The 113772-nt window shown below is 71.9% G+C and carries 99 protein-coding genes, 1 tRNA gene and 2 pseudogenes (2 of these 102 only partly in view); 38 read left to right on the top strand and 64 right to left on the bottom strand.

The genetic code is table 11. The annotated features are described in order from the left end of the window. The 3 genes from E0F75_RS11405 to E0F75_RS11395 form a co-directional block, all read left to right on the top strand. Positions 1–1149: the 3' portion of a lysylphosphatidylglycerol synthase transmembrane domain-containing protein gene (locus E0F75_RS11405; RefSeq protein ID WP_187622396.1), read on the top strand. The gene continues 1503 nt to the left of window position 1, outside the view; 1149 of the gene's 2652 nt are visible here — the last part of the coding sequence; the start codon falls outside the window, past its left edge; its stop codon occupies positions 1147–1149. Positions 1150–1229: 80 nt separating this feature from the next. Continuing rightward, a complete protein-coding gene (locus E0F75_RS11400) occupies positions 1230–2801 on the top strand; it encodes an alpha/beta hydrolase (protein WP_187622395.1) in 1572 nt (523 codons plus the stop codon). Positions 2802–2854: 53 nt separating this feature from the next. Continuing rightward, on the top strand, positions 2855–4453 hold the full coding sequence (locus E0F75_RS11395) for an alpha/beta hydrolase (protein WP_187622394.1): 1599 nt from the start codon (positions 2855–2857) through the stop codon (positions 4451–4453). A 66-nt stretch (positions 4454–4519) separates the two neighbouring features. Here E0F75_RS11395 and moeZ read toward each other — a convergent pair whose 3' ends face one another. The 12 genes from moeZ to E0F75_RS11340 all read right to left on the bottom strand — a co-directional run bounded on the left by moeZ (position 4520) and on the right by E0F75_RS11340 (position 19356). Next, positions 4520–5698 carry an adenylyltransferase/sulfurtransferase MoeZ gene (gene moeZ / locus E0F75_RS11390; protein ID WP_187622393.1) on the bottom strand — a complete coding sequence of 393 codons (1179 nt, stop codon included), beginning with the start codon at positions 5696–5698 and terminating at the stop codon, positions 4520–4522. Between the two features lie 63 nt (positions 5699–5761). Next, a complete protein-coding gene (locus E0F75_RS11385) occupies positions 5762–6505 on the bottom strand; it encodes a spherulation-specific family 4 protein (RefSeq protein WP_187622392.1) in 744 nt (247 codons plus the stop codon). After that, on the bottom strand, positions 6493–7464 hold the full coding sequence (locus E0F75_RS11380) for an NAD(P)-dependent oxidoreductase (RefSeq protein ID WP_030320749.1): 972 nt from the start codon (positions 7462–7464) through the stop codon (positions 6493–6495). The genes E0F75_RS11385 and E0F75_RS11380 overlap by 13 nt, the downstream gene beginning before the upstream one ends. A 202-nt stretch (positions 7465–7666) precedes the next feature. Then, the gene (locus tag E0F75_RS11375; protein ID WP_229312642.1) at positions 7667–9331 is read right to left on the bottom strand and encodes a hypothetical protein; all 1665 of its coding nucleotides are present in this window, start codon (positions 9329–9331) and stop codon (positions 7667–7669) included. After that, on the bottom strand, positions 9324–11030 hold the full coding sequence (locus tag E0F75_RS11370) for a DUF3492 domain-containing protein (RefSeq protein ID WP_187622391.1): 1707 nt from the start codon (positions 11028–11030) through the stop codon (positions 9324–9326). The genes E0F75_RS11375 and E0F75_RS11370 overlap by 8 nt, the downstream gene beginning before the upstream one ends. A 190-nt stretch (positions 11031–11220) precedes the next feature. Then, entirely contained in the window at positions 11221–12864 is a 1644-nt protein-coding gene (locus tag E0F75_RS11365) for an ABC transporter ATP-binding protein (protein WP_187622390.1), read from the bottom strand. After that, a complete protein-coding gene (locus tag E0F75_RS11360) occupies positions 12861–13850 on the bottom strand; it encodes an ABC transporter permease (RefSeq protein WP_187622389.1) in 990 nt (329 codons plus the stop codon). The genes E0F75_RS11365 and E0F75_RS11360 overlap by 4 nt, the downstream gene beginning before the upstream one ends. Further along, positions 13850–14824, bottom strand: a complete 975-nt coding sequence (locus E0F75_RS11355; protein WP_187622388.1) for an ABC transporter permease — start codon at positions 14822–14824, stop codon at positions 13850–13852. The genes E0F75_RS11360 and E0F75_RS11355 overlap by 1 nt, the downstream gene beginning before the upstream one ends. Continuing rightward, positions 14821–16551 (bottom strand): ABC transporter substrate-binding protein, encoded by a 1731-nt coding sequence (locus E0F75_RS11350; protein WP_187622387.1) that lies wholly within the window; start codon positions 16549–16551, stop codon positions 14821–14823. The genes E0F75_RS11355 and E0F75_RS11350 overlap by 4 nt, the downstream gene beginning before the upstream one ends. 198 nt (positions 16552–16749) lie before the next feature. Continuing rightward, positions 16750–16845, bottom strand: a complete 96-nt coding sequence (locus E0F75_RS40705) for an Ms4533A family Cys-rich leader peptide (RefSeq protein ID WP_323185783.1) — start codon at positions 16843–16845, stop codon at positions 16750–16752. A 100-nt stretch (positions 16846–16945) separates the two neighbouring features. Next, positions 16946–18379: a DUF3152 domain-containing protein gene (locus E0F75_RS11345; protein ID WP_187622386.1), complete on the bottom strand. Its 1434-nt coding sequence runs from the start codon at positions 18377–18379 to the stop codon at positions 16946–16948. 8 nt (positions 18380–18387) lie between these two features. Further along, positions 18388–19356: an alpha/beta fold hydrolase gene (locus tag E0F75_RS11340; RefSeq protein ID WP_187622385.1), complete on the bottom strand. Its 969-nt coding sequence runs from the start codon at positions 19354–19356 to the stop codon at positions 18388–18390. 141 nt (positions 19357–19497) lie between these two features. Between E0F75_RS11340 and E0F75_RS11335 the strand changes: the two genes are divergently transcribed. The 4 genes from E0F75_RS11335 (at position 19498) to E0F75_RS11320 (ending at position 21360) form a co-directional block, all read left to right on the top strand. Beyond that, positions 19498–19713 (top strand): hypothetical protein, encoded by a 216-nt coding sequence (locus E0F75_RS11335; protein ID WP_030320733.1) that lies wholly within the window; start codon positions 19498–19500, stop codon positions 19711–19713. A 163-nt stretch (positions 19714–19876) separates the two neighbouring features. Next, positions 19877–20536, top strand: a complete 660-nt coding sequence (locus E0F75_RS11330; protein ID WP_030320731.1) for a TetR/AcrR family transcriptional regulator — start codon at positions 19877–19879, stop codon at positions 20534–20536. Between the two features lie 126 nt (positions 20537–20662). Beyond that, the gene (locus E0F75_RS11325) at positions 20663–20890 is read left to right on the top strand and encodes a DUF3107 domain-containing protein (RefSeq protein WP_030207540.1); all 228 of its coding nucleotides are present in this window, start codon (positions 20663–20665) and stop codon (positions 20888–20890) included. 200 nt (positions 20891–21090) lie between these two features. Continuing rightward, positions 21091–21360: a hypothetical protein gene (locus E0F75_RS11320; RefSeq protein WP_187622384.1), complete on the top strand. Its 270-nt coding sequence runs from the start codon at positions 21091–21093 to the stop codon at positions 21358–21360. 86 nt (positions 21361–21446) lie between these two features. Here E0F75_RS11320 and E0F75_RS11315 read toward each other — a convergent pair whose 3' ends face one another. Next, positions 21447–22169, bottom strand: coding sequence for a ferritin-like fold-containing protein (locus E0F75_RS11315; protein ID WP_187622383.1), 723 nt, complete (start codon positions 22167–22169; stop codon positions 21447–21449). 483 nt (positions 22170–22652) lie between these two features. On the opposite strand from E0F75_RS11315, the gene E0F75_RS11310 reads away from it, so the two are divergent. Continuing rightward, a complete protein-coding gene (locus E0F75_RS11310) occupies positions 22653–25298 on the top strand; it encodes a DEAD/DEAH box helicase (protein ID WP_229312641.1) in 2646 nt (881 codons plus the stop codon). A 139-nt stretch (positions 25299–25437) separates the two neighbouring features. Beyond that, positions 25438–26328 (top strand): alpha/beta fold hydrolase, encoded by an 891-nt coding sequence (locus tag E0F75_RS11305; protein WP_187622381.1) that lies wholly within the window; start codon positions 25438–25440, stop codon positions 26326–26328. Positions 26329–26349: 21 nt separating this feature from the next. Here the strand turns inward: E0F75_RS11305 and E0F75_RS11300 are convergent, their stop codons facing one another. Beyond that, positions 26350–27279, bottom strand: a complete 930-nt coding sequence (locus E0F75_RS11300; RefSeq protein WP_187622380.1) for an NYN domain-containing protein — start codon at positions 27277–27279, stop codon at positions 26350–26352. Positions 27280–27454: 175 nt separating this feature from the next. Between E0F75_RS11300 and E0F75_RS11295 the strand changes: the two genes are divergently transcribed. Then, complete coding sequence (locus E0F75_RS11295) at positions 27455–27607, top strand: hypothetical protein (RefSeq protein ID WP_086024648.1); 153 nt, start codon at positions 27455–27457, stop codon at positions 27605–27607. A gap of 117 nt (positions 27608–27724) precedes the next feature. On the opposite strand, the gene E0F75_RS11290 is transcribed toward E0F75_RS11295, so the two are convergent. The 3 genes from E0F75_RS11290 to E0F75_RS11280 form a co-directional block, all read right to left on the bottom strand. After that, positions 27725–28330, bottom strand: a complete 606-nt coding sequence (locus E0F75_RS11290) for a MarC family protein (protein WP_187622379.1) — start codon at positions 28328–28330, stop codon at positions 27725–27727. A 286-nt stretch (positions 28331–28616) separates the two neighbouring features. Beyond that, a complete protein-coding gene (locus E0F75_RS11285) occupies positions 28617–29480 on the bottom strand; it encodes a PHP domain-containing protein (RefSeq protein ID WP_187622378.1) in 864 nt (287 codons plus the stop codon). Between the two features lie 104 nt (positions 29481–29584). Beyond that, complete coding sequence (locus E0F75_RS11280; RefSeq protein ID WP_030320720.1) at positions 29585–30223, bottom strand: DUF6758 family protein; 639 nt, start codon at positions 30221–30223, stop codon at positions 29585–29587. A 179-nt stretch (positions 30224–30402) separates the two neighbouring features. On the opposite strand from E0F75_RS11280, the gene E0F75_RS11275 reads away from it, so the two are divergent. After that, positions 30403–31632 carry an MFS transporter gene (locus E0F75_RS11275; protein WP_187622377.1) on the top strand — a complete coding sequence of 410 codons (1230 nt, stop codon included), beginning with the start codon at positions 30403–30405 and terminating at the stop codon, positions 31630–31632. Positions 31633–31720: 88 nt separating this feature from the next. Here the strand turns inward: E0F75_RS11275 and E0F75_RS11270 are convergent, their stop codons facing one another. Next, on the bottom strand, positions 31721–32305 hold the full coding sequence (locus tag E0F75_RS11270) for a suppressor of fused domain protein (RefSeq protein ID WP_187622376.1): 585 nt from the start codon (positions 32303–32305) through the stop codon (positions 31721–31723). Between the two features lie 427 nt (positions 32306–32732). Here E0F75_RS11270 and E0F75_RS11265 point away from each other — a divergent pair, with 427 nt between their 5' ends. Next, entirely contained in the window at positions 32733–33860 is a 1128-nt protein-coding gene (locus E0F75_RS11265) for a magnesium and cobalt transport protein CorA (RefSeq protein ID WP_187622375.1), read from the top strand. A gap of 80 nt (positions 33861–33940) precedes the next feature. Then, the gene (locus tag E0F75_RS11260; protein ID WP_187622374.1) at positions 33941–34450 is read left to right on the top strand and encodes a hypothetical protein; all 510 of its coding nucleotides are present in this window, start codon (positions 33941–33943) and stop codon (positions 34448–34450) included. 138 nt (positions 34451–34588) lie between these two features. Here the strand turns inward: E0F75_RS11260 and E0F75_RS11255 are convergent, their stop codons facing one another. Then, positions 34589–35347: a hypothetical protein gene (locus E0F75_RS11255; RefSeq protein WP_187622373.1), complete on the bottom strand. Its 759-nt coding sequence runs from the start codon at positions 35345–35347 to the stop codon at positions 34589–34591. Between the two features lie 268 nt (positions 35348–35615). On the opposite strand from E0F75_RS11255, the gene E0F75_RS11250 reads away from it, so the two are divergent. From E0F75_RS11250 to E0F75_RS11240, 3 genes are read left to right on the top strand one after another with little or no spacing between them, the layout of a single operon-like run. Further along, on the top strand, positions 35616–36899 hold the full coding sequence (locus E0F75_RS11250; RefSeq protein WP_187622372.1) for a magnesium transporter MgtE N-terminal domain-containing protein: 1284 nt from the start codon (positions 35616–35618) through the stop codon (positions 36897–36899). Further along, positions 36889–37470, top strand: a complete 582-nt coding sequence (locus E0F75_RS11245) for a DUF1003 domain-containing protein (protein ID WP_187622371.1) — start codon at positions 36889–36891, stop codon at positions 37468–37470. The genes E0F75_RS11250 and E0F75_RS11245 overlap by 11 nt, the downstream gene beginning before the upstream one ends. 44 nt (positions 37471–37514) lie before the next feature. Next, positions 37515–38648, top strand: coding sequence for an Mrp/NBP35 family ATP-binding protein (locus tag E0F75_RS11240; protein WP_187622370.1), 1134 nt, complete (start codon positions 37515–37517; stop codon positions 38646–38648). Between the two features lie 55 nt (positions 38649–38703). On the opposite strand, the gene E0F75_RS11235 is transcribed toward E0F75_RS11240, so the two are convergent. The 5 genes from E0F75_RS11235 to sigE form a co-directional block, all read right to left on the bottom strand. Beyond that, positions 38704–39330: a hypothetical protein gene (locus E0F75_RS11235; protein WP_187622369.1), complete on the bottom strand. Its 627-nt coding sequence runs from the start codon at positions 39328–39330 to the stop codon at positions 38704–38706. Positions 39331–39404: 74 nt separating this feature from the next. Further along, positions 39405–39890, bottom strand: coding sequence for a sec-independent translocase (locus E0F75_RS11230; protein ID WP_187622368.1), 486 nt, complete (start codon positions 39888–39890; stop codon positions 39405–39407). Between the two features lie 91 nt (positions 39891–39981). Beyond that, a complete protein-coding gene (locus E0F75_RS11225; RefSeq protein WP_187622367.1) occupies positions 39982–41925 on the bottom strand; it encodes a S1C family serine protease in 1944 nt (647 codons plus the stop codon). A 78-nt stretch (positions 41926–42003) separates the two neighbouring features. Next, positions 42004–42951, bottom strand: a complete 948-nt coding sequence (locus E0F75_RS11220; protein ID WP_187622366.1) for an anti-sigma factor — start codon at positions 42949–42951, stop codon at positions 42004–42006. Further along, entirely contained in the window at positions 42948–43706 is a 759-nt protein-coding gene (gene sigE / locus E0F75_RS11215; RefSeq protein ID WP_073912007.1) for an RNA polymerase sigma factor SigE, read from the bottom strand. The genes E0F75_RS11220 and sigE overlap by 4 nt, the downstream gene beginning before the upstream one ends. A gap of 142 nt (positions 43707–43848) precedes the next feature. Between sigE and E0F75_RS11210 the strand changes: the two genes are divergently transcribed. Beyond that, positions 43849–44514: an O-methyltransferase gene (locus tag E0F75_RS11210; RefSeq protein ID WP_079042285.1), complete on the top strand. Its 666-nt coding sequence runs from the start codon at positions 43849–43851 to the stop codon at positions 44512–44514. 135 nt (positions 44515–44649) lie between these two features. Here E0F75_RS11210 and E0F75_RS11205 read toward each other — a convergent pair whose 3' ends face one another. Continuing rightward, on the bottom strand, positions 44650–44817 hold the full coding sequence (locus E0F75_RS11205; RefSeq protein WP_009997451.1) for a DUF3117 domain-containing protein: 168 nt from the start codon (positions 44815–44817) through the stop codon (positions 44650–44652). 312 nt (positions 44818–45129) lie between these two features. On the opposite strand from E0F75_RS11205, the gene E0F75_RS11200 reads away from it, so the two are divergent. Further along, positions 45130–45933 (top strand): enoyl-CoA hydratase/isomerase family protein, encoded by an 804-nt coding sequence (locus E0F75_RS11200; RefSeq protein WP_187622365.1) that lies wholly within the window; start codon positions 45130–45132, stop codon positions 45931–45933. 171 nt (positions 45934–46104) lie between these two features. Here E0F75_RS11200 and E0F75_RS11195 read toward each other — a convergent pair whose 3' ends face one another. Then, entirely contained in the window at positions 46105–46692 is a 588-nt protein-coding gene (locus E0F75_RS11195) for a DNA-3-methyladenine glycosylase I (protein ID WP_187622364.1), read from the bottom strand. A gap of 14 nt (positions 46693–46706) precedes the next feature. Next, positions 46707–47015 (bottom strand): annotated as a pseudogene (locus E0F75_RS11190) (hypothetical protein); the annotation flags it as partial. A gap of 103 nt (positions 47016–47118) precedes the next feature. Between E0F75_RS11190 and folP the strand changes: the two are divergent. After that, positions 47119–47979: a dihydropteroate synthase gene (gene folP, locus E0F75_RS11185; protein ID WP_055603474.1), complete on the top strand. Its 861-nt coding sequence runs from the start codon at positions 47119–47121 to the stop codon at positions 47977–47979. 239 nt (positions 47980–48218) lie between these two features. Here the strand turns inward: folP and E0F75_RS11180 are convergent, their stop codons facing one another. After that, entirely contained in the window at positions 48219–48968 is a 750-nt protein-coding gene (locus tag E0F75_RS11180; protein WP_187622362.1) for a TIGR00730 family Rossman fold protein, read from the bottom strand. Positions 48969–49075: 107 nt separating this feature from the next. Then, complete coding sequence (gene dapE / locus E0F75_RS11175) at positions 49076–50170, bottom strand: succinyl-diaminopimelate desuccinylase (RefSeq protein ID WP_187622361.1); 1095 nt, start codon at positions 50168–50170, stop codon at positions 49076–49078. A 29-nt stretch (positions 50171–50199) separates the two neighbouring features. Between dapE and E0F75_RS11170 the strand changes: the two genes are divergently transcribed. Together E0F75_RS11170 and E0F75_RS11165 are read left to right on the top strand one after the other, a co-directional pair. Next, the gene (locus tag E0F75_RS11170) at positions 50200–51201 is read left to right on the top strand and encodes a hypothetical protein (RefSeq protein WP_187622360.1); all 1002 of its coding nucleotides are present in this window, start codon (positions 50200–50202) and stop codon (positions 51199–51201) included. A 367-nt stretch (positions 51202–51568) separates the two neighbouring features. Continuing rightward, on the top strand, positions 51569–52030 hold the full coding sequence (locus tag E0F75_RS11165; RefSeq protein ID WP_187622359.1) for an ATP-binding protein: 462 nt from the start codon (positions 51569–51571) through the stop codon (positions 52028–52030). A gap of 89 nt (positions 52031–52119) precedes the next feature. Here E0F75_RS11165 and E0F75_RS11160 read toward each other — a convergent pair whose 3' ends face one another. Together E0F75_RS11160 and fdxA are read right to left on the bottom strand one after the other, a co-directional pair. Further along, positions 52120–53214, bottom strand: coding sequence for a bifunctional succinyldiaminopimelate transaminase/glutamate-prephenate aminotransferase (locus E0F75_RS11160; protein WP_187622358.1), 1095 nt, complete (start codon positions 53212–53214; stop codon positions 52120–52122). Between the two features lie 108 nt (positions 53215–53322). Continuing rightward, positions 53323–53643 (bottom strand): ferredoxin, encoded by a 321-nt coding sequence (gene fdxA / locus E0F75_RS11155; RefSeq protein WP_015035968.1) that lies wholly within the window; start codon positions 53641–53643, stop codon positions 53323–53325. Between the two features lie 112 nt (positions 53644–53755). Between fdxA and E0F75_RS11150 the strand changes: the two genes are divergently transcribed. The 4 genes from E0F75_RS11150 (at position 53756) to E0F75_RS11135 (ending at position 59017) form a co-directional block, all read left to right on the top strand. Then, positions 53756–54757, top strand: a complete 1002-nt coding sequence (locus tag E0F75_RS11150) for a GNAT family N-acetyltransferase (protein WP_187622357.1) — start codon at positions 53756–53758, stop codon at positions 54755–54757. A gap of 7 nt (positions 54758–54764) precedes the next feature. Next, on the top strand, positions 54765–55691 hold the full coding sequence (locus E0F75_RS11145) for a transglutaminase-like domain-containing protein (RefSeq protein ID WP_187622356.1): 927 nt from the start codon (positions 54765–54767) through the stop codon (positions 55689–55691). A 102-nt stretch (positions 55692–55793) separates the two neighbouring features. Further along, the gene (locus E0F75_RS11140; protein WP_187622355.1) at positions 55794–57431 is read left to right on the top strand and encodes a serine/threonine-protein kinase; all 1638 of its coding nucleotides are present in this window, start codon (positions 55794–55796) and stop codon (positions 57429–57431) included. Next, on the top strand, positions 57431–59017 hold the full coding sequence (locus tag E0F75_RS11135; RefSeq protein WP_187622570.1) for a serine/threonine-protein kinase: 1587 nt from the start codon (positions 57431–57433) through the stop codon (positions 59015–59017). The genes E0F75_RS11140 and E0F75_RS11135 overlap by 1 nt, the downstream gene beginning before the upstream one ends. A gap of 75 nt (positions 59018–59092) precedes the next feature. Here E0F75_RS11135 and E0F75_RS11130 read toward each other — a convergent pair whose 3' ends face one another. From E0F75_RS11130 to E0F75_RS11120, 3 genes are all read right to left on the bottom strand, one after another. Further along, positions 59093–59632: a DUF1772 domain-containing protein gene (locus E0F75_RS11130; RefSeq protein WP_187622354.1), complete on the bottom strand. Its 540-nt coding sequence runs from the start codon at positions 59630–59632 to the stop codon at positions 59093–59095. A 25-nt stretch (positions 59633–59657) separates the two neighbouring features. Beyond that, positions 59658–59732 (bottom strand) — tRNA-Ala (locus E0F75_RS11125). A gap of 189 nt (positions 59733–59921) precedes the next feature. Next, the gene (locus tag E0F75_RS11120) at positions 59922–60377 is read right to left on the bottom strand and encodes a hypothetical protein (RefSeq protein ID WP_187622353.1); all 456 of its coding nucleotides are present in this window, start codon (positions 60375–60377) and stop codon (positions 59922–59924) included. 301 nt (positions 60378–60678) lie between these two features. Here E0F75_RS11120 and E0F75_RS11115 point away from each other — a divergent pair, with 301 nt between their 5' ends. Further along, on the top strand, positions 60679–61044 hold the full coding sequence (locus E0F75_RS11115) for a DUF1304 domain-containing protein (RefSeq protein WP_187622352.1): 366 nt from the start codon (positions 60679–60681) through the stop codon (positions 61042–61044). A gap of 71 nt (positions 61045–61115) precedes the next feature. Then, positions 61116–61340, top strand: a complete 225-nt coding sequence (locus tag E0F75_RS11110) for a hypothetical protein (protein WP_187622351.1) — start codon at positions 61116–61118, stop codon at positions 61338–61340. Positions 61341–61443: 103 nt separating this feature from the next. Here the strand turns inward: E0F75_RS11110 and E0F75_RS11105 are convergent, their stop codons facing one another. The 4 genes from E0F75_RS11105 to E0F75_RS11090 all read right to left on the bottom strand — a co-directional run bounded on the left by E0F75_RS11105 (position 61444) and on the right by E0F75_RS11090 (position 65364). Continuing rightward, on the bottom strand, positions 61444–63009 hold the full coding sequence (locus tag E0F75_RS11105; protein ID WP_374115395.1) for a hypothetical protein: 1566 nt from the start codon (positions 63007–63009) through the stop codon (positions 61444–61446). A gap of 820 nt (positions 63010–63829) precedes the next feature. Continuing rightward, a complete protein-coding gene (locus E0F75_RS11100; protein WP_229312640.1) occupies positions 63830–64246 on the bottom strand; it encodes a DUF6113 family protein in 417 nt (138 codons plus the stop codon). Beyond that, positions 64243–65133, bottom strand: a complete 891-nt coding sequence (gene mshB, locus E0F75_RS11095) for an N-acetyl-1-D-myo-inositol-2-amino-2-deoxy-alpha-D-glucopyranoside deacetylase (protein ID WP_187622350.1) — start codon at positions 65131–65133, stop codon at positions 64243–64245. The genes E0F75_RS11100 and mshB overlap by 4 nt, the downstream gene beginning before the upstream one ends. A gap of 36 nt (positions 65134–65169) precedes the next feature. Beyond that, the gene (locus tag E0F75_RS11090; protein ID WP_187622349.1) at positions 65170–65364 is read right to left on the bottom strand and encodes a hypothetical protein; all 195 of its coding nucleotides are present in this window, start codon (positions 65362–65364) and stop codon (positions 65170–65172) included. 181 nt (positions 65365–65545) lie between these two features. On the opposite strand from E0F75_RS11090, the gene E0F75_RS11085 reads away from it, so the two are divergent. Further along, positions 65546–67738 (top strand): prolyl oligopeptidase family serine peptidase, encoded by a 2193-nt coding sequence (locus tag E0F75_RS11085; protein WP_187622348.1) that lies wholly within the window; start codon positions 65546–65548, stop codon positions 67736–67738. A 1-nt stretch (position 67739) separates the two neighbouring features. Here E0F75_RS11085 and E0F75_RS11080 read toward each other — a convergent pair whose 3' ends face one another. The 13 genes from E0F75_RS11080 to E0F75_RS11020 form a co-directional block, all read right to left on the bottom strand. Beyond that, complete coding sequence (locus E0F75_RS11080; protein ID WP_187622347.1) at positions 67740–68678, bottom strand: hypothetical protein; 939 nt, start codon at positions 68676–68678, stop codon at positions 67740–67742. A gap of 192 nt (positions 68679–68870) precedes the next feature. After that, complete coding sequence (locus tag E0F75_RS11075) at positions 68871–69992, bottom strand: ABC transporter ATP-binding protein (protein ID WP_229312639.1); 1122 nt, start codon at positions 69990–69992, stop codon at positions 68871–68873. Next, the gene (locus E0F75_RS11070; protein WP_187622346.1) at positions 69985–70968 is read right to left on the bottom strand and encodes an ABC transporter ATP-binding protein; all 984 of its coding nucleotides are present in this window, start codon (positions 70966–70968) and stop codon (positions 69985–69987) included. The genes E0F75_RS11075 and E0F75_RS11070 overlap by 8 nt, the downstream gene beginning before the upstream one ends. A 6-nt stretch (positions 70969–70974) precedes the next feature. After that, positions 70975–71970 carry an ABC transporter permease gene (locus tag E0F75_RS11065; RefSeq protein ID WP_187622345.1) on the bottom strand — a complete coding sequence of 332 codons (996 nt, stop codon included), beginning with the start codon at positions 71968–71970 and terminating at the stop codon, positions 70975–70977. Further along, positions 71963–72886, bottom strand: coding sequence for an ABC transporter permease (locus E0F75_RS11060; protein WP_187622344.1), 924 nt, complete (start codon positions 72884–72886; stop codon positions 71963–71965). The genes E0F75_RS11065 and E0F75_RS11060 overlap by 8 nt, the downstream gene beginning before the upstream one ends. Positions 72887–72997: 111 nt before the next feature. Further along, the gene (locus E0F75_RS11055; RefSeq protein WP_187622343.1) at positions 72998–74626 is read right to left on the bottom strand and encodes an ABC transporter substrate-binding protein; all 1629 of its coding nucleotides are present in this window, start codon (positions 74624–74626) and stop codon (positions 72998–73000) included. A gap of 178 nt (positions 74627–74804) precedes the next feature. Then, on the bottom strand, positions 74805–75893 hold the full coding sequence (locus E0F75_RS11050; protein ID WP_187622342.1) for an ABC transporter ATP-binding protein: 1089 nt from the start codon (positions 75891–75893) through the stop codon (positions 74805–74807). Then, complete coding sequence (locus E0F75_RS11045) at positions 75886–76944, bottom strand: ABC transporter ATP-binding protein (protein WP_187622341.1); 1059 nt, start codon at positions 76942–76944, stop codon at positions 75886–75888. Before E0F75_RS11045 ends, E0F75_RS11050 begins: the two co-directional genes overlap by 8 nt. A 14-nt stretch (positions 76945–76958) precedes the next feature. Next, entirely contained in the window at positions 76959–77906 is a 948-nt protein-coding gene (locus E0F75_RS11040) for an ABC transporter permease (protein ID WP_187622340.1), read from the bottom strand. Further along, on the bottom strand, positions 77899–78831 hold the full coding sequence (locus E0F75_RS11035) for an ABC transporter permease (RefSeq protein WP_187622567.1): 933 nt from the start codon (positions 78829–78831) through the stop codon (positions 77899–77901). The genes E0F75_RS11040 and E0F75_RS11035 overlap by 8 nt, the downstream gene beginning before the upstream one ends. 174 nt (positions 78832–79005) lie before the next feature. Next, entirely contained in the window at positions 79006–80643 is a 1638-nt protein-coding gene (locus E0F75_RS11030; protein ID WP_187622339.1) for an ABC transporter substrate-binding protein, read from the bottom strand. A gap of 641 nt (positions 80644–81284) precedes the next feature. Further along, entirely contained in the window at positions 81285–83186 is a 1902-nt protein-coding gene (typA, locus tag E0F75_RS11025; protein ID WP_187622338.1) for a translational GTPase TypA, read from the bottom strand. A 321-nt stretch (positions 83187–83507) separates the two neighbouring features. Beyond that, positions 83508–85982 (bottom strand): ABC transporter family substrate-binding protein, encoded by a 2475-nt coding sequence (locus E0F75_RS11020; protein ID WP_187622337.1) that lies wholly within the window; start codon positions 85980–85982, stop codon positions 83508–83510. Between the two features lie 247 nt (positions 85983–86229). Between E0F75_RS11020 and E0F75_RS11015 the strand changes: the two genes are divergently transcribed. From E0F75_RS11015 to E0F75_RS11000, 4 genes are read left to right on the top strand one after another with little or no spacing between them, the layout of a single operon-like run. Further along, positions 86230–86457, top strand: coding sequence for a hypothetical protein (locus E0F75_RS11015; protein WP_187622336.1), 228 nt, complete (start codon positions 86230–86232; stop codon positions 86455–86457). 49 nt (positions 86458–86506) lie between these two features. Then, positions 86507–87328 carry a hypothetical protein gene (locus tag E0F75_RS11010; RefSeq protein ID WP_187622335.1) on the top strand — a complete coding sequence of 274 codons (822 nt, stop codon included), beginning with the start codon at positions 86507–86509 and terminating at the stop codon, positions 87326–87328. 1 nt (position 87329) lies between these two features. Next, on the top strand, positions 87330–89330 hold the full coding sequence (locus tag E0F75_RS11005; RefSeq protein WP_229312638.1) for a fumarate reductase/succinate dehydrogenase flavoprotein subunit: 2001 nt from the start codon (positions 87330–87332) through the stop codon (positions 89328–89330). Beyond that, positions 89327–90100 (top strand): succinate dehydrogenase/fumarate reductase iron-sulfur subunit, encoded by a 774-nt coding sequence (locus E0F75_RS11000; RefSeq protein WP_187622334.1) that lies wholly within the window; start codon positions 89327–89329, stop codon positions 90098–90100. Before E0F75_RS11005 ends, E0F75_RS11000 begins: the two co-directional genes overlap by 4 nt. Here the strand turns inward: E0F75_RS11000 and E0F75_RS10995 are convergent. Together E0F75_RS10995 and E0F75_RS10990 are read right to left on the bottom strand one after the other, a co-directional pair. Next, positions 90078–90926, bottom strand: coding sequence for a transglutaminase domain-containing protein (locus tag E0F75_RS10995; protein ID WP_187622333.1), 849 nt, complete (start codon positions 90924–90926; stop codon positions 90078–90080). The two genes, E0F75_RS11000 and E0F75_RS10995, sit on opposite strands and share 23 nt — an antisense overlap. A gap of 231 nt (positions 90927–91157) precedes the next feature. Continuing rightward, entirely contained in the window at positions 91158–92177 is a 1020-nt protein-coding gene (locus tag E0F75_RS10990; RefSeq protein ID WP_374115388.1) for a hypothetical protein, read from the bottom strand. Between the two features lie 170 nt (positions 92178–92347). Here E0F75_RS10990 and E0F75_RS10985 point away from each other — a divergent pair, with 170 nt between their 5' ends. Together E0F75_RS10985 and E0F75_RS10980 are read left to right on the top strand one after the other, a co-directional pair. Continuing rightward, positions 92348–94450: a TPM domain-containing protein gene (locus tag E0F75_RS10985; protein WP_187622331.1), complete on the top strand. Its 2103-nt coding sequence runs from the start codon at positions 92348–92350 to the stop codon at positions 94448–94450. A 53-nt stretch (positions 94451–94503) separates the two neighbouring features. Next, positions 94504–95211, top strand: coding sequence for a PspA/IM30 family protein (locus tag E0F75_RS10980; protein ID WP_187622330.1), 708 nt, complete (start codon positions 94504–94506; stop codon positions 95209–95211). A gap of 107 nt (positions 95212–95318) precedes the next feature. Here E0F75_RS10980 and E0F75_RS10975 read toward each other — a convergent pair whose 3' ends face one another. The 6 genes from E0F75_RS10975 to E0F75_RS10950 all read right to left on the bottom strand — a co-directional run bounded on the left by E0F75_RS10975 (position 95319) and on the right by E0F75_RS10950 (position 102113). Then, positions 95319–97889, bottom strand: coding sequence for a SpoIIE family protein phosphatase (locus tag E0F75_RS10975; RefSeq protein WP_187622329.1), 2571 nt, complete (start codon positions 97887–97889; stop codon positions 95319–95321). A gap of 144 nt (positions 97890–98033) precedes the next feature. Continuing rightward, complete coding sequence (locus E0F75_RS10970) at positions 98034–98456, bottom strand: ATP-binding protein (RefSeq protein WP_187622328.1); 423 nt, start codon at positions 98454–98456, stop codon at positions 98034–98036. Positions 98457–98599: 143 nt separating this feature from the next. Beyond that, entirely contained in the window at positions 98600–99052 is a 453-nt protein-coding gene (locus E0F75_RS10965) for a (deoxy)nucleoside triphosphate pyrophosphohydrolase (protein ID WP_187622327.1), read from the bottom strand. 40 nt (positions 99053–99092) lie between these two features. Beyond that, positions 99093–99272, bottom strand: a complete 180-nt coding sequence (locus E0F75_RS10960) for an SPOR domain-containing protein (RefSeq protein ID WP_030320624.1) — start codon at positions 99270–99272, stop codon at positions 99093–99095. 154 nt (positions 99273–99426) lie between these two features. Next, entirely contained in the window at positions 99427–101202 is a 1776-nt protein-coding gene (locus tag E0F75_RS10955; protein ID WP_229312637.1) for a cytosine permease, read from the bottom strand. 158 nt (positions 101203–101360) lie between these two features. Continuing rightward, positions 101361–102113: a GntR family transcriptional regulator gene (locus E0F75_RS10950; RefSeq protein ID WP_187622326.1), complete on the bottom strand. Its 753-nt coding sequence runs from the start codon at positions 102111–102113 to the stop codon at positions 101361–101363. A gap of 277 nt (positions 102114–102390) precedes the next feature. Here E0F75_RS10950 and E0F75_RS10945 point away from each other — a divergent pair, with 277 nt between their 5' ends. Beyond that, complete coding sequence (locus E0F75_RS10945; protein WP_187622325.1) at positions 102391–103728, top strand: glycoside hydrolase family 18 protein; 1338 nt, start codon at positions 102391–102393, stop codon at positions 103726–103728. A gap of 184 nt (positions 103729–103912) precedes the next feature. On the opposite strand, the gene E0F75_RS10940 is transcribed toward E0F75_RS10945, so the two are convergent. Together E0F75_RS10940 and E0F75_RS10935 are read right to left on the bottom strand one after the other, a co-directional pair. Further along, positions 103913–105022, bottom strand: coding sequence for a DUF4190 domain-containing protein (locus E0F75_RS10940; RefSeq protein ID WP_187622324.1), 1110 nt, complete (start codon positions 105020–105022; stop codon positions 103913–103915). Between the two features lie 447 nt (positions 105023–105469). Beyond that, positions 105470–107044, bottom strand: coding sequence for a S8 family peptidase (locus E0F75_RS10935; RefSeq protein WP_187622323.1), 1575 nt, complete (start codon positions 107042–107044; stop codon positions 105470–105472). Between the two features lie 175 nt (positions 107045–107219). Between E0F75_RS10935 and E0F75_RS10930 the strand changes: the two genes are divergently transcribed. Further along, entirely contained in the window at positions 107220–108356 is a 1137-nt protein-coding gene (locus E0F75_RS10930) for a threonine synthase (protein ID WP_187622322.1), read from the top strand. A gap of 196 nt (positions 108357–108552) precedes the next feature. Here the strand turns inward: E0F75_RS10930 and E0F75_RS10925 are convergent, their stop codons facing one another. Beyond that, entirely contained in the window at positions 108553–109341 is a 789-nt protein-coding gene (locus E0F75_RS10925) for a DUF4232 domain-containing protein (protein WP_187622321.1), read from the bottom strand. A 138-nt stretch (positions 109342–109479) separates the two neighbouring features. Then, positions 109480–112125: a BTAD domain-containing putative transcriptional regulator gene (locus E0F75_RS10920; protein WP_187622320.1), complete on the bottom strand. Its 2646-nt coding sequence runs from the start codon at positions 112123–112125 to the stop codon at positions 109480–109482. Positions 112126–112240: 115 nt separating this feature from the next. On the opposite strand from E0F75_RS10920, the pseudogene E0F75_RS10915 reads away from it, so the two are divergent. Then, a pseudogene (locus E0F75_RS10915) lies at positions 112241–112354 on the top strand (Uma2 family endonuclease); the annotation flags it as partial. A gap of 95 nt (positions 112355–112449) precedes the next feature. Beyond that, the gene (locus E0F75_RS10910) at positions 112450–112725 is read left to right on the top strand and encodes a type II toxin-antitoxin system RelE/ParE family toxin (RefSeq protein ID WP_187622565.1); all 276 of its coding nucleotides are present in this window, start codon (positions 112450–112452) and stop codon (positions 112723–112725) included. Between the two features lie 107 nt (positions 112726–112832). Here the strand turns inward: E0F75_RS10910 and ychF are convergent, their stop codons facing one another. Next, positions 112833–113772, bottom strand: the 3' portion of a protein-coding gene (gene ychF / locus E0F75_RS10905; RefSeq protein WP_187622319.1) for a redox-regulated ATPase YchF. 149 nt of this gene lie beyond the right edge of the window; 940 of the gene's 1089 nt are visible here — the last part of the coding sequence; its start codon lies beyond the right edge, outside the window; the stop codon is at positions 112833–112835.

The following is a 113772-nucleotide window of genomic DNA, read 5'->3' as shown; positions in this document are numbered from 1 at the left end:
CACGAGCGGGAGCTGGCGAAGGCCCAGGCCACGGAGGCGGCCGCGGACCCGACAGCCGCGCGCGCGGAGACCAAGGCCGAGAAGAAGGCGGACAAGAAGGCCGAGAAGCGGGCTCTGGACACGGCGCTCGACGAGGCCCGCGAGGAGGACCTGCTGGCCCAGATCCGGCAGCAGGTACTGCTCATCCGCCCGCAGGCGCCGGCGGAGCCGGTCCGTCTCGAACGGATCAAGCCACGGACCCTGGTCAGTCTGATCGCGGGCGCGGTCGCCGCGTACTTCCTGCTGTCGCAGATCTCCCGGACGCCGCTGTCGACGATCAGCCAGGCGGACTGGCGGTGGGTCGCGGCCGCGGTGCTGTTCTCCGCGGTCAGCTATGTGGCGGCGGCGATGAGCCTGCTCGGCTTCGTGCCGGAGCGGGTCGGGTTCTGGCGGACGGTGGTGGCGCAGGTCGCCGGCTCGTTCGTGAAGATCGTCGCCCCGGCGGCGGTCGGCGGTGTCGCCCTGAACACCCGCTTCCTCCAGCGCTCTGGGGTACGGCCGGGGCTCGCGGTGGCGAGCGTCGGCGCCTCCCAGCTCTTCGGGCTCGGGGCGCACATCCTGCTCCTGCTCGCCTTCGGCTATCTGACGGGAACGGAGCGGTCGCAGTCCTTCACCCCGTCGAGGACGGTCATCGCCGGTCTCCTCACGGTCGCGGTGCTCGTGCTCGTCGTGACGGCGATCCCGTTCATGCGGAAGTTCGTCTCGACGCGGCTGCGCTCGCTCTTCGCCGGTGTGGTGCCGCGCATGCTGGACGTGCTCCAGCGGCCGATGAAGCTGGTCACCGGCATCGGCGGGATGCTGCTGCTCACCCTCACCTTCGTGCTCTGCCTGGACGCCTCGATCCGGGCCTTCGACCACAACAACGTGTCGATCAGCTACGCGAGCGTGGCGGTCGTCTTCCTCGCGGGCAACGCGCTCGGCTCGGCGGCGCCGACCCCGGGCGGCGTGGGAGCGGTCGAGACCGCGCTCACCCTGGGTCTGGTGGCGGTCGGCCTCCCCATCGAGGTCGCCACCCCGGCCGTACTGCTCTACCGCCTGCTGACCCTGTGGATCCCGGTCCTCCCGGGCTGGCTCTGCTTCAACTGGCTGACGAGGCGCGAGGCGCTGTAGGCGACGGAGTCGCGTCCTGGCGCCACCCGCATGGACCCCCGTCCCGCGCGTGGGCGGGAACGGCGACCCACCATGGGCCTATGCCGATCTCCGCCGCCCAGCGCGCCGCTCTGCTCACCGCCACCACCGTGCTGCTCGCCGCCGGGTGCTCGGACGGGGGCGACAACGCGGAAGGGTCGCAGCCGAGCGGCACGGCCGGGATCTCCGCGCTGGCGGCGCAGAAACTGTCCTGGACCCCGTGCCCGGCGCCGTCCGCCGCCGAGGGCGGCGGGCCCGCGCCCTCCCCGCTGCCCGGGGGCGCCGTCTGGGAGTGCTCCTTCCTCCAGACGCCGCTCGACTGGTCGGTGCCGGAGGGCGAGACCATCGAGCTCGCACTGATCCGGGCCCGGGCCCGCGACCAGGACCAGCGGATCGGTTCGCTCGTCTTCAACTTCGGCGGGCCGGGCGGCTCCGGCGTCACCGCGCTGCCGGGGTTCGCCAACGACTACGAGGCCCTGCGCGGCCGCTACGACCTGGTCTCCTTCGACCCGCGCGGGGTGGGCCGCAGCGACCCGGTGGAATGCCTCACCGACAAGGAGCTCGACGCCTACTACGCCCTCGACTTCACGCCCGACGACGAGGCCGAGGAGCGGACGCTCTCGGACGCGCAGAAGAGGTACGCGGCCGGCTGCGAGAAGGACGCCGGACCGGCCCTGCCGCACGTCGGCACCGAGAACGCCGCCCGGGACATGGACCTGATGCGCCAGGTCCTCGGCGACGACAAGCTCCACTACTTCGGCATCTCGTACGGCACCGAACTCGGCGGCGTCTACGCCCATCTCTTCCCGAAGAACGTCGGCCGGGCCGTCTTCGACGCGGTCGTCGACCCGGACGCCGGCGTCGAGGAGGGGGCCCTCGGCCAGGCGAAGGGCTTCCAGCTCGCCCTGGACAACTTCGCCCAGGACTGTGTGGACCGCGGCGACGCGTGCACCCTGCCCGGCTCGACCGTCGCCGAGATCGAGGCCTTCGTCATCGAGCTCCTCGCCTCCCTCGACAAGGAGCCGATCGCCGGCATCGGCGACCGCAAGCTCACCCAGACGCAGGCCACCAACGGCATCGCGCAGGCCCTCTACTCCAAGGAGTTCTGGACCTATCTGGAGCAGGGTCTCTCCGACGCCGAGGGCGGCGACGGGGCGCTGCTCCTCACCCTCTCGGACTCGATGAACGGGCGCGGCCAGAACGGCTCCTACAGCAACATCCAGGCCGCCAACGCCGCCATCAACTGCGTCGACTTCAAGGAGCGCTACACCCTCGGCCAGGCCAAGGAGCGGCTCGGCCAGTTCCGCGAGGCCTCCCCCGTCTTCGGCGACTTCATGGGCTGGGCGCTCTCCAGCTGCTCGCAGTGGCCGGTGCCCGGGACCTGGGAGAACCCGGACGTCTCCGCTCCGGGCGCGGCACCGATCCTGGTCGTCGGCAACACCGGCGACCCGGCCACCCCGTACGAGGGCGCCCGCTCGATGGTGAAGGCGCTCGGCGACGGGGTCGGCGTGGAGCTGACGTACGAGGGCGAGGGCCACGGCGCCTACAACAGCGGCAGCGCGTGCGTGAAGAAGGCGGTCGACGCCTACCTCCTGGACGGCAAGGTCCCGGTCTCCGGCACCGTCTGCAAGTAGCCCGGAGGGCTCCCCCTAGGATGGCCGCCTTGTCGGGCTCCTGGGGGGAACACATGTCCATACGCATACGGGCGGCGGTCCTGGCCGTCACCGGCCTGCTGGTCGCGGGCTGCACGAGCGCCGGCGGCGGAGCACCGGCCACCACCCCGGGCCCGAGGACGACCACGACCGACGCCAAGCCGTCGGCCACCGCCGCCGCCCCCTCGGCCACCGCCGCCACTCCCCCGCTCCCCGCCTCCCTCACCGGCCAGCGCCCCGACTGGCGGTCCTGCCCGGCTCCCGGACCCAACGGGACGAAGCCCGGCACGAACTGGCGCTGCGCCACCGTGAAGGTGCCGCTCGACCACGCGAAGCCCGAGGGCGCGACGATCCCGATCGCGCTGATCCGCAAGGAGGCGGGCCGCAAGGCCGACCGCATCGGCTCCCTGCTCTTCAACTTCGGCGGCCCCGGCGCCTCCGGCGTCGACATCCTGCCGCAGGTCGAGAAGGACTACGGCAGGCTCGCCGAGCGCTACGACCTGGTGGGCTTCGACCCGCGCGGCGTCAGCCGCAGCGCCGGTGTGGTCTGCCGGACCGACGCCGAACAGGCCGCCGCCGAGGCCACCGTCGACCTCACCCCGGACTCGGCCGACGAGGAGGCCGCGTACCTCAAGGACAACGCCGCCTTCGGCGCCGGCTGCGCCCGCCGCTCCGGCACGGTCCTCCCGCACACCACGACCACCGCGACCGCCCGCGACCTGGACCTGATCCGGCGGGTCCTCGGGGACGACAGGCTCCACTACTTCGGCATCTCGTACGGGACACAGCTCGGCGGCACGTACGCGCACCTCTTCCCGCGGAACGTGGGCCGGCTCGTCCTCGACGCGGTCGTCGACCCGACCGCCGACACCGTGGGGCACGCCCGCCACCAGACGATCGGCTTCCAGCGGGCCCTGGGCAACTACCTGAAGAGCACCGGCCAGGACCCCGAGGACGGGACCGAACGGATCGCGCGCCTGCTGCGGAAGCTCGACCGCGCCCCGCTGACCGTCGGCGAGCGGAGGCTCACCGAGGGCCTGGCCCTCACGGGCATCGCGGTGACGCTGTACGGGCAGTCCAACTGGCCCCTCCTGACGACGGCCCTTGCGGACGCCGAGAAGGGGCGTGGCGGCGCCCTGCTCGAACTGGCCGACTACTACAACGACCGTGACGCGAACGGCCACTACGCCACCCAGACGCACTCGCAGCGGGCGATCTCCTGCGCCGACTCCAGCGCGCGGCCGACCGCGGCGGAGGCGAAGGCGCTGGTCCCCGAATTCCGGCGGCTCTCCCCCGTGTTCGGCGAGTTCCTCGCCTGGGACACGGCCGGCTGGTGCGCCGAGTGGCCGGTGAAGGGCGAGCGGGCGACCCCGGAGGCGAGCGCCCCGGGCGCCGCCCCGGTCCTCGTCGTCGGCACCACGGGCGACCCGGCGACCCCGTACGAGGGCGCGGAGAAGATGGCGAAGGAACTCGGCGACGGGGTCGGCGTCCTGGTCACCAACGAGGGCGAGGGGCACGGCGCGTACGGCACCTCGTCGTGCGTGACGGCGACGATCGACGCGTACCTCCTGGACGGCAAGGTCCCCGCGTACGGCAAGACCTGCTCCAGCGGGGCGGTCCGTAGCGGGGCGTGACCCGTGGCGGGGCATGAGGAGGGGCCCGGATCTCGTGTCGAGATCCGGGCCCCTCCGTTCGACCGTCTAGTAGACCGGCTTCTCGGGCTCGATCTGGTGGACCCAGCCGATCACGCCGCCGCCGACGTGCACCGCGTCGGCGAAGCCCGCGGACTTCAGCACTGCGAGGACCTCCGCACTGCGGACGCCCGTCTTGCAGTGCAGGACGATCCGCTTGTCCTGCGGGAGGTCCTGGAGGGCGGTGCCCATCAGGAACTCGTTCTTCGGGATCAGACGCGCGCCCGGGATCGAGACGATCTCGTACTCGTTCGGCTCTCGGACGTCGATGATGTCGATGTTCTCGCCGTCGTCGATCCACTCCTTGAGCTGCTTCGGAGTGATCGTGGAGCCGAGCGCCGCCTCCTGGGCCTCCTCGGACACGACGCCGCAGAAGGCCTCGTAGTCGATGAGCTCGGTGACGGTCGGGTTCTCGCCGCAGACCGCGCAGTTCGGGTCCTTGCGGACCTTGACCTGGCGGTACTGCATCTCCAGGGCGTCGTAGATCATCAGACGGCCGACCAGCGGGTCGCCCACGCCGGCCAGGAGCTTGATGGCCTCGGTGACCTGGATGGAGCCGATGGACGCGCACAGCACGCCCAGGACGCCGCCCTCGGCGCAGGACGGGACCATGCCCGGCGGCGGGGGCTCCGGGTAGAGGCAGCGGTAGCAGGGACCGTGCTCGGACCAGAAGACCGACGCCTGGCCGTCGAAGCGGTAGATGGAACCCCAGACGTACGGCTTGTTCAGCAGCACGGCCGCGTCGTTGACGAGGTAGCGCGTGGCGAAGTTGTCCGTGCCGTCGACGATCAGGTCGTACTGGCTGAAGATGTCCATCACGTTCTCGGCTTCGAGCCGCTCTTCGTGGAGGATCACGTTCACATACGGGTTGATGCCGAGCACGCTGTCGCGCGCCGACGCCGCCTTGGAGCGGCCGATGTCGGCCTGGCTGTGGATGATCTGGCGCTGGAGGTTCGACTCGTCGACCTCGTCGAACTCCACGATGCCGAGCGTGCCCACGCCGGCGGCGGCCAGGTACATCAGCGCCGGCGAGCCGAGGCCGCCGGCGCCGACACACAGCACCTTGGCGTTCTTCAGCCGCTTCTGCCCGTCCATCCCGACGTCCGGGATGATCAGGTGGCGGGAGTACCTGCGGACCTCGTCTACGGTGAGCTCGGCAGCCGGCTCGACCAGGGGTGGCAGCGACACGGGGACTCCGGTTGTCGGTATGTCAGTACGGTTGTTCTCCCCGTAACACTGCCACGCCTCTTCTCATTCCGAGACACCCGGTCCGATCCGCGAGACGATTTCGTCCCAGTAGCCGGGCAGCGAGTGGAATGGCGCACTTTGTCCCGGGCCCCCCGCGCGGTCGGTGAAGAAGATCGTCCCGGCCCCCTGCCAGCGCGCGATCCGCAGGGCCTCGTCCAGGTGGGTGCGCGGAACGCCGTGCACGAGATGGACGAACTTCGCCTCCGTGTACTCGGCCGTCCACTCGGCCACCTGCGACCAGCGGTAGTCCGCCCAGGCGCCCGAGAAGGTCACCAGCTGGTCGGCGGTCTCGGCGTACCCCGGGTGGGGATGGGTGCCGTGACCGAGGACGAGGTGGGCCTCGCCTCCGAGGACCGCCTCCAGGGTCGCGGTGACCCGCCGCACCCCGGCCAGGTCCGCCCGGTCCGCGGGGCAGCGGTCCAGGTAGAAGCCGTCGACCTTGTACCAGTCGACGAAGCGGTGGGCGTCCGAGACCAGCTCCCCGAACGGCCGGGAGCCGTACGCGGCGTCCAGGTGTCCGAGGACCCTGACCCCGGCGTTACGGAGCCTCCCCGCCGCCTCCAGACAGTGCGGGTCCGGACGGCTGCCCGGGCCCTCCGCCACATTGAGCACCGCCCAGTGCAGCGGGGTCCCGGGGCGGGTCAGCTCGCCCCACTCGACGGGGGCGAGCAGCGGGTGGGCGTAGCCGGGCACGCCCACCCCCAGGGCTTCCTTCACCGCCCCCGTGGTCGCCGTCAGATGCGACACGCCGCCTCCATCCAGATGTCGGCGAGCGACTCCTCCAGGTTGATCCGGGGCCGCCAGCCGAGCCGGTCGCGGGCGGTGCGGACGTCGGCCTGCTGCCAGGGGCCGCAGCCGTCGGGGTAGGGGTAGGGGGCGGCGGCCAGCTGGTCGGCGATGGTCCCCTCGGTGCGGGGGGCGCCGATCATCGGGCGCTGCGGCATGCCGTGCGGGGCGTCCAGCTCGTGCAGGTTGCCGGAGTAGCCGGCGACCCTGGCGAGGACGGCGGCGGCGTCCCGGAGCCGGACCGCGCGGCCGGTGCCGATGTTGACGACGCCCTGGGCGGCGGAGAGCGAGGCCGCGTGCACGGCCCGCGCCACGTCCCGTACGTCGACGAAGTCCCGCTGCACGCCGAGGCCGCTGAGCTTGAGCTCGCCGTCCCCGGCCTGCATGGCCCGGCGCATCGCCTCGGCGAGCCGGCCGAGGGGCGAGCCGGCGGGGGTGCCGGGGCCGACGGGCGAGAAGACGCGGAGGACCACGGCGTCGAGGCCCGAGCCCAGGACGAGCTCGGTCGCCGCCAGCTTCGAGACCCCGTACGGGCCGCCGGGGCGGGGGACGGCGTCCTCGGCGGTGGAGGAGCCGGGCTGGCTGGGCCCGTACTCCGAGGCGCAGCCGACCTGGACGAGCCGGGCGCCGCAGCCGCTGCGGCGCAGGGCCTCGCAGACGGTGGCGACGGCGACGGTGTTGTGCCGGGTCAGGTCGCGGGCGCCGCCACGGGTGGCGCCGGCACAGTTGACGACGACCCCGGGGTGGACGGCGTCGAGGAACCGGGTCAGCGCGCCCGGGCTGCCGGAGGCGAGGTCGAAGCGCACGTCGGCGTCGTCGCCCCGGCCGAGCGCGGTGAGGTGGACCGCCGGGTCGGCGAGGAGCCGGTCGGCGACGAAGCGGCCGATGAAGCCGTTGGCTCCGAGCAAGAGCACCCTCATCGCGCGGCCCCTTCGTGCCGACCGGCCGTTCCTTGGGGTTGCGGGGTCATGGTCTTCGGTCTCCTTGCGAGGTGATCAGAGAGGTGAGGGGGCGCGCCCGCGGCGTCGGCTCCGCGGGTGCGAAAAGGTTTCCTGACGGGAGGCTCGGCGGGGTGGGGGGTGCTGTGGTCGCCCGGCCTCCGCCGGGGGTTGCGGCGGGTTCTCACGGGGTGGCGTGGGCCGAGGCCCGGGCAAGGAAGCCGGTCGCGTGGGCCAGCAGGCCGAGCGCGGCGGCGCCGCAGACGAGGGTGGGTACGGCCCCGGGGCCCCAGGTGTCGACGAGCGCCCGGACGGGGGCGGCGAGCGCGTCGAAGCCGGGGGCGGGGACGCGGGCGGCGAGGACGCTCGTGAGGGCGAGCGCCTCGGCGGCGCTGGCTGCGGCGAGGGCCGCCGCGGCCGTCTCGGGGAGGCCGTGGACGGTGAGGAGCCGGGCGAGCAGCAGGAGCGCGCCGAGGGCCAGGGCCCCGGAGCTGAACCCGGTGAGCCCGAGCAGCAGGGTGAGGGCGAGGAGTTGGAGGGTCACGGTGCCGAGGAGCAGCGGGCGGATGCCGGCGGCGAAGTCGGCGAGGCCCCGGCTTTCGGCGATCCGGCGGCGTGCCCGGTGGGCGAAGAGCCGGGCGCACCAGGCGGCGGGGGCGACGGCGAGGGCGAGGGCCAGGACCGGTCCGGGGGCCAGGTCCCAGGGGCCGTCGGGGCCGCCGCTGAGCACCTGGGTGAGGAGTCCGTCGCCGCAGACCGCGTACGCCACGAGCCAGACGGTCCAGAGCCGGGCGGCGGGCACGGTGCCGCCGTCGGGGGCGCGGAAGGGGCCGCGCCGGACGGCGAGGAGGAGTGCGGCGGTGAGCAGCAGGGCCCCGGTCGCGCCGACGGCGAGACGCACGGGCCCGTGGGTGACGGCGAGTCCGATGCCGGTGAGTGCGGCGGCGGCGCCGGGGGTGAGGACGGCGAGCACCCAGGCCTCGGTGTCCCCGCGCGGGGACGCGGGGGGCGCGGGTGTCTCGCTGCCGCGGGGCACGCGCGCGTAGAGCTCCTCGGCCAGCGAGAACACGTCCCGGTGCCGGAAGCGGGCGGCGGTCCGGTCGGTGAACCCCTGGGCCTCGAGCCCGGCGGCGATCTCCAGCGGGTCGACGGCCCGGGCACAGAGCTCCCGGTGCCGGTGCATGAGGACTTTGACGGGGTCGGCGGTGCCGCGCCGTGGGCGGGCGGCGGGGGCGGGGGCTCCGGCCGGGGCGGGGGCTCCTGCGGGGGTGGTGACTCCGGCCGGGGCGGGGGCTCCGGCCGGGGCGGGCGTCGCCGGGACCCGGCCGGACAGGTCGCCCGCCGGGGCAGGGCCGGGGCCGGACGTCTCGACGGAACCGGGCGCATCGCCCGAGCCGGACGGGCCGGATGTGCCAGACGGGCCGGACAGGCCAGACAGGTCCGACGGGCCGGATGCGCCCGACGGGCCAGGCAGGTCCGACGGGCCGGACGGGTCGGCCCTGCCAGACGTGTCGGACGGGTCGGAGGTGCCCGCCGGGCCGGGCAGCGTGGTCGGCCACGGTGCGCCGGCCGTTGCCGGAGCGGCGGTCGGCACACCGTCCGCGGCCGGCCGCCGCTGCGGCCTCGTCGTCTCGCCCTCCCGCAGGGGCGTCGCCGCTTCCCCCTGGGCCGGGGCTATCCCGGACGGCGGGGCGTCGACGGGCCCCTCGGGGGCGTGCGGGTCGAGGGCGTCGCCGGTACGGGGGGTCAGTGCGGGGGCGCCGAGGAGTGCCTCGGAGCGGGCGTCCCAGGCTCCGGGGCTCGTCGGGGCGGCGGCGGAGCCGCGCATGGGGGTGTCTCCTTCAGGCATCGGGGGCTCCTGTCCCGGCGGCCACGGCCTTGTGCGCCCAGCTGCCCGGCACGTGTGCCTCGGCGGGGTGGGCGAAGGGCACGCCGTCCCCGGGGCGGTGGCGCACCGGCGCGTGGGAGAGGAGTTCCAGGTAGATGCCGCGGAACGCGGCGAGGTTCTGTTCGACGGTGAAGAGTTCGAGCGCGCGGGCGCGGGCGGCGGCGCCCAGGCGGTGGCGGCGCTCGGGCTCGCGGAGCAGCGCGAGGCAGGCGTCGGCGAGCGCCCGGGGGTTGCGCGGGGGGACGACGAGCCCGGTGCCGCCGATGATCTCGACGACCGCTCCGACATCGGTCGATACGGTGGCCCGCGCGCAGAACATCGCCTCGACGAGGCTCGCGGGGAAGCCCTCGACGACGCTGGACAGGACGACGACCGCGCCGGCGGCGTAGGTGTCCTCCAGGGTGGGCGCCTCGGGGCCGCCGAGCTCCTCGAAGGTGACCGGGTTCTCGCCGACGGCGTGTGCGCCGGCGGCCTCGTCGGGGAAGAGCTGGGCGGCGAGCCCCTTGATGTGGGCGAGGTACGCGCCGGAGCCCGGCTCCCGTACGGGTACGGCGACGATCCTCAGCCGGGCATCGGGTTGCCGGGCGCGGATCTCGGCGAAGGCGTGCAGCAGGGCGATGAGGTCCTTGGCGGGTTCGGCCCGGCCGACCCAGACGAGGGTGGCGGGGTCGCCGCTCTCCTCGTCCTCGCCGACCTCGGCGAAGCGGTCGGCGGCCATGCCGGGGTGGACGGTACGGATCCGGGCGCGGTCGGCGCCGCACTTCTCCTGCCAGCGGCGGGCGTGGGCGTTGCCGGGGGTGAGGAGGGCGGCCTGCCCGTAGACCTCGGCGGCGAGCCGGCCGTGGAGGGCGGCGAGCAGGGTGCGCAGGGGCGCGGAGCGGTCGGCGCCGGCGGCCGAGAGGTAGTGGGAGCGGAGCTGTACGCCGTACTCGGTGACGAGCAGCGGGGTCCCGAAGAAGCGTTTGGCCAGCAGTCCGGGAAGGGCGGCGGTGCCGCCGGCCGCGGCGTGGCAGAGGTCGGCCGCGCCGAGCGCGTCCTCCGCGTACCAGTCGAGGGAGAGGGGGCGCAGGGTGCGCTCCAGGTGCTCGACGAAGGCGAGGTGGTCGGGGAGTCCCGCGGCGGCCGCGCCCCGGCGTGCGCCGGGCGCACGGCAGGCGGATTCGAGGGTGCGGACGGCGTCGTCGGAGCGGAGCGCGCCGGGGAGCCCGCCGCGCTCACGGGCGAGTTCGGCGAGCGCGTAGAGCCCTTCGGCGAAGGCGCTCCCGAGCTCGGTCCCGGCCTCGTTGTTCTCCCCGGGCCCGGCGGTGCTCTCCGCTGCCCCGGTGGCGTTCTCCCCGCACACGCCCAGCGCGAGACGGTGGAAGGCCTCGACGAACCGGCGTCGCTCGCGCCGGCCGTAGGCGCGGCGGGCGGCACGGCGGTCGCCGAACGCGGTCCGTTCGAGGAGGTTCCGGGCCGCCGGGCCGGTGTCGGAGCCGCCCAGGTCGGCGGTGCGTGCGACGCGGGCGTTCGGGGGGAGCGGTCGCGGGGTCCCGGACCCGCCGAGGGCGTACAGGTCGAACTGGTGCTGCCCGAGTCCGTGTACGAGCCGCTCGCACCAGAGTCCGGACTCACCGGTGGCGTACGGGTAGCCACCCTCCGTGAGCAGTCCGATCCGCATGAGCGCACCCCCGATCTCCCTTGACGTCGGCCACCGTTGGTCCGGCGACTCGCAGCGGGAAGAACGTAAGCGGAGATACCGGTGGTGCGACGGACGGTTGTCCGTCGCACCACCAGAAGGGGTGAATGCACGTAACTTTCCCACCCCGGTAGCGTTCTGTCGCGGTACGCGCCAGAGCGGTCACGGAGGGTCAGGCAACGGCCAGTTCCTGGCGTCCTTCGCGGCGCAGTTCCCGGCGTTCCGTCGCACGGACCGGGTCGAGGGACGGGACGGCGGCGAGCAGCTGCCGGGTGTACGGGTCCCGGGGCGCGCCGTACACCTCGGCGACCGTGCCCTGCTCGACGATCCGGCCCCCGCGCATGACGGCGACCCGGTCGCTGACCTGCCGGACGACGGCGAGGTCGTGGGCGATGAAGACGAGCCCGAGGCCGAGTTCGGCCTGGAGTTCGGCGAGCAGCGCGGTCACCTGGGCCTGGGTGGTGACGTCGAGGGCGGAGACGGGTTCGTCGCAGACGACGATCCGGGGTTCGGCGGCGAGCGCGCGGGCGATGCCGACCCGCTGGCGCTGCCCGCCGCTGAACTCGTGCGGGTAGGCCTCGTACCGGTCGGGGTCGAGCCCGACCCGGTCGAGCAGCTCCCGCACCCGGCCCCGTATCCGGGTCTCGTCCCGCTCCCCCGCCACCCGCAGCGGGTCGGCGATCGACTCGCCGACGGAGCGGCGCGGGTTGAGCGAGGCGACCGGGTCCTGGAAGACCATCTGGAGTTCGCGGCGGTACGGGCGCAGTTCCTTCTCCGGCAGGGCCCCGATCTCCCTTCCTCCGTAGCGGAGTTGGCCGCCGGTCGGGTCGAGGAGCCGCACCAGCATGCGGCCGAGGGTGGTCTTGCCGCTGCCGGACTCCCCGACGACGCCGAGGGTTTCGCCCGCGTGGAGGGTGAGCGAGGCACCTTCGACGGCGGTCACCGCCTTCGGTCCCCGCCCGAACACACGCCGCAGGTCGCGGACTTCGAGAAGCGGCTGCCCCTTCTCCAGGGGCTCGCGCACCGGCCCGTCGAGCCGGGGCACGGCGGCGAGCAGCCTCCTCGTGTACGGCTCCGCCGGCGCTCCCAACACCCCGCCCACGGGTCCGCGTTCGACCTCCCGGCCGTCCTGCATGACGAGCACCTCGTCGACGCTCTCGGCGGCGACGCCCACGTCATGGGTGACGAGCAGCAGCGCCGTGCCCGTCTCACGCCGCAGCTCGTGCAGCAGGTCGAGGATCTGGGCCTGCACGGTGACGTCGAGGGCGGTGGTCGGTTCGTCGGCGACGATGAGCCGGGGCTCGCAGGCGAGGGCCATCGCGATCAGGGCGCGCTGTCGCATGCCGCCGCTGAACTCGTGCGGACGGGAGCGGGAGCGGCGGGCCGCGTCGGGGATGCCGACCCGGTCGAGGACCTCGACGGCGCGGGCGCGGGCGGCCCGCCGCGAGCCTCCGGCGTGGACGCGGTACACCTCGGCGATCTGGTCGCCGACGGCGTAGTAGGGGTCGAGGGCGGACAGCGGGTCCTGGAAGACCATGGCGGCGACTCCGCCGCGCAGCCGCCGCAGCTCGTCGGGGCCCGCCGTACCGACGTCGATGCCGCCGACCCGCACGGCCCCGCCGACCCGCGCCCCCGTCCCCCGGTGGAGGCCGAGGAGGGCGCCGGCGACGGTGGACTTGCCGCTGCCGGACTCGCCGACGAGGGCGAGGGCCCGGCCCTCGTCGAGGGTGAGGGAGAGGCCGTCGACGGCCCGGACGGGACCGCCGGACCGGGCGAACTCGACGGTGAGGTCCGTTACTTCGACGATCGGGGTCACGTCAGGACCACCCTTCGGTCGGCGGCCGCGTACAGCAGGTCGGCGAGGACGTTGGCGAGGACGACGAACGTGCCCGTCACCATGACCACGCCCACCACCACGGGCAGGTCGATCGCCTTCACCCCGTCGATGAGGGTCTTGCCGAGCCCGGGGATGCCGAAGAGGGACTCGGTGAGGACGGCCCCGCCGAACATCGAGCCGAGGTCGACGGCGCTGATCGCGATGACCGGCGGGACGGCGCCGCGCAGCGCGTGGCGGGTGACGACGGACCGTTCCCCCACCCCGTAGGCGCGGAAGGTGCGGATGTGGTCCTCGGCGAGCGTCTCCAGGGTGGCGCTCCGGGTGAGTCGGGCGTACTTGGCGGATTCGAAGAGGCCGAGGGTGAGCCAGGGAAGGAGCAGGTTCCAGCCCCACTGCTCGGGGTTCTCGCCGAACGGCACGTAGCTGGGGAAGGGCAGCCACTGGAGGTAGGCGCAGACGGCCATGAGGAGCAGCAGTCCGAGGATGAAGACGGGGGTGCCGCTCCCGGCGAGGGTGAGCAGGGTCAGGATCCGCTCGGTGGGGCCGCCCCGGCGGAGCGCGGAGAGCAGTCCGGTGCCGACGCCGACGACGAGCCAGACGACCAGCGCGCCGACGACGAGGGAGGCGGTGGCGGGGAGCCGTTCCAGGACGAGCTGGGTGACCTGCCGGTCGCTCTGGTAGGAGAGCCCGAGGCAGGGCGCGTCGCAGTGCACGAGGGAGACGCCGGTGGAGTAGTCGCGGCCGACGAAGACGCCCTGGAGGAAGTGCAGGTACTGGACGAACATGCTGTCGTTCAGGCCGAGTTGCTCGCGGACCTGGGCGATCTGCTGCGGGTTGCAGCGCTCGCCGCAGGCGAGCCGCGCGGGGTCGCCGGGCGCCAGGTAGAAGAGCGAGTACACGAGGACCGAGAGGGCCAGCAGGACGAGCACGGCGCCGGCGAGCCGCTTGAGGACGAAGCGGGTCATCAGGAGGCCTCCTTGCGGGTGCCGACGCGCAGCCGGCTCGCCTCGCGCGGGTCGAGGGCCGAGCGGACCGCGTCACCGAGGACGGTGAAGGCGAGCACGGTGACGAAGAGCAGTCCGGCGGGCAGCAGGACGTACGCGGGGTCGGCGCGGAACCAGGTCTGCGCGGTCGACAGCATCTGTCCCCAGGACGGGGTGGGCGGGGTGACGCCCACGCCGAGGAACGACAGGGACGCCTCGACGACGATGTTGGTGGGGACGAGGATCGCCGCGTAGGTGATGACGGGCGCGGCGAGGGAGGGCAGCAGCTCGCGGCGGGCGGTCCGCCACGGCCCGGAGCCCGCGAGCCGGGAGGCCGCGACGAAGTCGAGGCTTCTGAGGGTGAGGGTCTGGGCGCGCACGATCCGGGAGGTCCCGGCCCAGCCGAGGAAGCCGATGACGAGGATCAGCAGCAGGGGCCGGGGGAAGCCGCGCGGGACGACGGCGGTGAGGGCGACGGCGAGGACCAGCATCGGGAGGGCGACGAGGACGTCGGTGACCCGGCCGAGGACGCCGTCGACCCAGCGGTTGCCGAGGCCGGCGGCGAGGCCGACGAGGACGCCGATGAGGATCTGGACGGCGGTGGCGCCGACGGCGACGAGCAGGGAGATCCGGGCGCCGTAGAGGAGGCGGACGAACAGGTCGCGGCCGGTGCCGGGTTCGACGCCGAGCCAGTGGTCGGCGCTCGCGCCGCCGAAGGCGCCGTACGGGACGCCGCCGCGGGCCGAGTCGACGAGGTCGTCGTGGTACGCGTTCGCGTCCTGGCCCTCCAGGGCGGCGAGCAGCGGTGCGCCGAGGGCGAGGAGGACGAGCAGGAGGAGGACGGCGGCGGAGACGAGGGCGGCGGGGCGGGTGCGGAGCCGTCGCCACACCTGCCGGGCGGCGCCCGTGGCGGGGAGGCCCGCCACGGGCGCCGTCGTGTCGGTCGGAGCGGTCACTTGACCGAGACCTGCGAGATGTCGAGGACGCCGGTCCAGTCGCTGATGACGACGTTCTTGACGTTCTTGCCGACGAGCCGCTTGTAGACGGGGTGGAAGAGCGGCACGTCGAGCGCCTGCTCGCCGATCTTCCTGTCGAGGGCTCCCCAGCGGGCGGCGGCGGCCTTGAGGTCGGTCAGCTTGTTGATCTCGTCGATCTCCTTGTTGACCGCCGGGTCGTTCAGCTGCGCGTGGTTGTAGTTCGAGCCGTTGGTGACGATCTGGCGTCCGTCGAAGATCGGCGCGAGGAACGGGCCGCCGGCCGGCCAGTCGGCACCCCAGCGGGAGAGGAAGAAGCCGGGCGCGTCCTTGACGCTCCAGCGCTTCTCGTTGAAGGAGTTGGGCTGCTGGCCGTCGAGCTTGACGGTGATGCCGGCCTTGCCGAGCGCCTCCTGGACGGCGGTGGCGATCTCGGGGCTGGTGGTGCGGTTCTGGGCGGTGGAGTGGAGCAGGGTGACGGTGAGCCCGTTCGGGTATCCGGCCTCCTTCAGGACGGCCTTGGCCTTCTCCGGGTCACCGGTCTTCCCGGCCGGGAAGTGGTCGTACGGCGTGAAGCCGAAGGACTTCTGCTCGGGCAGGAAGGTGGTGGCGGGCTCGGCGAGCGCGGAGCCGCCGGCCGCGTTGACGACGCTGGTGCGGTTGATCGCGTACGAGATCGCCTGGCGCACCTTCGGGTTGTCGAAGGGCTTCACCTTGGGATTGAAGGCGATGTAGTTGGTGTAGCCGAAGTGGCCGGTGCCGACGCGGGCGGCGAGGGCCTTGTCGGAGCCCACCTGGGCGAGCTCGGCCGGGCCGAGGTTGGTGTCGGTGGTGATCGCGGAGGCGTCGGCGCCGGTGGAGGTGGCGAGGCGCTGGTTGATCACGGCCTCGTCGAGACCGGACCGGACGTCGATCCTGTCCGGGTAGGCCTTGCGCTCCTCGTCGGTCTTGGGGTCCCAGTGCTCGTTGCGCTCCAGGGTGAGGCGCTCGCCGTCGTTGTCGTTCTCGACGACCTTGTACGGGCCGGAGGAGACGGGGTGCTCCTCGTACTTCGCACCGGTGTCCTTGGCCTTCGGGACCGGGGCGAACTGGGTCTGGGTGGCGACGAAGGGGAACTCGCCCTCGGGCTTCTTCAGCTGGAAGACGATGGTCCGCGCGTCGGGAGTGACGATGGACGCGAGACCCTTCTTGTCCTTGTAGGGGCCCTGGTACGTGTCGCCGCCGACGAGCCAGTCGCGCAGGTACGGGGCTCCGCCGGAGAGTTCGGCGGCGAAGGAGCGCTCGATGCCGTACTTGATGTCGGCGCTGGTGATGGGCGTGCCGTCCTCGAACTTCAGGCCCTCCTTCAGCGTGTACGTCCACTCCGTGGCGTCCTTGTTGGGGCGGCCGGTGTCGGTGGCGAGGTCGGGGACGACCTGGGTGCCGGCGGCGCCCGCCTCGCGGTTGCGGGTGGTGAGCGTACGGAAGACGAGGGAGGGGACGTTGCCGCCGCCGGAGGTGTAGAGGCGGGCGGGGTCGAAGTCGGTCTGGGCCTCGCTGTTGAGGACGGTGAGCGTGCCGCCCTTCTGCGGGGCGCCCGCGGCCTTGCCGGAGGTGCCGCCCTTGGCGCCGGTGTCCTCGGGTCCCGCGCAGGCGGCGACGCCCAGGGTCAGGACGAGACTGACGGCGGTCGCTGCCACGCGGCGCGAAACGACGGACGATTGACGCATCGGAGAAAACCTCTCGGAGAACTGCGGGTACGGGAAGGGGAATTCCACGCAGGCAGCGGCGAGCGGCGGCATCCGAAGGGAGTGACCGAGCACAGGGAATCAGAAAGAAAAGCCGCGCCTGCGGGGAGAGAACACCCGGGCGCGGAAAGCCGTCGGCAATGCGGGAAATGGCAAGGCCGACGGGCGCTCGGGCAGGCGTCAGCTACAGAGAATGTCGGCGACGGAATGTCCGGCCACGCCGATGAGCGCCAGCTCGAAGGCGGCGCGATCGGAGACGACGTGACGGTGCGACATGCCGAGAAATATGAACGAACGCGCGAACGATGTCAACGCGGTTCGACAATTCCCGAGACGCCCGTCTCAGAATGTGATCATCGAAGGACCGAGGCGGATCTCAACTCCCGGGGTGCACCCAGGGGTTGGGACGGCACTTGATTCCGTCGATGTTCAGGGACTTCGTCTGCTGCTGCATCACGGGGGCGAGGGCGCCGGGAGTGGCGCAGTTCACATGGCCGTGCCCGAGCCGGTGTCCGACCTCGTGATTGATGAGCATCTGGCGATACGCGAACATCGCCTTGGGGCCGAAGGTCTCCGAGCCCTGCGCCCAGCGGTACGCGTTGATCATCACGCGGTCCGTCTGCGCCGAGTCGCAGGACACGTTTTCGGCCAGGGTGTCGAGCCCGGACTTCTCGCACCAGACGCCGGTGGTGCCGGGGCTGGCGAGCGTGATGACGAACTGGGGCTCCCCGCTGGAAATGCGCTCGAAGGTCATCTCGCCGTTCCCGGCCCAACTGCGGCGGTCGTTGAGGGTCTTGAACACGGCTGTGGCGAAGAGGTTCTGATCGAGGCCGAGGCCCTCCTCGACGTCGATCCGGTAGCGGACCAGATTCCCCTTGCCGGGGGCCTTCTGGAAGCCGGGCACGGCCTTGAACCCCCCGGAGCCCTTGAGCTTGGGGTCGATCGGGTACTGGCGGGCGATCAGCTGCTCGTACGTCGGCGGAGGCGGCGGGGTGGCCGGGGCGGACGCGGCCGGGCTCGACGGGGCGGCCCGCTCGTCGGAACGGGAGGCGGAGGTGTCGTCCGATGCCCGCTCGTCCGGCTGTCCGGCGGCACGGGCCGCACCCGGGGCCTCGTCCTGGTCGGCGACCTGTCCGGTGACCACGACGGCGAGGACGGTGGCGACGGCGGCGGCCGCGACGCCGGTGAGGGTGCGGCCGAGGCCGCCCCTGCCGGTCGGCTCTTCGGCCTCGGGGAGGGTCTCGCGGCGGGGGCCGGGGATGAACGGCGCCTGGGGAGCGGCCTGTTCGGTCTCCTCGGTACGGGGGTTGCCGTGCCGGGGGGCGTACGGCCGGGGCGCGGAGCCCTCCTCGTGCTGCGGATGTCCGCCCCGTACGGAGCTCCCGTAGACGGGGACACCGTGCGCGGGGGTCCCGAGGGCCGCGTGCGCCCCGGTGTCGTAGGCCCCGCCGCCGTAACCGGGACCGCCGTATGCGGGAGTGCCGTGCGCGGGGGTCCCGTACATGGGAGTCCCGTGCGCGGGGGTCCCGTACGCCGGAGCGCCGTGCGCCGGGGTCCCGTACCCGGGGGTCCCGTGCGCGGGGGTCCCATACCCGGGGGTCCCGTACATCGGGGTGCCATGGGCCGGGGTCCCCGCCGGGTCCTGGCCTCCGCCGCCCGCGGTCCTGCGGCGGCGTCCGGTGCCGCCCTGCGGCGGGCGGCCCGCCTGCGTGCCCGGTGCTCCGGCCGCCGGCGGAGCCTGTGGGGCCGCCGCCTGTTGTCCGGTGTCGGCCACCGAGGGCGCGGAGCCCTTGCGACTATGTCGTCCCACGCCCCGGATCAGCTCCCGCCGTGATCGGCGATCAGGTCCCGGGCGGCCTGCGCGACCGTCTCGGGGTACTCCATCATCGCCACGTGCCCCGCCTCGGGAAGGGTCAGCAGGCGTGAGCCGCGGAAGGCCGCGGCCGCCTTCCGGGCCATCCGGTACGAGACGAGCTGGTCGCGCCCACCGTAGACGAGGAGCGTCGGTGCGAGAACCCGTTCGGCCTGCCGCCACAGTCCGTGCTGGCCGCCGAGCGTGTACGCGTCGACGATGCCGCGCGAGGAGCGGGCCATGGCGTCCCAGAAGTAAGGGAGCTCCAGACGCCGCTCCATCTCCTCCACGGCGTGCCGCAGGCCCTCGTCGGTGACCCGGCCGGGGTCCCCGTAACAGAGCGAGAGGACACCGCGGACGCGCTGCTCGGCCGTCCAGTCCTTGGTGAGCTTCGCGAAGGCCGAGGCGACGCCGGGCACCGCGAGCAGCACCGTCGGCCATGCCGTGCGCTGGGCGCGCAGCTCGGGCAGCGCCGGCGAGACGAGGGTGAGGGTGCGGACCAGGTCGGGACGCGCCGCGGCGACGCGGGTGGCGACGGCGCCGCCCAGCGAGTTGCCGAAGAGGTGGACCGGTCCGCGACCCGTGGAGTCGAGGAGCCGGATGACGGCGCGCGCGTGCCCGGTGACCGAGTAGTTGCCGTCGTCGGGCGGCGGCGAGTCGCCGAAGCCGGGCAGGTCGACCGCCTCGCCGTCGACGAGGTCCGCGAGCAGCGGCATCAGGGTGGACCAGTTCTGGGAGGAACCCCCGAGGCCGTGGACGTACAGCGCGGGCGGCAGACCGGGCTCGACGCCCGGCCGGGCACGCACGGTGAGGGTGAGTCCTGGCAGCGAGACGGAGCGGAGCTCCTCGCCGTCGGCGACCCGTACGGCGCGCGCGGGGCGCGACGCGGAGGGCGCGGCGGCGGTCCGGGTTTCCGGCAGCTCGGTCGACGACATGGCCGCAATATTACGAGACGATCACGCGCGGAGACGTGTGGGTGCCGTCACAGGTGCGTGTGCGGCGAGCCGCGTGTGCTCCTACGCTCGGAGAGAGGGCCATCGGAGACGACCGCGACCCGTAGCTCCGGAAGGAACCTCATGACTGTCGATCCGACCGAGCCGGACACATTCACCGAGGAAGAGGACGTCGTGCTGGACCAGGAAATCCCGGAGGCCGACGCTGCCGAGCAACACACCGAACTGCAGCAACGCGACGACGAACCGCTCACCCATGTCGAGCGCGACTCGGCGAACGAGGCGGACTCGTCCGAACAGGCACGGGTCGTCACCCTGGACGAGGACGACTACCGCTGATCGGACGACTACCGCCGATTTGTTCGGTCTACTTTTGAATCGACTGTCGACCCGGACGTCCGGTCCGTGAAATTCTGCGTCCGCACCGCGCACAGCCGGGTTACCCAAAAGTACGATGGCGGCGCGCGCGACAGTGTGCATGGATCGATTTTTGGGAGGCCGCGTGAGCGCCATCGAGCAGACAGAGGCAGCACGCCCTCGGGGCACGCGCCTGCCGCGACGTGCCCGACGGAACCAGCTCCTCGGCGCCGCCCAGGAGGTCTTCGTCGCCCAGGGGTACCACTCGGCCGCGATGGACGACATCGCCGAGCGCGCCGGCGTCAGCAAGCCGGTGCTCTACCAGCACTTCCCCGGGAAGCTGGAGCTCTACCTGGCCCTGCTCGACCAGCACTGCGAGTCCCTCCTCCTGGCGGTGCGCACGGCCCTCGCCTCCACCACCGACAACAAGCTGCGCGTCGCGGCCACGATGGACGCCTACTTCGCGTACGTCGAGGACGAGGGCGGCGCCTTCCGGCTCGTCTTCGAGTCCGACCTGACCAACGAGCCCGCCGTACGCGAGCGCGTGGACCGGGTGAGCCTGCAGTGCGCCGAGGCGATCTCCGACGTCATCGCTGAGGACACCGGCCTCTCCAAGGACGAGTCGATGCTGCTCGCCGTGGGTCTGGGCGGCGTCTCCCAGGTCGTCGCCCGCTACTGGCTGTCGAGCGGGTCCGCCATCCCGCGCGACAAGGCGGTCGGACTGCTGACCTCGCTCGCCTGGCGCGGCATCGCCGGCTTCCCGCTGCACGCGGTGGACGGCCAGCTGAGCGCCGAGGGTCACTGAGCATTCCCGCGGGCTGTTCGCTCCTGGCGTGCCGCGACTGAGCCGTACCCGTCCCCTCACCGGGCTAATGTGTGCAGCGTACGGCGCGGTATTCGCGCAACGCTGACCGTTCGGAGGGACATAGCCGTGGAGGTCAAGATCGGCGTGCAGCACGCACCCCGGGAGATCGTTCTGGAGAGCGGGCAGTCCGCCGAGGAGGTGGAGCGCGCCGTGGCCGACGCGCTGGCCGGCAAGGCGCAGCTGCTCAGCCTCTCGGACGAGAAGGGCCGCAAGATCCTCATCCCGGCCGAGAAGATCGCGTACGTGGAGCTCGGCGAGCCCGCCGTGCGCCGCGTGGGTTTCGGCGCGCTCTGAGCCCAGGATCTGCGGGAAGGGCCCGGTGGACCGTCACGGTCCACCGGGCCCTTCGCCATGCGGGCGCGTGTCGTCCCGCCGTGCCCTCGTATGTCCGAATGGCCACGTCAGGGCGTACGGGAGGATTGCGTTCCGGAGCCCTGGGGTAGGAGGGGTTCGACCGCACCACCCGCCCCGCACCCCTCGCGAGGTGATCCGCCGTGTTCCTGGAAGCCCTCGGCTCCGCCCTGCTCGGTTTCGCCCTGGCCTGGGCCGCCGCGCACCGGCTGCCCGACCGCCTCCCCGTCCGGGTGATCGTCCTCGCCACCGGCGCGCTGGGCGGCGTCTTCGGCGCGCTCGTCACCCACGGGGCCCTCGGTCCCGGTCACTTCCTCGCCACCCTGGTCGGTGCGGTGGCGGTGGCGGCGGTGCTGCTCTCGCTGCTGATCCGGCCGGCCTCGCGCAGGCTGCGACGATCAGCGGCGGCGTGAACAGCGCCGCGCGTCCCCTTCCCGTACGACGGGACCGCCTTCGTACGGGAACTCCCCGCACGGGAGCGTCTTCGTACGGGTGATGCTCAGGCGGCGAGACCGAGCGCGGCCATGCGCTTGGTGTGGGCCTCGGTGATCCGGGAGAACATCCGGCCGACCTCCGCGAGGTCGAAGCCGTCCGCGACACCGCCGACCAGCATGGTCGACAGCGCGTCGCGCTCGGCGACCACGCGCTGCGCCTGCGAGAGCGCCTCGCCCATCAGACGGCGCGCCCAGAGCGCGAGCCGTCCGCCGACGCGCGGGTCTGCGTCGATCGCGGCGCGGACCTTCTCGACGGCGAAGTTGCCGTGGCCGGTGTCGTCGAGCACGGAGACGACGAGTCCCCGCGTGTCGGAGTCGAGGCGGGCCGCGACCTCCCGGTAGAAGTCACTGGCGATCGAGTCGCCGACGTACGCCTTGACCAGGCCCTCCAGCCAGTCCGACGGCGCGGTCTGGCGGTGGAAGTCGTCGAGCGCCTTGGCGAAGGGCTCCATGGCCGCGGTCGGCTCGGCGTCGACGGCGGCGAGGCGGTCGCGCAGCCGCTCGAAGTGGTGGAACTCGGCGGAGGCCATCTTCGCCAGCTCCGCCTTGTCCGCGAGGGTCGGCGCGAGCTTGGCGTCCTCGGCGAGCCGTTCGAAGGCCGCGAGCTCTCCGTAGGCGAGGGCGCCGAGGAGGTCGATCACGGCGGCGCGGTACTGCGGCTCGACGGAAGCCGTCGCCCAGTCCTTGGCTGCGATCCCGGTGGGTGTGGCGTTGTCAGGCGTCTCCATGGAGCGCACAATAGCCCGCTCGGGCACTGGGGGAAGGCGCTGGTCAGTCAGTGTGACCGTGCCCTCATCACCATTTCTCCCAACACACATGCGCGATTCCGGGGTACAGTGATAAGGCGCCTGCTGAGTATGCGGACATGCTTTCGCACGTTCGGACGTATCCGGTGGGCCGACTCATGAATGAGGATGCCCGGTCGGTGGCCCGATCGGCTCCGGCCCGACAGCCCTTCCGGCGGACCCGCGGAAGGGTCACCTCAGCGGTACGACGCTCGAGCGACGGCAGTGGTCCCGTGCCACCCGGCAGCGGTCTTTCCGATCGCGTCGGCAGTTCCCGGCACGGTACGACCCCCTTCGTTCGCCTCGCACCGCGTCCACAGAAGAGGCAGCACCCTGACTACGACTTTCCGAGAACTCGGAATCCTTCCCGAGACGGCCGAAGCCCTTGAGGCCGTCGGCATCGTCACCCCCTTCCCCATCCAGGAGATGACCCTCCCGGTCGCCCTCACCGGCACCGACGTCATCGGCCAGGCCAAGACCGGCACGGGCAAGACCCTCGGTTTCGGTCTGCCGATCCTGGAGCGCGTCACCGTCCCCATGGACGTCGAGGCCGGCCGGGCCAAGCCCGAGCAGCTCACCGACGCCCCGCAGGCGCTCGTCGTCGTCCCCACCCGCGAGCTGTGCCAGCAGGTCACCAACGACCTCCTGACCGCCGGCAAGGTGCGGAACGTCCGTGTGCTCGCCATCTACGGCGGCCGGGCGTACGAGCCCCAGGTCGAGGCGCTGAAGAAGGGCGTCGACGTCGTCGTCGGCACCCCCGGCCGTCTGCTCGACCTGGCGGGCCAGCGCAAGCTCGACCTGTCCCACGTCAAGGTCCTCGTCCTGGACGAGGCCGACGAGATGCTCGACCTGGGCTTCCTGCCCGACGTCGAGAAGATCATGAACATGCTTCCGCCGAAGCGTCAGACGATGCTGTTCTCGGCGACCATGCCGGGCGCGGTCATCGGCCTGGCCCGCCGCTACATGTCGCAGCCGACGCACATCCGCGCCACCTCGCCCGACGGCGAGGGCGTGACCGTCGCCAACATCAAGCAGCACGTCTACCGTGCGCACAACATGGACAAGCCGGAGATGGTCTCCCGCATCCTGCAGGCCAACGGCCGCGGGCTCGCGATGATCTTCTGCCGCACCAAGCGCACGGCGGCCGACATCGCCGAGCAGCTGGAGCGTCGCGGCTTCGCCTCCGGCGCGGTCCACGGCGACCTCGGCCAGGGCGCCCGCGAGCAGGCGCTGCGCGCCTTCCGCAACGGCAAGGTCGACGTGCTCGTCTGCACCGACGTCGCCGCGCGCGGCATCGACGTCGAGGGCGTCACCCACGTCATCAACTACCAGTCGCCCGAGGACGAGAAGACGTTCCTCCACCGCGTGGGCCGCACCGGCCGCGCGGGCAACAAGGGCACGGCCGTCACCCTGGTCGACTGGGACGACATCCCGCGCTGGCAGCTCATCAACAAGGCGCTCGGGCTGGACTTCAACGACCCGGTCGAGACGTACTCCTCGTCTCCGCACCTCTTCGAGGAGCTGGACATCCCGGCGGGCACCAAGGGCATCCTGCCCCGCGCCGAGCGGACCCGTGCGGGTCTGGGCGCGGAGGAGCTCGAGGACCTGGGCGAGCCCGGCGGACGCCGTGCGCGCGGCCCGAAGAACGACCGGGCCGAGCGGACCGAGCGGACCGAGGAGCGCCCCGAGCGGACGCGGACCCCGCGTCAGCGCCGGCGCACCCGTGGCGGCGAGCTCGACGCCATGGCGCCGGCGGTGTCCGCGGCCCCGGCCGTGGAGACCGCGCCGGTGGCGGACGAGGCGATGGCCGAGTCCGGCCCGCGCACCCCGCGCCGCCGCCGTCGCACCCGCGTCGGCGCCCCGGGCTCCGCGCCGGTGACCCAGGTCGCGCAGACGGCTCCGGTCGCCCAGGCCGCGCCTGCGGCGATCGCCCAGGCCGAGCGGAAGGCTCCGGCAGCCCGGACCGTGGTCGAGGACGCCGCTCCGGCGCCCGTGACCGAGGCTCCCGTCGTCGAGGCCGCCGTGGTCGAGGCCCCGGCCGCCGAGCCGAAGACCCCGCGCCGCCGCAGCCGTACCGCCGCCCGTCCGGAGGCCGTGCGCAGCGCGCCCGCCGCCCCGGCCCCGGTGGCCCAGGAGTCGGCACCGGCCCCGCGCCGTCGTCGTCCCCGGGTGGCCCGCCCGGTCGAGGACACCGTGTCGTTCCAGACGGTCGAGACGGCCGCGGCCGCCCTGCGCGCCGCGAAGGCCGCGCCGGCCGTCGAGGCGCCCGTCGCCGTGGCGCCGGTCGTCGAGGCCCCGGTCGCCGAGGAGCCGAAGAAGGCCCCCCGTCGCCGTACCGCCAAGAAGGCCGTCACGGAGCCGGTCGCCGAGACCGTCGCCGCAGCTCCGGTGGTGGCCGAGCCGGTCACGGCCGCTGTCGCGCCCGTGGTCGAGGCCGCCGCGGCGGTCACGGCCGAGGTTCCCGCGCCGCGTCGTCGCCGTGTGGTGCGGAAGGCCGCCGGTTCGCCGGTGACCTCCACCCCGGTCGTCGAGCCCGTCGTCGAGCCGGCGCCCGCGCCGGTCGTCGAGGAGGAGCCGAAGAAGCCCGCGCGTCGCCGGGTGGTCCGCAAGGCCGCCGGTTCGCCGGCCACGTCCACCGAGGCCGCGACCGTGATCGTCACGACCCCGGTCGTCGAGGCCCCGGTCGTCGTCGTCGAGGCCCCGGTCGTCGAGGCCGCTCCGGCCGCCGTCGCCGAGACCACGGTCGTCGAGGCCCCGGTCGAGGAGCCGAAGAAGGCTCCCCGTCGCCGTACGGCCAAGAAGGCCGTGGCGGAGCCGGTCGCCGAGACCGCCGCCCTCGTCGAGGCTCCGGCCGCCGAGGAGGCCCCGAAGGCTCCCCGTCGTCGCGCGGCCAAGAAGGCCGTCGTCGCCGAGGCGCCCGACGCCTCGGAGCCGAAGACGCCGGCCCGTCGCCGTACGACGAAGAAGGCCGCCGCGGAGCCGGTCGCCGAGACCGCCGAGGCCGCCGAGGCCCCGAAGGCCCCGCGCCGTCGCACCACCAAGAAGGCGGCGGCCGCTCAGCCCGAGAGCTGATCCCGCCCGCCCTCGTGACCGCGGCCCGGCCCCTCCCCAGGGGCCGGGCCGCGGTCGTGTGACCGGAAGCGGTCGTCAGCGGTCGCCGTACGGGCAGGGGCCTCGGGCCGTCCCCGGTGCGCGCGGTTACAGTCCAGATATGAGCAAGCCCCGGTCCCTCGTCCTGCCGCCCGGCACCCGTGCCCACCACCTCGTGACCGCGCGGGGCGACTTCGCCGTGCTCGACACGGAGCCCCGGGGCGAGCGGCGCGGGACGGTGCTGCTGCTGCCGGGGTACACCGGCAGCAAGGAGGACTTCCTGGCCCTGCTGGGCCCGCTGAGCGAGGCCGGATACCGGGCCGTGGCGGTGGACGGGCGCGGTCAGTACCAGTCCCCGGGCCCCCGCGGCCGGGCCGGCTACCGTCGCAGGGCGCTCGCGCTCGACGCGGTGGCACAGGCCTCGGCGCTCGGCGACGGCCCGGTCCATCTGCTCGGCCACTCGTTCGGCGGCCTGGTGGCCCGCGCGGCCGCCGCGCTCGCCCCGGCCGCCTTCCGCTCCCTCACCCTGCTCTCCTCGGGCCCCGGCCGGGTGGCCAGGCCACAGCGAGTCCGGGTGCGCGTGCTGCGCGTCTCCCTCGCGTTCCTGCCGAAGGAGCGGGTGTGGCAGGCGATGTGCTGGCTCGACAGCCGGGGCGAGGAGCCGGACACGGACGACGCGCCGCAGCTCGCGGGCTTCCTGCGGCGGCGCTGGATGCGGACCCGGATCGCGCAACTGGCGGGTGCGGGGCGGCTGCTGCTCAGCCGTCAGGACGGTACGGCGGACCTCGCCGCGCTGCGGATGCCGCTGCACATCGCGTACGGGGCGGACGAGATGGTCTGGCCCACGGCCACGCTCGCGGCGGCGGCCGCGCGCACGGGCGCGCACCACACGGTGGTGGCGGGTGCCGGCCACTCCCCCAATGTGTCGCACCCGCAGGAGCTGACGGACCGCCTCACCGGCTTCTGGGAGCGGACGGCGGCCCCCACCGGAGTCGGCAGCACCGCCCGCTGACCCCGGCCCCGCGGGCAGCCGTCAGAACTGCCCCTTGAGGTGCTGCCAGAAGCCGTCCCGCAGGGCGCGCCGGAGTGCGGCGTGGCCGCGCAGGGACCGGCTGAGGAGGCGCTCCGCCTCGACGAGCAGGTCCTGGTCGACGGACCCGGGCAGATAGGGCGCGCCCGGCAGGAGTTCGGCGAGCCGGTCCCGGCCGCGTTCGCCGAGCCAGGTCGCCGCGATCTGGGCGCCGACGAACCGCACCTCCTCGCGGGACGGCGGCGGCTCGCCCTCGTTCTCGTACGTGGTGACGGGGCGGCGGGTGACGTACGGGCGGCAGAAGTCGAGCTCGAAGGTGCGCTGGCTGTCGACCTCCCAGAGGAGCGCCTCGGCCTGGTTGCGGCCCTCGGCCGCCTCGATGCCCCAGAGGTGGACGCGGGCGCCGTAGCCCTGGGCGGCCTCGACGGCCGACACGAGGTCCTCGTCGCCGCCGACGAGGGCGGCGTCGCTGATGGCGCGGTGGCGGGCGAGGGACTCCAGATCGGTGCGGATCAGGGAGTCGACGCCCTTCTGCTGGTTGTTGGCGTTGAGGTTGCCGAGGCGCACCTTGACGTCGGGCAGCTCGGCGATGGCCTGCTGCTCGGGGGTGTGGATACGGCGTCTGGCCCCGTCGTACCAGTAGACGCGGAGCAGTCTGCTGTCGGCGAAGATCGTGCGGGCCTTGTCGATGAAGGCCTCGATGAGGCCTTCGGCGTCGAGGTCGAAGGAGCGCCGGTCCTCGGTTCCCGTCACCAGCAACCCGGCCGCAGCATGGACGTAACCCGCGTCGACGAAGATGGCGTGGGTGGAGGGGGTCTTGGCGACCTCGGCCAGCATCCGCTGGAGGAGCTCATTGGTGCGCTCCAGGCGCACGTCGAGTGCGCGCAGGCGGGCGTCGGTCTCGGTCACCTGAGTGGTGTCTGCGTCGTTCATACGGGGCTCATTGTCCGCCGCTCGGGGCCTGGCCGCCACACCCTCCTACCCGCCAGTAGTTAGGCATCCGAAAATTTTCCTTAGCGTAAGGAATGTTTGCAGGATGCATGTCGTTGGATCCATACGTAACGCAGTTCTCCATCAGGAGGATCAACTCAGACGAAGGGAGAAGCCTGTGCGCTTCGAAATCCTGCGACTCGACGACATCGACGGCACGCCCGTCGACCGGACCGTCGTGGACGCCGCCTCCGTCAACCGGATCGTGCAGCAGGCCGCCTCGATCGGCCAGCGCATCTGGATCCGCCCCGCCGAGACCTCGGCCTCATAGCAGGCCCGGTCCACACCACGCACCGCGCCCCCGCACGGACTTCGCAAGAGCGGAATCCGTACGGGGGCGCAGTGGTGTCCGGGGTCCGGCGCCCCGGTGGGCGCACTCCCCGGCGCGTCAGGCGTTCTGGATCACCTGTGTGATGCCGTTGATGATCTGCTGCACCGCGATGGCGGAGAGCATCATGCCGGCGAGCCGGGTGACCAGGACGACGCCGCCGTCCTTGATGACCCGGATGATCAGCAGCGAGTACCGCATGGTCAGCCAGAGCACGACGTGCATGGCGACGATGGCGGCCCAGACGGAGACCTGCGCGGCCGCGCCGTCGGCGTTCTGGACGGCCAGGATGACCGAGACGATCGCGCCGGGGCCGGCGAGCAGCGGCATGCCGAGCGGCACCAGGGCGACGTTGACGTCCTTGGTCTGCTGGGGCTCGTCGGTCTTGCCGGTGAGCAGGTCGAGCGCGATGAGCAGCAGCAGGAGACCGCCCGCGATCATCAGCGCGGGGACGGAGACGTGCAGGTAGTCCAGGATCTGCTGGCCGAGCAGACCGAAGACGGTGATGACGCCGAAGGCCACGGCGACGGCCTGCCAGGCCATCCGGCGCTGCACCTTGGCGGCGCGGCCGGAGGTGAGGGCGAGGAAGATCGGGGTGATCCCGGGGGGATCCATGATCACGAAGAGGGTCAGGAACAGCGAGCCGAAGACGGCGACGTCGAACACGGTGGGGTGCCTTGCAGGAGAGGTCGAACGGTGGGGTGTGGCCCGGCGGGGCGGAATGCGGGATTCCGAAAGCAGGGCAGGAAGAGCGCCACCCCGCGTCACGGCACGGAGCCGTGCGGGGGCGGACCAGGAGGAGAGAAGCCACTGGGCAGGCACGCGGACAGACCGCGCGGCCCGCACCCGGACACGGGTCAGGGCACGGAGCGCGCCGGACCTCCCGGCCGACCGGCCGGGAGACGGGTCCCGCGGAAGGGGTCCGGACCCCGTGGAGCCCGGCAGCCAGAGGCTAGGCGGCGGTTCCCCCCGCGCCGGGGACCGGGAAGGCCCCCGCGGCACGGCGGGTGATCTCGCCGTAGATCTCGGGGTCGGTCGTGTACTCGCCGAGGCGGCAGGTCTTGCGGCTGCCGTGGTAGTCGCTGGAGCCGGTGGTCAGCAGACCCAGCTCCTTCGCGAGCCCGCGCAGCCGCGCCCGCGTCGCCTCGTCGTGGTCCATGTGGTCGACCTCGATGCCGTCGAGTCCGGCCTCGGCGAGCCGGGCTATCGAGGCCTCGGGCAGCACCTGGCCGCGCTTGACGGCGAGCGGGTGCGCGAAGACGGTGACGCCGCCGGCCGCCTTGACCAGACGGATCGCGTCGATCGGGTCGAGCTCGTGCTTCTCGACGTACGCCCGGCCGCCGTCGGCGAGCCACTCGGGCGTGAACGCCCCGGACACATCCGGTACGACCCCGAGCTCGACGAGCGCCTCGGCGACGTGCGGACGGCCCAGGGAGCCGTCGCCGGCGATCCGGGCGACCTGCTCCCAGGTGACGGGAACGCCGAGCTCCTGGAGCTTGCCGACCATGGCCCGCGCGCGCGGGACCCGGTCGTCGCGGACGAGCTCACGCTCGGCGAGGAGCGCGGGCTCCTCGGGGTCGAAGAGGTACGCGAGCATGTGCAGGCCGATGCCGTCGACCCGGCAGGACAGCTCGGCCCCGGTGACGAGGGTCAGCCCCTCGGGCAGTGCCGCGATCGCCTCGGCGTGGCCCCGGGTGGTGTCGTGGTCCGTCAGCGCGACGACGTCGAGCCCGGCGGCGGCCGCGTTGCGGACGAGCTCGGCCGGGGAGTCCGTACCGTCGGAGGCCGTGGAGTGGGTGTGCAGGTCGATGCGCACGACGCGGACTCCAGGACTTCGGCACGGACGAGGGACGCTCCAGCATAACGGGCGAATCGAACACGCCCGTACGGAAGGAGCCGGCCGGACCGGCCGGGCGCGCGTCAGCTCAGCAGCCTCGGTGTCAGCGCTCCGCACGGCAGGAGTTCGACCTCGGCGCCCGCGTCGCGCAGGTCCGTCAGGACCAGCTCGTCGTACATCAGGAGCCCGGACTGCTCGGGCCAGACGATCGCCCACAGCCAGAGGCCGCGCGCCTCCCCCGCGAAGACCGCGCGGTCCTGCGGTGCGCCGTTGACGTGCCAGAGCGGGGTCGGCCGTCCGGCGGCGAGGACCTTCGTCTGCGGGGGTTTGTCGATGGCCATGCCCGCGCCGGGGTCGGGGCCGTCGATGCCGGCGTACCGGGCACCGAGGCCGACGCCGAGTTCCTCGGCGACCAGGAGCAACTCGCCGATACCGCCGAGCGGTCCGGGTCCCGAGCAGGCGACGGCGGTCGCGCGTCCGCCGCTGCGGTCGTCACCGGCGTACGCGACTCCGGTGAAGAGCCAGCCGACAGGCAGGGGCCACGGCATCCACACCGGCACGTGGGACCGGTGCACCACGACGCCGAGGGCCTCGACGCTGGGCGGGATCACGGGCTGGAGCGGGTGCACCGAGCCGTGCACGTCGCACTGCCAGGAGTCGGCGAACAGACCGGGCGCCCTGACCCGGCCACCACACTTCGGACAACTGGGTTCGCCCCTCATAGGGCTCAACGGTCCTACCACCGGAGCCCCGCGTCAAGGACGATCAACCGACGATCACCCGTCCGGCCCGTGGCGTTCACCCCCTGCCGCCCGCAGATATAGATGTAACTTGCACTCATTAGTTGCTCTAACTTATTCTGTGTATATCGCAGCCATCTCGACGCGGAGGAGCGGCACCCATGGAGAGCGCAGCAGAGAACGCCGGCGGAGGCAGCATCCTGCGTCAGCCACCGGCCGTCTGGGCCACCGCCGGCGCGTCCGTCGTCGCCTTCATGGGCATCGGCCTCGTCGACCCGATCCTGCCGTCGATCGCCCAGGGCCTGGACGCGACGCCCAGTCAGGTGTCGCTGCTCTTCACCTCGTACTTCCTCATCACCGCCGTCGCGATGCTGGTGACCGGCTTCGTCTCCAGCCGCATCGGGGGACGCCGGACCCTGCTCGCCGGACTCGCACTGGTCGTCGTCTTCGCGGCCCTCGCCGGCACCTCGGACTCCGTCGGCGAACTCGTCGGCTTCCGGGCCGGCTGGGGACTCGGCAACGCGCTCTTCGTCTCGACCTCGCTCGCCGTGATCGTCGGCGCCGCGGCCGGCGGCAGCGCGGCCGCGATCCTGCTCTACGAGTCGGCACTCGGCCTCGGCATGGCCTGCGGGCCACTGCTCGGCGCCGTGCTCGGCGACGCCAGCTGGCGCTACCCCTTCTTCGGCACCGCCGCGCTGATGGCGATCGGCTTCCTGTGCATCGCGGTCTTCCTCAAGGAGCAGCCGAAGCCGGCCCGCAGGACCTCCCTGCTCGACCCGATCCGGGCGCTGGGCCACGGCGGACTCGCCTCGGCCGCGGCGGCCGCGTTCTTCTACAACTACGCCTTCTTCACGGTGCTCGCCTTCACCCCGTTCGTGCTGGACATGACGCCGTACAAGTCCGGCGCGGTGTTCTTCGCCTGGGGTGTGCTGCTCGCCGTCTTCTCGGTCCTGGTCGCACCCCGGCTCCAGCGGCGCTTCGGCTCGCTCACCGTCCTCGGCGGCTCACTGGTGCTGCTCGCGGTCGACGTGGTGGTGCTCGGATACGGCGACCACACGACCGCGATCGTCTGCACGGTCCTGTCCGGCGCGTTCATCGGCGTCAACAACACCGTCTTCACCGAACTCGCCCTCGGCGTCTCGGACGCCCCGCGCCCGGTGGCCAGCGCGGGCTACAACTTCGTCCGCTGGTTCGCCGCGGCGGCCGCCCCGTACTTCGCCCCGAAGATCGAGGAGTGGAGCGACGTCCACATGCCGTTCGTGGTGGCGGGCGTGGCCGCGGCGCTCGGCGCCGTGGTCGTCCGGGTCCGCCGCGGCGCCCTCACCCACGACGCACGGGAACTCGCCCCGAAGCACGCCACGGAGGACGGCGTCGGGGTCTTCGCCGGCTGAGCGGCGTCGGCTGAGCGGCATCGGCGTCCTCGCCCGCCGAGCGACCCCGGCCCTCAGCCTTCGACCCTCGGCCCTCGGCCCTCGGCCCTCAGTCCAGATTCACGGACCTGCGCAGCGGATCGCGCAGGTCCGTGCCCTGCGTCAGCCAGCGCTCCTCCAGGGCCTGTGCCCCGTGGACCCGCTTCCACGCCGCCTCGTTCGAGGTCATCGGGAGCAGCGGCAGGAACCGCACCGGGTCCATCGGCTCGTCGAGCTCCAGGTCCTCGACGAGGCCACCCGACTCGGCCACCAGGACCGAGCTGAAGGCGGCGCCCGGCCAGAGCGGGTCGCCGACGTCGAGCGAGGCGCCCGCGGCCACGATGACGCCCTCGACCTGCGGGGTCGCGGCGAGGACCGCGAGCGGTCGGAGCACCCTGTCGGTGTCGGCGAGGCCGGCCCGTACCGTCAGGACGAGCTCGGCGCGCGGTCCCTTGACCGGGTCGGCGAGCGCGGCGGTCGGGTCGGCCATCGGCTGTGCGGACATGCCGAGGGTCGCGTACCGCACGAGGTCGCCGTCAATGAAGCGGAGCACCTCGATCCGGTCCGTGCCGAGGAACGTCACTGCGGCCCGCGCGTCCGGTTCTCCGAGCGCCGTCCGCAACCGGGCCTCGACCAGAGCAAGAACTTCTCCCATGTCTTGAGCATAAAGCGCGTATGGAACGGGCAAAGGAAGGGATTGACCCTCAGTCGGCTGATAGTCTTGGCCGCTGGTCGGGAGTCCCGAACTCCCGACTACTCGTCACACGTCATCCCTCACGAGGGACCGGCCGGAGGAGGTGGGGCTGCGATGGACCGAAGTCGATCGGGCAGTACCAGCCGCTCTTCCGCCCCGCACCCGAGCCCGGTGCGTACGTACTTCCGGTGATTCCCGGCCCGTATCCGTACGGACCCGCCTCTCCGGCATCTCGCACGACGGAAGAGCATCTCGCCTTTGCCTGTCTGTAGCGAACGCCGTCACCGCGACCTCTCGGTGCCGCCCGCTTTGTGGACGACGTAGCTCCACGTCCCCATTCCGGGCTGTTCCACGCTCGCCGACGGCTTCTCCGTGAAGGAGCATGCCCATGTCGATGATCCGTGACCTGCGCGCCGCCGTCCGTCCGAGCCTGCGGCACCCCCTGCGCAAGACCCCCACCACGTACACCTCGTACGACCCCACCCGCGACCACACGGCCTCCAGCGCCGTGGTCGACTGCGCCGTCTACCGCGACGGACGCCGCATCGACGACCGCGAGTGCCTCACCCCGCGCGGCGCCATGAGCCGCGTACGGGAGAACGGCGGCTTCGCCTGGATCGGTCTGCACGAGCCGACCGAGGCCGAATTCGCCGGTATCGCCGCCGAGTTCGGGCTGCACCCGCTGGCCGTCGAGGACGCCGTCCACGCCCACCAGCGACCCAAGCTGGAGCGGTACGACGACACCCTCTTCACCGTGTTCAAGACCATCCACTACGTCGAGCACGCCGAACTCACCGCGACCAGCGAGGTCGTCGAGACCGGCGAGGTCATGTGCTTCACCGGCCCCGACTTCGTCATCACCGTCCGGCACGGCGGCCAGGGCTCCCTGCGCAACCTCCGGCACCGCCTCCAGGGCGAGCCCGAGCTGCTCGCCAAAGGGCCCTCGGCGGTGCTGCACGCCCTCTCCGACCATGTCGTCGACGGCTACATCGCGGTCGCCGACGCCGTCGAACTCGACATCGACCAGCTGGAGATCGACGTCTTCTCGCCGGCCGCGAAGGGCTCGACACGCGGTACGGACACCGGCCGGATCTACCAGCTGAAGCGTGAGGTACTGGAGTTCAAGCGGGCCGTCACGCCGCTGCTCCGCCCGATGCAGCTGCTCTCCGAGCGGCCGATGCGGCTGGTCGACCCCGACATCCAGAAGTACTTCCGGGACGTCGCCGACCACCTCGCGCGCGTGCAGGAGCAGGTCGTCGGCTTCGACGAACTGCTCAACTCGATCCTCCAGGCCAACCTGGCGCAGGCGACCGTCGCGCAGAACGAGGACATGCGCAAGATCACCTCGTGGGCGGCGATCGTCGCCGTCCCCACGGCGGTCTGCGGCGTGTACGGCATGAACTTCGACCACATGCCCGAGCTGCACTGGAAGTACGGCTACCCGATGGTGCTGACCGGCATCGTCGCGATCTGTTTCACCATCCACCGCACGCTGAAGCGCAACGGCTGGCTGTGACCGCACGGCGGCCGGGGGCGTCCTGCCCATCAGGCCGCGAGCCCGGCCTGACCGGCAGGACATCCCCTAGGCTTCGGACCATGACTGAAGAGCTGCTCGGGTCCGCCCTCGTCGAGGAGGCCACCAAGAAGTCCGGCCTGGTGTGGGTCCGCGGCACCGGCCCGGCCCGCGCGCTCTGGCACGTCTGGTTCGACGGCGCCGCGTTCGTCGTCGGCGACGGCCCCGGCGAGCAGCCGCTACCGGGCCTGGTGGACGGCGGGACGGCCGAGGTCACGGTCCGCAGCAAGGACAAGGGCGGCCGACTCGTCGCCTGGACGGCCGCCGTGCGCGAGATCGCGCACGGCACCGAGGAGTGGGACGCGGCGGTCGCCGAGCTGAAGGGCAAGCGGCTCAACGCACCCGACGGAGAGGCCATGACGGGCCGCTGGGGGCGCGAGTGCCGGGTCCTGCGGCTCGACCCCCGGTCCTCGACCACGGAGCTGCCGGACGGCTCCCTGGCGGCCGTACCGCTGCCCTCGGCGGCCACGACCCGCGACCCGGTGCCGTCCGGTCTCCCGAAGCTGCTGCTCAAGCGCCGCAAGCGCCGCTGAACCGGGATCTCGTCCGTAGACGCACCGCCCGGGACGGGGTCCGTAGACGCCGCAGCCCGGGATCTCGTCCGTAGACGCCGCCCGGGATCGGGTCCGTAGGCAGCGCCCGGGATCAGCGCCGCTGAAAGGCGCCCCGGATCAGGTCCTGGGCAGCTGCTTGCCGTAGTCGAGGATCTCTTCCTTCGACGGCTCGGTGAGCGGGAAGTCCTTGTTCCACTCGGAGAGGACCACCAGGCCCGCTCCCCCGCCCCGTGCGAACTGCAGCGGGTACGGGTCGCCCTGCAGCGCCACGTCGAGGGTGCCGCCCTCGCCGTCCGCGCCGCCCTTGACCTTGACCGTGCGGACCCCGCCGATCTGGTCCCGGTCGCCCTTGACCTTCGCCCCGTGCAGCCCGGTCAGCCCGGTCAGCAGCAGGTCCATGTCGGTGAAGCCGCGCAGCTGCTTGTACGCGGGGTCGCCCTGCGGCACCTTCACGTACTTGTCGTCGAGCTTGTCGGCGGCCTCGGCGTCCGCCTCCGTCGGCTTGTCGCTGCCCGTGGTCTCGTGGGACCAGAAGTCCGCGTCCGCCTTCAGATAGAGCGCCTCGCCGACCCGCAGCAGCTCGAAGGTGCTGTTCTTCGTCGTCACCGAGCCGGTGGCGCCGTCCTGCTTGAGGCGCATGTTCAGCTTGAAGGTGTCGCCCTTGCTGACCAGGGTGCCGGAGAGCCGTACCGCCCTCGCGGTGTCCGCGGCGGTCCGCGCCTTGCCCTCGATCTCGGCCGCGGAGAGTCTCCCGACCCCGTTGGTCCCCTCGTCCGGATCGGCGGCGCAGGCCGTGAGCGCGACGGTCAGGCCGGCGCAGAGCGCGAGCGGCACGACGGCCCGGTGGATACGCGACGACGCGGCACGAACGGCCATCAGCGCTGCCTCTCATGTCGTGGGGGACACGGACCGCGGCCCGTACGGGGGGACCCGGGCGGCGGTCTTCTGTTCTGGGGGTTCTGCCGGGCGGGAGGGCCGGCGTGCCGGTGGGGACGGCAGACCGCAGCGTACCCGGGCCGGCTGACGCGCCCGGCAGCAGCCGTACGGAGGCGCTGCCGGGGCGGGGCGGAACGGCACGGGCTAGCCTGAACCCGGCAAAGCTCGGCAAAGACTCGAATCGTGCGGCAGCGAGGAGGCGCGTGGCATGGCGGCAGGCGCCCCCCGGATCTTCGTCTCCCACCTCGCCGGAGTCCCGGTCTTCGACCCCGTCGGCGACCAGGTCGGCCGGGTCAGCGACCTGGTGGCCATGCTGCGGGTCGGCCGCAGGCCGCCGCGGCTGCTCGGCATGGTCGTGGAGGTCCTCAGCCGCCGCCGGGTGTTCGTGCCGATGACCCGGATCACCGGCGTGGAGTCCGGCCAGGTCATCACGACCGGTGTCGTCAACATGCGCCGCTTCGAGCCGCGCCCCACCGAGCGCCTCGTCCTCGGCGAACTCCTCGACCGGCGCGTCCGGCTCGTGGGGCCCGGCGGGCAGGAGGGCGAGGAGGTCACCGTCCTCGACGTCGCCATCCAGCAGCTGCCCGCCCGCCGCGACTGGGAGATCGACAAGGTCTTCGTCCGCAAGGGGAAGGGCGGGGTGCTGAGCCGCAAGGGCGAGACGCTGACCGTCGAGTGGTCGGGCGTCACCGGCTTCTCCCTGGAGGAGCACGGGCAGGGCGCCGAGAGCCTGGTCGCCACCTTCGAGAAGCTGCGCCCCGCCGACCTCGCCAACGCGCTGCACCACCTCCCGGCCAAGCGGCGTGTCGAGGTCGCCGCCGCGCTCGACGACGACCGGCTCGCCGACGTCCTCGAGGAGCTGCCGGAGGACGACCAGATCGAGATCCTCGGCAAGCTGAAGGAGGAGCGCGCGGCCGACGTCCTGGAGGCGATGGACCCGGACGACGCGGCCGACCTGCTGTCCGAGCTGCCGGAGGAGGACAAGGAGCGGCTGCTGACGCTGATGCAGCCGGACGACGCGGCCGACGTACGCCGGCTCCTGGCGTACGAGGAGCGCACGGCGGGCGGTCTGATGACGACGGAGCCGATCGTGCTGCGGCCGGACGCCACGGTCGCGGACGCGCTGGCCCGGGTCCGGCAGCAGGACCTGTCGCCGGCGCTGGCGGCGCAGGTGTACGTGTGCCGGCCGCCGGACGAGACGCCGACGGGCAAGTACCTGGGCACGGTGCACTTCCAGCGGCTCCTTCGCGATCCGCCGTTCACCCTGGTCAGCTCCCTCGTGGACAGCGATCTTCCGCCGCTCGGCCCGGACACCCCGCTGCCGGCCGTGACCAGCTATCTCGCCGCGTACAACATGGTCGCGGCGCCGGTGGTGGACGAGAGCGGGTCGCTGCTCGGCGCGGTCACCGTCGACGACGTGCTCGACCATCTGCTGCCGGAGGACTGGCGCGAGACCGAGTTCCACGAGGAGGGGGCCGGGCATGGCGGCTGAGCGCACGCAGGACCGCGAGCGTGACCGGGACCGTGACCGGGAACGCGACCGGCCGGGGCCCCGCATCCGGCTCGACCTGCCGCGGGAGCGGCGGGCCAAGCTCCTTCCGGAGTACGACCCCGAGGCGTTCGGGCGGCTCTCGGAGCGGATCGCCCGCTTCCTGGGGACCGGGCGGTTCCTCGTCTGGATGACCCTGACGATCATCGTCTGGGTCGTCTGGAACATCTTCGCGCCGGGCTCGCTCAAGTTCGACGAGTACCCCTTCATCTTCCTGACGCTCGCGCTGTCCCTGCAGGCCTCGTACGCGGCTCCGCTGATCCTGCTCGCGCAGAACCGGCAGGACGACCGGGACCGGGTCAATCTCGAACAGGACCGGAAGCAGAACGAGCGGTCGATCGCGGACACCGAGTACCTCACCCGGGAGATCGCGGCGCTGCGGATGCGCCTCGGCGAGGTGGCCACCCGCGACTGGATCCGCTCGGAGCTCCAGGACCTGATCAGGGAGCTGGAGGAGCGCCGGGATCTATTCCCGCCGGCCGACACCCGGGGAAGTGACGTACCCGACCGTTGACAGGCCTTTCATGGGCCGGTGGTCGGCGCCGTACCATCGTCGGTATGGCTATGGAAGACGCGGTGCTCGAAGCACTGGCGACGGTGAACGACCCCGAGATCAACAAACCGATCACTGAGCTCGGCATGGTCAAGTCGGTGGAGATCGAACCGGACGGCAAGGTCGCCGTCACGGTCTACCTGACCGTCTCCGGCTGCCCGATGCGCGAGACCATCACCCAGCGGGTGACCGAGGCGGTCTCCGGTGTCGAGGGCGTCACCGGCGTCGAGGTCTCGCTGGACGTGATGAGCGACGAGCAGCGCAAGGAGCTCGCGGCGGCGCTGCGCGGCACGACCGCCGAGCGCGAGGTGCCGTTCGCGAAGCCGGGCTCGCTGACCCGGGTGTACGCGGTCGCCTCCGGCAAGGGTGGCGTCGGCAAGTCGTCCGTCACCGTGAACCTGGCCGCGGCGATGGCCGCCGACGGTCTGAAGGTCGGCGTCGTCGACGCCGACATCTACGGCCACAGCGTGCCGCGGATGCTGGGCGCGGACGGCCGTCCGACCCAGGTCGAGAACATGATCATGCCGCCGTCGGCGAACGGCGTGAAGGTCATCTCCATCGGCATGTTCACCCCGGGCAACGCGCCGGTGGTGTGGCGCGGCCCGATGCTGCACCGCGCGCTCCAGCAGTTCCTCGCGGACGTGTACTGGGGCGACCTGGACGTCCTCCTGCTCGACCTGCCCCCGGGCACCGGCGACATCGCGATCTCGGTCGCGCAGCTCGTGCCGAACGCGGAGATCCTGGTCGTCACCACCCCGCAGCAGGCGGCGGCCGAGGTCGCCGAGCGGGCCGGCTCCATCGCCGTCCAGACCCACCAGAAGATCGTCGGTGTCGTCGAGAACATGGCGGGCCTGCCGTGCCCGCACTGCGACGAGATCGTCGACGTGTTCGGCACGGGCGGCGGCCAGCGGGTCGCCGACGGTCTGACGCAGACCACGGGCGCGACGGTCCCGGTCCTCGGCTCGATCCCGATCGACGTACGGCTCCGCGAAGGCGGCGACGAGGGCAGGCCGGTCGTCCTCTCCGACCCGGACTCCCCGGCGGGCGCGGCCCTCCGCGCGATCGCCGGCAAGCTCGGCGGCCGCCAGCGAGGCCTCTCGGGCATGAGCCTGGGCATCACGCCGCGCAACAAGTTCTGAGGTTCCGGGGTTCATGACGAAGGGCGCCCCCTCGGGGGCGCCCTTCGTCATGCCGTCAGGCGTACGCGTCGAGGTCCTTGATCTGGGCGAACCCCAGACCGTACGCGCTCATCCCACGCCCGTACGCCCCGATGTGCACCCCGGCAGCGGACCCCGCGAGGACCCACCCGAACTCCGACTCGCGGTAGTGGAACGGCATCGGCACCCCGTCCACCGGCAGCGACAGCGTGGACCACTCCGCCCCGTCGAGGTCGTCGGCCAGCTCGAACGCCGTCTCGGTCTGCTGGTCCAGCCAGTTGTCCCGCGTCGCGTGGTCCAGCGAGGGGGGCCAGGTGTGGACGAGCAGCCCCGAGCCGGCCAGCCAGGCCGCCGAGGACACGGTGGTGGCGTCGAGGACGCCCGTGCCGTCACCGGTCCGCCGGACCGGGCTCGCGGCCACCGTCACGACGACCGCGAACCGCTCCTTCTCCGCGCCGCTCGCGTCCGTCTTTATCGACGGCGTCTCCCCGTGCCCGGTCGACCCGTGCTGCACGCTGCCGTCCGCCGCCGTGCCCACCTGCATCAGCCAGCGCGGCCCGGTGAACGCCTCGTCCAGGCCGTACCAGGCGAAGGGTGCGCGCAGATAGCCCTCGGCCGTCCGCCGGGCCAGGGGTACGCCCTCCACCCGACTCGTGGTCTCCATCTCGGCCGCCTCCTCGTTCCGTCAACAGAGGGAGGATAGCCACCGGGACGCGTCGGGTTGGTGACAGCCCGTCGTCAGGTCGCGTCGGAGTCGTACGGAGGACGCTCCGCAGGGCCCTGATCGTCCCGCTTGTCCTGCTTCTTCAGCAGGTCCGGGGTGCCGTTGGCAGAGGCGACGGCGCCGGAGGGACCACCGGCCGACGGGGAGCCGTTGACGGCCGAGGGCTGCGGCTCACGGCCGTGGACCGCGTCGGCGACGTCGTTCATCTCCTTCTTGAGGTCGAAGCTGCCACGCAGCTCCTTGAGCTCCCGGAGGTCCTCGTTCTGCTCCATCTGCTTGCGGAGGAACGTCTTCGGGTTGAGGTCCTCGAACTCGAAGTCCTTGAACTCCGGCCCCAGCTCGCTGCGGATGTCCTCCTTCGCGCTGTCCGAGAACTCACGGACCTTCCTGATGAAGCGCGAGACGTCCTGGATGACCTTCGGGAGCTTGTCCGGCCCGAAGACGAGCACGGCGAGGACGACGAGCGTCACCAGCTCGAGTGCGCCTATGTCGCTGAACACCTAGTAGCTCCTTCATGCCGGTCAAGGGCCCGGTCCACGGTACCCGCCGAAACTGCCGGGCGGGTACCTCCCGGTGTCGGCCACATGGCGCTCAGGTGCCCTGGGACGAGCCGAGCGTCAACGTCTTTGTCAGCTCTTTGCCGTCCCGGGTCAGGGTGAGCTCCAGCCGGTCGCCGGGGCGGTGGGCGCGGATCTTCACGATCAGCTCCTCGCCGTTGTGCACGCGCTGCCCGTCGACCTTGGTGATGACGTCGCCGGGGCGGAGCCCCGCCGTCGCGGCCGGGCCGCCGGGCGTGACGGAGGCGGAGCCGTCCTTGCCCTTCTCGCCGACCCGGGCGCCGTCGCCGTTGAACTGCATGTCGAGGCTCACACCGATGACCGGGTGGGTGGCCTTGCCGGTGTTGATGAGCTCCTCGGCGACGCGCTTGCCCTGGTTGATCGGTATGGCGAAGCCGAGGCCGATGGAGCCGGGCTGGGAGGCGCTGCCGCCCTCGCCCTCGCCCGAGCCGCCGGCCGCGCGGATGGCGCTGTTGATGCCGATGACCCGGCCCTTGGCGTCGAGGAGCGGGCCGCCGGAGTTGCCGGGGTTGATGGGGGCGTCGGTCTGGAGGGCGTCGACGTAGCTGATGTCGCTGCCGTCGCCCTTCTCGCCGCCCGCGGTGATCGGGCGCTCCTTGGCGCTGATGATGCCGGAGGTGACCGTGTTGGAGAGGTCGAAGGGGGCGCCGATGGCGACGACGGGGTCGCCGACGCGGACGTTGTCGGAGTTGCCGAGCGGCAGCGGCTTGAGGCCGGAGACGCCGGTGACCTGGACGACGGCGAGGTCGTAGCCGGTGTCCTTGCCGACGACCTTGGCGCGGGCGGTCTCGCCGCTGGAGAAGGTCACCGAGATGTCGCGGGAGGACTGGGCCCCGTCCACGACGTGGTTGTTGGTGAGGATGTGGCCCTTGGTGTCGAGGACGAAGCCGGTGCCGGTGCCGGACGAACCGCCGCCCTTGACGTGCAGGGTGACGACGCCGGGCAGGGCGCTGGCCGCGATCCCGGCCACGCTGTCGGGGGCCCGGTCGGTGTCGCCGCCGTCCGCCTGCGGCAGCTCGACGGTGGTGATCCCGCCGTTCCGCTCGACGTACGCGCCGATGCCGCCGCCGATGACTCCGGTGACGAGCGCGAAGACGAGCGCTCCGGCGATGGCGAGCCCCTTGCGGGACTTCCTCGGGGGCAGGGGCGGGAGCCCGGCCCCGCCGGCCCCCCAGGGGTCGTACTGCACCCAGGGCGCACCGGCCTGAGGCGGCACGGCGCCACCCTGCGCGTGCAGCGGGGGGTGCGGCTGGGGCTGGGGGTGCGGCTGGGACTGCGGCGGTACGGAGGGCACGTGGGCCTGCTGCGGCGGTACGGGGGCCACGTGGGCCTGCTGCGGCGGTACGGGCGCCGGGGGGCGCTGTACGGGCGGCGCGGGCGCCCAGGGGCCGGGCTCGCCGTAGGGCGGCGTCCGGTACTCGTCGGGCGCGTGCAGGGGCGTCGGCGCGGTCTCGGCGGGCGTCGGCGCGGTCTCGGCGGGCGCCGGGGCGGCCGGGGCCGGAGAGGCGTCGGCCACGGAGGCGTCGGCCACCGGCAGGGTCTCGGTCGCCTGAGCCCCGGCCGCCTGAGCCCCGGTCATCTGAGCCCCGATCACCGGGAGGGCCTCGGTCGGGGCCGCGTCCGCCGGAACCGCGTCCGCCGGTGCGGGGGCCTCGCTCTTGGTCAGCAGCACGGCGGCGGGCACGGGCGCGGGCGCGTCGGCGGCCTGAGGCATCACCGTCGTGTCCCCCGCATCGGCCACATCCGTCACGTCGGCCACGACGGTGCCTGCGTCCGACACCTCGGGCGCTGCGGTCGACGGCTGCGGCGCGGGCAGCGGGAAATCGCCGTCGGCGTCATGAGCGGCGACGGCGGTGACGCCCTCCGTGAGGTCGTCGGCCGGAGGCGGCGAGGGTATCCGTGCCGCCTCCGGTGCGCTCGACGGCCGGCTCCACCAGTTCGGCTTCCCGTTGTTCATGCTCTCCCCGCAACCCAGTGACCCGTCCGCGCCCCCTTGGGCGGGCGCCCCTGTCCCTGGATTCAACCAGGTCGCGGGTCAGCGGTGGGAGCCGAGCGGTGCAGTGGTCGGGCCGGGCGCCGGACCGGGTCCGGGACCGAAGGCCAGTCGGAGGGCCGGCCCCGTCGGTCGTATGAACGGCGAGAGCGCGAGCAACGACTGCGCGGCCGGGTCCCGGAGCCGTACCGCCACCAGCGGCATGGCCGGGGAGCGCACCGCGTCCGGCGGGACGGCGCCCGCCGGGACCGTGCCCGGACCGACCGGTGACACCGGCCCGTGCGGCAGCGCCGCCGCGGTCCCGGGGGTCAGCGGAGCCCCCGGTGCCACCTGCGAGCCGTCGACGGACTGGGCGCCGCGCTCGCCGGAGCGCGTACCCCGGGAGACGGCCGTGCCGCCGCCGGGCCCCGCGGCGGTGGCGCGCAGCGGGGTGACCGCCGTACCGGTGCCCTGACCGCCGCGCGCGCTCGCGTTCACCGAGGCTTCCAGCGGCAGGGTGCCGCCGAGGGCGATGGCCGCGAACGAGACGGCGCTGGCCGCCGCGAAGGCGAAACGCCGGCCGCGCCACGTTCCGGACGCGCGGTCGCCGACCTCGTGGATGCGGAAGCCGGTCTGCGGAGCGGGGTGTCCGGGGTGCGGGGTGACGACGGCCGCCGTGGCGAAGCCGTCGGACCTCATGCCGCCCGCGCCGAGGAGTTCTTCGAGGGGGCCTCTCGGTCCGCCGGGGCCTCCCGGCTCACCGGGGCCCCCGGGTAGCCCCTGCAGTCGGGCGAGGAACCCCTCCGAGGGCGGCGGAGGAGCCGCCGAGGCGAAGACGCTCTTGAGGGTGCGCTGCGCGTCGGCCTCCGCCTTGCAGCGGGCGCAGGTCGCGAGGTGGGCGAGGACCCGCTCGCGGGCGTCATGGCCGAGTTCGCCGTCGACGAGCGCGGCCAGCCGGTCCCCGAGGTGGTGCTCCGCGGGGGTCGGTGACGAGGGACGTGTGCCGCTCACGCTGTCCCTGCCTCCCATCCCACGGAGGCCAGGGCACGCTCCGCCCGTGCCTCGGGCGAGCGGTGCTTGAGGGCCTTGCGCAGGTGGGAGCGCCCGCGGTGGATGCGGCTGCGGACGGTGCCGAGCTTCACGCCGAGAGTCGCGGCGATCTCCTCGTACGACAGTCCTTCGATGTCGCAGAGGACGACCGCGGCACGGAACTCGGGCGCGAGGGTGTCGAGGGCCTGCTGCACGTCGGCGTCGAAGTGGGTGTCGTTGAACACCTGCTGCGGCGAGGGCTCACGGCTGGGCAGCCGCTCGGCGGCGTCGTCGGCGAGCGCGTCGAAACGGATGCGCTGCTTGCGGCGGACCATGTCGAGGAAGAGATTGGTGGTGATGCGGTGGAGCCAGCCCTCGAAGGTGCCCGGCGTGTACGTCGACAGCGAGCGGAAGACGCGGACGAAGACCTCCTGGGTCAGGTCCTCGGCGTCGTGCTGGTTGCCGGTCAGCCGGTATGCGAGGCGGTATACCCGGCCGCTGTGCGTGCTGACGATCTCCTCCCAGGTGGGCGGAGTCCACGCCTGCGATTCCGCATCCGATGCGAAGGTCGCGGTGGTGGGAGCGGAGTCGGCGGTGCGGATTCGGTCAGCGGTGTCGGTCACGGATTTCGGCTCACCCGCCGACCTGAGAAGACGCCGAAGCACTCCTCCCCGATCCACAGGCGCAGCCGCACCTCCCCTGTCGGCTCTGGTGGTGTCCAGTGGAGCCCCTACCATAGCCACCTCGCCCGTTAGCTCCGGATAAGAATCTTTACGCGAATTTGGAGCCGGCTCCCCCGGCTTCCTCCTGTCGCGTCCTTCCCCTGGTGAACGCCCGGTCCCATCTGCGGGTTCCCGCTGACAGCGGATACAGTCACCGTTGCGTCAACTACGGGGACAGGAGAGGGCCATTACCGCCAACCGGCAGACGAGCTGGTCGTTCGCCGACGCCTTTGTCGCCGAGGACGAAGCTCTGCGCTGGGCCCGGGAGCGGGCCCGGGAGGCAGGGCTGCCCTCGGTGTCGCCGGGCACCGGTGGGGCGCTGCGCCTGCTCGCGGCCACGGCGGACGCGAAGGCGGTGGCGGAGATCGGCACGGGCACCGGCGTGTCGGGCATCTATCTGCTGCTCGGGATGCGGCCGGACGGCGTCCTGACGACGGTGGACCTCCAGCCGGAGCGGCAGCAGCTCGCCAAGACAGCGTTCCGTGCGGCCGGCTTCGCGGGCAACCGGGCGCGGTTCATCCCCGGCCGGGCCCTGGACGTACTGCCGAGGCTCGCGGACGGCGGGTACGACCTCGTGTTCTGCGACGGCGACCGGCTCGAGTACCTGGACTACCTCGCTGAATCGTTGCGCCTGCTGCGACCTGGCGGACTCGTCTGCTTCGAAGGCGTCTTCGCGGACGGCCGCACCGTCGACTCGGCGGCCCAGCCGGCCGAGGTCCAGCGGGTCCGCGAGCTGCTGCGCACGGTGCGGGAGAGCCAGGAGCTCATCCCCTCCCTGCTGCCGGTGGGCGACGGCCTGCTGTGCGCGGTCCGCCGCGGCTGAGAAGCCCCGGTCCCGCCCCACTCCCGACGTGACGGTCTTCCGTCCCCGTCCCCGTCCCCGTCTCCGACCCCGGACACACCACTGCCCCGGCACGGGCGGACCGTGCCGGGGCAGTGCTCAGGATGCGAGGGAAGGTCAGCCGACGACCTTCTTCAGGGCGTCGCCCAGCGCCTCGGCCTCGTCGGGAGTCAGCTCGACGACAAGTCGACCGCCGCCTTCGAGCGGAACGCGCATGACGATGCCCCGCCCCTCCTTGGTCACCTCGAGCGGGCCGTCACCCGTCCGCGGCTTCATGGCCGCCATGCTTGTTCCCCTTCCTGAAACCAGCTCATTGTCAGCCGGGCAGCTCCATGACCTGGAGCACGCGTCACCGGCTTCGAACACATTGCTTCCAGGTCATTATCCCGCATGGCAGGACCCGATGACCAACATCGAATGGCATCGCTTGCGCAACGCGCTCTCTCAAAACCCCACATTTCGGCGATCAGCCTGCGATACTTCGCCGCTCGGCGTCCCACCGAGCCCTTCAAATCTTTGACGCAGCTCACATGGGCGGGGCGGTTGATGTCCGCCATGCTGTGCAGGTCAACCACGCAAAGAGGCGAAGGGAACCCCATGGCCGACACGGTGCTGTACGAGGTGAGCGACGGGCTCGCCACCATCACGCTCAACCGCCCCGAGGCCATGAACGCGATGAACGTGGCGGCGAAAGTCGCCCTCCGCGACGCGGCCGAGACGGCCGCGGCGGACCCCGCCGTACGGGCGGTACTGCTCACCGCGGCAGGTGAGCGGGCGTTCTGCGTCGGTCAGGACCTGAAGGAACACGTGGGTCTGCTCATGGCGGACCACGAGAACGGCACCCGGGAGACCATGAACACGGTCCGGGACCACTACAACCCGATCACCAAAGCGCTCGCGGGCATGCGGAAGCCCGTCGTGGCCGGCGTGAACGGTGTCGCGGCGGGGGCCGGCTTCGGCTTCGCGCTCGCGGCGGACTACCGGGTGGTCGCGGACACCGCGTCGTTCAACACCTCCTTCGCCGGAGTCGCGTTGACCGCCGACTCGGGCATGTCCTGGACGCTCCCCCGGGTGATCGGCCCGAGCCGCGCCGCCGACCTGCTGCTCTTCCCGCGCTCGATCACCGCCCAGGAGGCGTACGAGCTGGGCATCGCGAACCGCGTGGTCCCGGCCGCCGACCTCGCCGCCGAGGCCGAGAAGGTGGCCCGCAAGCTGGCGGAGGGCCCGACGGTGGCGTACGCGGCCCTGAAGGAGTCCCTGGCCTACGGCGCCGACCACTCCCTGTCCGAGGCCCTGGACAAGGAGGAGGAACTCCAGAACCGCGCGGGCGCCTCCGAGGACCACACGATCGCGGTCCGCGCCTTCATCGCCAAGGAGAAGCCGAAGTACCTGGGCCGCTGACGGACCCCGGAGCCCGTTCGTACGAGTGGTGGGCGCGTCCACAAGATCCGCTCACCACTCGGATCGAGGCGGTCGGCGACGTCACGGGAGACGGCCGCCGCGACGTGGTCGCCCGGGACACCGCCGGTGCCCGGAAGAAGCCGCCGTACGCCTGGGGGCAACGGTCCGGGGCTACTTCCCGCCCCGGGCCACGCAGCCCTTCACATGGTCGTCGACCAGCCCGCACGCCTGCATCAGGGCGTACGCCGTCGTCGGGCCGATGAAGCGGAGGCCTCGTTTCTTGAGGGCCTTCGAGAGGGCCGTGGACTCGTCCGTGACCGCCGGGACGTCCGCGACCGTACGCGGGACGGGGCGGGTCCTCGGATCGGGGGCGTACGACCAGATCAGCTCGTCCAGTTCGCCCGGGGCCCAGTCGGTCAGCAGTTTCGCGTTGGCCAGGGTCGCGTCGATCTTGGCCCGGTTGCGGATGATGCCCTCGTCCACGAGGAGCCGCTCGCGGTCCGCGTCGCCGAACTCGGCGACCGAGGCGATCCGGAAACCGGCGAACGCCGCCCTGAAGCCCTCGCGGCGGCGCAGGATCGTGATCCACGAAAGACCCGACTGGAAGGCCTCCAGACAGAGCCGCTCGAACAGCGCGTCGTCGCCGTGGACCGCGCGGCCCCACTCCTCGTCGTGGTACGCCACGTAGTCCTCGGTCGACAGGCCCCAGGGGCAGCGCAGCCGCCCGTCCGGGCCCGGCACCGCCCCGCCGGCCGTCACGCCCGCCCGTCCTCTCCGTCACCGGCGGCGGCCGCTCCCGCGAGCGCCTCCTCCAGCTCGGAGATCCGGGCGTCGCGCTCGGCCAGCTCGGCGCCGAGGCGGACCAGCACGTCGTCCACGTCCGCCATCCGGTAGCCGCGGACCGCGACGGGGAGACGGAGCGCCTCGACGTCCGCGCGGTCGACCGGGCGGGTGGCCGGGAGCGGGTCGACGAGCTCCTCGGGCGCCACGTCGGGCAGCACCTCGCTGTCGCCGCCGCCGACCACGGCCAGGGTCACCGCGGCCACGACCACGACCATCGTGATGAGCAGAAACCAGAACACCTGCGTGCCTCTCCCCGGAGTGGAAAACGTCCCGTGCCGATCGTGCCATGCGCCACCGACAGCTAGGGTCGCAGGCGAACGGACACGAGGGAGGACAAAAGGGATGCTGCGCTTGGGACGGCGTGAATTCGGGCCGCACGAGCCGGTGATCATGGCGATCGTGAACCGGACCCCGGACTCCTTCTACGACCAGGGCGCCACCTTCCGGGACGAGCCGGCGCTCGCCCGCGTCGAGCAGGCCGTGGCCGAGGGGGCGGCGATCATCGACATCGGCGGGGTGAAGGCGGGCCCCGGCGAGGAGGTCACGGCCGAGGAGGAGGCGCGGCGCACGGTCGGTTTCGTCGCCGAGGTCCGCCGCCGCCATCCCGATGTCGTCATCAGCGTGGACACCTGGCGGGCGGACGTCGGCGCGGCGGTCTGCGAGGCCGGCGCGGACGTCCTGAACGACGCGTGGGGCGGGGTCGACCCCGGACTCGCCGAGGTCGCCGCGAAGTACGGCGCGGGGCTCGTGTGCACGCACGCGGGTGGCGCGGAGCCGCGGACGCGGCCGCACCGCGTGGAGTACGAGGACGTGATGGCCGACATCCTGCGCGTGACCGTGGGGCTCGCGGAGCGGGCGGTCGCGCTCGGGGTGCGGCGGGACGCGATCATGATCGACCCGGGCCACGACTTCGGGAAGAACACCCGGCACAGCCTGGAGGCGACGCGGCGGCTCGGAGAGATGGCGGAGACGGGCTGGCCGGTGCTCGTGTCCCTGTCGAACAAGGACTTCGTCGGCGAGACGCTCGACCGGCCGGTGAAGGAGCGGGTCCTCGGGACCCTGGCGACGACTGCCGTGTCCGCCTGGCTGGGGGCGCAGGTGTACCGGGTGCACGAGGTCGCCGAGACGCGGCAGGTGCTCGACATGGTGGCGTCCATCGCCGGGCACCGGGCACCGGCCGTGGCACGGCGCGGGCTGGCGTAGCCGGGCGCACCGCGGGCTGGCATAGCCGAGCGCGCCACGGGCTGGCATAGCCGAGCGCACCGCGGGCTGGCATAGCCGAGCGCGCCACGGGCTGGCGTAGCCGGGCGCGCCACGGGCTGGCATAGCCGGGCGGGGGACGGAACCCGACGCCGTGTCCGGCCGGCCGGGCACGGACGGAACTCGGCGGGGCAGAACGGGGCGGGGGCGACGGGAGACCGTCGCCCCCGCCCCGTGGACCGCTACTTGCCCGTCTCCTTCGTCACCAACGCCACCGCCTCTTCCACGTCGTCCGTGACGTGGAAGAGGAGCAGGTCCCGCTCCGAGGCCTTGCCGCCCGCGACGACCGAGTCGCGGAGCCAGTCCACGAGGCCCTTCCAGTACTCCGTGCCGAAGAGGACGATCGGGAAGCGGGTCACCTTGCGGGTCTGGACCAGGGTCAGCGCCTCGAAGAGCTCGTCGAGGGTGCCGAGGCCGCCGGGCAGGACCACGAAGCCCTGCGCGTACTTCACGAACATCGTCTTGCGGACGAAGAAGTAGCGGAAGTTCACGCCGATGTCGACGTGCGGGTTGAGCCCCTGCTCGAAGGGGAGCTCGATGCCGAGGCCCACGGAGACGCCCTTGGCCTCCCGGGCCCCCTTGTTGGCCGCCTCCATGGCGCCGGGGCCGCCGCCCGTGATGACCGCGAAGCCGGCCTCGACGAGCGCCTTGCCGATCCGTACACCCGCCTCGTACTCCGGCGAGTCCGGCTTCGTGCGGGCCGAGCCGAAGACGCTGATCGCGCTCGGCAGTTCGGCGAGGGCGCCGAAGCCCTCGACGAACTCGGACTGGATGCGCATGACCCGCCAGGGGTCGGTGTGCACCCATTCCGAGTCGCCCTCGGTGTCGAGCAGCCGCTGGTCCGTGGTGCCCGGCTGGACCTGGTCCCTGCGCCTGAGCACCGGCCCGAGCCGCTGCTCCTCCGGCTTCGTCTCCCCTTCAGGGATACCCATGGCCTGCTCCCTCCGTCGATCCAACGATCTTCTGGTCCGGTCAGCGTAGGACCACAGAGGTGACGAAATGCGAAATTACGGGAGTCGGGGCGAGGGAAGTCAGGCGGTCAGGCGGTCAGCCAGTCGCGGAGCCGTGCCTCGCAGTGGTGGATCCGGTCGACGGGCACGTGCTCGTCCCGCTTGTGGGCGTAGATGGGGTCGCCGGGGCCGTAGTTGACCGCGGGCACGCCGAGGGCGCTGAAGCGGGACACGTCGGTCCAGCCGAACTTGGGCTGGGCGCTGCCGCCGACGGCCTTCATGAAGGCCTCAGCCGCCGGGTGGGAGAGGCCGGGCAGGGCGCCGGGGCTCTCGTCGTCGATCACGAAGTCGGCGATGTCGCAGTCGGCGAAGAACTCACGGACGTACGCCAGCGCCTCGGCCGGCGAGCGGTCGGGGGCGTAGCGGTAGTTGACCGTGACCGTGCACGCGTCGGGGATGACGTTGGTGGCGACGCCGCCCTGGATCGCGACGGCGTTGAGGCCCTCGTGGTACTCCAGGCCGTCGATGACCGGCTTGCGCGGCTCGTACGCGGCGAGGCGGGCCAGGATCGGGGCGGCGGAGTGGATGGCGTTGGAACCCATCCAGGAGCGCGCGGAGTGGGCCCGCTCGCCCGCGGTGTGCAGGATCACGCGCAGCGTGCCCTGGCAGCCGCCCTCGACCTGCCCGTCGGAGGGCTCCAGGAGGACGGCGAAGTCGCCCTCCAGCCAGTCGGGGTGCGCGTCGGCGATCTTCCCGAGGCCGTTGAGGTGGGCGGCGACCTCCTCGTTGTCGTAGAAGACGAACGTGAGGTCGCGGTTGGGTTCGGGGACGGTGGCGGCGATCCGCAGCTGGACGGCGACCCCGGACTTCATGTCGGAGGTGCCGCAGCCCCACAGGATGCCGTCCTCGTCGAGCCGCGAGGGCACGTTGTCGGCGATCGGCACGGTGTCGATGTGGCCGGCGAGGACGACCCGCTCGCCACGGCCGAGGCGCGTACGGGCCACGACGTTGTTTCCGTACCGGTCGACCGTGAGGTGCGGCAGGCCGCGCAGTGCCTGCTCGATGGCGTCCGCGAGCGGCTGCTCGGTCCCGCTGACGGACGGGAAGTCGACGAGGGCGGCGGTGAGCGCGGCCCCGTCCTGGGACAGGTCGAGGGGCGTGTCGAGCGGGGTGATGTCAGCCATGTGCCGACCCTAACGCGGCCTCCAGTACGGTGGGCCCCGTGTCCGAGCCCACCCGCCCCCGCCGTCGCGGCCGCCTCGCCCGTTCCGCGGCCGCCTTCGCCGCGCTCCTCGGCCTTGCCTCGTACGTGGCCTTCCACCAGATGACGGGGAGTACCGGCACGCCCCGGTGCAGTGTCGGGACCGGGGACAACCGGTACGAGTTCACCCCGGAGCAGGCGTCGAACGCCGCGATGATCTCCGCCGCGGGCACCACCCGGGGCCTGCCGGAGCGGGCGGTGACCATCGCCCTCGCGACGGCGCTCCAGGAATCGGCGCTGCGGAACATCGAGCACGGCGACCGGGACTCCCTCGGCCTCTTCCAGCAGCGGCCCTCGATGGGCTGGGGAACGCCGGCGCAGATCATGGACCCGGTGTACGCGTCGGGGAAGTTCTACGACGGTCTCGAGAAGGTCCCGGGGTATTCGCGGCTGCCGCTGACGGTGGCGGCGCAGAAGGTGCAGAAGAGCGGTTTCCCGCAGGCGTACGCGAAGCACGAGCCGGACGCCACCCTTCTCTCGGCGGCACTGACGGGCCGGTCCCCGGCCGCCCTCTCCTGTACGACGAGCGACGCCGAGGGCCGTCCGGGCGATCCCGAGAAGGTGCGCGCCGAGCTGGTACGCGCCTTCGGCGAGAAGACGGCCCCGACGGCCGTGACGGGCGGCCCGAGCGCGGGCCGGTCGGCGGCCGAGCCACCGGTGCTCGTGGTGCCGGTCCGGTCGACGGGCGGGTCCGCGGGCGCGGCTTCGGACGCGCGGCGCGGCTGGGAGCTGGCGCAGTGGGCCGTGGCGCGGGCGGAGACGCTGCGCATCACGGAGGTCGTGTACGGGGACCGGGTGTGGCGCGCGGGTGAGGCGCGGGGAGGCTGGTCGAAGGTCCCGGGGGCCTCCAAGGCGTTCTCGGCGGGGTCGGCGGACGGGTCGGCGGGGTCTGTCGAGACCTTGGGCGCACCCGCCTCCGGCGCGGAATCCGTCCGCATGCGACTCGCCCAGTAGCCGCTCGGCGGTCGGTCTCCGGTCGACCTGCGGCCCTTCCCCGACCGATCTCCGACCGATCGGCAGCCGATCACCCGTACGGCCGTTCACTCGCCCGTGGCATGACACCGGTGCGCGTCCGGAGAAATTCGCGACCCTTCCGCGCCGTCTTTCGCGCACCGCGCCCCGCCCTCCCAATTCCCTTACGGGGCAAGGGAAGTGACGGTTCGCCAGACGGCTGCACAATGACACGTTCGTCCGTTTTCCTCCCCACCCGACAATACGACGCATTACCAAGTCTTTACCTTCGACCGCCGCAACCCAACCCGCCCCAGGGCCGGTTGTCACTGCGTCCGAACAACACCTCGCACCTCGTCGAAGGAGCACCATGTCCCTCCCCCTGACCCGTCGGATCGCCCGCGCCGCCCTCCTCATCGCGGCCGGAGCAGCCCCCGTGGTCGGTGCGGCCGGCTCCGCGAGCGCCCTGGACCACAACCTCGCGCCGACCGGCGCCCTCGGCGGCATCACCGCCCTGGACGCCGCCGGTGCGGGCACCGCCGTCGACAGCGCCTCACAGACCGCCACCGGCGTCGTCGGCTCCACCGGCAGCCAGGCCGTCGGTACGGCCGTCCCCGCCGCCGGCAAGACGGTCGGCGCGGCGGGCAAGACCGCCACCCCGGCCGCCCAGCAGGTCGCCGGTGACACCGCCGGCAGCGCGGGCGAGGTCGTCGGCAAGACCGCCGGCGCCGCCGCCGAGAGCGCGGAGGGCCCGACCGGCGGCGCCCTGGGCGGCGGCCTCGGCGGCCTGCCGACCGGCCAGACGCTCGGCGGCCTGCCCCTCGGCGGCTGACCCGGCCGGGAAGCCGCCACGGGAGACCGTCACGAGGAAGGGCCCGGGGAGCGGATGCTCCCCGGGCCCTTCCTGCATGTCGTGGACGGTCAGCCGAGCCGCTTGACCGCCGCCGCGACCCGCTCGTCCGTCGCCGTGAACGCGACCCGCACGAACCGCTCCCCCGCCTCGCCGTAGAAGTCGCCCGGCGCCACGAGAATGCCCTTCTCCGCGAGGTACGCCACGGTCTCCCAGCACGGCTCGTCCCGGGTCGCCCACAGGTACAGGCTCGCCTCGCTGTGCTCGATCCGGAAGCCGTGCGCCTCCAGGGCCGCCCGCAGCGCCGCCCGGCGGGCCGCGTACCGCTCCCGCTGCTCGGCCACGTGCCCGTCGTCGCCGAGCGCCGCGACCGTCGCCGCCTGCACCGGCGCCGCCGTCATCATGCCGCCGTGCTTGCGGATCTGGAGCAGCTCACCGAGCACGGCCGCGTCGCCCGCGATGAACGCGGCCCGGTAGCCGGCCAGGTTGGAGCGCTTGGACAGGGAGTGGACGGCGACGATGCCCTCGTACGAACCGCCGCAGACGTCCGGGTGCAGCACGGAGACCGGGTCGGCCTCCCAGCCCAGCTCCAGGTAGCACTCGTCGGAGAAGACGAGGACACCGTGCTCGCGCGCCCAGGCCACGATCCGGGTCAGCTCGTCCTTGGAGAGGACCTTGCCGGTCGGGTTGGACGGGGAGTTGAGCCAGAGCAGCTTGAGCCCCGCCGGGTCCAGCAGCGTCGGGTCGTCGTAGACGACGGGCGTCGCACCGCAGAGCCGCGCGCCGACCTCGTACGTCGGGTACGCGAGCCGGGGGTACGCCACCCGGTCGCCCGCGCCGAGACCCAGCTGCGTCGGCAGCCAGGCCACCAGCTCCTTGGAGCCCACCACCGGCAGCACGTTCTCGTGGGTGAAGTCCACCGCGCCCAGCCGCCGCTCGCACCAGCCGGTCAGCGCGTCCCGCAGCTCCTTCGTCCCCCACACCGTCGGATAGCCCGGCGAGTCCGCCGCCGCGACCAGGGCCTCCTGGATCAGCGCGGGGACCGGGTCGACGGGCGTGCCGACCGAGAGGTCCACGATTCCGTCGGGGTGCGCCACGGCCGTCTTCTTGTACGGCTCCAGCTTGTCCCAGGGGAAGACGGGCAGGCGCGAAGAGACTGCGCTCACGGGTTGGCTCTCACTTCCTGTACGTGCGCGGGGGAGGCGTCGGGAAACGCCTCGGTCCCGCACGGCGGCCGACGCCGTACGGGACCGGATGCGACCTGAAGCGGTCGATCAGCCGTTCTGCGGCGGCAGGGCGGCGATGAAGGGGTGGTCGCGCTCGATCTCGCCGAGCTTGGAGGCACCACCGGGCGAACCGAGCTCGTCGAAGAACTCGACGTTCGCCTTGTAGTAGTCCTTCCACTCCTCCGGGGTGTCGTCCTCGTAGAAGATCGCCTCGACCGGGCAGACCGGCTCACAGGCCCCGCAGTCGACGCATTCGTCCGGGTGGATGTACAAGGACCGCTTGCCCTCGTAGATGCAGTCGACGGGGCACTCCTCGATGCACGCCTTGTCCTTCACGTCGACACAAGGCTGCGCGATGACGTAGGTCACGCTGTCGTTCCTCCTCGATAGGGCTGGTCTGCGCGGGAGCGCGGCGTCGTCGATGCCCGCACCTAGTATCTCCGTTCTTGGGGGCGATCCGAACAGGAGGGGCGGAGAAGCTGTGGAATTCACCGGCGGAGGACGCCTTGAGGTCCGAATTACCGGCGCTGACGTGGGAAAACGTGTCTCCGTTCGGTACGTGACGGACTCAGCGACTACGGGTGAGAAGTTCACCGACGCGGTCGGTGTTCTCACATCATGGGACAACTCTGTGCTGCTGATCACACGAAAGAGCGGCGAGAGCGTCCGGATCGCGGAATCCACCCTGGTCGCCGGGAAGATCGTCCCGGCCGCCCCGGCCCGCCGGCGCGGCCCCTCCGCCACCTTCCCCGAGCTGGCCCGCGCCACCGCGCGCGCGTGGCGGCCGGTCGAGAGCGAGATGCTCGGCGAGTGGACCCTGCGGGCCTCCGACGGCTTCACCCGGCGGGCCAACTCGGTGCTCCCGCTCGGCGATCCGGGGCTGCCGATCGCCGACGCCCTGAAGCACGTACGCGCGTGGTACGAGGCCAGGAGGCTCCCCGCGTACATCCAGACCGCCACCGGCGCCGAGGGCACCCAGGAGCTGCTCTGCGCGGCCCTCGACCGGCACGGCTGGCGGCGCGAGGTCTCCGCCGAGGTGCGGATCGCGGCACTGGCCCCGATCGGCGACCTGGACGCCGACGTCTCCGCCGTACGCCTCTCACGGACCGTCGACGAGTCGTGGCTCCGCCGCTATCAGCGCTTCGGCGAACCGGGCCCGGCTGTACGGTCGGTGCTGACGTCCGGCCCGAGTGTGTGGTTCGCATCCGTGGCGGGCACGGGAGAGGTACCGGCGGCGATCGGACGGTGCGTGGTCGACGGACGCTGGGCCGGCTTCATGGCCGTCGAGGTGGACCCCGAGCAGCGGCGCCGGGGCCTGGCGACGTCCGTCATGACGGCGCTCGCCCGGCAGGCCCTCGACGAGGGCGCGTCGGCGGCCTGGCTCCAGGTGGAGGCGGACAACGACGGCGCGCGGGCGCTGTACGACGGGATGGGCTTCGCGCCGCACCACCACTACCACCACTACCGATGGGCGGAGGCGTGACGGAGGCGTGACGGAGGACGTACCACCACCGGAGGACGGGCCGGAGAACGGACCGGAGGACGGAGCACCACGGCAGGACGGGGCAGCGGGTGAGGACGCCGGCGAGAGCCAGGACCCGCCCGACTGGCGACGGGAGTTCGCGGAGGAGGCGCGGTCGGAGCGGCCCGACCTCGCCCGGCTCTGCCTGCTGATCGGAGCGGTGGCCGACCCCACCGTCACCCGGCACGTCCTGAACGAGGCCGAGATCGAACTCGACCGCCTCGCCGGGCTCGTCCCCTACGCCACCCGGATCCTCGGCGACTGGACCACCGCCCTCGCCGAGCTCCTCGGCGACCGGGAGGGCTTCGAGGGCGTGCCCGCCGACTACCAGCGTCTGGAGTCCTCGCTCCTGCACGAGGTGCTCAGGCGCCGCCGCGGCCTGCCCATCCTGCTCTCCGTCGTCTGGATGGAGGTCGCACGGCGGGCCGGCGCCCCCGTGTACGGGCTCGGGCTGCCCGGCCACTTCGTCGTGGGCTTCGGCGACCCCGCCGACCTGAACCTCGCCGACCCCTTCGCGGGCGGCCGCGCCATGACGGGCCCGGATGCCGAGCTCCTGGTGACGAGCGCGACGGGCGAGGCCCTCGACCGCTCGATGCTCCGGCCCGCCGAGCCCGGCGCGATCGTGCTGCGGGTCCTCAACAACATCCGCGCCTGGGCGGCCCCCCGCCCGGAGCGCTCCGACGTGGCCCTGTGGGCGGTGGAACTCTCCCTGCTCCTCCCCTCCCACCCGGCGAGACTCCGCTACGAGCGCGCCGAGCTGCTCGTCCAGCGCGGGGACTTCCTGACGGGGGCGGCCGAGATGGAGGCATACGCGCAGGTCATGGACGCGGTGGACCCGGAGTCGGCGACGACGGTCCGGCGCCGGGCACAGGCGGCGCGGGCGCGGCTCAACTAGGACGTGGCCGGAGGGCCGGATCGTGCGCGAGGGGTGCCCAAGTCGGCGCGCCCGCACAGCCCTTAGACTCCCCAGGCGTTCTCGGGGGAGGGTGACGACAGCATGCAGCCATGTGGGCCGAACGATCCGTCGCAGGTGGGGCCGTTCCGTACGGTCGCGGTGCTCGGGCAGGGCGGGATGGGCCGGGTCCTGCTCGGGATGGCGGCGAACGGACAGCTCGTCGCCGTCAAGCAGGTGCACGCCGATCTGGCCGACGACGCCGGGTTCCGGTCGCGGTTCCGGCGGGAGGTCGACGCCTCGCGCCGGGTGTCGGGCGCCTACGCGGCACCGGTGGTCGAGGCCGACCCGGAGGCGGTGACGCCGTGGCTGGCGTCGCTGTTCCTGCCGGGTCCCTCGCTGAGCGAGGCGGTGGCGGGGGCGAGGGCGTCGGCAGCGACATCGGCATCGGGGTCCGCGGGGGCGTCCGACCCGGGTGGGCTGCCCGAGGAGGCCGTACGGCGGCTCGCCGCAGGTCTCGCACAGGCCCTCGTCGACATCCACCGGGCCGGGCTCGTCCACCGCGACCTCAAGCCGTCGAACGTGCTGCTCACCGACGACGGCGTCCGCGTCATCGACTTCGGCATCGCGCGCGCCGCCGACCAGATGACCAAGCTGACCCACACGGGCGCGCTCATCGGCTCCCCCGCCTTCATGGCACCCGAGCAGGTCCGGGGCGAGGCCCCGACACCCGCCACGGACGTGTTCGCGCTCGGCGCCACGCTGGTGGTGGCCTGCACGGGGACCACGCCGTTCAGCGGCACCTCGGTCCCCGCCCTCATGCACTCCATCGCCCACACCGAACCCGCCCTCGACGGCGTACCGCCGGGCCTGCGCGGGATCGTCGCGGCCTGCCTGGCCAAGGACCCGGCCCTGCGGCCCTCGCCGCAAGAAGTCCTCGCCATGATCGGCCCGGTGGCCCCGCTGCGGCAGCCGTGGCCGGAGGGCGTACAGCGGCGGATCGCGGAGCAGGCGGCGGAGATCGAGCTCCTCGTGGCGTCGGTACCGACGCAGGCGGGGCCGGCCGCGCCCGCTCCCGTGCCCGTACGGCGTTCGCGACGGCAGCGCCGGTGGATCACCGCCGCCGTGACCGCCGGGGCCCTCGCCGTCACCGGGGCGGTGTTCGCCGCGACGGGCTGGGCGGCGGAGATGTACCACATGGTCGTGCCGGAACCCGTACCGACGCCGGGGAACGTACCGCTGAACCAGGTGACCGACACGTACACGGGCACGATCCCGACCTGCGCGGAGGCCGGGACGGCGATGAAACGACCCCCCGGCTTCACCCCGTTCCCGGTCAAGGACGGCGGGCCGCCGACCACCTCGGAGGACGGACAGCGGAACCAGTGCACCTGGAACACCCGCTCCGGCGACGAGATCGTCGTCGTCTGGGACGTCTACCGGTCGAAGAAGGGCGGGCTCACCGGAGCCGAGCAGTCGAAGACCCACTACGAGGGGATGTACATACGGGGCAAGACCCTGCGTGTCTCCACGCTCGACTTCGTGGAGGAGGCCCTCTGGTACAAGCCGGACGGCAACTACTGCGTGCTGTACGGCCGGGACGTGAACGCCGAGCTGTTCGTCCTGGTGAAGGGCACGAACTACCCCCCGGGGACGTGTGAGGCCGTGACCGAGGACCTCGGGAGGCAGGCCATGGCGGCGCTGCAGGCCAAGGCGAAGCCGACGGCGAAGGGGGCCCCGTGATGCGACCCCTGGGACCCACCGACCCGCGCGCAGCCGGTCCGTACCGGCTGCTCTCCGAGCTCGGCCGCGGCGGCATGGGCCGCGTGTTCCTCGGCGCCGCACCGGACGGGCGGCTCGCCGCCGTGAAGCAGGTGCACGCGCGGCTCGCCGCCGACGAGGACTTCCGCGCCCGGTTCCGGCGCGAGGTCGCGGCCTCGCGGAGGGTGTCCGGCGCGTGCACGGCGGCCGTGATGGACGCCGACACCGAGGCCGCCACGCCCTGGCTCGCCTCGGTCTTCGTCGCCGGGCCGTCGCTCGGCGCGGCGGTCGAGCGGACCGGGACGCTGCCCGTGGAGACGGTACGGCGGCTCGCCGTGCAGCTGGCGACGGCGCTGGACGAGATCCACCGCGCAGGGCTGGTGCACCGCGATCTGAAGCCCGAGAACGTGCTGTTGGCGGAGGACGGGGCCCGGGTCATCGACTTCGGGATCGCGCGGGCGGCGGAGGCGGGGGCCGGGCATGTCACCGAGCTGACGGGGACGGGGCTGGTGGTCGGGTCACCCGCGTTCATGTCGCCCGAGCAGGCGGAGGGTAAGGAACTCGGCCCGGCGAGCGACGTGTTCTCGCTCGGCTCGGTCCTGGCGCTCGCGTCGACCGGGGCGAGTCCGTTCGCCGGACCTTCCACCTTCCAGGCCCTGTACAACGTCGTCCACACGGAGCCGGCCCTCACCGCCGTACCGGCCGAACTGCGCCCGCTCGTGACGTGGTGCCTGGCGAAGGACCCGGCGGCCCGCCCGACGCCCGCGCAGCTCCTCGCGGCGCTGGGGCCGGCGGCGCCGGTGGCACGGCAGTGGCCGCCGGCGGTGCATGCGGCGATCGGGGAACAGCGGCGGGGCATCGACCGGCTGCTGGTGGGCGGGGACGACGACCATGGCGGGGAGCGGACGGTGGTCCTGCCACCGGGCGGCGGGGCGGCCGCACCGACTGCTGTGGCCACGCGGGTGGACGCGGCTCCGGGCCGCCGCCCCCGTCGGACCGGCCGGTTCGTCGCCGCCGGGGTGGTTCTGGCCGTCCTGGGCGGCGGGGCCTGGTGGTACCTGAAGGACGGCGCCCTCGGCGCCGGTCCGCCGGACCGCTTCATCGCGATGCCGGTCTGCTCGGAGGTCGCCGCGAAACTGCCGGTGCCGGGGGAACGACGCCCCGACCAGGACCAGTACATCGACTACTCGGACACCGCGGAGACCCGGTGTTCCTGGAACGACAAGGACGAGCCGCAGCCGGACGGCTGGAACTACTACGCGCACGCGCTGGTCCGCTGGGAACTGCGCCGGAGTGCGGGCACGAACGAGAACGGCACACGGCGCCAGGAGCAGGAGTTCGCGGACGACGCGGAGGGCGAACGCCCGGAAACGGGCATCGCCTTCGCGGACGAGGCCTTCTGGAGCGCTCCGAGCAGCGAGGATACGACGTGCACGCTGTACGTCCGCACGGGAAACCTGAAGGTGGTGGTGTCCTTGGGTGGGAAGCGCCACCCGGCGGAGACGTGCGAGGAGGAGGCCAGGAAGATCTCGGCGGCGGCGGTGTCGGCGATGCCGAACGCGTCCTGAGGGGGCGGGCGCGGGGGCCGGGGCCGGGGCCGGGGGCAGAAGCGACGACGGACGGCTGCGGACGGCTGCGGGCGGCTATGGGCGGCGACGGGCGGGGGGACCGGCGTGGTCCGCGCCCGCGTCCGTGTCCGTGATCGCGTCCGTGATCGCGTCCTCGCCACGGGGTCCGCTCACGACGAGGGCGATCAGCAGGACGAAGGCGAGGAGGGCCGTGGACGTGCGCGCGAGGTTGAAGAGCTCCCAGCGGTGCAGGAACTCCGCGTAGTCGGCCGGGGCGGAGGAGGCGGCCCACTCCTTGATCCGGCCGTTGATCGGCACGTTGCCGAACCGGGTGATCAGGAAGGACGCCAGGGCAAGCAGCGCTGCGACGCCGGCGAGCAGCCGTGCGCGGCCGCGGGCGAGGACGGCCAGGGTCAGGGAGCTGAGGAAGGACAGCGCCATCGCCGTCTGCATGGTGATGCCGTTCATCGTCATCAGCTGGGTGTGGAAGTCCAGCCGCATGTCGAGGGGCACGGCACGGAAGGTGGGAACGAGGTTGGCCGCACCGTAGCCGAAGGCGCCGGTGAGCAGCCCGGTGGAGAGCAGAGCCACGGCCTGGGCTATCCGTACCCGCATGAACCCGGCCTCCGAGGTGTAAGGGGGCGGGGCGACCGGATTCGAACCGGCGTCCTCCGAGATGCCATCGCGGCGCATTACCTCTGTGCTACGACCCCGCCCTTGGGGTGATCTTAACGGGTGAAGGACCGCGGGGGCGAAGGGATTTCAGCGGTGCTGGGTGAGGTGGGGGTGGGCCCTGGGGGCGGGCGTTTCGAGTGGGCCTCGACCCACCCCTGGGACCCCAAGACCCGCACCACCACCCACCACCACCCACCGGGCACCCCCGGCGGGTGGTGGTGGCCGTGGATCAGATCTGCCAGTACTTACGGATGTACCCCGTCAGCGTGGCGCTGGCGTGAGCGTGGTCCAGCAGGTTGACCTTGGCGTTCATCTGGCCGCCCCCGGTCGAGTCCTCGAAGTTGCCCTCACCCCGCAGGATCTTGAACGTGCCGGACGGGTAGACCATCGTGTCCGACGTCAGCGGCGCCGAGAGCTCGTAGCTGATGAAGAGCTTGTCGCCGTCGCTCTCCGTCAGCGTCGCCGTCCCCTTGATGTCGTACTTGCCGGGGACGGTCGCGGTACACGCCACCTCGTCCTGCGCCCACGAGGCTCCGTTGACCGGCGCCCCGCCGGCGGTCCCCGTCCCGACCACCTTGTAGCCGTTGCAGCCCACCGTGTCCGGGTGCGTGGTCGCGACCACGCCGAAGTTCACGCTGATGGTGACCGTGGGCGGGTTCTCGATAGCGAACGACGTGCCGGCCATCCCGCCGAAAATCATTGCCGATGCGGCTCCCACGCCCGATATGCGCGCAGCCCAACGACGAGCAGTTCCTGCCATGTCATCCCCCGGATGTGATGCGGACTTTGTCCAACGAGGCCTGTGTGCAGGCCTGTTGTAGACAGTTTCCCGGTCCGTGGGCTCTTCCGTCGAGCTTTTAAGACTATTTTCTGCTTTTTAGTTTGGGATCCGGAATTAACCGTTCGTTCGCGCGAACCGCTCTGCGCGAGTCGAGTCGGTGCGCGCCTTCCCCCGACCCCCCGTCGCCCGACGGCACAATGCGGCCATGCCGCTGACCGCAGACATCCTCGTCGCCCTCGTCGCCCTGCTGCACGCCTACATCCTGGTGATGGAGATGTTCCTGTGGGAGAAGAAGACCGGCCGTCGCTTCTCCGGGTTCGACGCGAAGACGGCGCGCGACACCGCCGCGATGGCTGCCAACCAAGGGCTCTACAACGGCTTCCTCGCCGCCGGGCTCGTCTGGGGTCTCATCGCCGACGACCCGATCGCCTTCCGCGTCCAGGTCTTCTTCCTGTCCTGCGTCGTCATCGCCGGCCTCTACGGCGCCGCCACGGCCAACCGCCGCATCCTCTTCGCCCAGGCACTACCCGGCGCGCTCGCCCTCTCCGCCGTCCTCGTCGCCCACTACTGAGGCCCCGGGGAGTTGTAACGTGAGCCACGCCCCTGTGTGACCGGAACAACACACAGAGCGAAAGGCTCGCGATGCACACCCCCCACGGCCCGGGCGCCTTCGTCGCCCATACGGGCACCGATGTCTACGGCCCCGGCAAGGTCATCGCCGCGGACGGCGCCCACCGACGCGTGCGGTTCACGCATTTCGTGGCGACGATCCACGCCTCCGACCTTCGGGCCGCCTCCCCCGCCGAGACCCGGGAGATCCAGGCCTGGCTGCGGGCCAAGCGGCAGCGGTACGGGGGTGAGTGGTGATCCCTGTACGTGTCACCCGCGACGGCGCCCCCACGTCCCCGCCATGCGCCGAGCCCCCGGCCGATGTCTTCGGGCGGGGGCTCGGAACGCGTCGCTCGGGCTGTCAGCCCTTCGGCTTCAGGTCGATCGTCTTGGTGCGTTCGTCCTTGGTCTTGCCGAGGAGCGCCTCGCGCATCACGGAGGCCACGTCGTCGGGCGAGACCTCCTGCTTGGTGCCGTCGGTCTTGGTGATCATGATGCCCTTGAAGGCGCCGTCGAGGAGCCGCTCGATGGCCTTCGTGTCGTAGACCGCCACCAGGCGGCCGTCGGCGGCCTTCATGGAGAGGATCTGCGGCAGCGAGCGCGCCGGGCCGAACTGGATCTCCCTGCCGCCCGCCCGGATGGTGATGCGGTCGGACATCGCGGGCGTCGCGAACTCCTTCATCGCCCGGTCCACCTCGGCCTTGCTGATGCTCGGCTGGCGGTTGGTGACGGGCAGCTCGACCAGCCTGGTCTGGCCCGTCTCCACCTGGGCGCGGAAGGCGTCCCGGACGGAGATCATCGAGCGCTGGATGTCGAGGCCCTTGCCGGGCTTGCCCTCGACGGGCGTCACCTTGTTCGGGGCGAACAGGATCGTGCCCTCGGTCGCCGACGCGGACCTGCCGGCCAGGTCGGCGAGGGTGACGGCGAGCTTCTCCTCGTCGACGGGGAAGACCGGCTTGGCGACCCGCTCGCCGCCGAAGAGGGAGCCGATGACCGATACGGGGTTGTAGTCGCTGCCCGCGGCGGCGCGGACGGTCTCCACGCTGTCGAGCGCCAGGCCCGCCTTGTCCGGGGCGAGCTGGACCTTCTTGCCGCCGATGCCGAGCTGGAGCGGTGTCCCGGCGCGCTTGCCGAGGGCCGTGTCCAGCTTGTTGACGGCCTCCTCCTTCGTACCGCCGCCGATGTCCACGCCGAGGACCGTGGTCCCCTTCGGGACGTCGGAGTGGTTGAGGAGCAGTCCGGCGCCGTAGGCGACGCCGGCGAGGCCGAAGACTCCGACGGCGGCGAGGACCAGCTTGGAGCGGCCCTTCTTCGCCGGGGCGGAGCGGTTGGGGGCGGGTGCGGGGCGCGGCGCGGGGGCAGGCGTCGCCTGCTCCTCGATGCGGGGGGTGAGGTTCGGGCGGGCCGCCTTCGGCGGGACGACCGGGATGCCGCTGGTGAGGGTGTCGCCGGAGACGTGGCCGTTGCCGCCGCCGTCGGCCGGTCGACCCGGTCCGCGCTGTCCGCCGGGACCGCCCGGACCGCCCCGGCCGGGGGCGGTCGGCGCGGTTGCCTGCGGGGTGAGGATCGCGGTGTCGTCGGACATGCGGGGAGCGCCGCCGGGGAACGGGGAGCCCGCGCCCTGGCCCGGTCCGGAGGATCCGGCCAGGCCGGCCAGTCCGCCCTGGCCGCCCGGTCCGCCCAGCGACGCCGTGCCCGTGACCGGGCCGGTCGTGGGGCCGGTCGGCGCGGCGGGGCCGCGGTACGCGGGCGTGCCGCCGGCCGGGGTGCCCGTGTACATCGGGGTTCCGGCGGCGGGGGTGCCGCCGTAGAGCGGGTTTCCGGCGCCCGGGTGTGCGGCGCCGGGGTTGCCGTCGTACCTCGGCGAACCACCGGCGGGCGTCCCGTCGTACATCGGGGTCCCGCCGGCCGGCGTGCCCGTGTACATGGGGGATCCGCCCGCGGGCGTGCCGCCGTCGTACAGCGGGTTGCCTCCGGGCCGGCCCTGGGTGACCGGGCGGCTCGACGGGGCACTGCCGACCGTCGGGACGCCTGAGGTCGCGGAGCCGGCGAAGCCGGTGCCCCGGTCGTCCGGTCCGGTGGTGGCCGGAGCGGGCTTCGGGGTCGGGGCGGGTGCCGGGGGCAGCGCGGGCTCGGGGGCCGGGCTCGGGGGCGCCGCCTTGCGGGGCGCGAACCAGTCGCTCGTCCCCTTCGCCTTCGGCGTCTCCTCGGCCTGCGGCGGCTCGGGCGCCGCCGCCTGCTCCGGCTCCGGCTCCGGGGCGGGAGCGGGCTCCGGCGCGGTGGCCGGCGGCGGCGTGGGCGACTCGTTGACCGTGGTGCGGACCACGACGGGCGGGATCGGACGCGAACCCGGGATGTTGATCCGGATCCGGGTCGTCAGCGTCGTCTCGGTCTTGGGCTCCTCCGGCGGTGCGGGCACGCCGGCAGTCTCCTCCGGCGCGTCCTGCGAGGGGTGGAGCGACGGATACTGGCGGGATCCGTACGGCGGTGTACCCGAGGGGTACGCGGCTCCACCGCGCCCCTGGGCGCCGGAGGACGAACTGTCAGTCTCTCGACCAGTTTCACGACTCAAAGCAGGATCTCCCGGTTGGCTCCACCGCCCGCTCTTGCTGATGCTCGTATAACCCGGGCGGTTCGGCGGCGCGCACCACCATACTGGGCGCCGCCGTCACATAGCTGACCCCTGGGTGACTGACGACGGTCAATCCGGCCGAAGTCAGGGCGTCCGCGGAGTCAAGTCGTCCTGTTCACGGGATCGGTCGGGGCAGCCGGGCCAGCGTGGTGCACATCACAGCGATCGCCATGCCGCCGAAGAGGAAGAGCAGCTCGCCGACGCCTCCGCCGAACACTCCGTCACCCTCCGGGCGTCCGAAGCTGAGCAGGATGACGGCGAGGAGCCAGCCGAGGCCGCCCGCGACGACGCCGACCTGGGTCTCGGTGGCCCGCAGTCCTCCGTAGAAGAGGGCGGCGGTCGCGAGGAGGGCGAGGATCAAGCCGACGGGGAGCCAGGCGGCTTGGACGAGTGCGCCGGCGGTTCCGACGAGGGCGCCGAGGACGGCCAGGCCCGCGTACCAGGCGAATCGGGCGTTACGGGAGACGGTGGACGCGGTGCGCGCCGTCGGCGCGTTGGGCGGGGTGGGCGTCGCGGGCGGCTTGGGGCTCATGCGCTCACTCCGGCGAAGAGGTCCGTCTCGCGGGTGCCCGCGGGGGCGCCCGGGACGCCTCGTACCAACTCGTAGTACTCGGTGGTGAAGATCGGCTGGCCGAGGTCGTTCGAAAGGGCGAAGAACGGGCCGTCGACCGCGACTTGGGTGGCGTGCGCGGCCATCGCCGCGCTCTTGCGGGCCGTGTGCTCCGGTCCCGCGTCGATCTCGGCGGTGATCCGGTCCTCGTCGACGACGCCGGGGACGTCGTCGATCGCGGCGGCGGCCGGGAAGGCGGAGCCCTCGGCGCGCAGCCGGGCGAAGCCGGCCTCGGCGACGGGGCGGGGGACCCGGTTCCAGTAGATCTTGGCGATCGTGTGGGCCGGTCCCAGGTCGGGTCGGTAGGCGGGGTCGGCGGCCAGTTCCGCGGCGCGCATGGCGACCCGGTGGGCCTGGATGTGGTCCGGGTGTCCGTAGCCGCCGTCGGGGTCGTAGGTGACGAGGACCTGCGGGCGGGTCTCCCTGATCACCTCGACGAGATACGGGGCGGCGGTGTCGACGTCCGTGTTCCAGAAGGCGTTGGCGCGCTTGTTCTGTTCGACGCCCATCATTCCGGAGTCGCGGAAGCGCCCGGGGCCGCCGAGGAACCGGTGGTCGGTGACACCGAGCTCGGCCATCGCGGCGGCGAGTTCACCGACCCGGTACGGGCCGAGCCGGTCCTCCCGGTCGGGGGCCAGATGGGCGAGCTCGGGCGGGATGACCTCGCCCTCCTCGCCGAGCGTGCAGGTGACCAGGGTGACGAGGGCGTCCTCGGCCGCGTACCTGGCCATGGTGGCGCCGTTGTTGATCGACTCGTCGTCCGGGTGCGCGTGCACGAGCAGCAGACGGCGGGCGGGGAGATCGGACATGTCCCCACCCTACGAGGTCGGCGCGCGGGGGCGCGCTCAGAACTTGAGGCCGCCGACCATGTTCGCCACGTTCGTGGTGAGGGTGCTGATGGACGGGGCGATGGACGAGCTCGCCAGGTAGAAGCCCAGGAGCGCGCTGACCGCCGCATGTCCAGCCTTCAACCCGGATTTCCGGATCAGAAGGAAGACGACGATCGCCAGCAGCACCACCACGGAGATCGAGAGTGCCACGGCGGTTCACCTCCACACTTCTTCGGTCGGATATTCGAGTGGTTCGGTCGATCAGCATGTGCCAGGGGGCAGGCCCGTCGGATGCATACCCACCTAGCGCTACGGATCATAACTATCCGTGCGGCCGCATCGATCGGCGGACGGAGGCACGAGGGGGGCGCACAGCGCTAGTTTCAGCCGCATGACCTCGTCTCGACAGCAGCCGGCCACACCCCCTGCCGGACTCTCCTTCCCCCGCCGTCACGCCCGTACCCAGCGGTTCACCCTGGGGGTTCCGCGTGCCTTCTCGGTCTCCCCCGACGGTGAGCGCGTCGTGTTCGTCAGGGCCGCGTCCGGTGTGGACCGTACGCACCGGCTCTGGGTCCTCGACCTGCCCCGCGACGGCGGCGCGCCCGTGGAGCGGGTGGCGGCCGACCCGGAGGTGCTGCTCGCGGGCGGTGAGGAGGAGTTGTCGCCGCAGGAGCGGGCGCGCCGGGAGCGGAGCCGGGAGGGCTCGGCCGGTGTGGTGGCGTACGCGGTGGACGGGGCCGTGGAGTTGGCGGCCTTCGCCCTGTCGGGGCGGCTGTTCGCGGCGGAGCTGCGGGCGGGGACGGCGCGGGAGTTGCCGGTGCCGGGGCCGGTGATCGATCCCCGGCCCTCGCCGGACGGACGCCTGGTCGCGTACGTGACGGAGGGCGCGCTGCGGGTGGTGGGCGCGGACGGTTCGGGCGACCGGGAGCTGGCCGTTCCGGAAGAGACGCACGTGTCCTACGGATTGGCCGAATTCATCGCCTCGGAGGAGATGACCCGGGACCGGGGTTTCTGGTGGTCCCCCGCCTCGGACCGGCTGCTCGTGGCCCGCGCCGACGACCGGGCGGTGCGGCGCTGGTGGATCGCCGACCCGGCGCATCCGGACCGGGAGCCGCAGCCGGTGGCGTATCCGGCGGCGGGTACGGCCAACGCGGACGTACGGCTGTTCGTCGTGGACCTCGCCGGGGCCCGCACGGAGGTGGTGTGGGACCGGGAGCGGTATCCGTACCTCGCGCGCGTGCACTGGTCGGCGGACGGGGCGCCGCTGCTGCTCGTCCAGGCGCGGGACCAGCGGGAGCAGTTGTTCCTGGCGGTGGACCCGGAGTCCGGGGAGACGAGGACGGTACGGGCGGAGCGGGACCCGGTGTGGCTGGAGGTGCTGCCGGGGGTGCCGGCGTGGGCTCCCTCGGGACCCGGCTCGGGGGGCACCCGCGACGGGCGGCTCGTACGGCTCACGGACGAGACCGGGGCGCGGGCCCTGGCCGTGGGCGACGAGGTGCTGACGGACGCCGCGCTGCATGTCCGGGCGGTGCTCGGCGTCGGGGAGGACGACGTCCTCGTGTCGGCGTCGGCGGGCGCGGATGCGGCTCTCCCGGAGACCGGCGAGGTCCATGTGTACCGGGTGACCGGTGAGGGCGTGGAGCGGCTGTCCGAGGGCGTCGGCGTGCACGGCGCGGTGCGTTCGGGGACGGTGACCGTGCTGGTGTCGGCGCGGCCGGAGACGCCGGGGAGCGTGGCGCGGGTGCTGCGGGACGGCGAGCAGGTCGCGGTGGTGGCCTCGTACGCCCAGGATCCGGTGCTCCGCGCGCGCGTGCGGCTCACGGAGGCCGGCGCGCGGCGGATCCCGTGCGCGGTGCTGCTGCCGTCGGGGTACGCGGAGGGCGACGGGCCGCTGCCGGTCCTGATGGATCCGTACGGCGGTCCGCACGGGCCGCGGGTGCTCGCCGCGCACAACGCGCATCTGACGTCCCAGTGGTTCGCCGACCAGGGCTTCGCGGTGGTCGTGGCGGACGGGAGGGGCACGCCGGGCCGCTCCCCCGCCTGGGAGAAGGCGATCGCGCGGGACTTCGGGCCGACCCTCGACGACCAGGTGGACGCGCTCCAGGGCCTCGCCGGGCGTTTCCCGCTGGATCTGGAGCGGGTGGCGATCCGGGGCTGGTCGTACGGCGGTTATCTGGCGGCACGGGCGGTGCTGCGGCGCCCAGACGTGTTCCACGCGGCGGTGGTGGGGGCGCCGGTGACGGACTGGCGGCTGTACGACACCCATTACACCGAGCGGTACCTCGGCACTCCGCAGGACGATCCCGAGGTGTACGCGGCGCAGTCGCTGCTCACCGACGACGGGCTCTCCGCGCCGGAGGTGCCCGAGCGGCCGATGATGATCGTCCACGGTCTCGCGGACGACAACGTGGTCGTCGCGCACGCGCTGCGGCTGTCCTCGGCACTCCTCGCGGCGGGCCGGCCGCACGAGGTGCTGCCGCTGTCCGGGGTCACCCACATGACGCCGCAGGAGCAGGTCGCGGAGAACCTGCTGCTGCTCCAGGTGGACTTCCTGAAGCGGTCCCTCGGCGGGATGCGGGGCTGAGTCACCAGCCGGGCGGCGGCGGGTAGGGCGGGGTCGGGGGTGGCATCCCGGCCGGCGTGTACGGGCTCGGCGCGCCTGCGGGGGCGCCGCGTCCGGCGAGCAGGACGAGCACGGCGATGCCGGCGAGCAGCCCGAAGAAGGCGGTGAGGATGCTCAGCTGGGCGGTGCTCGGGAGGTCCACGAAGTCGCCGATCAGTTCGTAGCGGGTGGTCCTGGCGACCTCGGCGAGGCCGCCGGCCGCCAGGAACACCCCGGCGAGCAGCCCGAAGGCCCGGCTGTGGCGGGCCCGTAAGAAGGCGGAGACGGCGGCGGTCCCGTACAGGGCGACGAGGATCAGCGACAGCCAGCCGGGCGGGGGCGCGAGGGCCGCCTTCATGATGGACCGGCCGCCGGTGAAGCGGTCGACGGTGATCTCCAGGGGCAGTTCGGTGGCCCAGTACAGCTCCCACAGGGTCACGACGAGCGCGGAGGTCGCGAGGAGGACTCCGGCGGCGACGGCGGGGCCCGTGCGCGGGCGCGTGGGGGGCGGCTCGTACGAGGCGGTGGCCGGGCGGCGGCCGACGGCGGCGGTGACGATCAGACCGGCGGCGAGGGCGAGTTCGACGAGGGCGGTGACGAGGGCGCCGCTGTCGGGCTCCCAGAGGCCCGGCAGGCGCAGGGCCAGCGTGACGGTGCCGGTGGCGGCGAGCGCGGAGGCCGCGTGCCGGGAGCGGATCGCGGCGGCCGCGGCTGCGGCGGAGACGACGAGCAGCACGGCGTCGACCAGGGAGGTGGCGGACCGTCCCCGGATGAGGAAGTGGTGGTCCCCGGCCCAGTACCAGGCGAGGTCGACGGGCGAGCCGAGCGCGGCGAGATCCTTGAAGATCCACACGGCGGCGGTGAGGGCGAGCGCGGCGCAGAGCGCGGCGCCCGTGAGACGTGCCGGTCGTGTCACTGTCACGGTCCCGATACTCACGGTCGCCACCAACCGAAACAAGCGGTTCCGCGAAACCTGTGGGGCGCGGGGAACACATGGGTCCGGGCCGGGGCGACATGTCGCGCCCCGGCCCGGTTCACGGCACCCGCACGGCCGTACGCTGTGCAGTCTGGCCTGTTCGTATATCGGAATCGATTCGGTGAAGTTGCCTGTGCGTTAAGGCGATTCGGGCTTCTTGAAGGGGTCGGCGCCGCCGTCCGGCGGTGGCTCGGGGCTGTCGGACGCCGGTGGCTCGGGGCCGTCGTCGCCGTTCTCCGAGGGGACGACGTGCTTCTCCTCGGCGAAGTGGCAGGCCGAGTCGTGTTTCGCCGGGCTGTCCGTGAGGCGGAAGACGGCCGGGACGGCGAGGAGCGGGACCTCCAGGGCACAGCGTTCCTGGGCCTTCCAGCAGCGGGTGCGGAAGCGGCAGCCGGAGGGGATGTTGGCCGGGGAGGGGACGTCGCCGGTGAGGATGATGCGCTCGCGGTGGGCGCGCGCCTCGGGGTCGGGGACCGGGACCGCGGAGAGCAGCGCCTGGGTGTAGGGGTGGGTGGGGTGGTCGTAGATCTGCGCGTCGCTGCCGATCTCGACGATCCGGCCGAGGTACATGACGCCGACCCGGTCGGAGATGTGCCGCACGATCGACAGGTCGTGCGCGATGAAGACGTACGACAGGGAGAACTCGGACTGGAGGTTCGCCATCAGGTTGATGACCTGTGCCTGGACGGAGACGTCGAGGGCGGACACGGGTTCGTCGGCGACGATGATCTCGGGCTGGAGGGCGAGGCCGCGGGCGATGCCGATGCGCTGGCGCTGGCCGCCGGAGAACTGGTGCGGGTAGCGGTTGATGTACTCGGGGTTGAGGCCGACGACGTCGAGGAGGTCCTGCACCTTGCGCCGCCGGTCGCTCTTGGGGGCGACCTCGGGGTGGATCTCGTACGGCTCGCCGATGATGTCGCCGACGGTCATGCGCGGGTTGAGCGAGGTGTACGGGTCCTGGAACACCATCTGGATGTTGCGGCGGACGGCCTTGAGCGCGCGGGGGGAGAGTCTGCTGATGTCCTCGCCCTTGTAGCGGATCACGCCGGACGTCGGCCGCTCCAGGTTGACCAGCATCTTCGCGACCGTCGACTTGCCGCAGCCGGACTCGCCGACGATGCCGAGGGTCTCGCCGGCGTGGAGGTCGAAGTCGACGCCGTCGACGGCCTTGACCGCGCCGACCTGCTTCTTGAAGACGACGCCCTGGGTGAGCGGGTAGTGCTTGTGGAGGTCCCGGACTTCGAGAATCGCCTCAGCCATGGAGGCACTCCTTCCAGAAGTGGCAGGCGCTGGAGCGCTTCACCGGGGACTCGGTCACGTCGTAGAGCGGGGGCACGTCGGTGCGGCAGACGTCCTGGGCCAGGGGGCAGCGGGGGTTGAAGGCGCAGCCGGGCGGGATGGCGAGGAGGTTGGGCGGGAGGCCCTTGATCGCGTAGAGCTCCTGGCCCTTCTGGTCGAGGCGTGGGATGGAGTCGAGCAGGCCGCGGGTGTAGGGGTGGGCGGGGGCCTTGTAGATCTCGTGGACGGGGGCCTGTTCGACGATCCGGCCGGCGTACATGACGGCGATCTTGTCGGCGACGTCGGCGACGACGCCGAGGTCGTGGGTGATGAGGATCAGGCCCATGTTGAGTTCGCGCTGGAGCTCGGCGAGGAGGTCCATGACCTGGGCCTGGACGGTGACGTCGAGGGCGGTGGTGGGCTCGTCGGCGATGATCAGTTCGGGTTCGAGGGCGAGCGCCATCGCGATCATGATGCGTTGGCGCATGCCGCCGGAGAACTGATGGGGGTACTGGCCGACGCGTTCCTTGGCGGCGGGGATGCGGACCCGGTCCATCAGTTCGATGGCCTTGGCCTTGGAGTCCTTGCGCGACATGCCCTTGTGGACCTGGAACATCTCGCCGAGCTGGTCGCCGACGCTGAGCACGGGGTTGAGGGAGGACAGCGCGTCCTGGAAGACCATCGCCATCTTGGCGCCGCGGATCTTGCGCCGCTCGTCCTCCTTGAGCTTCAGGAGGTCCTGGCCCTGGAAGAGGATCTCGCCCTGGCTGATCTTGCCCGGGGGGACGTCGAGGATGCCCATCACGGCCTGGGCGGTGACGGACTTGCCGGAGCCGGACTCGCCGAGGACGGCGAGGGTCTCCCCCGCGTCGACGGAGTAGTCGACACCGTTGACGGCCTTGGCCACCCCTTCGCGGGTGTGGAACTCCACGTGCAGGTCGCGCACTTCGAGCAGCATGGGTCCCTACCTCAGCTTCGGGTCGAGGGCGTCGCGGACGGCGTCGCCGAGCATGATGAAGGCGAGCACCGTGATGGCGAGCGCGCCGGCCGGCCAGAGCAGCATGTGCGGCGCGTTGCGGATGTACTGCGACGCCGAGGAGATGTCGATGCCCCAGGAGACGGTCGGCGGCTTGAGGCCGACACCGAGGTAGGACAGGGTCGCCTCCAGCGCGATGTACGTGCCGAGGGCGATGGTGGCGACGACGATCACCGGGGCGATCGCGTTGGGCGTGATGTGGCGGAGCATCATCCTGGAGTTGGAGGCCCCGAGGGCCCGGGCCGCCTGCACGTAGTCGTTCTGTTTGGCGGTGATGACGGAGCCGCGGGCGATGCGGGAGAGCTGCGGCCAGCCGAGCAGCACCATGAAGCCGATGACGGGCCAGACGGTGGAGCTGGTCACCACGGAGAGGAGCACCAGGCCGCCGAGGACGACGGGGATGGCGAAGAAGACGTCGGTGATCCGGGAGAGGACGCCGTCCCAGGCGCCGCCGAAGAAGCCGGCGAGTCCGCCGAGGATGCTGCCGAGGACGGCGACGCCGACGGTGGCGAGGACGCCGACGGTCACGGACGTCCGGGCGCCGTAGACGGTGCGGGTGTAGACGTCGCAGCCCTGGCCGTTGAAACCGAAGGGGTGGCCGGGCTGGGAGCCTTCCTGGGCCTTGGCGAGGTCGCAGTCCAGGGGGTCCCCCGAGGCGATCAGCTGGGGCCAGATGGAGATGACGACCAGGAAGAGGATCACCAGCGAGGAGACGATGAAGATCGGGTTCCGGCGCAGGTCGCGCCAGGCGTCGGACCACAGGGAGCGGGGCTTCTTGTCGGCGCCGGTGCCCAGCGGTCCGCCGGGCGTCTTCTCCAGGGTCTCGCCCTCGGCCGTCGCGAGGTCGGACGCGCCGCCGGCGCCGGTGGGCGCGATGGCTCGGCCCTCTTCGTACGACTCAAGCGGCTCGGGCTGCTCAGGCATAGCGAATCCTCGGGTCAAGGACGGCGTACAGGAGGTCGACCAGGAGGTTGGCCAGCAGGAACACCAGCACGAGGATGGTCACGAAGCCCACCACGGTCTGGGTGTTCTGGCGGACGATGCCCTGGTAGAGCTGGTAGCCGACGCCGTGGATGTTGAAGATCCGTTCGGTGACGATGGCTCCGCCCATGAGGGCGCCGACGTCGGCACCGATGAACGTCACGACGGGGATGAGGCTGTTGCGGAGCAGGTGCCTGCTGATGACCCGGCGGCGGGGCAGGCCCTTGGCGACGGCGGTGCGGACGTAGTCGGCGCGCTTGTTCTCGGCGATCGAGGTCCGGGTGAGCCGGGTGACGTAGGCCAGGGAGACCGAGGCGAGGACCAGGCCGGGCACGATGAGTTCGCTGAAGGTGGCCTCGGGTGAGACGGCCGGTTTGATCCAGCCCCATTTGACGCCGAGGAGGAGCTGGACGAGGAGGCCGGTGACGAAGGTCGGGACGGAGAGGACGACCAGGGTCAGCAGCAGGACAGTGGTGTCGACGGGGCGGCCGCGCTTGAGGCCGGTGACGACGCCGAGGCTGATGCCGATGACGATCTCGAAGAAGATCGCGACGATGGTGAGCCGGATGGTGACGGGGAAGGCGCTGGCCATCAGTTCGGTGACGGGCTGCCCGTTGAAGGCAGTGCCGAAGTCTCCGGTGAAGACGTTGCCCATGTAGGTGAGGTATTGCTGCCAGACGGGCTTGTCGAGACCGAACTCCTTCTCCAGCTGGGCGGCGGTCGCCGGGTCGCACTGGCGGTCACCGCACAGTCCGGCGATGGGGTCGCCCATCACGTTCACCATCAGGAAGATCAACAGCGTGGCGCCGAAGAAGACCGGGATCATCTGCAGCAGCCGCCGGATCACATATCGACCCATGAGGGGCTCCGGGGGTTGGCTCCGGGGAGAGGATTGTGGAAGGCGTACGGCCCGGCGCGGGGGTCCGCGGGCCGGGCCGTACGCCGCCGACCTGTACGGCCCGCTACGGCGTCACTTGACCTTGATCTGGTCGTAGACCGGGACGCTGAAGGGGTTCAGGGTGACGTTCTCGATCCGCTCCGAGTAGCCGGCGCTGCCGTTCTGGTACCAGAGCGGAATGGCGCCCATGTCGTCCCGGAGGACTCCCTCGGCCTGCTGGAAGAGCCCGATGGCCTTCGCGGTGTCGGCCTCGGCGTTGGCCTCGTTCACCAGCTTGTCGAACTCGGGGTCCGAGTACTTTCCGTCGTTGGACGAGGCGTTGGTGTAGTACAGCGGCTGGAGGAAGTTCTGGATGAGCGGGTAGTCCATCTGCCAGCCGGCCCGGAACGGGCCGTCCATCTTCGACTGGGTGACCTGGTTGCGGAAGTCGGCGAAGGTGCCGACCGGGTTGCCGACGCAGGCCGTGTTGTTGCCGAGGGCGCGGTTGATGGAGTTGCAGACCGCGTCGACCCATTCCTTGTGGGAGCCGGTGTCGGCGTTGTACGAGATCTTCATGGTGCCGCCGGGGATGCCGCCGCCCTCGGCGACGAGCTTCTTCGCCTCGGCGGCGTCGTACTTGCAGAACTCGCCGCAGACGTCCTTGAAGCCGCCGTCCTCGCCGAGGACCGGGGAAGTCCAGTCGACGGCGGGGGTGCGGGTCTTCTGGAAGATCGTCTCGGTGATCTGGTTACGGTCGATCGCCATGGAGAGGCCCTGGCGGAGCTTCTCCTGTCCGGGCTTGTTCCAGGCCGGGTCGTAGAACGGGAAGGACAGGGTCTGGATGATGCCGGCGGGGACGTTGATGTACCGGCCGCTGAGGTCGGCTTCGACGTTCTTGAGCTGGGAGGCGGGGACGTCGTCGACGAGGTCGAGGTTGCCGGCCGTCAGGTCGGTGTACGCGGTGTTGTTGTCCGTGTAGACCTTGAGGGTGATGCCGCCGTTCTGGGCCTTGTCGGCGCCGGGGTAGGCGTCCCAGCGCTTGAGGGCCATCTGGGAGCCCTTGGAGTACGAGTCCACGGTGTACGGCCCGTTGCCGATCGGCTTCGACAGCCAGGCCTGGCGGTCGTCGAAGAAGGCCTGGGGCAGCGGCGAGAAGGCCGCGTAGCCGAGGGTGATGGGCCAGGTGGAGAACTTCTGGGTGAGCTTGACCGTGAAGGTCTGGGGGCCGGTGACCTTGAGGCCGGACATGGACGTGGCGGACGGCTCGCCCTTCTCGGGGTGGACCTTGTCGTAGCCCTCGATCTGGCCGAAGAAGTAGGCGTTCTTCTGGTTGTTCTTCAGATCGGCGCCGTAGTTCCAGGCGTCGACGAAGGACTTGGCGGTCACCTTCTCGCCGTTGGAGAAGGTCCAGCCGTCCTTGACCGTGACGGTGAAGTTGATCGAGTCGGTGGTCTCGATCTTCTCGGCGAGCATGTCCTTGGCCTCGCCGGTCTTCGGGTCGTACTGCTTGAGCCCTCGGAAGATCATGGAGAGGACCTTGCCGCCCTGGACCTCGTTGGTGTTGGCGGGCTCCAGCGGGTTCTGCGGGTCGCCCCACGAGGAACTCACGATGCCGTCGGCCCCTCCGCCACCGCCGCTGTCGTCGCCGCCGCCACAGGCGGTCGCCGTGAGGGCGACTGCGGTGGCCAGAGCGGCCCACTTGGCGTGCGTGGCTCCGCGCATGGAGTGCCTCCCGAATGTCCTAAGTCTGACTTAGGCCCCAATATCACCCGATATTGACGGTGCTGCACTTTTACGGCCGCCGGACGGTGCCCCGGAGACCCGGGAGGACACGACGAAGGGCGCCCCGTTCCGTACGTACGGAACGGGGCGCCCTTCGTGGCGTCTGCCGGTCGGTGCGTCAGTGCACCGGCACGACCTGCTTCTCCTCGGCGAAGTGGCACGCCGAGAGGTGGGCGGCCGGGGTGTCCAGGCCGTCGAAGCGCGTCGGGATCGCCAGGAGCGGCGTCTCCTGCGAGCACCTCTCCTGCGCCTTCCAGCAACGCGTGCGGAAGCTGCAGCCCGACGGCGGGTTCGCCGGCGAGGGGACGTCACCGGTCAGGATGATCCGCTCGCGGTGCGCGCGGGCCTCCGGGTCCGGCACCGGCACCGCGGAGAGCAGCGCCTGGGTGTACGGGTGCGTCGGGTGCTCGTAGATCTGCTCGTCCGTACCGATCTCGGCCATCTTGCCGAGGTACATGACGCCGACGCGGTCCGAGATGTGCCGGACGATCGACAGGTCGTGCGCGATGAAGAGGTAGGAGAGGTTGAACTCGTCCTGGAGCTTCCCCATCAGGTTGATGACCTGCGCCTGGACGGAGACGTCCAGGGCCGAGACCGGCTCGTCGCAGATGATGATCTCCGGGTTGAGCGCGAGGCCGCGGGCGATGCCGATGCGCTGGCGCTGACCGCCGGAGAACTGGTGCGGGTACCGGTTGATGTACTCCGGGTTCAGACCGACGACGTCGAGCAGCTCCTGCACCTTGCGGCGCCGGTCGCCCTTCGGGGCCACCTCGGGGTGGATGTCGAAGGGCTCGCCGATGATGTCGCCGACCGTCATACGCGGGTTCAGCGAGGTGTACGGGTCCTGGAACACCATCTGGATGTTGCGGCGCACGGCCTTCAGCGCGCGGCCGCCCAGCCTGGTGATGTCCTGGCCCTTGTAGAAGACCTCGCCGGCGGTGGCCTGCTCCAGGTTCATCAGGAGCTTGGCGACCGTGGACTTGCCACAGCCGGACTCGCCCACGATGCCGAGGGTCTCGCCTTGGTAGAGGTCGAAGGAGACCCCGTCCACGGCCTTGACCGCGCCGACCTGCTTCTTGAAGAGGATGCCCTGCGTCAGCGGGAAGTGCTTCTTCAGGTTGCGCACCTGGAGGATCGGCTCGCCGCGGCCCGCGGGGGCCTCGACGGCGGCGGCCACGGCCTCGTCGTTCTTGCTGAGGTCAGCCATGGATCGTCTCCTTCCAGAAGTGGCAGGCGCTCGTACGGCCCGGGAGATCCGCGCCGTCCTGCTCGGTGACCGGCACGAGGGCCGGGATCTCCGTGCGGCAGATGTCGTCGGCCTTGGGGCAGCGCGGGTTGAAGGCGCAGCCGGTGGGCACACGGAGCAGGTTGGGCGGGAGGCCCTTGATCGCGTAGAGCTCCTGGCCCTTCTGGTCCAGGCGCGGGATCGACTCCAGGAGACCCTTGGTGTAGGGGTGGGCCGGGCGCTTGTAGAGCTCGTGCACCGGCGCCTGCTCGACGATCCGGCCGGCGTACATCACGGCGATCTTGTCCGCGACGTCGGCGACGACGCCGAGGTCGTGGGTGATCAGGATCAGGCCCATGTTGTATTCCTGCTGGAGCTCCGCGAGGAGGTCCATGACCTGGGCCTGGACGGTCACGTCGAGAGCCGTGGTGGGCTCGTCGGCGATGATCAGGTCCGGCTCCAGGGCGAGCGCCATGGCGATCATGATGCGCTGGCGCATACCGCCGGAGAACTGGTGGGGGTAGTCGGAGACCCGCGCCTTGGCGGCGGGGATCTTGACCTTGTCCATCAGCTCGACGGCCTTGACCGTGGCGTCCTTCTTGGACAGACCCTGGTGCACCCGGAACATCTCGCCGAGCTGGTAGCCGACGCTGAGGACCGGGTTGAGGGAGGACAGCGCGTCCTGGAAGATCATCGCGATCTTCCGGCCGCGGATCTTCCGGCGGTCCTCCTCGGCCATCTTCAGCATGTCCTGGCCACGGAACAGGATCTCGCCGTGCGGGATCTTGCCGGGCGGCATGTCGAGGATGCCCATGATGGCCTGCGCCGTGACGGACTTGCCGGAGCCGGACTCGCCGAGGACGGCGAGGGTCTCGCCGGCGTTCACCGAGTAGTTGACACCGTTGACCGCCTTGGCCACACCGTCACGGGTGTGGAACTCGACGTGCAGGTCACGGACTTCGAGCAGCGGACCATTGTGGTCGGAGCCGTCGCGGGGCGCGGGGACGGCTGCGGTCTTGTCGATGATGCTCATCTTTTACGCCCTCCTCAGCGCAGCTTCGGGTCGAGGGCGTTGCGTACGGCTTCGCCGAGCATGATGAACGCCAGAACGGTGATGCTGAGCATGATCGAGGGCCACAGCAGGATGTGCTGCGCCACTCGGATCTGGTCGACACCGGTGGAGATGTCCACGCCCCACGAGACGGTCGGGGCGGCGAGGCCCAGACCCAGGTAGGACAGGGTGGCCTCGGCCGAGATGTAGCCGCCGAGCGCGATGGTCGCGACGACGATCACCGGGGCCATGGCGTTCGGCAGGATGTGCCGGAAGAGGATCCGGCCGGTGCCGGCGCCGAGGGCCTTCGCCGCGTGGACGTAGTCGGCGTGCTTGACCGTGATCACGGCGCCGCGCATGACGCGGGCCATCTGGGTCCAGCCGAGGAACGCGAGGGCGAAGACGACCACCCAGACCGTGCGCTCGACGAAGGACTGCAGGACGACCATGGCGCCGAGCAGGAACGGAATGCCGAAGAAGATGTCGGTCAGGCGCGAGAGCAGCGCGTCGATCCAGCCGCCGAAGTAGCCGGCGAGCATGCCCATCACACCGCCGACGACCGTGACGATCGCGGTGACGGCGACGCCGACGATGATCGAGGCACGGGTGCCGTAGATCAGTCGGGCGTAGACGGAGCGGCCCTGGCCGTCGTAGCCGAGCCAGCCCTCGGAGCCGATGCTGCCGAGCTCCGGCTTGCCGAGGAAGTGCTTCACGAGGTCGCCCTTGGTCGGCGAGGCGCTCGTGAAGAAGCTCGGGAAGACGGAGATCAGCAGCAGGAAGAAGATCAGCACCGACGCCACGAGGAAGTACGGGTTGCGGCGCAGGTCGACCCAGGCGTCACCCCAGAGGCTGCGGGCCTTCTCCTGCTTGGCCGGAGGAGTCACGTCGGCGGGAAGCGCGACGGCGTCCTCGACGGCTGCTGCGGTCTTGGTCACGTCAGGCATACCGGATCCTCGGGTCCAGGACCGCGTACAGCAGGTCGATGAGCAGGCTGGTGACGAGGTAGATGATCACCAGGATGGTGACGAGGCCGACCAGGGTCGACCCTTCACGCCGGGTGATCGACTCGGCGATGAGGCCACCGACGCCCTTGATGTTGAAGATGCGCTCGGTGACGACCGCGCCGCCCATGAGGGCGCCGATGTCGGTGCCGAGGAAGGTGACCACGGGGATCATCGAGTTGCGCATGAGGTGCACGCCGATGACGCGACGACGGGGCAGACCCTTGGCGACGGCCGTACGCATGTAGTCGGCGCGCAGGTTCTCCGCCATCGAGGTCCGGGTGAGCCGGGCGACGTAGGCGAGTGAGAGACCGCCGAGCACGATGGCCGGCGCGATCATCTCGGACACCAACTGGTCGTTGCTGACGTTCGGTTCGATCCAGCCCAGTTCGAAGGCGAACACCATCTTGATGATGAAGCCGAGGACGAAGACCGGGATCGAGATGATCAGCAGCGTGAAGATCAGGATCGCGTTGTCGGCGAGCCGGCCGGCCTTGAGGCCGGCGATGATGCCGAGGCCGATGCCGAAGACCAGCTCGAACGCGAAGGCCAGAGCGGCGAGCTGCAGAGTGACGGGGAACGCTTCACCCAGGACCTCGGTGATCGGGCGACCGTTGCGGATCTGGTTCCCGAAGTCGAAGTGCAGGATGATGTCGGTCATGTAGTTCCAGTACTGCTGCCAGAGCGGCAGATCCAGTCCCAGATCGTGTCTGATCTTCGCGAGGGTCGCGGGGTCTGCGCCCTTGTCCCCGAACATACCCGCCACGGGGTCGCCGGGCAGGCTGTAGACCATGAGGAAGATCAGCAGGGTGGTCCCGAGGAAAACCGGGATCATCTGGAGCAGTCGTCGTGCGACATAGCGCCCCATCATGCCTCCGTTGAAATATGACAGCAGCAGCCGACGGGCCCTCCCTCGGCAGCCGCGCCCCGGAACGGGTACGCGAATGCCGTGGAAGGGCCCCCCAGCCACATACGTAAGGCGCCGAACGCGGGGCTGACATCCCGTCAGCCCCGCATCGGCAGGCGGACTACGCTTGGGTGATTACTTCTTGACCTCGACGCCGGTCAGGATCGGGTCGCCGTCCTGGCCGTACGCCACGCCCGAAACCTTCTCGGAGTAGCCCGCGTTGACCTTGTAGTACCAGAGCGGGATGGACGGCATGTAGTTGACCAGGTCCTTCTCGATGGCCTGGAACTGCTTCACCGAATCGTCGAGGGTCGCAGCCGAGTCCGCCTTGGCGATCTTGGCGTCGAGAGCCTTGTTGGTGAAGTCACCCTGGTTGCCCGCCGCACCCGTACGGAACAGGTCCGAGATGAAGTTGGCGTTCACCGGGTAGTCGAGCACCCAGCCGGAGCGGTACAGGGACTTGACCTGCTTCGTCTTACGAGCGGTCAGGTCGGCCTGGAAGTCCGGCTTGCCGTCGCCGACGCACTGGACGTCGGTGGCCTGCTGGATGGAGTTGCAGACAGCGTCCACCCACTCCTTGTGGCCACCGTCGGCGTTGAACTGGATGGAGATCTTGTTGCCGGGGACGCCGCCGCCGGCCTTGATGAGCTCCTTGGCCTTCGCCGGGTCGAACTTGGTGACGCCGGCGCCGCCGTCCTCCTGGAAGCCCAGGACACCCTTGGCGACCCAGCCGGTCGCGGGCTCACGCGTACCCTGCAGCACCGTCTTGGTGATGGTGGCACGGTCGATCGCCATCGACAGACCCTGGACGACGCGCGGGTCGATCTGCTTCGGCTTCTTCCACTGGTCGGCGTAGAAGGCGACGGCGATGGTCTGGATCGCGGAGTACGGCTGGTCCACGGCGCGGTCGCCGAGGTCCTGGCGGTAGACCGGGAGGTCCTTCGGCGCGATCTGACGGAGCACGTCGACGTTGCCGGACTTCAGGTCCTCGTACGCGGCCTCGAGGGTGGTGTAGTTCTTGAAGACCACACCGCCGTTCTTCGCCTTGTTCGGGCCCTTGTAGGCGTCGTATCGAGTGATCTCGATCTTCTTCTTGTGGTCCCAGCTCTTGAACTTGTAGGGACCGTTGCCGACCGGCTTCTGGCCGCCGGCCGCAGGGTCCTTGTAGAAGGACTCGGCGAGCGGGGCGAAGACGATGTAGGCGAGCTTGTGGCCGAAGTACGGGACGGCCTTGGTGAGCTCGATCTTGAAGGTCGTCTCGTCGACGACCTTCAGACCGTCCAGCTTGTCGGCGGTGGGCTTGGCGCCCTCGGCCTCGGGGTGGACCTTGTCGTAGCCCTTGATGTCCGCGAACCACGAGGACAGACCCTGGGCGTTCTTGACGTTGGCGTTCCAGTTCCACGCGTCCACGTAGGACTTGGAGGTCACCGGGGTGCCGTCGTGGAAGGTCCAGCCCGGCTTGAGCTTGACGGTCCACGTCTTCGAGTCGGTCGTGGTGACCGATTCGGCGTTGATCATCTCCAGGGAGCCGTCGGCCTTGTAGTCGACCAGGGTCGAGAACAGGCCGGCCATCACGGCGGAGCCGTTGGACTCCATCGTGTCACCGGTGAGCAGGGGCTTCTCGGGCTCGCCCAGCTCGACGGAGAAGATTCCGTTCGGGTCAACAGCGCCCTTGGCGTCGCCGCTGTCGCTCTTACCCCCGCCACAGGCGGTCGCAGCAAGGGCAACGATGATCGCGCCCGTTACCCACTTGGCGCTCTTGGCACCGCGCATGGGTTCCTCCTCATGAGTCCACTTTTGTCACTACAAGAGGGGCACTCCGAGTTCTGCCGACACCCCTGACGGCAATGCACTCAAGTGCCCCGAGTGTGCTCGTGAGTCGGCACTCCCCACAGTGCGTGACCCATTGACCCGAGCTCAATGGAGCCAACTATTAAGTACGTCCGGGCTGTAAACCACACTTAAGTGGTCTCGTTTTGACAACATCACCACACCCCCGGATACCGAAATCCGGACAAACTGAGCACAGACAGACACCCCCGAAACGGACCGTTAACACACGTACCGGAGAGCGATGGCCGATATGCGGACACCGGGCCGGTGAAATGGAGTTGACGGAAGTTGACGAAAAGCCCGGACTCCCACAGTCCCTGTGGGGGTCCGGGCTCCGGCGCCGACGTCGTGGAGAACCGAAAGCGGGGTAGATCACAGGATCGTGATCTACCCCACTGTCATCGGCCGCATGCGGCCGAACTCAGCCGATCTTCGGCCGACTCAGCCGTACTAATTTCGGCCAGCTCGGTCGTACTGCCGCGTCGGCCGCACTCCTGCTCCGGCCGAACCACTGCTACTCCGGCCGAACCACTCCTGCTTGGGCCGAACCACTCCTGCTCCGGCCGTACTCCTGGCTCGGCTCAGCCGTTCTTGGCGCGCGAGGACGCACGGCCACGCGCGTTCTGGTCCAGGATGACCTTGCGGATACGCACGGCCTCCGGGGTGACCTCGACGCACTCGTCGTCGCGGCAGAACTCCAGGGACTGCTCGAGGGAGAGCTTCCGCGGCGGGACGATCGCCTCGAAGGAGTCGGCGGAGGCGGAGCGCATGTTGGTGAGCTTCTTCTCCTTGGTGATGTTCACGTCCATGTCGTCGGAGCGCGAGTTCTCGCCGACGATCATGCCCTCGTACACCTCGGTGCCGGGGTCGGTGAACAGGACACCGCGCTCCTGGAGGTTCGTCATCGCGAAGGCGGTGACGGCACCGGCGCGGTCGGCGACCAGCGAACCGTTGTTACGGGTCGTCAGCGTGCCGAACCACGGCTCGTGGCCCTCGTGGATCGAGTGGGCGATGCCCGTACCGCGGGTGTTGGTGAGGAACTCCGTACGGAAGCCGATGAGGCCACGGGACGGAACGACGAACTCCATGCGGACCCAGCCGGAGCCGTGGTTCGACATGTTGTCCATGCGGCCCTTGCGGACACCCATGAGCTGCGTGACGGCGCCCATGTGCTCCTCGGGCACGTCGACCGTGAGGCGCTCGACGGGCTCGTGGGTCTTGCCGTCGACCTGCTTGGTGACGACCTGCGGCTTGCCGATGGTGAGCTCGAAGCCCTCGCGGCGCATCTGCTCGACCAGGATGGCGAGCGCGAGCTCACCACGGCCCTGGACCTCCCAGGCGTCGGGACGCTCGGTGTCGAGGACGCGGAGCGAGACGTTACCGATCAGCTCGCGGTCCAGACGGTCCTTGACCTGGCGGGCGGTGACCTTGCGCTGCTTGACCGCGGACTTGGCTTCCGCGCCCTTGCCCGTGCCACCGCGGCCGACGAGCGGCGAGGTGTTGGTGCCGATGGTCATGGAGATGGCCGGCTGGTCGACCGTGATCAGCGGAAGCGCGATCGGGTTCTCCGGGTCGGCCAGGGTCTCGCCGATCATGATGTCGGGGATACCGGCGACGGCGCAGATGTCACCGGGGCCGGCGACCTCGGCGGGCTTGCGGGTGAGCGCCTCGGTCATCATCAGCTCGGTGATGCGGACGTTGGAGATCGTGCCGTCCCGCTTGATCCACGCGACCGTCTGGCCCTTGCGCAGCTCGCCCTGCTCGACGCGGAGCAGCGCGATACGGCCGAGGAAGTTGTCGGCGTCCAGGTTGGTGACGTGCGCCTGGAGCGGCGCCTCCTCGTCGTACACCGGGGCCGGGACGTGCTCCAGGATCGCGGAGAAGAACGGCTCCAGGCTGTCGCTGTCGGCGGGAACGGTGCCGTTCTCCGGCTTGGTCAGCGAGGCGATGCCGTCACGGCCGCAGGCGTAGACGATCGGGAACTCGATCTGGTCCTCGTCGGCGTCCAGGTCGAGGAAGAGGTCGTAGGTCTCGTTGACGACCTCGTCGATCCGGGAGTCCGGGCGGTCCGTCTTGTTGATGCAGAGGATGACGGGCTTGCGCTGCTGGAGGGCCTTGCGCAGCACGAAGCGGGTCTGCGGGAGCGGACCCTCGGAGGCGTCCACGAGGAGGACGACCGCATCCACCATCGACAGACCGCGCTCGACCTCGCCACCGAAGTCGGCGTGACCGGGGGTGTCGATGATGTTGATCGTGATCGGGGCCCCGCCGTCCTTGGGGTGATACTTCACCGCCGTGTTCTTGGCGAGGATCGTGATGCCCTTCTCACGCTCCAGGTCGTTCGAGTCCATCATGCGGTCGTCGAGCTGCTGGTGGGCGGCGAAGGCACCGGCCTGCTTGAGCATGGCGTCGACGATGGTCGTCTTGCCATGGTCGACGTGGGCGACGATGGCGACGTTACGGATGTCGTGGCGCGTGGGCATGGGTGCTTGCGCTTCTCTCGGATCGTGGGATGCGGCGTCAGTTCCTCGTACGCCCGCCGGGCGGACGCGCCACGGCTATGTCCTATGGTACGGGGCTGCCGCGCAAGGGGCTTCCCCGGCCAAGATCCGAGAAGTTGTCCTGCGATGGAGCAAGGGTGTGGGGGAGGTCGTGCGACCGGGTCAAGGGGCCGACGCGATCCTGCCCGCCGGGATCACCGGCGGGCAAGGAAATTGAGCTGGTTCTGAGGTTGTGACCTGCGGTTTCAGGGCTTTCAGGGCTTTCCGTGCGTTCGGTGCCCCCAGGTGAGTGGCCCGGTCGCCTCAGGGGGTGCGCTCGGCGCCCTTGGACGTCTCGCGCTTCTTGAAGCCGATGTCCTGGTAGCGCGGACCGGCCAGGCCCCAGGCGCCGGCGTTCACCAGATCCGCCTTGGCGGCGACGAGCTGCGGGCGCTGGTAGAGGGGAATGGAGCCGGCGGCGGCCCAGATCCGGGCGTCGGCCTGGCGCACCAGCTCCCGGGCCTCCTCCTCGTCGAGGGTTCCCGCCGCCTGGTCGAAGAGCTGGTCGATGCGGTCGGTGCCGACCCGCGAGTAGTTCTGCTCGACCAGGAGGGAGCCGTCCGAGGCGGGCTCGGGCTTGGCGAAGATCGGCCGGGCGTCGGTCGCCGGGAAGGCGGAGGCGGGCCAGGAGTAGAGGGCCAGGTCGTAGTCGCCCGAGGCCACGTGGTCCTTGAAGAAGCTGTCGTCGGAGACCTTGGTGACCTCGGTACGGATGCCGACCGCGTCGAGCATCCGGACGATGCGGTCGCCGACCGCCCGCAGCGACTCGGAGCCGGGGCCGGACGGCAGGACGAAGCGGAGGCTGAGCGCCTTGCCGTCCTTGCCGAGGGCCTTGCTCGCCTCGGGCGCGGTCACGGGGGCGGCGGTGCCGCGCGGGGCGTAGGCGCCGGCGACGCCCTTGTCCGTGCGCGCGATCGTCTGGGCGGCGTGCGCGCCGGCGCCCGTACCGGTGTCGAGTGCCTCGGCGCGGGCGAGGAGCGCGGCGCTCTGACGTGCGGCCGCGGGGGCCGGGGCGAGGATGCCGGTGCCGTTCTCGGGGCCGCCGGCGCCGATGACGGGGGCGGGGGCGGCTCGGCGCTCGCCCGGCTTGTCGTCGCCGACGATGTAGAGGCCCTCGTCGGATGCGGTGTCGGCGGCCTGCTTCTTGGCGTCGGTGGAGGCCGCGGCGTCCTTCTTCGCACCCTGCTTCTCGGCGCCTTCCGTCTTCGCGCCCTCCTTCTCGGCGCCTTCCGTCTTCGCGCCGCCCTCGCCGGCCTTCTCCTTTTCGCCGGCCTTTTGCCCCGCGGCCTTCTCCTCGGCCTCGCTGCCCGCCTTGGTTCCCGCGGACGCGGGCTTCCTGACGGCGCCGCCGGGGACCCAGCCCGCGTCGGCGAGGAGGGCCCGTGCCTCCGCGGTGTCCTGGTTGCCGAGTGCGTCGCTGCTGTCCGCGTACGCGGCCTGGCCGGCGAGGGCCAGGTGGCTGCCGGGTGGGTCCGCCGGGAGCCCGAGCGGCTTGAGCACGGATTCGGCCAGTTCCCGGCGGTTGATCGCGCGGGCCACCGCGCGCCGTACCCGCTCGTCGGCGAGCGGTCCGGACTCGCCGTTCAGCGAGAGCTGGGTGTAGGCGGGCTCCAGGGACTTGCGGACGACGTACTTCGCCAGGGTGTCCTGGGCGGTCGCGTACGCGGTGAGGGCCTTCTGGTTCTTCTCCCGGGCGGCCTGGACCTCCTGCGCCTTCTCGTCGTCGGAGCCGTGGGCCAGCGCCCAGGACTTCAGGGCCTTGGAGGGGGTGATCGAGGAGCCGGGGCCGTGGGCGAGGGCGGCCTGGGCGCCGCCGCGTCCGGCGCGGGCGTCGCGGAGGGCGAGCGAGATGCGTTCGGCGGTGGACCGGTCGATCTCGGCCAGGTCGAGGGTGCCCGCGGCGAGGGCCCCCGCCCGGTCGGCGCGGGCGACGGCCTTGAGCACCATGCGGTCGAGCTTGGCGGGCTGTCCCCACCAGCGGGGGTTGCGGGCGAGGGTGACATCGCCGTTCTTGCGGTCGATCGCCTTCAGCAGGAACGGTCCTGCGGTGGCCTTGAGGGTGGTGCGGGCCCCGTCGTTGAAGGAGTTCGGGGAGCCCATCACCTGCTTCGGGTAGAGCGGGGTGAAGAGGGACTGCCAGTCGGCGTAGGGCTTGGAGAAGGTGACCCGTACCTCCAGGTCGTTCTTGCCCCGCTCGATCTTCTCGATCCGCTCGTAGCCGGAGTTCCGCGCGGTCCAGTACGCGGTGTCGCGGCCGCTCAGCGCCCGCCACTGGGCCACGAAGTCGGCCGCCCCGATCTCGCGTCCGTCGCTCCACACCGCCTGCTGGTTGAGCTTGTAGAGGACGACCTGCTTGGGCTCCGTCTCCGCGACCTGCGCGGACTCCAGGTAGTCGGGGTTGCGCTGCGGCCGGCCCCGCTCGTCGATCGTGTAGAGGGAGGGGAGCACGGCCCCGGCGATCCGGGAGGTGGTGCCGTCGGCGTCGGCCTGGAAGGTGTTGAGGGTGGTGGGGAGCGCGTCGACGGCCCAGCGCAGGGTGCCTCCGTCGGCGACCTTGTCGCGGGCGGCGGGCGCGTTGTCCTGGGCCGCGGCCCGGGCCTCGTCGGCCTCGTCGGAGCTGCATCCGGCGAGGACGGTGACCGCGAGGACGGCGCTGGTGAGGGTGGCGACGGAGCGGAGCGTGCGGGAGCGGGGGCTCCTGGAGCATGTCCTCCCGCGAGGGGCGCCGATCTGGGACATGACTTGTACCCCTTCGTCCAGATTCATTCCATTTGGAGATGATCACACCTATTGCTCATACACTGAAAAGGACGGAGCGGATCCGGCCACGGCGACACGGCGGCACGTCGGGAAAACCCCACTCGTGCGGCCCAACCGCCGGAGAAGGAGCGCTCCGGACGAGTGGAATCCCGTGCACATGGCTTCCCAAGCGGGAATGTGACGCGCGACACTCCTGCCGAAGCCGCTCGCGGAAGTGAGGGCAACCATGTCCGTTCAGGACGATCTGGCAGCCGTCAAGCGCTGCCTCGAAGACCTGGTCCGCACCGTCGGACAGCTCGAGCGCTCCATCACGGCCGAGCGGGGCGCACCCGCCGCGCCGGCTTCGGGACGTGCCGAAAGCCTGGTGACCATCCCCGACGCCCCGTACGACCGCGGGCTGTGGACGGACACGGACGACGAGGGACTGGGAGCACGCGACCGCCACGCGCCGTAGGCCGCCACGCGCCGCAGGACGTACCGGCAACCGACCGTAGGAGGGCCTGTTGGCCACAGGTACGGAACCGCCCGGATCCGCCACGGGGGTGCGCTCACCGGGGCGCGCCGCCATCGCCGCCCGACATCTGCGGACCGACCGCTGGTGGCTCTCCCCCGCGGCGACGGCCGCCGGACTGCTCGCCTTCGTCGCGTACTCGACCTGGCGGGCCTTCGCCAACGCCGACTACTACGCCGCCCCCTACGTCTCGCCGTTCTACTCGCCCTGTCTGGCGGAGAACTGCGTCCCCATGAAGGGCGGACCGAACTGGGAGATCTTCGGCAGCTGGTGGGGGCTCTCGCCCGCCCTGCTGATCCTGGTCTTCCCGCTGGGCTTCCGGCTGACCTGCTACTACTACCGGAAGGCGTACTACCGGGGCTTCTGGGCGTCTCCCCCGGCCTGCGCGGTCGCCGAGCCCCATGCGTCGTACACCGGCGAGACCCGCTTCCCGCTGCTTCTGCAGAACCTCCACCGGTACTTCTTCTACGCGGCGCTGCCGGTGGCCGGAATCCTCACGTACGACACCGTGCTCACCTTCCGGAACGCCGACTACGCGTGGGGCCACGCGGGGCTCGGGACGCTCCTCTTCCTCGTCAACATCGCCCTCATCTGGGCGTACACCCTCTCCTGCCACTCCTGCCGGCACATCGTCGGCGGACGGCTCAAGCACTTCTCGAAGCATCCGGTCCGCTACCGGCTGTGGACCTGGGTCGGCCGGCTGAACACCCGTCACATGCTGCTCGCCTGGTCCTCCCTGATCAGCGTCGCCCTCTGCGACCTGTACGTGTACCTGCTCGCCACCGGCACCTTCGACGACCCGAGGTTCTTCTGAGATGACGCACGTCGAGCGAGAGCAGTGGGACGTGGTCGTGGTCGGCGCGGGCGGCGCCGGGCTGCGGGCCGCGATCGAAGCACGTCGTGCGGGCGCCCGTACGGCGGTCATCTGCAAATCCCTCTTCGGCAAGGCCCACACCGTGATGGCCGAGGGCGGGATCGCCGCCTCCATGGCCAATGCGCACCCGCAGGACGACTGGAAGACCCACTTCCGCGACACCATGCGCGGCGGGAAGTTCCTCAACCAGTGGCGGATGGCCGAGCTGCACGCCCAGGAGGCCCCCGAACGGGTCTGGGAACTGGAGACCTGGGGCGCGCTCTTCGACCGCACCCCCGACGGCCGGATCTCGCAGCGCAACTTCGGCGGCCACGAGTACCCGCGGCTCGCCCACGTCGGCGACCGCACCGGCCTCGAACTGCTCCGCACCCTCCAGCAGAGGTCCGTCGGACTCCAGCAGGAGGACCACCGCGAGACCGGCGACCACGAGGGCCGGCTGAAGGTCTTCCAGGAGTTCACCGTCACCCGGATCCTCAAGGACGGGGACGGGCGGGTCTCCGGGGTCTTCTGTTACGAGCGGGAGAGTGGGCGCTTCCTCGTCCTGGAGGCCCCCGCGGTCGTCCTCGCGACCGGCGGCATCGGCAAGTCCTTCAAGGTGACCTCGAACTCCTGGGAGTACACCGGAGACGGGCACGCGCTCGCCCTGCTCGCGGGCGCTCCCCTGGTGAACATGGAGTTCGTGCAGTTCCACCCGACCGGCATGGTCTGGCCGCCGTCGGTGAAGGGCATCCTCGTCACCGAGTCCGTCCGCGGGGACGGCGGGGTCCTGCGGAACTCCGAGGGCCGGCGCTTCATGTTCGACTACGTCCCCGACGTCTTCAAGGAGAAGTACGCGGAGACGGAGGAGGAGGGCGACCGCTGGTACGAGGACCCCGACCACAACCGCCGCCCGCCCGAACTGCTGCCGCGCGACGAGGTGGCGCGGGCCATCAACTCCGAGGTGAAGGCGGGTCGCGGGTCCCCGCACGGCGGGGTGTTCCTGGACGTGTCGACCCGGATGCCGGCCGAGACGATCAAGCGGCGGCTGCCCTCGATGTACCACCAGTTCAAGGAACTGGCCGATGTCGACATCACCGCGGAGGCCATGGAGGTGGGCCCCACCTGCCACTACGTGATGGGCGGGGTCAACGTCGACTCCGAGACGGCGGCGACGGTGGGGGTGCCCGGGCTGTTCGCGGCCGGTGAGGTGGCCGGCGGCATGCACGGCTCCAACCGGCTCGGCGGAAACTCCCTCTCCGACCTGCTGGTCTTCGGCCGGCGGGCCGGTCTGTACGCGGCGCAGTACGCGCTGTCGGGGGTCGGCGGGGGGATCGTGGCGGCGGACGTCGAGGCCGCGGCGGCGGAGGCGCTGGCTCCGTTCGGGTCGGCGCCCGGCGGAAGCGGCGGCGGCCGCGGGGCCGAGGAAGGCGCGGGCCCCCCGGAGAACCCGTACACCCTCCACCAGGAACTCCAGCAGACCATGAACGACCTCGTCGGGATCATCCGGCGGGAGGGCGAGATGGCCGAGGCGCTGGAACGCATCGCCGCCCTGCGGGCACGGGCCCGGCAGGTCACCGTGGAGGGCCACCGGCAGTTCAACCCCGGCTGGCACCTCGCCCTCGACCTGCGGAACATGCTGCTCGTCGGCGAGTGCGTGGCTCGCGCCGCCCTGGAGCGCACCGAGTCCCGGGGCGGGCACACCCGCGAGGACTACCCGGCGATGGACCGCGCCTGGCGCCCGGTGAACCTGCTGTGCCGTCTGGACGGCGACGGGATCGCCCTCGATCGGACGCGTACGGAGCCCGTACGGCCCGATCTGCTCGCGCTGTTCGAACAGGAGGAGCTGGCGAAGTACCTCGCCGAGGACGAGCTCGGAGGTCCGGGAGATCCGGGAGATCCGGGAGATCCGGAAGGTCCGGAAGGCCTGGAGGGCCCGGGCCTGGAAGGGGGGCACGGCGCATGAGCACGTACGACGCGCGGTTCCGGGTGTGGCGGGGAGACGCCGGCGGCGGCGAACTGGCCGACTACACGGTGGAGGTCCACGACGGCGAGGTCGTCCTCGACGTGGTGCACCGCCTGCAGGCCACCCAGACGCCGGATCTCGCGGTGCGGTGGAACTGCAAGGCGGGCAAGTGCGGTTCGTGCTCGGCCGAGATCAACGGCAGGCCGCGGCTGCTCTGCATGACCCGGATGTCGGTGTTCTCCCGGGACGAGGTGATCACCGTGACCCCGATGCGTGCCTTCCCCGTCGTGCGCGACCTGGTCACGGACGTGTCCTTCAACTATGCGAAGGCCCGGGAGATCCCGGCCTTCGTGCCGCCCGCCGGGGTGGGTCCCGGCGAGTACCGGATGCGGCAGGAGGACGTGGAGCGCTCGCAGGAGTTCAGGAAGTGCATCGAGTGCTTCCTGTGCCAGGACACCTGCCATGTGGTGCGCGACCACGAGGAGAACAAGGAGGCCTTCGCCGGGCCCCGGTTCCTCATGCGGGTCGCGGAGCTCGACATGCACCCGCTGGACGCGGCCGAGGAGGCCGGACTCGACCGGCGGCGGACGGCACAGGAGGAGCACGGACTCGGCTACTGCAACATCACCAAGTGCTGTACGGAGGTGTGCCCGGAGTCCATCCGCATCACCGACAACGCCCTGATCCCGATGAAGGAGCGGGTCGTGGACCGGAAGTACGACCCGCTGGTGTGGCTGGGCAACACGATCAGGCGGCGGAAGACGACATAGGGCTCGTGTCCCCGCCCGCACCGGCACCGGCACCGCCTCCGGCACCGCCTCCGGCACCGACACTCGCGCCCGCGCCCGCGCTCCAGCGGCCGAAGAGCGGCTCGGCGAGGGTGCGGGCGGGGAGGCACAGGGTCTGACCGTGCCCGGCGAACAGCTCGTCGCGGGAGGTGAAGCGGCCCAGGTCGGTCCGCAGGTGCGCGGAGAGGTCGCAGGGGGCGGATCCGGCGCAGGCGGCCGGGGCGTCCCAGTCGACGGTGGTCCGCGCCACGGCCTCGAAGAGGGTCTCCGCGCCGGCGTTGGTGAAGGCGTCCGCGGGGGCCGGTCCGGCCTCCTCCCGGTTCGCGAAGAGCTCCGCGACCGGCACCCAGGTGTCGTCGAGCAGGAACTCGGGCCAGGCGAGCAGCACCTCCTCGGGCACGAACGGGCGCAGCTTCGGGAAGCGCGGGTACCAGAAGGCTCCGTCGACGAGCAGGCCCCGGACCCGCGTGGGCACGTCGAGGGACCGGGCCACCGCCTCCAGGACCGCCATGCGCTGACTGCACGAGCCGCGCCCGAGCCGCAGAGTCCTCGACACCCGGCGCAGGTCCTCCACGGAGTACACCGGCCGCACAGTGGCGGCGATGATGCCGTGGGCGGTCCGGAGCCGGTCGCGGTCGGTCGTCGCGCCCCGCTCGTCCGCCTCGCGGCGCACCCGGGTCACGAGCGCGGCGACCCGGGGGTGCGCCAGGTCCAGGATCGGCGTGGGCCGGGTCGACCCGGCGGTCTCCGTGTCGGCCGCGGGACCCGCGCCGGCGGTCCGGAAGGGCATCAAGAGACGGCTTGTCATGGCGTACTCCCCCTGTGCGCGGCAACGGTTCGCGCCGATGGCCCCATCCTCCTCCGGCACGCCCTCCCCCGGCACGCGGGGTCGCTCCCGGGTGGAGGACGTCGTGCCCGGTGCGCGGTGTCATGGCGGGTGCACGGCGTACGGCCGGGTGAGCGGCGTCATGGCGGGTGCACGGCTCGTGGCCGGGCGGGCGACGTCAAGGCCGGGCGCGCGGCGGCGTGCCCGCGGGGCTCAGTGCCAGTTGGCGCGGTAGGCCGCCCAGTCGCCCTCCTCCGCGGCGAAGTCGACGTACAGCGCGACGCCGAACCGTGCGCGGTCGGGGTCGGTGCGCCCGAGGCCGAGTCTGACGCCCCGGACGGCGGCCTCGACGGTCTCCGCGTTCTCGTGGTGGCCGAGGTCGTCCTCGTGGAAGAAGGGGAGCCCCATCAGCAGGTCGGTCGACTCGGGGGTCACTTCGAGGGCGAGGCTGGTCTGCTGGGCCACGTACCCGCCGTACAGGCTCTCCAGCGGCATCCACGTGTCGTACGACATGACGGCGATCTGGTCCACGCGCCGGGCGACCTGGCCGAAGAACTCCTGCGACCACCACTTCTCCTTGCCCGTGAGCAGGCTGTTGGCCGAGTGCAGGCCGGGGAGGGGGTCGATCTGGTGGGCGGCGATCGAGAGCTGCGCCTTCCGCGGCCGGGTGACCTCTCCGAGGTCGTCGAGGAGGGAGAGGTAGTCGGCGTCGTCGGAGAGCAGCGGCTCCAGGTCGAAGTGGACTCCGTCGAAGCCGACGTCCAGGATCTGCCGGGCCGAGGTCACCACGGCCGCGCGGGTCCCGGCCTTGTCGAGGTGCAGTCCGTCGGGTCCGTCGTTGGCCAGGACGTCACCGAGCCAGGCCTGCACCCGTATCCCGGGCATCGTGCGGTGCACGGCGTCGATGAACCACTTCGCACGCGGGTACTTGGCGGCGGGCAGGGTGCCGTCGTGCTCCAGGGGCCCGGCGTGGACGTACAGGTCGCGTATGCCCGTGTCCTTGATCCGGGCGGCGAGGTCGGCGAGGTCGGCGTCCTTCTTCCGCCCGTCGACCCAGGCGTGGCCGAGCCAGACGGCGTCCTTGTCCCGGGTCTTCGCGTCGTCCCTGAGGTCGCCCGCGTAGCTGACGCGCAGGGCGAGCGCGCCGAACAGCGGGGGCACCACGAGGACGAGCGCGAGACCGAGCACGAACCAGCGCCCCCGTCGCCACATTCTCCTCAGTCGTCCGCTCACCCGAGCCCCCCTCGTGCCGTCATGTCACGTGTCCCACCGCTTCTCACGGTAGCGGCGGCTACCGACAGTGACGCAGGGCTGTGGAGAATGGTTTCCGTGAGGCTGTGGTGGCACTCCGGCGGCGGGTCGTCCGGTCGCGGTGCGACATACGCGGACATAACCTCCCCCTTGTGACGCGAATAGCCACCCGAGCCCTTCTCGCGGTACTGGTGGCGGCGTGGTGGCTCCTCGTGCCCGCCGTTCACGGTGCCCGTGCCGACGACCCCGTCGCCCTGTCCCGGGACGGGCAGATCACCGACCGGGTGGACGCGCTGGGCGACCGCCGCGGCTCCGTGGTCCAGGCCCTCGACCGGCTCTACGACGACCGGCGGATCCAGCTCTTCGTCGTCTACGTACGGGACTTCTCCGGCCGCACGGGCCAGGCCTGGGCCGACGCCACGGCCGAACGCAACGGTCTCGGGGTCGACGACGTGCTGCTCGCCGTCGCCACCCACGACCGCCAGTACGGCTACTCAGCCGATCCGGACGCCCGCCTCACCCAGGGCGGGCTCGACGAGGTGGCCCGGACCGCGATCGAACCGGCGCTGCGACAGAACGACTGGGCGGGCGCCGCGATCGGAGCGGCCGACGGCTACTCCGCCGTCCTCGCCGGACAGCCCGTCCCCACTCCGGCCATCACCCCCGGCCCCGCCGATCCGGGCGGCGTGGTCGACGACGGCACCTCGGCCACCGATCTGGTCCTGCCGGTGGTCCTGGTCGGCGGCGCCGGCGCCGTGGCGGCCTACGCGTTCACCAAGCGGCGCCGGCGGACCGGGACCCGCACCACGCCGCAGGGCGGGCAGGGCTGGGGCCCGCCGAGGGAACCCGCGCAGCCGTCCCTCGACGAGCTCGACGGTCAGGCCCGGCAGACGCTGGTCGCCACCGACGACGCCGTCCGCACCAGCCAGGAGGAACTCGGTTTCGCGACCGCCCAGTTCGGCGAGGACACCGTCCGCCCCTTCACCGAGGCGGTCGCCTTCGCCAAGGAGCAGCTCACGGCCTCGTTCCGGCTGCGGCAGAAGCTCGACGACTCGTTCCCCGAGGACGACGCGACCCGGCGGACCATGCTGGACGAGATCCTGCGGCGCTGCGCAGAGGCGGACGCCCGGCTCGACGCCGAGAGCGAGGACTTCGACCGGCTGCGGGCCCTGGAGCGGACCGCGCCTGAGGCGCTGGCCACCGTCGAGGCCGCATTCCGGGAGCAGACCGCGAAGATGAGCACGGCCGAGGCGGCCCTGACGGCGATGCGCGAGCGATACGCCGAGACGGCCGCCGCTCCCGTCGCCGGCGACGTCGAACAGGCCAAGGACCGGCTCGTCTTCGCGACGACCCACGTCAACCAGGCCCGCCAGCAGATCGACGACGGTGACAACGGCGGGGCCGCCGTTCACATCCGGGCGGCCGAGGGTGCCGTGGACCAGGCGGCCCGGCTGGTCGAGGCGGTGGACCGGCGGGCGCAGGAACTGGCCGAGGCGGTCGGCAGACTGCCGGGTGTCCTGTCGGAGACGGACGCCGACCTGGCGGAGGCCCGGGGCCTGCTGCAGGGGGCCACCGAAGGGTCGACGGCCGATCTCCGGGGCCGGATCGCCCGCGCCGAATCGGTGCTCGGCGAGGTGCGGCGGGTCATGGACACCGGACGGTACGACCCGCTCGACTCCCTGCGCCGGGTGGAGGAGGCCGATTCGGTGCTCGACGAGGCGCTGGTGGGCGCGCGGGAGCGCGAGTCGGGCAGCCGACGCGCCCGCGCGCTCCTCGACCAGGCGATGCTGACGGCCCGCTCGGCGATCGGGGCGGCCTCGGACTACATCACCACCCACCGGGGTGCCGTGGGCAGTGAGGCCCGTACGCGCCTTGCCGAGGCCCAGCGGCGCTGGGAGAAGGCGCGGGGGCTCGCCGAGGCCGACGACCCGCAGGCCGCCCTCGCGGAGGCCCAGCAGGCGGACGCCCTCGCCCGGCGGGCCCAGGACCTCGCCGAGCAGGACGTCCGGACGTATGGGAACCCGAACGGCATGGGCGGTGTATCAGGGGTAGGAGGGGGCGGCGGCGGGCTCGGCGGTGCGGTGCTCGGCGGCATCATCCTCGGCGGACTGTTCGGCGGGGGAAGGGGAGGCGGACATGGGGGGTTCGGTGGAGGTTCGGGCGGGGGGCTCGGGGGCGGAGGTTTCGGCGGCGGGCCCGGCAGCTTCGGCGGCAGCGGCACGCGCGGCCGGCTGGGCGGCGGAGGCCGTTTCTGAGGGCGGCGCGATGCGCGTCCTCCCCCTTTCTGTCCCTCTCAAGGAGAAGTGCCATGAGCAAGCAGACCATCCTCGGCCGGGTCACCCAGCTCGCGAAGGCCAACATCAACGCGCTGCTGGACCAGGCGGAGGATCCGCAGAAGATGCTGGACCAGCTGATCCGCGACTACTCCAACAACATCACGGAGGCGGAGGAGGCGGTGGCCGCGACCATCGGCAACCTCCGGCTGATGGAGCAGGACCACCAGGAGGACGTGGCGGCGGCGAAGGAGTGGGGCGGCAAGGCGCTGGCCGCCAGCCGGAAGGGCGACGAACTGCGGAGCGGCGGGCAGGTGGCGGAGGCGGACCGCTTCGACAATCTGGCGAAGGTGGCGCTCGGCCGTCAGCTCCAGGCGGAGAAGGAGGCGCGGACGGCGGAGCCGACGATCGCCGCGCAGACCGAGGTGGTGTCGAAGCTCAGGACGGGTCTCGACCAGATGAAGGCCAAGCTCGGCGAGTTGCAGGCGAAGCGCGACGAACTGGTGGCCCGCGCCAAGTCGGCCCAGGCGCAGAACACGATGATGGACGCCGTGAAGAACATCGACGTGCTCGACCCGACCAGCGAACTGAGCCGGTTCGAGGACAAGGTGCGCCGGGAGGAGGCGCGGGCGATGGGCAAGCAGGAGCTCGCCGCGTCCTCCCTGGACGCCCAGTTCGAGCAGTTGGACGCGCTGGGCGACAGTGCCGAGATCGAGGCCCGGCTGGCGGCGCTCAAGGGCTGACCGGGCGCCTGACCGGGGTCGCCCGCGCGGCCGGGGCCGGGGCCGGGTGTCGGCTCAGCCGTGCGGTCGGGCGCGTGCGACGTGCGGTCGGGTGGGGGCGACGTCCGTCAGAACATGCTGAGGAGCTGTTCCACCGTGGGTTCCGCCGCGCCCTCGCCGTCCGGCAGGGCCAGTTCGAACCAGACGGTCTTGCCGCGCGGGGTACGGCGCGAGCCCCAGGAGGAGCTGAGCAGCCCGACCAGCTGGAGGCCCCGGCCGCCCTCGTCGGTGTCCTTGGCGCGCCGGCGCCGGGGCTGCACCAGGCCGGCGTCCCAGACCTCGCAGACGAGGGTGCGGTCGCGGAGCAGCCGCAGCCGGATCTCGCCCTCGCCGTAGCGCAGCGCGTTGGTGACGAGCTCGCTGACGAGGAGTTCGACGGTGTCGACGAGCGGTTCGAGGTCCCAGGCCTTGAGCTGGGTGCGGGCGAGTTCACGGGCCCGACCGACCGAGCGGGGCTCCCTGGGCAGCCGCCAGTCGCCGACGGCCTCGCTGGGCAGTCCCTGGATCCTGGCCATGAGGAGGGCGATGTCATCCTCGCCGTGTCCGGTCTCCAGGCTGGTCAGGACCCGGTCGCAGACGTCCTCCAGGGGCCGGGCGGGGTCGGTGAGGGCGCGTCGGAAGGCGCTCAGGCCCTCGTCGAGGGGATGGTCGCGGGATTCGACGAGCCCGTCGGTGTAGAGGGCGAGGAGGGCGCCCTCGGGGAGTTCGACCTCGACCTCCTCGAAGGGTTCGCCGCCGACCCCGAGCGGCATCCCCGGGGGTACGTCGAGCAGCAGGGCCTCTTCACCGGGTTCGACGAGCACCGGCGGGAGGTGTCCGGCGTTGGCGAAGGTGCAGCGGCGGGTGACCGGGTCGTAGACGGCGTAGACGCAGGTCGCGAGGTAGACCTCGGAGAGTTCGGGGCCGCGGGACTTGTGGCCGCGGGACTGCTGGGCGCCGATGGGGGCGCCGAGGCCGCGGGCGATCTCGTCGAGGTGGGAGAGGACTTCGGCCGGTTCCAGGTCGAGCTGGGCGAGGGTGCGGACGGCGGTGCGGAGTTCGCCCATGGCGACGGCGGCGCGCAGGCCCCGGCCCATGACGTCCCCGATGACGAGGGCGGTGCGGTGGCCGGGGAGTTCGATGACGTCGAACCAGTCGCCGCCGACCTCGGTGGCGGCGGTGCCGGGGAGGTAGCGGCAGGCGATGTCGAGGCCGGCCGCCTCGGGGTCGCCGGGCGGGAGCAGGCTGCGCTGGAGGATCAGCGCCCGCTCGTGCTCGCGACGGTAGAGGCGGGCGTTGTCGATGCAGACGGCGGCGCGGGCGGCGAGTTCGACGGCGAGGGCGCGGTCGCGCTCCCCGAAGGACTCGCTGCCCTTGGTGCGGGAGAACTGGACGAGTCCGACGACGGTGTCGTGGGCGACCATCGGGACGACCAGGGTGGTCTGGACGAGTTCGCCGTCGGCGCCGGGCACGGTGCGGAGGCGGCCGGTGCGCAGGGCCCCGGCGCAGGGCGAGTTGAAGGGGTAGCGGTGGACGGCGCCGACCTCGATCGGTTCGGGTCCGCAACAGCCGCTGCCCGGTCCGTGGCTCTCGTCGGTTCTCAGGGGGGTGTCGGAGACGGCGCTGGCGAAGGCGACCCTGCGGAGTTCGGCGCTGCCGGCCCCGTAGCCGACGTCGTGGGAGCTGCCCCAGCGGCCGGGCGGTGCCTCGTCGCCGGTGAGCAGGCCCTGGTAGAGGTCGACGGAGGCGAGGTCGCAGAAGCCGGGGACGGCGACGTCGAGCAGCTCGCGGGCGGTGGCCTCCAGGTCGAGGGAGTTGCCGATGCGGGCGCCTGCCTCGTTGAGGAGGGCGAGGTTGCGGCGGGCGCTGGCGGCTTCCCTGGCGGCGTTGTGGCGGCGGGTCACGTCGATGCCGAGGCCGGCGACGCCGATCGGGTGGCCGGATCCGCTGTGCACGCGGTAGAGGTTGATGGACCAGTGGCGGCGGTCCCGGGAGCCGGGTGCGGCGCCGACGATCTCGAAGTCGGTGACGGACTCCCCGGTCTCCAGGACGCTGCGGAGGGCCGCGGTCATCCGGTCGGCCTCGGGCAGGTTGAGGTAGTCGTGGACGGTGCGGCCTCGGTGGTCGTCGGCGGAGCCGCCGAAGACGGTGGCGAAGCGCCGGTTGGCCCGCTTCACGGTGAGGTCGGTGCCGAAGAGGAGAAAGCCGAAGGGGGATTGGCCGAATATCGCCTGGGAAGCGGCGAGGTCCGTCTCGATGCGGCGCAGGGCGCGGACGTCGACGACGATGCAGAGCGCGGCTCGCTCCCCGGTCTGGGTCTCGCTCGGCATGACGTACATCTCGGCGATGCCGTGGGGCCGGTCCTCGCCGGGAATCCGGAAGGGGACGAGGCCTGTCCACTCCTTGCCGTCGAGGATCTCCCGGACGCGCCGGTGACCGCGCTCGCGCAGGTCGGCGGGCATGAAGGCCTCGACGGGGTCCTTGCCCCTGGCCTCCTCCGCCGTGACCCCGAAGAGGTCCACGGCCCGTCGGCTCCACTGCTCGACGAGTCCGTCGGGCCCGATGGAGAAGGACGCCACCCGGATGTAGTCATAGATGGAGCCGGGCGGGCTGCTCTGCCACACGACGCCGCCACTCGCCTTCTCAGGTATCTCGCTCACGCGACCGTCCCCTCCAGCTCACCGCACCGGACCGGCCATGCCCGCAGTATTCAATACGGCAGGCCCCGACGGCACGACGTTCACGATCACAGGGTGGTCTCGTTCGCTTCGCGCCGAGTACCGGTGATCGTTGTCCCACTCTGTTTACTCACCAGGGAGAGCCAGCTCGAACCATACGGTTTTGCCGGTCCTTCCTTTACGAGTGCCCCAACGGCGGGCGGAACAGGCCACCAGACCGAGTCCGCGGCCCCCTTCGTCCTCGGGTCCGGGGGCACGTGCGGTGGGGGGATCCGGAAGCGGATCGGAAACCTCCACGAGCAGCGCGGGCTGGTGGGCGGGGTCACTGCCGTCGAGTCGGGGGCGGACGAGCCGGACCCCGATCGGTCCGGACGCGTACCGCAGGGAGTTGGTCACCAGCTCGCTGACCAGCAGGACGGTCACATCACCGAGGGCCGAGTCGAGGTCCCAGGCACGCAGCGTCTCGCGCACGGCGTGGCGGGCCGTGCGCACGGCGTTCGCCTCCGCAGGGAAGTTCCACTCGGCGCGGTCGCCGTCGGTGTCGATCACACCCGATCACTTCCCCAGCCGTGCGTCAGCAGGAAGGCCCACGTCCTCTTTCAACGGGTCAATCAGGACATACCCGGAATATGGGGCGGGATATCGCGCTGGGCGCAGCAGCGGGCGCACGGTGGCACGAACGGCGTAGAAAGTCAGCCGCGCGCTCCGGTGTCGGGCGCCGCCGGGAGCCTTCGGGCGGCCTCGGCGACGGCGGGGCGGTCCTGGTCGAGCCAGTCGACCGAGTCGAGCTCGGACCGGGTGAGCCAGCGCAGAGCGTCGTGGTCCTCCAGCGGGCGCGGTTCGCCCGAGAGCAGCCGGGCGGTCCAGACCCGGAGGACGTATCCGGGCTTCAGCGGCCACTCGCCGGGGATCCGCTCGCCCGGCTCGACCTCGACACCGAGCTCTTCGCGCAGCTCGCGGACGAGGGCCTCTTCGGGACTCTCGCCCGGTTCGAGCTTGCCGCCGGGCAGTTCCCAGCGGCCGGCGAGCTCGACGGGGGCGCTGCGTCGTGCGGCGAGCAGCCGCCCCCGGTCGTACAGGGCGCCCGCGACGACGACCACGACGGGTTCGTGGGGCGCGGCGGGGTCGGTGGTGCGTTCGGTCATGGGCGCGAGCGTAGCCCGGCCCGGCCGGCGTCCGTCGGGCTCAGAGCGCGGGGGTGCCGATGCGCTCGACCCAGTAGAGCTGCTTGTGGCCGCGGTCGTCGAGGCTGTCCGCGATCTTCTGCGCTTCGTCCTCGGTCGCATACCGCCCCACCCGGTAGCGGTTGCCGTTGTCGTCCTGCCGAATGACGAGCCAGGCGAGGACAGGGCCGCTCTCGGTCATCAGGCTTCTCCCTCCGCCGGTCCGGGCGCCGTTGAGGATCTCCATGAAACCGCAATCCGCATATGCCGGAGCTTACGCCTGACCTTCACACAGCGGATACGGAATTACACAAAGAGATACGGATCGGCCGGGAACCGACGGAGGGAGGCCGAAGTCACGCCCCGGGGGCCGCTCCGGGCAGGGTGGGCACAGGCACGGTCGGCATGGGCATCAGGACGGGACCGCCGGCGCCCTCGGGGTCCTTGCGGCAGACGTCGCCGCACGTGGCGTCGAGCGAGCAGCAGAGGGAGCAGACCGGGCCGGACCGCACCGGGCAGTCGGCGATGTCGGGGAGTTCGTAGGCGGTCTCGCACTCCGCGCAGGTGTGGGTCGCCCGCTCGTCGACGACACCGGCGGCCGGACCGTTCACCGTGTTGGGGCGGGCCAGGTAGTAGCGGCCCTTGGTGGCCCAGGCGATCAGCGGGCAGAGGACGAGGGCGAGACCGGCCGCGATGAAGGTGGAGAAGGCCTGGGCGTAGGTACCGAAGGCACCGAAGAAGGCGAGGATCGAGACGACGGAGGCGATGACCATGGCACCGAAGCCGGCCGGGTTCACGGCATACAGATAGGCGCGCTTGAACTCGATGTACGGGGGGCTCCAGCCGGCCCGCTTGTTGATGACGAGGTCGGCGGCGACGGCCGTGATCCAGGCGATGCCGACGTTGGAGTAGAACCCGAGCAGCTTGTTCAGGGCCGCGAACATGTTCATCTCCATCAGCGTCAGCGCGATGGCGAGGTTGAGGAAGATGTACCAGACGCGGCCCGGGTGCCGGTGGGTGATTCGGGAGAAGAAGTTCGACCAGGACAGCGAGCCGCTGTAGGCGTTGGTGACGTTGATCTTGACCTGGGAGACGATCACGAAGAGCGCGGCGGCGGGCAGGGCGAACGTTCCGAGCCAGGGCTTGAGCGCCTCGATCTGAGGGGCGATCGGCTCCAGGGCGTGGGTCTTGCCGACGGCCTCCAGGGCGACGAACGCGAGGAAGGCGCCGCCGAGCTGCTTGGCCGCGCCGATGACGACCCAGCCGGGACCGGCGGCGAGCACGGCGACGTTCCAGCGGCGCTTGGTGGCCGGCGTCCTGGCCGGCATGAAGCGCAGATAGTCGGCCTGTTCGCCGATCTGGGCGATCAGGGAGAGCGCGACGCCCGTTCCCAGGCCGAAGCCGATCCACGAGAAGCCGGCGCCGGCTCCCTCCGTACCGCCGAAGGAGGCGAAGGCGCCCCAGGCGTCGGGGGCTTCGAAGGCCAGGACGACGAAGGGCAGCACCATGCCGATGATCCAGACCGGCTGGGTCCAGGCCTGCACCTTGGCCAGGGCGCCCATGCCGCGGAAGACGATCGGGATGACGATGAGGGTGGTGATCAGGTAGCCGATCTCGACCGGCAGACCGATGGCCTGATGCATGGCCTGGGCCATGATCGAGCCTTCGAGGGCGAAGAAGATGAAGGTGAAGGAGGCGTAGATGAGCGAGGTGAGCGTCGAGCCGAAGTAGCCGAAGCCGGCGCCGCGGGTGATGAGGTCCATGTCCAGGCCGTACGTGGCGCAGGCCCGGGCGATGGGGATGCCGGTGAGGAAGATGAGCGTGGCGGCGGTGAGGATCGAGGCGAGCCCGCTGCCGAAGCCGTAGGTGAAGACGATCGAGGCGCCGATCGCGAAGTCGGCGAGATAGGCGATGCCGCCGAGGGCCGTCCCCGCCACGGTCCCGGGCGACCAGCGCCGGAACGAGTGCGGGGCGTAGCGCAGCGAGTAGTCCTCGCGGCTCTCGTCGGCGGCCAGCTTGGCGTAGCTGCGACGGGGACCGCCGGGTGGTGGCGCGACCTCCTCCAGCTCCTCAAGGGCCTGGGAGGTACTCCCTCCCGGCTCCGGGGCGGGGGTGGTGACCGTATCCGTCATGAGGGTTCCTGTCGTCCGACCGGTTCGCGGGTACGGACGAGGAAGGTAGGAGCCGGTCGTGACGGACGGCGGCGGCACGCGGTTGCGCCGGGGTTACGCGAGTTGACGCCCCGTTAACTCGCGGTCACGCCGCCCGGACGTCGGGGTCCGCTCAACGGTCACCGCACCGGCAGGTGGTACGAGAGGCGGTAGCGGTCGGCCGGGACCACGACGTCCGCGGTCTCGACGGCCCGGCCCGAGGCGTAGTACGTGCGCTCCACGACCATCACGACATGACCCGGCACCCCACCGAGCGCCAGGAGTTCCTCGGCGAGGCCCGGCCGGGCGCCGACCTCCTCCACCACGTTGTCCACGACCACGTCGATGGCCGCCATCCGCTCGACGACACCGCAACCGCCCAGGGGGCCCTCCTCGGGCAGCATGACCGGCGTCCGGCCCGTGACGGCGAGCGGCTCCCAGGAGGTGGCGACCATCATGGGCTCGCCGCCGTCCCGGTACACGTACCGCGTGCGCATCACGCGCTCCCCCGGCTCGATGCCGAGCCGCTCGGCGACCTCGCCGCTCGCCGGCTCCTGCTCGCTGTTCGACTCCCAGGTGCCCCGGGCCCCCTCGGCCGCCTGCTCCTGCCGGAAGGGACTGGCGCCCGACGCGGGGCGGTAGCCGGAGCGGGCGATCCTGCGCGGCACCGGGCGCTCCCGGACGTAGGTGCCCGAGCCGGAGCGCCCTTCCACCAGTCCCTCGGCCATGAGTACCTTGCGGGCCTCCAGCGCGACGGTGTCCGACACCCCGTACTCCTCGCGGATGCGTGCCTGCGAGGGGAGACGGGTATGCGGCGGAAGCGAGCCGTTCGCGATCTTCTGCCGCAGATCGCTCGCCACGCGCAGATAGGCGGGCTGCTCACCGAACGTCACTGGACACTCCCCTCAGGTTGACTTACAGCTACAGACTGACAACCGTCGGTCGCGATCCGCAAGCATGGGCCAAAGTTTCACTCGAAGTGATGACTCCGAGATCACACCTCTTGCTACCCACGGTCACCCCGAGTAGGCGACGTCGGCCCTCTTGACCCGCATTGGTACAGACCAATACGTTCCTGCCCAGCACGCTCCACCGCACGCACGCTCCACCGTGCGCGCCATCCGCACGCTCCACCGCACGCGCCATCCCGCCTCGCACAGGAACGAGCCCATGCGTCCCAGAGCCATGACCAAGCTGACCTTCGGTGCGGCCGCCGCGGCCACTCTCGGTCTCCTCGCCACCCTGGCCCCCACCGCCGACGCGCACCAGCCGTCCGGGCACAAGCCCGAGCTGAAGCGGATCGGCTACTTCACCCAATGGGGCATCTACGGAAGGAACTTCCAGGTCAAGGACCTGGAGACCAGCGGCACCGCCGCCAAGCTCAGCCACATCAACTACGCCTTCGGCGTGATCGGTTCGGACGGCAAGTGCCTCATGGGCAACGCACCCGGCTCCGACCCGTGGGCCGACTACGTGCGCCCGGTCGACGCCGCCACCTCGGTGGACGGCGTCGGCGACACCGCCGACCAGCGGCTGGCCGGGAACTTCAACGAGTTGCGCGAGCTGAAGGCCGAGAACCCCGGCCTCAAGGTCATGATCTCGCTGGGCGGCTGGACCGGCTCCGCGCACTTCTCCGACGCGGTGCGCACCGACGCCGGCCGCAAGACCCTCGTCGCCTCCTGCATCGACACGTACATCAAGGGCAACCTGCCCGTCGACGGCGCCCGCGGCGGCGCCGGAGCCGCCGCCGGGATCTTCGACGGCGTCGACCTCGACTGGGAGTGGCCCGGCTCGGACGGCGCCCCCGGGAACGTGATCCGCCCCGAGGACAAGCCCAACTTCACCAAGCTGGTTCGGGAGTTCCGTACCCAGCTCGACGCCTACGGCCGCTCGCTGCCGAGGGCGCAGCGCAAGCACTACGAGCTCAGCGCGTACGTGCCCACCGCGCCCGCCAAGATCGACGCGGGCTTCGAAGTCTCCAAGATCATGCGGGACTTCGACTTCGTGAACCTCCAGGGCTACGACTTCCACGTCTCCGGCGAGAAGACCACCGCCCAGCAGTCCGCGCTCTTCGCCAAGAACGACTTCAGCGTCGACCAGACCGTCAAGGCCTGGCTGCGGCGCGGCGCCCCCGCCCACAAGCTCGTGGTCGGCATGCCGTTCTACGGCCAGGGCTGGACGGGCGTCACCGGCGGCGGCGACGGCCTCGGGCAGCCGGCGACCGGCCCCGCCCCCGCGACCTGGGTGGCGGGCTCCGAGGACTACAAGTACCTGAAGAAGCTGGCGGATTCGGGGACGTACAAGCTGCACCGCGGCTACCGCAACGGCCACGCCTGGCTCTTCGACGGCACCAACCTGTGGACGTACGACGACCCGGCCGTGCTGCGCACCAAGGCGTCCTACGTCCGGCAGAACGGGCTCGGCGGCGCGATGATCTGGTCCCTCGACGGGGACACCGCGGACGGTGAGCTGATCACCGCCATCGACCGGGGCCTGACCCGGCGCTGACACCCCCGCCCCGGCCGCCGTCCGGCGGTGGCCGGGGCCCCCGAACCGCGGACCGGCCCCGCCGCTCGCGGTGGACCGGCGGCGGCGGTCGGTCACGGGCCGCCGCTCCCCGGACCACCGCCCGGTCCGCATACGACGGGGCCGGGCCTCCCGAGGGAGACCCGGCCCCGTTTCCCGTACGGAATCAGGCGGACGCGCCCTCGCCCGCAGCGCCCGCCGGCGGTGTGCCGGTCAGGTCGAGCGCGGTGCGCGCGTCCGCGCCCAGGTCCTCGGGCAGGGCTTCCCACGCCGGGTCGTACGCCTCCCAGTAGGCGTCCGCGTCAGTCGCCGTCGCCAGCTTGAGCCACTGCTTCGACGCCGCTGCGAGCTCCTTGCGGAGCGCCGCGACGGGCGGGGCGGACTCGGCGGGCCAGGTGCGCTGCCCCAGTCCCGCGTACGCCGTGTTGAGCGCGCCCAGGAGCTCCGTGGCCCACACCTTGTTGGCGGTGAAGTCCTCCTCCGGGTCCTCCTCCGGCTCCCGGTACGTCACCGTCTCGATCGGGTTGACGGTCTTCAGGAAGGACTCCTGGTCGTCGGTGAGCCGGCTCGCGTCGGAACGCACGGAGCCCTTGAACGGCTTCTTCTCGCCGGCGAACGCGCAGGTCACCGTGCGGTCGCCGAGACGCCAACTCTGGCTGCTGGGGAGGTAGTAGTACAACCAGACGTCCGCGGGGACGGCCCAGGTGTCCAGCGCGTACCCGCCGTTGATCGTCTCGCAGCGCTTCTCCGCGATCCTGTCGATCGCGTCCTCGCCGGGCCACTTGTCGAAGCCGGTCACCTTGAAGCCGCCGGTGACCTCGCCGATGTGCGGGCGTTCGCAGTCGACGACCGTGACGTCCGTCGCGTACTCCTCCAGCTTGCCGTCGGGGGTGAAGCACTGGCCGGTCCGCAGCGAGAACGGCGACTTCGAACGGGCCGCCTCGTCCACGCCCTCCTTGACGCCGCCCCAGAACGTGCTGATGCCGCCCGTGGCGATGCCGATCACCAGCAGCAGACAGCTGAGGACGGAGAGGACGATGCCCGTGACGGCGAGCCCCTTGCCCGTCTGGTCCCGCTTCCTGATCTGCGGAAGGGCGATGAGACCGAGCACCAGGCCGAGGGGCGGCAGACAGCAGACGATGCCGGAGACGAGGGAACCGATGGCGAGCCCGTTGGTGGTCCGCCGGGGCGGCTGCCCGTACGGACCGACGCCGGGCATGCCGGGTCCGCCGGGTCCGCCGGGCGTCCCTGCGTACGGACCGGCGGTGTACGGCATCCCCGGCGAGGTGTACGGCCCCGGCGCGGGCCAACCCCCCTGCTGCGGGCCTCCCTGAGGGGACGGCGGCGGTGGGGTCGGCGGAGTCGGCTCCACGGGTACGGTGCTCCTGTTCGGGGCGAACGGCGCGAACAAATGATCGGTCGCGCATCGTACGCGGCCGGGTGGAGGGGGCGACACGCGGGGGACAACTCCGACGATCCCGGCAGCGACGGTACGAGCCGTCAACCGCCTCACCACCCGATGGGCACACGCGACCGCGACCACCGGCCGCCGGCCTCTGGCCGCTCCTCGGCTTCCTCGCGGACGAGGAGGACGAATCCCTGGACGCCTGGACGGACGAGGACGAATGGCGGAAGGGGCGGCCGCCGTCAGGCGACCGCCCCTCACCACTCACGATCCGAGCCGTTCACGATCCGTACCGCTCGCGATCCGTCGGGACCACGGTCAGAACTGCAGGCCCCAGGAGTCGATCTTGCCGGTGTCGATGGACGCGTTGTCCGTGACCCGGAGCTTCCACGTGCCGTTGGCGACCTCCGAGGAGGCGTTCACGGTGTACGTGGTGTTGATGTTGTCCGAGCTGCCGCCGGTGCCGAAGGCCTTCAGCGTGTAGGCCGAGCCGTCGGGGGCGATCAGCTGGACCTGAAGGTCACCGATGTAGGTGTGGACGATGTTCACCGGTACCTGGAGGGCGGCCGGGGCGTTGCCGGTGACGCCGCTGACGGTGACCGGGGACTCGACGGTCGAGTTGTCGGCGATGGCGAAGTCGGCGGTGTTCTCGAACTTCGGGCCGGTGGGCGGGGTGGTGGTGCCGCCACCGACGTAGAGCAGCCGGTTCGGGGAGCCGGAGCCCGGGTTGGTGACGACGTTCGGGGTGGCGGCGGTCGTCAGGGCCGCGGAGACCTGCGCCGGGGTCGCCGTCGGGTTGCCGGCGAGGTAGACGGCCGCGGCGCCCACGACGTGCGGGGTCGCCATGGACGTACCGGAGATGGTGTTGGTGGCGGAGTCGCTGGAGTTCCAGGACGAGGTGATGGAGGAGCCCGGGGCGAAGATGTCCAGGACCGTGCCGTAGTTGGAGAAGCTGGAGCGGGCGTCGGTGTTGGTCGTGGAGCCGACGGTGATGGCCTCGGCGACGCGCGCCGGCGAGTAGTTGGAGGCGTTGGAGCTGTCGTTGCCCGCCGCGACCGCGTACGTGACGCCGGAGGCGATCGAGTTGCGGACGGCCGTGTCGAGGACGGTGTCGACGCCGCCGCCGAGGCTCATGTTCGCGACGGCCGGCTTCACGGCGTTCCGCGTGACCCAGTCGATGCCCGCGACGACCTGCTCGGTCGTGCCGGAGCCGGAGTTGTCGAGGACGCGGACGCCGACGATCTTCGCCTTCTTCGCGACACCGTACGACGTGCCCGCGACCGTGCCGGCGACGTGGGTGCCGTGGCCGTGGCCGTCCTGCGCGGTGTTGTCGTTGTCGATGGCGTCGTAGCCGTAGGAGGCACGGCCGCCGAAGTCGCTGTGGGTGATGCGTACGCCGGTGTCGATGATGTACGCGGTGACGCCCTGGCCCGCGGTGTCCGGGTAGGTGTAACTCTGGTTCAGCGGAAGGGCCTTCTGGTCGATCCGGTCCAGGCCCCAGGACGGCGGGGACGGCTGCGTGCCGTCGACCGTGAAGACGCGGTTCTGGACGACGGAGGTCACGGCGGGGTCCGCCGCGAGCTTCCTCGCCTGCGCCTCGGAGAGCTCGACGGAGTAGCCGTTGATCGCCGAGGTGTACGTCCGCTTGATCTTCGCGCCGAACCTGGTGGCCACGGCACGGCCCTTGGCGGTCTCCGCCTGTGCCGACTCGTCGAGGGTGACGATGTAGCTGCCCGCGATCGTGCCTTCGGCTCCCGCGTTCTCGATGACGCCCTCCGGGGCGGCCGGTGAGGCGGCGGCCGGGAGGGCGGAGAGGGTGCCGAGGGTGAGGGCGGTGACGGCGACGGCCGCGGCGGTGGCGATTCGACGCCGTGATTCACGCATCACTGACATGTGAGGGGTCCTCCTCATTGGTGGTGCGTTGCTGTGGGGGATTAGCAGGGACATGACAAGGTGACATGGCTCCACGCCGCCTCGGACATCCGGCTGCCGAGCGAAAGATTGACTGATCCATAGGAATCTCACAAGGGCTCTCGACGGCCCGCAACACCCGCGCCACACAGCTGACATGCTGATCTTCATGACCTCATACGTGTGCCGCCGCTGCCGGGTTCACTCGCCCACGGACGCCCTCACCTGGTGTTGTCCGAAGTGCCGCGGCCCCTGGGACCTGGAGTTCGACAGCGGGCCGGTTTCACTCCCGTCACTCGCGTCACGACGAAATTCGTTGTGGCGTTACGAGGAGGCGTTGCCGCCGATGCCGTACGCGGCGGAGGTGACGCTCGGGGAGGGCCGTACGCCCCTCGTCCCCCTGGAGGAAGGGGAGAAGGGATCGGTTTCCGCCAAGCTCGACTTCCTCATGCCGACCCTGTCCTTCAAGGACCGCGGCGCGGTGATGCTCGCCGCCCACGCCCTCCATCTCGCACGGAACGGCGGCCTCCGCCGGGTCGTCGCCGACAGCAGCGGGAACGCGGGCACGGCGATCGCCGCGTACGGCGCGCGGGCCGGGCTCGACTGTCTCGTGTACGTCCCCGAGGGCACCTCGCCCAAGAAACTGGAGCAGATCCGGGCGCACGGGGCCCGGGTCGTCGAGGTCCCCGGCGACCGCGAGGCCACGGCCCGCGCCGCGCGGGCGGCCGCCGACGAGCCCGGCACCTTCTACGCCTCGCACGTCTACAACCCGTACTTCCTGCACGGCACCAAGACCTACGTCTACGAGCTGTGGGAGGAGCTCGGCGGCCGCCTCCCGGACTCGATCGTCGTCCCCGTCGGCAACGGCACCCTGCTCCTCGGCGCCGCCCTCGCGCTCGACGAGCTGCACCGCCACGGGCTCACGGACAACCGCCCCGCGCTCGTCGCCGTCCAGGCGGAGGCCGTCTCCCCGCTGGCCGCGGCGTTCCACGCGGGCGCGGAGGAGCTGGGCGAGGCCGTGCCCGCCCGCCCCACCCTCGCCGAGGGCATCGCGATCCCGGCGCCGCCCCGCGCCCACCAGATCCTGCGGGCGGTACGGGCGACGGGCGGCACGTTCCTCACGGTGACGGAGGACCAGATCCGCACCGCCCAGCGGGAGTTGGCCGGCCGCGGGCTCTTCGTGGAGTCCACCGGCGTGGCCTGCTGGGCGGCGGTCCGGGCGGCCGCGCCGCGGCCCGGTCTCACCGTCGTACCGCTGTGCGGGGCGGGAGCGAAGACCGGCCTGGCGCAGTGACCCCCCGGAACGGCCGGGGGGTCACTGCGGGTCAGGGAGCGGGGGTCCGGGGCGGAGCCGCTGACAGCCGCCGGGGCGGAGGTCCGGGCGGAGCCGTTGACGGCCGGGCGGGGGTCCGGGGCGGAGTCGCTGACGGCCGGGCGAAGGTCCGGGGCGGAGTCGCTGACGGCCGGGCGAAGGTCCGGGGCGGAGTCGCTCAGAACTCGTCGGCGCCGTTGCGGAGCTGCTCCGTCCAGTAGCCCGTCTTCGCGGCGGCCTCGTCGACGGCCAGGCCGCCCGCGGGGGCCTTGACGACGATGCTGCCCTCGGCCGGGCCGGCGGCGGCGAAGAGGTTCACGTTGAAGCTCTTCACCACCTTGGTGTTCTCGTGGGTGCCGCCGAGCGCGATGCGCACGTTCGCGTACGCGGGCGCGCCGGGCTTCAGGACGACCGGGGCGGCCGGCTTGCTCTTCGCGACGGCCGGGACGTCCTTGGCGGTCTGGATCGGGCCGAAGGCGATCAGCGGGTAGTCGAGCAGGGTGCAGGCGCTGCCGGAGGTGTTGGTGGCGGTGAGGACGATGTGCTCGGTCGGGACCTCGTCGGCCTTCGCCGCCGTGACCTTGATGTCGCCGTAGGCACAGGCGGGCGTCTTGGCGGAGGTCTTGGCTCCGGTCGAGGATCCCGTCGTGGACCCCGCCGTGCTCCCCTTCGTACCGCTGCCGCCGGACGTGCCGCCGGTCGCCGTCGAACCGCCGGTCGCCGTGGACCCACCGTTCGCCGTCGCACCACCGGTGGAGCCGGAGCCGCTCTTCGCGGCGGTCTGGTCGGCGGTGCCCGCTGCGGCGTCCGTCCCCTTGTCGGCGGCGCCGGCCTCCGACGGGGAGGAGCTCGCGCTGCCCGCGTCCTTCGCGCCGGTGTCCGTGTCGCCGCCGCAGGCCGTCAGGCCGAGCGAGAGGGCGGCGATGGCGGCGGCGGCCAGGACGGTGGACTTGTGGTGGGTACGCATGGTGGTTCTCCCCCGTGAAACGTGCGGTCGGCGTGGATGCGCCGGGGCGACCGCCCCGGCGTCAGGGCCCCGAGTACGTCATGCCCTCGGTGCTGTATCCAGCTTCCGGCCCCGCGCTGCCGTCCCGCTTGCGTACCGCTAACGATCCGCTGACAGACGCGAGAGCCCCGCCGCCGCCCGTGCCGAACCCTCCGCGAAACCGGCCGCGTCGGCCGCCACGATCGCGCGTTCCAGCTGGTCGGCGGCCTCCTCGACGCGGCCGATGCCGGCCAGCGCCTCGCCCTTGACGATCTGCAGCTGGGCCTGGACGACCACCGCGTCGGGTGCGACGAGTTCCCCGGCGCGAAGGGTGTGCGCGAGCGCCGCCTCGTAGTCCCCCGCGTTCATGCAGTGCCCCGCCAGGTGATGGAGAGTGAGCACCTGGGTGGACGGATGGCCCGTGCGGTCGGCGAGCGAGACGGCGTGCACCATGAGCAGCCCGGCCCGCTCGTGCTCCCCCGTCGCGTCCAGGACGGCGGCGTGGTTGACGTACGCGATCGCCTCGCTGATCATGTCGCCGGCCCGGGCGGCCAGGCCGGGCGCCTTCTCCAGATGGACGAGGGCCTCGGCGTCCCGGCCCTCCTCGTGCAGGATCCAGCCGAGCAGCGCCCTGGTCCGCGACTGCGCGTCGAAGTCGCCGACGTGCTCGGCCGAGGCGAGTCCGGCCTCCAGGAGCGGCGTCCAGCCGTCCCCGATCCGCATGAGCATCAGCGGCCACTGCACCAGGGCGAGCCGCCAGGCCCGGTCGTGCAGGCCGAGGGCGGCCGCGGCGGTGACGGCGCCCTCCAGGGCGGCGCGCTCGGCCACGTACCAGTCGAGGGCCGCCGTACGGTCCTCGAACTCGAGGATCGCCGCGGGCCTGCGGGCGTCGGCGGGCAGCGAGTAGCAGGGCTGGGAGCCCGGCTCGGCCGCCGCGTCGGCCGCGAGCCCCGTGTACAGGTAGTGGTCGAAGAGGCGGCGCAGGCCCTCGGGGTCGGCGTCCTCGGCGAGGTGGCGGGCGTAGAGCCGCACCAGGTCGTGCGGCATCCAGCGGCCGGGGACGGGCTCGGTGAGCAGATGGGCGGCCGCCAGCCGGTCCAGGTCGGCGGAGGCCTGCACCGGGGACGTGCCGACGAGCGCGCCGGCCGCGAACCGGTCCAGGTCGGAGCCGGTGTGCAGGCCGATCGCGCGGAACAGCCGGGCCGCGGAGTCGGGCAGCTGCTGCACGGTGAGGTGCAGCGCGGCGGAGACGCCCCTGTCCTCGACGTCGAGGAGCATCAGCCGGCTCTGCTCGTCGGCGAGTTCGCCGACCATCGCGTCGAGCGTCCACCCGGGGCGCTCGGCAAGCCGTGCGGCCGTCACGCGCAGGGCGAGCGGCAGGCCGTCGCAGAGTCCGGCGAGCCGTGCGGCGGCGGCGGGTTCGGCGGCGACGCGCGTCTCGCCGAGGACGGTGGTGAGCAGCGCGGCGGAAGCGGCCGGGGGAAGGTGGCCGAGCGGCACCGGCCGGGCCGCGTCGGAGGCGATGAGGCCGCCGAGCCGGTCGCGGCTGGTGACCAGGGTGGTGCAGTGGTCGCCGCCGGGCAGCAGCGGCCTGACCTGCTCGGAGGAGCGGGCGTTGTCGAGGACGACGAGCAGCCGGCGGCCGGCGGTCAGGGAGCGGAACAGGGCGCCGCGCGCCTCGACGGCCTCCGGGATCCGCTGCGGCTGCACGCCGAGCGCGAGGAGGAACTCGCGGAGGACGCCGGCGGTCTCGGGTGCCGGGGTGTCGCTGAAGCCGCGCAGGTCGGCGAAGAGCCGCCCGTCGGGGAAGTCGGCGCGGCGCTCGTACGCCCAGTGCACGGCGAACGCCGTCTTGCCGACGCCGGCGGGCCCGGTGACCAGGCAGACGGGACCGTCGCCGCCTCGTACCGCCCGGTCGAGGGCGGCGAGTTCGGCGCCGCGCCCGGTGAATCCGCGCGGGGCGCGCGGCAGCCCCTCCGGCGCCGGGACCACGACGGGAGCCGCGGGCCGGGGCACGGTCACGGGCTCGGCGGAGCGGAGCAGCGTCGCGTACGCCTCGCTGAGCGTCTCGCCGGGGTCGACGCCCAGTTCCTCGGCGAGCAGCCGCCGGGTGCGGTGGTACCAGTCGATCGCGTCCGACTGCCGGCCCGAACGGCCCAGGGCCAGCATCAGCGCGGCCGCGAGGGACTCCCGCAGCGGGTGCGCGACGGCCTCGGTACGCAGCACGGCGGCGGCCCTGGCGTGTTCGCCGAGCTCTCCGTACGCCTCCGCGAGCGACTCGACGGAGGCGAGCCGCAGCTCCTCGAGCCCCCCGGCGGCCGCCTCGAGCGGCCGGCTGTGCACGGTCCCGGTGAGCGCGGGCCCCTGCCAGTACGACAAGGCCTCCCGCAGCATCCGTACCGCGTCGGCGGGACGCCGCTGCACCCCGGCGAGCGCCACGAGCTCCTCGAAGCGGTGCGCGTCCACCAGGGACTCCGGCATCCGCAGCACGTACGCCGATCCCTGCGTGGCCAGCTCGACCCCGTACGCCTCCGCCCCGTGCTCGGCGAGCAGCGCCCGCAGCCGCGAGACGTGCCCCTGCAGCACGGTCTTGGCGTGGGTGGGCGGCTCCTCCTCCCAGAGCGCGTCGATCAGCTGACCGACGTTCACCGCGCTGTTGGGCCGCAGCAGCAGCATGACGAGAAGACTGGACCGTTTGGCGGGCCCCAGGGCTACGTCCCCGTCCTCCGTCACCAGCGCAACGGAGCCGAGCAGCCGGAACTCCACCAGTACACCTCCGCGATCCGTCTCCCCCGTTCACCAGCTGTCGAGGATACGTGGGGTGGAAGGGCCGACCGCCCGGCTCGGCCCCGCGACTGGCGGAAATCGCTAGGGTTGTTCCGTGACCGGACTGCCCGGCCGGATGCGTCCGCCGCGCGCGGAAGGCTGGTTGGCGGAGGACCTGGACCGCCTTCCGGAAGCGCCGCGCCACACGCTCGACCGGTCGCTCCCGTTCGGGATCGGCATCGACCTGGACAAGCTGACACCGGGCCGGGCCGCCTGAGACGGGACGGGATTCCGTACGGCAAGGGGAAGAGGGGCCGGGCTCGGATCAGCGCGGCCCCACCTCTCGAAGTAACCGTCTTCCGCCCCGAGGCGCAGGCCGAACTTCGGAAGATCCCTCGCGACATGGCACTGCGCATCCTGGCCAAGCTGACCGAGCTGGAGACCGATCCGTTCGGTTTCCACACCACCGCACTCGTGTCACAGCCCGACCGCCGTCGCCTACGGGTCGGCGACTACCGCGTCGTCTACACGATCGACAACGGAGAGCTCGTGGTGTGGGCCGTGCACGTCGGACACCGCTCCACCGTCTACGACGCTTGACATCGGCTGATCCGGCGTCAGAATACCCGGCACCCATCCAGCACGGTGACGCCGAAGGGGCCGGCTCCCGGAGGAGGCGGCCCCTTGTGAAGCGTGGCTGTCGTGTGTCAGACGTTGAAGCGGAACTCCACCACGTCGCCGTCCTGCATGACGTACTCCTTGCCCTCCATGCGGGCCTTGCCGGCCGCGCGGGCGTCGGCCACCGAGCCGGTTTCCACGAGGTCGGCGAAGGAGATGACCTCGGCCTTGATGAAGCCCTTCTGGAAGTCGGTGTGGATCACACCGGCCGCCTCGGGGGCCGTCGCGCCCTGCTTGATCGTCCAGGCGCGGGATTCCTTGGGGCCGGCCGTCAGGTAGGTCTGGAGGCCCAGGGTCGCGAAGCCCACGCGGGCGAGGGTCGCCAGGCCCGGCTCCTCGGCGCCGACGGACTGGAGGAGCTCCATGGCGTCCTCCTCGTCCAGCTCCGCCAGGTCCTGCTCCAGCTTCGCGTTCAGGAAGATGGCCTCGGCCGGGGCGACCAGCGCGCTCTGCTCGGCCTTGAAGGCGTCGTCCGTCAGCTCGTCCTCGTCCACGTTGAAGACGTAGAGGAACGGCTTGGTGGTGAGGAGGTGCAGGTCGTGGAGGAGCTCCGCCTTCTCCGAGCCCTGCAGGATGCCCTGCGAGAAGAGGGTGTCGCCCCTCTCCAGGATCGCCTGCGCGGCCTCGACCGCGGCGACCTTGGGCGCCGTGTCCTTCTTGATCCGCATCTCCTTCTGGAGGCGCGGCAGGACCTTCTCGATCGTCTGGAGGTCCGCGAGGATCAGCTCCGTGTTGATCGTCTCGATGTCGTCCTTCGGCGAGACCTTGCCGTCGACGTGCACGACGTTCTCGTCCTTGAAGGCGCGGATGACCTGGCAGATCGCATCCGACTCGCGGATGTTCGCCAGGAACTTGTTGCCGAGGCCCTCGCCCTCGCTCGCGCCGCGCACGATGCCCGCGATGTCGACGAAGTCGACGGTCGCCGGGAGGATCCGCTGCGAGGAGAAGATCTCCGCGAGCTTGGTCAGG

The organism is Streptomyces sp. CB02980 (assembly GCF_014451325.2).
Classification (GTDB): Bacteria; Actinomycetota; Actinomycetes; order Streptomycetales; family Streptomycetaceae; genus Streptomyces.
The sequence above is the reverse complement of the archived record's forward strand: the minus strand, read 5'-3'. Positions and strand labels throughout refer to the sequence as shown.

Excerpts from the sequence above, each read along its gene's own strand:
- E0F75_RS11400 (WP_187622395.1), top strand. The coding sequence starts at position 1,230 with ATGCCGATCTCCGCCGCCCAGCGCGCCGCTCTGCTCACCGCCACCACC.
- E0F75_RS11395 (WP_187622394.1), top strand. The coding sequence starts at position 2,855 with ATGTCCATACGCATACGGGCGGCGGTCCTGGCCGTCACCGGCCTGCTG.
- E0F75_RS11380 (WP_030320749.1), bottom strand. The coding sequence starts at position 7,464 with ATGAGGGTGCTCTTGCTCGGAGCCAACGGCTTCATCGGCCGCTTCGTC.
- E0F75_RS11375 (WP_229312642.1), bottom strand. The coding sequence starts at position 9,331 with ATGCCTGAAGGAGACACCCCCATGCGCGGCTCCGCCGCCGCCCCGACG.
- E0F75_RS11370 (WP_187622391.1), bottom strand. The coding sequence starts at position 11,030 with ATGCGGATCGGACTGCTCACGGAGGGTGGCTACCCGTACGCCACCGGT.
- E0F75_RS11360 (WP_187622389.1), bottom strand. The coding sequence starts at position 13,850 with ATGACCCGCTTCGTCCTCAAGCGGCTCGCCGGCGCCGTGCTCGTCCTG.
- E0F75_RS11350 (WP_187622387.1), bottom strand. The coding sequence starts at position 16,551 with ATGCGTCAATCGTCCGTCGTTTCGCGCCGCGTGGCAGCGACCGCCGTC.
- E0F75_RS40705 (WP_323185783.1), bottom strand. The coding sequence starts at position 16,845 with ATGTCGCACCGTCACGTCGTCTCCGATCGCGCCGCCTTCGAGCTGGCG.
- E0F75_RS11340 (WP_187622385.1), bottom strand. The coding sequence starts at position 19,356 with ATGTCGTCGACCGAGCTGCCGGAAACCCGGACCGCCGCCGCGCCCTCC.
- E0F75_RS11335 (WP_030320733.1), top strand. The coding sequence starts at position 19,498 with ATGACTGTCGATCCGACCGAGCCGGACACATTCACCGAGGAAGAGGAC.
- E0F75_RS11315 (WP_187622383.1), bottom strand. The coding sequence starts at position 22,169 with ATGGAGACGCCTGACAACGCCACACCCACCGGGATCGCAGCCAAGGAC.
- E0F75_RS11310 (WP_229312641.1), top strand. The coding sequence starts at position 22,653 with ATGACCCTCCCGGTCGCCCTCACCGGCACCGACGTCATCGGCCAGGCC.
- E0F75_RS11305 (WP_187622381.1), top strand. The coding sequence starts at position 25,438 with ATGAGCAAGCCCCGGTCCCTCGTCCTGCCGCCCGGCACCCGTGCCCAC.
- E0F75_RS11300 (WP_187622380.1), bottom strand. The coding sequence starts at position 27,279 with ATGAACGACGCAGACACCACTCAGGTGACCGAGACCGACGCCCGCCTG.
- E0F75_RS11280 (WP_030320720.1), bottom strand. The coding sequence starts at position 30,223 with ATGAGGGGCGAACCCAGTTGTCCGAAGTGTGGTGGCCGGGTCAGGGCG.
- E0F75_RS11275 (WP_187622377.1), top strand. The coding sequence starts at position 30,403 with ATGGAGAGCGCAGCAGAGAACGCCGGCGGAGGCAGCATCCTGCGTCAG.
- E0F75_RS11270 (WP_187622376.1), bottom strand. The coding sequence starts at position 32,305 with ATGGGAGAAGTTCTTGCTCTGGTCGAGGCCCGGTTGCGGACGGCGCTC.
- E0F75_RS11265 (WP_187622375.1), top strand. The coding sequence starts at position 32,733 with ATGTCGATGATCCGTGACCTGCGCGCCGCCGTCCGTCCGAGCCTGCGG.
- E0F75_RS11260 (WP_187622374.1), top strand. The coding sequence starts at position 33,941 with ATGACTGAAGAGCTGCTCGGGTCCGCCCTCGTCGAGGAGGCCACCAAG.
- E0F75_RS11255 (WP_187622373.1), bottom strand. The coding sequence starts at position 35,347 with ATGGCCGTTCGTGCCGCGTCGTCGCGTATCCACCGGGCCGTCGTGCCG.
- E0F75_RS11250 (WP_187622372.1), top strand. The coding sequence starts at position 35,616 with ATGGCGGCAGGCGCCCCCCGGATCTTCGTCTCCCACCTCGCCGGAGTC.
- E0F75_RS11245 (WP_187622371.1), top strand. The coding sequence starts at position 36,889 with ATGGCGGCTGAGCGCACGCAGGACCGCGAGCGTGACCGGGACCGTGAC.
- E0F75_RS11240 (WP_187622370.1), top strand. The coding sequence starts at position 37,515 with ATGGCTATGGAAGACGCGGTGCTCGAAGCACTGGCGACGGTGAACGAC.
- E0F75_RS11235 (WP_187622369.1), bottom strand. The coding sequence starts at position 39,330 with ATGGAGACCACGAGTCGGGTGGAGGGCGTACCCCTGGCCCGGCGGACG.
- E0F75_RS11225 (WP_187622367.1), bottom strand. The coding sequence starts at position 41,925 with ATGAACAACGGGAAGCCGAACTGGTGGAGCCGGCCGTCGAGCGCACCG.
- sigE (WP_073912007.1), bottom strand. The coding sequence starts at position 43,706 with ATGGTAGGGGCTCCACTGGACACCACCAGAGCCGACAGGGGAGGTGCG.
- E0F75_RS11205 (WP_009997451.1), bottom strand. The coding sequence starts at position 44,817 with ATGGCGGCCATGAAGCCGCGGACGGGTGACGGCCCGCTCGAGGTGACC.
- E0F75_RS11200 (WP_187622365.1), top strand. The coding sequence starts at position 45,130 with ATGGCCGACACGGTGCTGTACGAGGTGAGCGACGGGCTCGCCACCATC.
- folP (WP_055603474.1), top strand. The coding sequence starts at position 47,119 with ATGCTGCGCTTGGGACGGCGTGAATTCGGGCCGCACGAGCCGGTGATC.
- E0F75_RS11180 (WP_187622362.1), bottom strand. The coding sequence starts at position 48,968 with ATGGGTATCCCTGAAGGGGAGACGAAGCCGGAGGAGCAGCGGCTCGGG.
- dapE (WP_187622361.1), bottom strand. The coding sequence starts at position 50,170 with ATGGCTGACATCACCCCGCTCGACACGCCCCTCGACCTGTCCCAGGAC.
- E0F75_RS11165 (WP_187622359.1), top strand. The coding sequence starts at position 51,569 with ATGTCCCTCCCCCTGACCCGTCGGATCGCCCGCGCCGCCCTCCTCATC.
- E0F75_RS11140 (WP_187622355.1), top strand. The coding sequence starts at position 55,794 with ATGCAGCCATGTGGGCCGAACGATCCGTCGCAGGTGGGGCCGTTCCGT.
- E0F75_RS11135 (WP_187622570.1), top strand. The coding sequence starts at position 57,431 with ATGCGACCCCTGGGACCCACCGACCCGCGCGCAGCCGGTCCGTACCGG.
- E0F75_RS11130 (WP_187622354.1), bottom strand. The coding sequence starts at position 59,632 with ATGCGGGTACGGATAGCCCAGGCCGTGGCTCTGCTCTCCACCGGGCTG.
- E0F75_RS11120 (WP_187622353.1), bottom strand. The coding sequence starts at position 60,377 with ATGGCCGGCACGTCGTTCGCTATCGAGAACCCGCCCACGGTCACCATC.
- E0F75_RS11115 (WP_187622352.1), top strand. The coding sequence starts at position 60,679 with ATGCCGCTGACCGCAGACATCCTCGTCGCCCTCGTCGCCCTGCTGCAC.
- E0F75_RS11110 (WP_187622351.1), top strand. The coding sequence starts at position 61,116 with ATGCACACCCCCCACGGCCCGGGCGCCTTCGTCGCCCATACGGGCACC.
- E0F75_RS11105 (WP_374115395.1), bottom strand. The coding sequence starts at position 63,009 with ATGTACACGGGCACGCCGGCCGGCGGGACCCCGATGTACGACGGGACG.
- E0F75_RS11100 (WP_229312640.1), bottom strand. The coding sequence starts at position 64,246 with ATGAGCCCCAAGCCGCCCGCGACGCCCACCCCGCCCAACGCGCCGACG.
- mshB (WP_187622350.1), bottom strand. The coding sequence starts at position 65,133 with ATGTCCGATCTCCCCGCCCGCCGTCTGCTGCTCGTGCACGCGCACCCG.
- E0F75_RS11085 (WP_187622348.1), top strand. The coding sequence starts at position 65,546 with ATGACCTCGTCTCGACAGCAGCCGGCCACACCCCCTGCCGGACTCTCC.
- E0F75_RS11075 (WP_229312639.1), bottom strand. The coding sequence starts at position 69,992 with ATGGCTGAGGCGATTCTCGAAGTCCGGGACCTCCACAAGCACTACCCG.
- E0F75_RS11070 (WP_187622346.1), bottom strand. The coding sequence starts at position 70,968 with ATGCTGCTCGAAGTGCGCGACCTGCACGTGGAGTTCCACACCCGCGAA.
- E0F75_RS11065 (WP_187622345.1), bottom strand. The coding sequence starts at position 71,970 with ATGCCTGAGCAGCCCGAGCCGCTTGAGTCGTACGAAGAGGGCCGAGCC.
- E0F75_RS11060 (WP_187622344.1), bottom strand. The coding sequence starts at position 72,886 with ATGGGTCGATATGTGATCCGGCGGCTGCTGCAGATGATCCCGGTCTTC.
- E0F75_RS11055 (WP_187622343.1), bottom strand. The coding sequence starts at position 74,626 with ATGCGCGGAGCCACGCACGCCAAGTGGGCCGCTCTGGCCACCGCAGTC.
- E0F75_RS11050 (WP_187622342.1), bottom strand. The coding sequence starts at position 75,893 with ATGGCTGACCTCAGCAAGAACGACGAGGCCGTGGCCGCCGCCGTCGAG.
- E0F75_RS11045 (WP_187622341.1), bottom strand. The coding sequence starts at position 76,944 with ATGAGCATCATCGACAAGACCGCAGCCGTCCCCGCGCCCCGCGACGGC.
- E0F75_RS11040 (WP_187622340.1), bottom strand. The coding sequence starts at position 77,906 with ATGCCTGACGTGACCAAGACCGCAGCAGCCGTCGAGGACGCCGTCGCG.
- E0F75_RS11035 (WP_187622567.1), bottom strand. The coding sequence starts at position 78,831 with ATGGGGCGCTATGTCGCACGACGACTGCTCCAGATGATCCCGGTTTTC.
- E0F75_RS11030 (WP_187622339.1), bottom strand. The coding sequence starts at position 80,643 with ATGCGCGGTGCCAAGAGCGCCAAGTGGGTAACGGGCGCGATCATCGTT.
- typA (WP_187622338.1), bottom strand. The coding sequence starts at position 83,186 with ATGCCCACGCGCCACGACATCCGTAACGTCGCCATCGTCGCCCACGTC.
- E0F75_RS11020 (WP_187622337.1), bottom strand. The coding sequence starts at position 85,982 with ATGTCCCAGATCGGCGCCCCTCGCGGGAGGACATGCTCCAGGAGCCCC.
- E0F75_RS11015 (WP_187622336.1), top strand. The coding sequence starts at position 86,230 with ATGTCCGTTCAGGACGATCTGGCAGCCGTCAAGCGCTGCCTCGAAGAC.
- E0F75_RS11005 (WP_229312638.1), top strand. The coding sequence starts at position 87,330 with ATGACGCACGTCGAGCGAGAGCAGTGGGACGTGGTCGTGGTCGGCGCG.
- E0F75_RS11000 (WP_187622334.1), top strand. The coding sequence starts at position 89,327 with ATGAGCACGTACGACGCGCGGTTCCGGGTGTGGCGGGGAGACGCCGGC.
- E0F75_RS10995 (WP_187622333.1), bottom strand. The coding sequence starts at position 90,926 with ATGACAAGCCGTCTCTTGATGCCCTTCCGGACCGCCGGCGCGGGTCCC.
- E0F75_RS10980 (WP_187622330.1), top strand. The coding sequence starts at position 94,504 with ATGAGCAAGCAGACCATCCTCGGCCGGGTCACCCAGCTCGCGAAGGCC.
- E0F75_RS10965 (WP_187622327.1), bottom strand. The coding sequence starts at position 99,052 with ATGACCGAACGCACCACCGACCCCGCCGCGCCCCACGAACCCGTCGTG.
- E0F75_RS10960 (WP_030320624.1), bottom strand. The coding sequence starts at position 99,272 with ATGACCGAGAGCGGCCCTGTCCTCGCCTGGCTCGTCATTCGGCAGGAC.
- E0F75_RS10955 (WP_229312637.1), bottom strand. The coding sequence starts at position 101,202 with ATGACGGATACGGTCACCACCCCCGCCCCGGAGCCGGGAGGGAGTACC.
- E0F75_RS10945 (WP_187622325.1), top strand. The coding sequence starts at position 102,391 with ATGCGTCCCAGAGCCATGACCAAGCTGACCTTCGGTGCGGCCGCCGCG.
- E0F75_RS10940 (WP_187622324.1), bottom strand. The coding sequence starts at position 105,022 with ATGCCGTACACCGCCGGTCCGTACGCAGGGACGCCCGGCGGACCCGGC.
- E0F75_RS10935 (WP_187622323.1), bottom strand. The coding sequence starts at position 107,044 with ATGTCAGTGATGCGTGAATCACGGCGTCGAATCGCCACCGCCGCGGCC.
- E0F75_RS10930 (WP_187622322.1), top strand. The coding sequence starts at position 107,220 with ATGCTGATCTTCATGACCTCATACGTGTGCCGCCGCTGCCGGGTTCAC.
- E0F75_RS10925 (WP_187622321.1), bottom strand. The coding sequence starts at position 109,341 with ATGCGTACCCACCACAAGTCCACCGTCCTGGCCGCCGCCGCCATCGCC.